This window comes from Kitasatospora sp. NPDC015121, assembly GCF_055562955.1.
The window spans coordinates 18502-133844 of sequence record NZ_JBVHEH010000011.1 but is presented as its reverse complement, the minus strand read 5'-3'; the positions used below and the strand labels follow the sequence as shown (position 1 = coordinate 133844).

90 protein-coding genes and 2 pseudogenes (1 of these 92 running past the window's edge) are annotated in these 115343 nt (G+C 74.6%); 50 read left to right on the top strand and 42 right to left on the bottom strand.

Translation table 11 applies throughout. The features are described from left to right. A protein-coding gene (locus ACZ3J7_RS17980) for a COX15/CtaA family protein (RefSeq protein ID WP_465621816.1) crosses the window boundary here: on the top strand, positions 1–160 show its 3' end. It extends 926 nt beyond the left edge of the window; only the last 160 of its 1086 coding nucleotides appear in the window; its start codon lies off the left edge, out of view; the stop codon is at positions 158–160. Positions 161–273: 113 nt separating this feature from the next. Here the strand turns inward: ACZ3J7_RS17980 and ACZ3J7_RS17975 are convergent, their stop codons facing one another. Both ACZ3J7_RS17975 and ACZ3J7_RS17970 read right to left on the bottom strand, forming a co-directional pair. Further along, the gene (locus ACZ3J7_RS17975) at positions 274–606 is read right to left on the bottom strand and encodes a hypothetical protein (protein WP_465621814.1); all 333 of its coding nucleotides are present in this window, start codon (positions 604–606) and stop codon (positions 274–276) included. A gap of 9 nt (positions 607–615) precedes the next feature. Continuing rightward, positions 616–1869, bottom strand: a complete 1254-nt coding sequence (locus ACZ3J7_RS17970) for an FAD-dependent monooxygenase (RefSeq protein WP_465621812.1) — start codon at positions 1867–1869, stop codon at positions 616–618. 94 nt (positions 1870–1963) lie between these two features. Here ACZ3J7_RS17970 and ACZ3J7_RS17965 point away from each other — a divergent pair, with 94 nt between their 5' ends. Further along, positions 1964–2617, top strand: a complete 654-nt coding sequence (locus tag ACZ3J7_RS17965) for a DUF2461 domain-containing protein (RefSeq protein ID WP_465621810.1) — start codon at positions 1964–1966, stop codon at positions 2615–2617. 37 nt (positions 2618–2654) lie between these two features. Here the strand turns inward: ACZ3J7_RS17965 and ACZ3J7_RS17960 are convergent, their stop codons facing one another. Continuing rightward, positions 2655–3599: a heme o synthase gene (locus tag ACZ3J7_RS17960; protein WP_465622142.1), complete on the bottom strand. Its 945-nt coding sequence runs from the start codon at positions 3597–3599 to the stop codon at positions 2655–2657. A gap of 401 nt (positions 3600–4000) precedes the next feature. Here ACZ3J7_RS17960 and tkt point away from each other — a divergent pair, with 401 nt between their 5' ends. From tkt to ACZ3J7_RS17930, 6 genes are all read left to right on the top strand, one after another. Further along, entirely contained in the window at positions 4001–6097 is a 2097-nt protein-coding gene (gene tkt, locus ACZ3J7_RS17955) for a transketolase (RefSeq protein ID WP_465621808.1), read from the top strand. Positions 6098–6196: 99 nt separating this feature from the next. After that, on the top strand, positions 6197–7336 hold the full coding sequence (gene tal, locus ACZ3J7_RS17950) for a transaldolase (protein WP_465621806.1): 1140 nt from the start codon (positions 6197–6199) through the stop codon (positions 7334–7336). 72 nt (positions 7337–7408) lie between these two features. Continuing rightward, a complete protein-coding gene (gene zwf / locus ACZ3J7_RS17945) occupies positions 7409–8968 on the top strand; it encodes a glucose-6-phosphate dehydrogenase (protein WP_465622140.1) in 1560 nt (519 codons plus the stop codon). Beyond that, on the top strand, positions 8965–10113 hold the full coding sequence (gene opcA, locus ACZ3J7_RS17940; protein WP_465621805.1) for a glucose-6-phosphate dehydrogenase assembly protein OpcA: 1149 nt from the start codon (positions 8965–8967) through the stop codon (positions 10111–10113). The genes zwf and opcA overlap by 4 nt, the downstream gene beginning before the upstream one ends. Beyond that, positions 10110–10847, top strand: coding sequence for a 6-phosphogluconolactonase (pgl, locus tag ACZ3J7_RS17935; RefSeq protein WP_465621803.1), 738 nt, complete (start codon positions 10110–10112; stop codon positions 10845–10847). The genes opcA and pgl overlap by 4 nt, the downstream gene beginning before the upstream one ends. Before the next feature lie 86 nt (positions 10848–10933). Continuing rightward, the gene (locus ACZ3J7_RS17930) at positions 10934–12733 is read left to right on the top strand and encodes an ATP-binding protein (protein ID WP_465621800.1); all 1800 of its coding nucleotides are present in this window, start codon (positions 10934–10936) and stop codon (positions 12731–12733) included. Positions 12734–12760: 27 nt separating this feature from the next. Here ACZ3J7_RS17930 and ACZ3J7_RS17925 read toward each other — a convergent pair whose 3' ends face one another. The 11 genes from ACZ3J7_RS17925 to uvrA form a co-directional block, all read right to left on the bottom strand. Further along, positions 12761–13048: an RNA polymerase-binding protein RbpA gene (locus ACZ3J7_RS17925; protein ID WP_014138616.1), complete on the bottom strand. Its 288-nt coding sequence runs from the start codon at positions 13046–13048 to the stop codon at positions 12761–12763. 162 nt (positions 13049–13210) lie between these two features. After that, positions 13211–13444, bottom strand: a complete 234-nt coding sequence (secG, locus tag ACZ3J7_RS17920) for a preprotein translocase subunit SecG (protein WP_465621798.1) — start codon at positions 13442–13444, stop codon at positions 13211–13213. A gap of 87 nt (positions 13445–13531) precedes the next feature. Further along, a complete protein-coding gene (gene tpiA, locus ACZ3J7_RS17915; protein ID WP_465621796.1) occupies positions 13532–14317 on the bottom strand; it encodes a triose-phosphate isomerase in 786 nt (261 codons plus the stop codon). A 7-nt stretch (positions 14318–14324) separates the two neighbouring features. Continuing rightward, positions 14325–15530, bottom strand: a complete 1206-nt coding sequence (locus ACZ3J7_RS17910) for a phosphoglycerate kinase (RefSeq protein ID WP_465621794.1) — start codon at positions 15528–15530, stop codon at positions 14325–14327. Between the two features lie 157 nt (positions 15531–15687). Beyond that, complete coding sequence (gene gap, locus ACZ3J7_RS17905) at positions 15688–16695, bottom strand: type I glyceraldehyde-3-phosphate dehydrogenase (protein ID WP_014138612.1); 1008 nt, start codon at positions 16693–16695, stop codon at positions 15688–15690. A 229-nt stretch (positions 16696–16924) separates the two neighbouring features. Beyond that, entirely contained in the window at positions 16925–17905 is a 981-nt protein-coding gene (gene whiA / locus ACZ3J7_RS17900; protein ID WP_014138611.1) for a DNA-binding protein WhiA, read from the bottom strand. After that, positions 17896–18966 (bottom strand): gluconeogenesis factor YvcK family protein, encoded by a 1071-nt coding sequence (locus tag ACZ3J7_RS17895; RefSeq protein WP_465621789.1) that lies wholly within the window; start codon positions 18964–18966, stop codon positions 17896–17898. The genes whiA and ACZ3J7_RS17895 overlap by 10 nt, the downstream gene beginning before the upstream one ends. A 62-nt stretch (positions 18967–19028) precedes the next feature. Further along, positions 19029–19913: an RNase adapter RapZ gene (rapZ, locus tag ACZ3J7_RS17890; protein WP_465621786.1), complete on the bottom strand. Its 885-nt coding sequence runs from the start codon at positions 19911–19913 to the stop codon at positions 19029–19031. Next, a complete protein-coding gene (gene uvrC / locus ACZ3J7_RS17885; RefSeq protein ID WP_465621784.1) occupies positions 19910–21934 on the bottom strand; it encodes an excinuclease ABC subunit UvrC in 2025 nt (674 codons plus the stop codon). Before uvrC ends, rapZ begins: the two co-directional genes overlap by 4 nt. 52 nt (positions 21935–21986) lie before the next feature. Further along, positions 21987–22409 carry a Rieske (2Fe-2S) protein gene (locus tag ACZ3J7_RS17880; protein WP_465621782.1) on the bottom strand — a complete coding sequence of 141 codons (423 nt, stop codon included), beginning with the start codon at positions 22407–22409 and terminating at the stop codon, positions 21987–21989. A 103-nt stretch (positions 22410–22512) separates the two neighbouring features. Next, positions 22513–25389 (bottom strand): excinuclease ABC subunit UvrA, encoded by a 2877-nt coding sequence (gene uvrA, locus ACZ3J7_RS17875; protein WP_465621780.1) that lies wholly within the window; start codon positions 25387–25389, stop codon positions 22513–22515. Positions 25390–25674: 285 nt separating this feature from the next. Here uvrA and ACZ3J7_RS17870 point away from each other — a divergent pair, with 285 nt between their 5' ends. Together ACZ3J7_RS17870 and ACZ3J7_RS17865 are read left to right on the top strand one after the other, a co-directional pair. Continuing rightward, positions 25675–26457, top strand: a complete 783-nt coding sequence (locus ACZ3J7_RS17870) for a maleylpyruvate isomerase family mycothiol-dependent enzyme (RefSeq protein ID WP_465621778.1) — start codon at positions 25675–25677, stop codon at positions 26455–26457. 52 nt (positions 26458–26509) lie between these two features. Beyond that, a complete protein-coding gene (locus ACZ3J7_RS17865) occupies positions 26510–27163 on the top strand; it encodes an MBL fold metallo-hydrolase (protein WP_465621776.1) in 654 nt (217 codons plus the stop codon). A gap of 67 nt (positions 27164–27230) precedes the next feature. Here ACZ3J7_RS17865 and ACZ3J7_RS17860 read toward each other — a convergent pair whose 3' ends face one another. From ACZ3J7_RS17860 to zapE, 4 genes are all read right to left on the bottom strand, one after another. After that, complete coding sequence (locus ACZ3J7_RS17860) at positions 27231–28217, bottom strand: TerC family protein (protein WP_465621774.1); 987 nt, start codon at positions 28215–28217, stop codon at positions 27231–27233. Between the two features lie 233 nt (positions 28218–28450). Beyond that, entirely contained in the window at positions 28451–29038 is a 588-nt protein-coding gene (locus tag ACZ3J7_RS17855; RefSeq protein ID WP_465621772.1) for a TerD family protein, read from the bottom strand. A 211-nt stretch (positions 29039–29249) separates the two neighbouring features. Further along, entirely contained in the window at positions 29250–31340 is a 2091-nt protein-coding gene (gene uvrB / locus ACZ3J7_RS17850) for an excinuclease ABC subunit UvrB (RefSeq protein WP_465621770.1), read from the bottom strand. A 38-nt stretch (positions 31341–31378) separates the two neighbouring features. Then, positions 31379–32335, bottom strand: coding sequence for a cell division protein ZapE (gene zapE / locus ACZ3J7_RS17845; protein ID WP_465622137.1), 957 nt, complete (start codon positions 32333–32335; stop codon positions 31379–31381). 173 nt (positions 32336–32508) lie between these two features. Here zapE and ACZ3J7_RS17840 point away from each other — a divergent pair, with 173 nt between their 5' ends. From ACZ3J7_RS17840 to msrB, 4 genes are all read left to right on the top strand, one after another. Beyond that, the gene (locus tag ACZ3J7_RS17840) at positions 32509–33297 is read left to right on the top strand and encodes a pyrimidine reductase family protein (RefSeq protein ID WP_465621768.1); all 789 of its coding nucleotides are present in this window, start codon (positions 32509–32511) and stop codon (positions 33295–33297) included. A 121-nt stretch (positions 33298–33418) separates the two neighbouring features. Continuing rightward, complete coding sequence (locus ACZ3J7_RS17835; RefSeq protein ID WP_465621766.1) at positions 33419–33883, top strand: indole-3-glycerol phosphate synthase; 465 nt, start codon at positions 33419–33421, stop codon at positions 33881–33883. A 110-nt stretch (positions 33884–33993) separates the two neighbouring features. Beyond that, the gene (gene murC, locus ACZ3J7_RS17830; protein ID WP_465621764.1) at positions 33994–35400 is read left to right on the top strand and encodes a UDP-N-acetylmuramate--L-alanine ligase; all 1407 of its coding nucleotides are present in this window, start codon (positions 33994–33996) and stop codon (positions 35398–35400) included. Positions 35401–35433: 33 nt separating this feature from the next. After that, entirely contained in the window at positions 35434–35838 is a 405-nt protein-coding gene (gene msrB / locus ACZ3J7_RS17825) for a peptide-methionine (R)-S-oxide reductase MsrB (protein WP_014138594.1), read from the top strand. 61 nt (positions 35839–35899) lie between these two features. Here the strand turns inward: msrB and ACZ3J7_RS17820 are convergent, their stop codons facing one another. Continuing rightward, on the bottom strand, positions 35900–36733 hold the full coding sequence (locus ACZ3J7_RS17820) for an alpha/beta fold hydrolase (protein ID WP_465621761.1): 834 nt from the start codon (positions 36731–36733) through the stop codon (positions 35900–35902). Positions 36734–36906: 173 nt separating this feature from the next. Here ACZ3J7_RS17820 and ACZ3J7_RS17815 point away from each other — a divergent pair, with 173 nt between their 5' ends. After that, complete coding sequence (locus ACZ3J7_RS17815; protein WP_465621759.1) at positions 36907–38979, top strand: restriction endonuclease; 2073 nt, start codon at positions 36907–36909, stop codon at positions 38977–38979. 35 nt (positions 38980–39014) lie between these two features. On the opposite strand, the gene ACZ3J7_RS17810 is transcribed toward ACZ3J7_RS17815, so the two are convergent. Beyond that, positions 39015–39935 (bottom strand): GNAT family N-acetyltransferase, encoded by a 921-nt coding sequence (locus ACZ3J7_RS17810; RefSeq protein WP_465621757.1) that lies wholly within the window; start codon positions 39933–39935, stop codon positions 39015–39017. Positions 39936–40133: 198 nt separating this feature from the next. On the opposite strand from ACZ3J7_RS17810, the pseudogene ACZ3J7_RS17805 reads away from it, so the two are divergent. From ACZ3J7_RS17805 to ACZ3J7_RS17795, 3 genes and pseudogenes are all read left to right on the top strand, one after another. Next, positions 40134–41415, top strand: a pseudogene (locus tag ACZ3J7_RS17805) (MbnB/TglH/ChrH family RiPP precursor modification enzyme). A gap of 42 nt (positions 41416–41457) precedes the next feature. Beyond that, on the top strand, positions 41458–42525 hold the full coding sequence (locus ACZ3J7_RS17800) for a TIGR04222 domain-containing membrane protein (RefSeq protein WP_465621755.1): 1068 nt from the start codon (positions 41458–41460) through the stop codon (positions 42523–42525). A 102-nt stretch (positions 42526–42627) separates the two neighbouring features. After that, positions 42628–43398 carry a TIGR04222 domain-containing membrane protein gene (locus ACZ3J7_RS17795; RefSeq protein WP_465621753.1) on the top strand — a complete coding sequence of 257 codons (771 nt, stop codon included), beginning with the start codon at positions 42628–42630 and terminating at the stop codon, positions 43396–43398. Positions 43399–43478: 80 nt separating this feature from the next. On the opposite strand, the gene hemQ is transcribed toward ACZ3J7_RS17795, so the two are convergent. Both hemQ and hemG read right to left on the bottom strand, forming a co-directional pair. After that, complete coding sequence (gene hemQ / locus ACZ3J7_RS17790; RefSeq protein WP_465621751.1) at positions 43479–44189, bottom strand: hydrogen peroxide-dependent heme synthase; 711 nt, start codon at positions 44187–44189, stop codon at positions 43479–43481. Next, entirely contained in the window at positions 44186–45589 is a 1404-nt protein-coding gene (hemG, locus tag ACZ3J7_RS17785; RefSeq protein WP_465621749.1) for a protoporphyrinogen oxidase, read from the bottom strand. The genes hemQ and hemG overlap by 4 nt, the downstream gene beginning before the upstream one ends. Positions 45590–45773: 184 nt before the next feature. Here hemG and ACZ3J7_RS17780 point away from each other — a divergent pair, with 184 nt between their 5' ends. Beyond that, entirely contained in the window at positions 45774–46769 is a 996-nt protein-coding gene (locus tag ACZ3J7_RS17780; RefSeq protein WP_465621747.1) for a DUF4349 domain-containing protein, read from the top strand. A gap of 160 nt (positions 46770–46929) precedes the next feature. Here ACZ3J7_RS17780 and ACZ3J7_RS17775 read toward each other — a convergent pair whose 3' ends face one another. Next, on the bottom strand, positions 46930–48792 hold the full coding sequence (locus tag ACZ3J7_RS17775; protein WP_465621745.1) for an FtsX-like permease family protein: 1863 nt from the start codon (positions 48790–48792) through the stop codon (positions 46930–46932). A 129-nt stretch (positions 48793–48921) separates the two neighbouring features. Here ACZ3J7_RS17775 and ACZ3J7_RS17770 point away from each other — a divergent pair, with 129 nt between their 5' ends. Together ACZ3J7_RS17770 and ACZ3J7_RS17765 are read left to right on the top strand one after the other, a co-directional pair. Next, complete coding sequence (locus ACZ3J7_RS17770) at positions 48922–50232, top strand: sensor histidine kinase (protein WP_465621743.1); 1311 nt, start codon at positions 48922–48924, stop codon at positions 50230–50232. Beyond that, on the top strand, positions 50160–50831 hold the full coding sequence (locus ACZ3J7_RS17765; protein ID WP_465621741.1) for a response regulator: 672 nt from the start codon (positions 50160–50162) through the stop codon (positions 50829–50831). Before ACZ3J7_RS17770 ends, ACZ3J7_RS17765 begins: the two co-directional genes overlap by 73 nt. A 17-nt stretch (positions 50832–50848) precedes the next feature. Here ACZ3J7_RS17765 and hemE read toward each other — a convergent pair whose 3' ends face one another. Further along, positions 50849–51928, bottom strand: coding sequence for a uroporphyrinogen decarboxylase (hemE, locus tag ACZ3J7_RS17760; RefSeq protein ID WP_465621739.1), 1080 nt, complete (start codon positions 51926–51928; stop codon positions 50849–50851). Positions 51929–52113: 185 nt separating this feature from the next. On the opposite strand from hemE, the gene ACZ3J7_RS17755 reads away from it, so the two are divergent. From ACZ3J7_RS17755 to ACZ3J7_RS17730, 6 genes are all read left to right on the top strand, one after another. Beyond that, the gene (locus ACZ3J7_RS17755) at positions 52114–52767 is read left to right on the top strand and encodes a DUF3000 domain-containing protein (protein ID WP_465621737.1); all 654 of its coding nucleotides are present in this window, start codon (positions 52114–52116) and stop codon (positions 52765–52767) included. 373 nt (positions 52768–53140) lie between these two features. Continuing rightward, complete coding sequence (locus ACZ3J7_RS17750; protein ID WP_014138581.1) at positions 53141–53881, top strand: LuxR C-terminal-related transcriptional regulator; 741 nt, start codon at positions 53141–53143, stop codon at positions 53879–53881. 214 nt (positions 53882–54095) lie between these two features. Further along, positions 54096–55331, top strand: coding sequence for an HRDC domain-containing protein (locus ACZ3J7_RS17745; protein WP_465621734.1), 1236 nt, complete (start codon positions 54096–54098; stop codon positions 55329–55331). A gap of 241 nt (positions 55332–55572) precedes the next feature. Then, the gene (locus tag ACZ3J7_RS17740) at positions 55573–56790 is read left to right on the top strand and encodes a thiolase family protein (protein ID WP_465621732.1); all 1218 of its coding nucleotides are present in this window, start codon (positions 55573–55575) and stop codon (positions 56788–56790) included. Between the two features lie 2 nt (positions 56791–56792). Then, positions 56793–58919, top strand: a complete 2127-nt coding sequence (locus tag ACZ3J7_RS17735; RefSeq protein WP_465621730.1) for a 3-hydroxyacyl-CoA dehydrogenase NAD-binding domain-containing protein — start codon at positions 56793–56795, stop codon at positions 58917–58919. 99 nt (positions 58920–59018) lie between these two features. Beyond that, a complete protein-coding gene (locus ACZ3J7_RS17730) occupies positions 59019–59603 on the top strand; it encodes an alpha/beta fold hydrolase (protein ID WP_465621728.1) in 585 nt (194 codons plus the stop codon). A 47-nt stretch (positions 59604–59650) separates the two neighbouring features. Here the strand turns inward: ACZ3J7_RS17730 and ACZ3J7_RS17725 are convergent, their stop codons facing one another. The 6 genes from ACZ3J7_RS17725 to ACZ3J7_RS17700 all read right to left on the bottom strand — a co-directional run bounded on the left by ACZ3J7_RS17725 (position 59651) and on the right by ACZ3J7_RS17700 (position 68072). Further along, positions 59651–61168: an ArnT family glycosyltransferase gene (locus ACZ3J7_RS17725; protein ID WP_465621726.1), complete on the bottom strand. Its 1518-nt coding sequence runs from the start codon at positions 61166–61168 to the stop codon at positions 59651–59653. A 136-nt stretch (positions 61169–61304) separates the two neighbouring features. Then, positions 61305–63206: a 1-deoxy-D-xylulose-5-phosphate synthase gene (dxs, locus tag ACZ3J7_RS17720; protein WP_465621724.1), complete on the bottom strand. Its 1902-nt coding sequence runs from the start codon at positions 63204–63206 to the stop codon at positions 61305–61307. Between the two features lie 203 nt (positions 63207–63409). Further along, positions 63410–64666 (bottom strand): sugar ABC transporter permease, encoded by a 1257-nt coding sequence (locus ACZ3J7_RS17715; protein ID WP_465621722.1) that lies wholly within the window; start codon positions 64664–64666, stop codon positions 63410–63412. Next, positions 64663–65451, bottom strand: a complete 789-nt coding sequence (locus ACZ3J7_RS17710) for an ATP-binding cassette domain-containing protein (protein ID WP_465621720.1) — start codon at positions 65449–65451, stop codon at positions 64663–64665. The genes ACZ3J7_RS17715 and ACZ3J7_RS17710 overlap by 4 nt, the downstream gene beginning before the upstream one ends. Before the next feature lie 172 nt (positions 65452–65623). Then, positions 65624–66721, bottom strand: coding sequence for a substrate-binding domain-containing protein (locus tag ACZ3J7_RS17705; protein ID WP_465621718.1), 1098 nt, complete (start codon positions 66719–66721; stop codon positions 65624–65626). A gap of 181 nt (positions 66722–66902) precedes the next feature. After that, positions 66903–68072 (bottom strand): ROK family transcriptional regulator, encoded by a 1170-nt coding sequence (locus tag ACZ3J7_RS17700; RefSeq protein WP_465621716.1) that lies wholly within the window; start codon positions 68070–68072, stop codon positions 66903–66905. A gap of 163 nt (positions 68073–68235) precedes the next feature. Between ACZ3J7_RS17700 and pepN the strand changes: the two genes are divergently transcribed. Then, positions 68236–70800: an aminopeptidase N gene (gene pepN, locus ACZ3J7_RS17695; RefSeq protein WP_465621714.1), complete on the top strand. Its 2565-nt coding sequence runs from the start codon at positions 68236–68238 to the stop codon at positions 70798–70800. A gap of 137 nt (positions 70801–70937) precedes the next feature. On the opposite strand, the pseudogene ACZ3J7_RS17690 reads toward pepN, so the two are convergent. The 3 genes and pseudogenes from ACZ3J7_RS17690 to ACZ3J7_RS17680 form a co-directional block, all read right to left on the bottom strand. Continuing rightward, positions 70938–71893: pseudogene (locus tag ACZ3J7_RS17690) on the bottom strand (IS481 family transposase). A 105-nt stretch (positions 71894–71998) separates the two neighbouring features. Continuing rightward, complete coding sequence (locus ACZ3J7_RS17685) at positions 71999–73438, bottom strand: sensor histidine kinase (protein WP_465621712.1); 1440 nt, start codon at positions 73436–73438, stop codon at positions 71999–72001. Beyond that, positions 73435–74139 (bottom strand): response regulator transcription factor, encoded by a 705-nt coding sequence (locus tag ACZ3J7_RS17680; RefSeq protein ID WP_465621710.1) that lies wholly within the window; start codon positions 74137–74139, stop codon positions 73435–73437. Before ACZ3J7_RS17680 ends, ACZ3J7_RS17685 begins: the two co-directional genes overlap by 4 nt. A gap of 180 nt (positions 74140–74319) precedes the next feature. On the opposite strand from ACZ3J7_RS17680, the gene ACZ3J7_RS17675 reads away from it, so the two are divergent. From ACZ3J7_RS17675 to ACZ3J7_RS17665, 3 genes are read left to right on the top strand one after another with little or no spacing between them, the layout of a single operon-like run. Then, the gene (locus ACZ3J7_RS17675; RefSeq protein WP_465621708.1) at positions 74320–75669 is read left to right on the top strand and encodes a ferredoxin reductase family protein; all 1350 of its coding nucleotides are present in this window, start codon (positions 74320–74322) and stop codon (positions 75667–75669) included. A 14-nt stretch (positions 75670–75683) separates the two neighbouring features. Next, positions 75684–76133, top strand: a complete 450-nt coding sequence (locus tag ACZ3J7_RS17670) for an FMN-binding protein (RefSeq protein WP_465621706.1) — start codon at positions 75684–75686, stop codon at positions 76131–76133. A gap of 23 nt (positions 76134–76156) precedes the next feature. Continuing rightward, positions 76157–76846, top strand: coding sequence for an FAD:protein FMN transferase (locus ACZ3J7_RS17665; RefSeq protein ID WP_465622133.1), 690 nt, complete (start codon positions 76157–76159; stop codon positions 76844–76846). Between the two features lie 14 nt (positions 76847–76860). Here the strand turns inward: ACZ3J7_RS17665 and ACZ3J7_RS17660 are convergent, their stop codons facing one another. The 3 genes from ACZ3J7_RS17660 to malQ all read right to left on the bottom strand — a co-directional run bounded on the left by ACZ3J7_RS17660 (position 76861) and on the right by malQ (position 80114). Then, entirely contained in the window at positions 76861–77565 is a 705-nt protein-coding gene (locus tag ACZ3J7_RS17660) for a heparin lyase I family protein (RefSeq protein ID WP_465621704.1), read from the bottom strand. 158 nt (positions 77566–77723) lie between these two features. Further along, complete coding sequence (gene psbW, locus ACZ3J7_RS17655; protein ID WP_465621702.1) at positions 77724–77945, bottom strand: photosystem II reaction center protein PsbW; 222 nt, start codon at positions 77943–77945, stop codon at positions 77724–77726. A 21-nt stretch (positions 77946–77966) separates the two neighbouring features. Continuing rightward, positions 77967–80114: a 4-alpha-glucanotransferase gene (gene malQ, locus ACZ3J7_RS17650; RefSeq protein ID WP_465622131.1), complete on the bottom strand. Its 2148-nt coding sequence runs from the start codon at positions 80112–80114 to the stop codon at positions 77967–77969. Positions 80115–80467: 353 nt separating this feature from the next. Between malQ and ACZ3J7_RS17645 the strand changes: the two genes are divergently transcribed. After that, positions 80468–84298, top strand: coding sequence for a beta-N-acetylglucosaminidase domain-containing protein (locus ACZ3J7_RS17645; RefSeq protein ID WP_465621700.1), 3831 nt, complete (start codon positions 80468–80470; stop codon positions 84296–84298). Positions 84299–84385: 87 nt separating this feature from the next. Here ACZ3J7_RS17645 and ACZ3J7_RS17640 read toward each other — a convergent pair whose 3' ends face one another. Beyond that, a complete protein-coding gene (locus ACZ3J7_RS17640; protein WP_465621698.1) occupies positions 84386–85003 on the bottom strand; it encodes an HNH endonuclease in 618 nt (205 codons plus the stop codon). Between the two features lie 331 nt (positions 85004–85334). On the opposite strand from ACZ3J7_RS17640, the gene ACZ3J7_RS17635 reads away from it, so the two are divergent. The 7 genes from ACZ3J7_RS17635 (at position 85335) to ACZ3J7_RS17605 (ending at position 93467) form a co-directional block, all read left to right on the top strand. Then, a complete protein-coding gene (locus ACZ3J7_RS17635) occupies positions 85335–86402 on the top strand; it encodes a mechanosensitive ion channel family protein (RefSeq protein WP_465621696.1) in 1068 nt (355 codons plus the stop codon). 201 nt (positions 86403–86603) lie between these two features. Beyond that, positions 86604–87794 carry an ROK family transcriptional regulator gene (locus ACZ3J7_RS17630; protein WP_465621694.1) on the top strand — a complete coding sequence of 397 codons (1191 nt, stop codon included), beginning with the start codon at positions 86604–86606 and terminating at the stop codon, positions 87792–87794. Positions 87795–87892: 98 nt separating this feature from the next. Then, a complete protein-coding gene (locus tag ACZ3J7_RS17625) occupies positions 87893–89251 on the top strand; it encodes an ABC transporter substrate-binding protein (protein WP_465621692.1) in 1359 nt (452 codons plus the stop codon). Position 89252: 1 nt separating this feature from the next. Beyond that, on the top strand, positions 89253–90209 hold the full coding sequence (locus ACZ3J7_RS17620) for a carbohydrate ABC transporter permease (protein WP_465621690.1): 957 nt from the start codon (positions 89253–89255) through the stop codon (positions 90207–90209). Between the two features lie 6 nt (positions 90210–90215). Further along, complete coding sequence (locus ACZ3J7_RS17615) at positions 90216–91109, top strand: carbohydrate ABC transporter permease (RefSeq protein ID WP_465621688.1); 894 nt, start codon at positions 90216–90218, stop codon at positions 91107–91109. Next, positions 91109–92398, top strand: coding sequence for a 6-phospho-beta-glucosidase (locus ACZ3J7_RS17610; RefSeq protein WP_465621686.1), 1290 nt, complete (start codon positions 91109–91111; stop codon positions 92396–92398). The genes ACZ3J7_RS17615 and ACZ3J7_RS17610 overlap by 1 nt, the downstream gene beginning before the upstream one ends. A 49-nt stretch (positions 92399–92447) precedes the next feature. Beyond that, positions 92448–93467: an N-acetylglucosamine kinase gene (locus ACZ3J7_RS17605; RefSeq protein ID WP_465621684.1), complete on the top strand. Its 1020-nt coding sequence runs from the start codon at positions 92448–92450 to the stop codon at positions 93465–93467. A 110-nt stretch (positions 93468–93577) separates the two neighbouring features. Here ACZ3J7_RS17605 and ACZ3J7_RS17600 read toward each other — a convergent pair whose 3' ends face one another. Continuing rightward, positions 93578–96217 (bottom strand): DUF7507 domain-containing protein, encoded by a 2640-nt coding sequence (locus ACZ3J7_RS17600; protein WP_465621682.1) that lies wholly within the window; start codon positions 96215–96217, stop codon positions 93578–93580. A gap of 140 nt (positions 96218–96357) precedes the next feature. Next, positions 96358–98664, bottom strand: a complete 2307-nt coding sequence (locus ACZ3J7_RS17595) for an Orn/Lys/Arg family decarboxylase (RefSeq protein WP_465621680.1) — start codon at positions 98662–98664, stop codon at positions 96358–96360. 361 nt (positions 98665–99025) lie between these two features. On the opposite strand from ACZ3J7_RS17595, the gene ACZ3J7_RS17590 reads away from it, so the two are divergent. Further along, positions 99026–99652 carry a hypothetical protein gene (locus ACZ3J7_RS17590; protein WP_465621678.1) on the top strand — a complete coding sequence of 209 codons (627 nt, stop codon included), beginning with the start codon at positions 99026–99028 and terminating at the stop codon, positions 99650–99652. A gap of 94 nt (positions 99653–99746) precedes the next feature. Here ACZ3J7_RS17590 and ACZ3J7_RS17585 read toward each other — a convergent pair whose 3' ends face one another. Further along, the gene (locus ACZ3J7_RS17585) at positions 99747–100319 is read right to left on the bottom strand and encodes a nucleosidase (RefSeq protein WP_465621676.1); all 573 of its coding nucleotides are present in this window, start codon (positions 100317–100319) and stop codon (positions 99747–99749) included. A 190-nt stretch (positions 100320–100509) separates the two neighbouring features. On the opposite strand from ACZ3J7_RS17585, the gene ACZ3J7_RS17580 reads away from it, so the two are divergent. From ACZ3J7_RS17580 to ACZ3J7_RS17535, 10 genes are all read left to right on the top strand, one after another. Then, positions 100510–101910 carry a hypothetical protein gene (locus ACZ3J7_RS17580; protein ID WP_465621674.1) on the top strand — a complete coding sequence of 467 codons (1401 nt, stop codon included), beginning with the start codon at positions 100510–100512 and terminating at the stop codon, positions 101908–101910. A 44-nt stretch (positions 101911–101954) separates the two neighbouring features. Beyond that, complete coding sequence (locus tag ACZ3J7_RS17575) at positions 101955–102899, top strand: glutamate ABC transporter substrate-binding protein (RefSeq protein ID WP_465621672.1); 945 nt, start codon at positions 101955–101957, stop codon at positions 102897–102899. A gap of 176 nt (positions 102900–103075) precedes the next feature. Further along, positions 103076–104452: a hypothetical protein gene (locus ACZ3J7_RS17570; RefSeq protein WP_465621670.1), complete on the top strand. Its 1377-nt coding sequence runs from the start codon at positions 103076–103078 to the stop codon at positions 104450–104452. Next, on the top strand, positions 104445–106958 hold the full coding sequence (locus tag ACZ3J7_RS17565) for a serine/threonine-protein kinase (RefSeq protein ID WP_465621668.1): 2514 nt from the start codon (positions 104445–104447) through the stop codon (positions 106956–106958). Before ACZ3J7_RS17570 ends, ACZ3J7_RS17565 begins: the two co-directional genes overlap by 8 nt. A gap of 2 nt (positions 106959–106960) precedes the next feature. Next, positions 106961–108268, top strand: a complete 1308-nt coding sequence (locus tag ACZ3J7_RS17560; RefSeq protein ID WP_465622129.1) for a PP2C family serine/threonine-protein phosphatase — start codon at positions 106961–106963, stop codon at positions 108266–108268. Positions 108269–108326: 58 nt separating this feature from the next. Then, entirely contained in the window at positions 108327–109655 is a 1329-nt protein-coding gene (locus tag ACZ3J7_RS17555) for a vWA domain-containing protein (RefSeq protein ID WP_465621667.1), read from the top strand. Positions 109656–109698: 43 nt separating this feature from the next. After that, a complete protein-coding gene (locus ACZ3J7_RS17550; protein ID WP_465621666.1) occupies positions 109699–111201 on the top strand; it encodes an FHA domain-containing protein in 1503 nt (500 codons plus the stop codon). Positions 111202–111403: 202 nt separating this feature from the next. Next, the gene (locus ACZ3J7_RS17545; RefSeq protein WP_465621664.1) at positions 111404–112321 is read left to right on the top strand and encodes an ABC transporter ATP-binding protein; all 918 of its coding nucleotides are present in this window, start codon (positions 111404–111406) and stop codon (positions 112319–112321) included. After that, positions 112318–113451, top strand: coding sequence for an ABC transporter permease (locus ACZ3J7_RS17540; protein WP_465621662.1), 1134 nt, complete (start codon positions 112318–112320; stop codon positions 113449–113451). Before ACZ3J7_RS17545 ends, ACZ3J7_RS17540 begins: the two co-directional genes overlap by 4 nt. 85 nt (positions 113452–113536) lie before the next feature. Then, positions 113537–113944, top strand: coding sequence for a globin (locus tag ACZ3J7_RS17535; protein ID WP_465621660.1), 408 nt, complete (start codon positions 113537–113539; stop codon positions 113942–113944). A gap of 25 nt (positions 113945–113969) precedes the next feature. On the opposite strand, the gene ACZ3J7_RS17530 is transcribed toward ACZ3J7_RS17535, so the two are convergent. After that, complete coding sequence (locus ACZ3J7_RS17530) at positions 113970–114680, bottom strand: DUF8010 domain-containing protein (RefSeq protein WP_465621658.1); 711 nt, start codon at positions 114678–114680, stop codon at positions 113970–113972. Between the two features lie 43 nt (positions 114681–114723). Further along, a complete protein-coding gene (locus ACZ3J7_RS17525) occupies positions 114724–115167 on the bottom strand; it encodes an acyl-CoA thioesterase (protein ID WP_465622127.1) in 444 nt (147 codons plus the stop codon). Positions 115168–115343: the final 176 nt, after the last annotated feature.

Here is a 115343-nt window from a genome sequence, read left to right as displayed (position 1 = left end):
CGTGCAGTACTTCACGGACGCGCCGGAGCTGATGGTCGGCCTGCACATGCTGGGCGCCGCGCTGATCTGGGGCGCCGCGCTCCGCGTCCCGCTGGCGCTGCGCACCCGGGCCGGCGTGCCGGCCCAGGCCGGCGCCCCGGCCGCCGAGCTGGTCGCCTGACCCACCCGGCGATCACCGCCGGGGCGCGGCCCGCGCCGCCGCACGCCGAACGCGACAGGAGCGCGGACGTCCGTCCGCGCTCCTGTCGGCGTCGGTGGGGTCGGACCGGCCGGTCAGACCTGGATGCCGGCCATCCGCTTCCACTCGTACGGGCCGGTCCTGACCTTCAGGCCCAGCTCGCCCTCGAAGGCGTCGTGCAGGGTTAGCCCGGCCAGCTCGGCGGCCCGGCGGCCGATCGCGTAGCTGGGCGCGACCTGGTCGCCCCAGGCGCCGTCCGCGCCGACCAGGACGATCCGGGTGGCGACGGAGCCGACGTACTCGACGACGACGTCGGCGCTGCCGCCGTGCTGCGCGGCGAAGCTGCTCAGGTGCTTGGCAATGCGCTTGGCGCGGCGCTCGGCGCGGGCGTCCGGCGCGGTGGTGGTGGCGGTCTCCGCGGTGGTCATGCCCGCATGCTACCGACCGGTACTGCCGGTGGCGACGGGAGTGCGCTGTGCCGGAGGCCACACCCGGGGCAGCGGCAGCTCGCCGGCGCCCGCGTAGGCGCGGGCGAAGTCGGCGGCCTCGGGGCCGGGGCGGGCGATCCGGTGGATCCGCTCCAGGCGCAGCCGCAGCGCGAAGGCGCGCTGCTCGGGCGGCAGGCCGGCGGGCAGGTGGAGCAGGTCGAGCAGCCGGTCGGAGAACTCCTGGGTGCGCCAGGCGGCGTCCAGCCGGCGCCGCTGGTAGCCGTCGAGCGCGTCGCGGTCGCCGCCGAGGTCGGCGAGCAGCGCGCCGGCCAGGTCGGCGGCGTCGGCGACGGCCGCGTTCAGGCCCTTGGCGCCGGAGGGGGTGACGGTGTGCGCGGCGTCCCCGGCCAGCAGCAGCCGGCCGTGCCGGATCCGGTCGGCGACCCTGCCGCGCATCCGCAGCACGCCGGTCTCCAGCAGGTCGCCGGGGCGCGGGTCGGCGCCCGCCAGGTCGAGCCGCCGCGCCAGTTCGCCGCGGATCCGCTCCGCCGGCCACGCCTCGGTCCGCTCCCCGGCGGGCACCTCCAGGTAGAACCGCCCGACGTCGGCGGTGCGCGGCATCATCCCGGCGAACCCGTCGGCGTGCACCGCGTAGCGCACCGCCGCCACCGGCCGGTCGATCCGGGCCAGCACGGTCAGCCAGTCGTACGGGTAGCGCCGCCCGGGGCCCGCCGCGCCGTCCGGGAAGGCCGCCGCGACCACGCCCTGCGCGCCCTCGCAGCCCACCGCGTAGTCGGCCCGCAGCTCCTCGCCCGCGGCGGTGCGCAGCAGCACCGCGCCGTCGCCGTCGCCGTCGGCGGCCACCGCCGTGACCGGCGACCCGAACGCGATGGTGCCGCCCGTCTCCCGGTAGGCGGCGACCAGGTCGCGCACCAGCAGCTGCTGCGGGTAGACCCAGTGCCGGACGCCGCCGGACAGCGTCCCGTAGTCGACCTCGACCCGCTCGCCCAGGCAGCTGATCTCGCACCGGCCGTGCCGCTCGCCCTCGGCGGTCAGCCGGTCGGCCAGCCCGAGCGCCCGCAGGTACTCGACCACCCGGTGCTCCAGCACCCCGGCCCGGGCGGCGCCCTCCAGCGCGGTCCGGGAGAGCCGCTCGTGCACGGCGACGTCGACGCCCGCCCGGCGCAGCACGTGCGCGAGGACCAGCCCGGCGGGTCCGGCGCCGACGATCGCGACGGTGGTGCGGGCGGTGCGGGCGGTCATCGGCGGTCTCCCGGTGCGGTCGGCGGACGTCCGCAACCTAGCACCTGACGAGGGGTCAGCCGTCCGGCGCCGGGCGGGCGTGAATACTGTGCGGGTGAGCGACGCGAACGATTTCCGCGGGTGGCCGGCCGAGGCGCTGGAGTTCTACGAGCACCTGGAGGCCGACAACTCGAAGACCTTCTGGGCCGCGCACCGCGCGGTGTACGACGAGGTGGTGCGGGCGCCGATGGAGGCACTGCTGGCCGCGCTGGAGCCGGAGTTCGGGCCGGGGAAGGTCTTCCGGCCGAACCGGGACGTCCGGTTCTCCGCCGACAAGTCCCCGTACAAGACGCACGTCGGCGGCTTCCTGGAGTCCGGCGGCTACGTGCAGCTGTCCGCCGACGGGCTGGCCTGCGGGCTCGGCTACTACCACCTGGAGAGCGACCAGCTGGCGCGCTACCGGGCCGCGGTGGCCGAGGACCTGTCGGGGGCCGGGCTGGAGCGGGTGGTGGCGGCGGTGCGGGCGGCCGGGCCGCAGGTGGTGGGGCGGAACAGCCTGAAGACCGCGCCGCGCGGCGTGCCGAAGGACCACCCGCGGATCGGGCTGCTGCGCCACAAGGGCCTGATCGCCTGGCAGGAGTGGGAGCCCGCGGCCTGGCTGGGCACTCCGGCGGCGTACGGGCGGGTCGTCGCGTTCCTGCGCGCGGCCGAGCCGCTGCAGGAGTGGCTGGAGGACCACGTCGGCCCCAGCGAGCTTCCGCCGCGCTGAGGCCGAGGGGAGGAGCGGGACCGCCGCCGGGAGGGGGTCAGCCCACGAAGGGGTCGATCGCGACGACCAGGAACAGCAGGGTCAGGTACGTGATCGACCAGTGGAACAGCCGCATCTCCTTGAGCTTGGCGCCCACGATGCCGGCCCTGGCGCGCGACTGGAGGGCGTACGCCTCCTTCATCCACAGCGCGCCGAGGACGGCGGCGGCGGTCGGGTACAGCCAGCTGGTGTGCGCGGCGGGCCACAGCAGCAGCGAGGTCGCGACCATCACCCAGGAGTAGACGACGACCTGCTTGGCGACGCCGATGTTGCCGCGGATCACCGGCAGCATCGGCACGCCGGCCTTGGCGTAGTCGTCGCGGACCTTCATCATCAGCACCCAGGTGTGCGGCGGCGTCCAGAAGAACACCACCAGGAACAGCACCACGGCCGCCCAGGACACCGAGTCCGTCACCGAGGACCAGCCGACCAGCACCGGCATGCAGCCGGCGATGCCGCCCCAGACGACGTTCTGCGAGGTGCGGCGCTTGAGGCCGAGGGTGTAGACGAAGACGTAGAAGAGCAGGGCGCCGAGCGCGAGCGCCGAGGACAGCCAGTTGACCAGGACGCCGAGCCACAGGGTGGAGACCACGGCGAGGGTGACGCCGAAGACCAGCGCCTCGCGCGGGGAGACCATGCCGGTGACGATCGGGCGCCGCTCGGTGCGGGACATGACGGCGTCGATGTCCCGGTCGATGTACATGTTGAGCGCGTTGGCGCCGCCCGCCGACAGGTAGCCGCCGACCACCACCGCGAGCACCCGCCACAGGTTCGGGACGCCGCCCTGGGCCAGGAACATCACCGGCACCGTGGAGATCAGCAGCAGTTCGATGATGCGGGGTTTGGTGAGGGCGACGAAGGCCCCGACGCGGGCCCCGAGCGGCCGGGGCGCGGTCCTCGCCCCCACCACCACCCCGGCGGGGCGGGATTCGACGGCGGTCACGGACACCTCAACAGTCGATGAACTTCCACAGGCGTCCCGGAGACCCGCAGGGTGCCCGCCGTCCGCTCTGCGCGTACCACGCAACCATAGACGTTCCATATCTCCCGATCCGCCCCGGGGTCCCCCGGCGAGCCGTGCGGACTCCCGTCCTGCCCACCGGACGGGCAAACCCTCCCCGGACGGGTGAAGGTGGGACAGCGGAGTTGACGGAGCGACGGGGGAATGCGGCTCGGCCGTCTCACGTTGCCCCGGCACAGAGGGTGAGGTGCCCCGCAAACGGTAGGCTCGCACAGAGAAGCGGGATCAACCCTCCGTGATCGGCGCCAGCCACAGCGGCGTGGCCGACCGGTCCCCTTCACGGGGTCACACTTCACAGAATCCGGAAGGAGCCCTGAGTCAGGGTGAGCACCACGCCTAACGTCTTTGAGTGGAGCGAGTCGGACCAGCGGGCCGTCGACACGGCCCGGGTCCTGGCGATGGACGCCGTGCAGAAGGTGGGGAACGGGCACCCCGGCACGGCCATGTCGCTGGCTCCCGCCGCGTACCTCATCTTCCAGCGCTTCCTGCGCCACGACCCCACCGACCCGTCCTGGGTCGGCCGGGACCGCTTCGTGCTCTCCCCGGGGCACACCTCCCTCACGCTGTACACCCAGCTGTTCCTGTCCGGTTACGGTCTGTCGCTGGACGACCTGAAGGCCTTCCGGGTCGCCGGCAGCCGCACCCCCGGCCACCCCGAGCACGGGCACACCGCGGGCGTCGAGACCACCACCGGCCCGCTCGGCCAGGGCATCGGCAACGCGGTCGGCATGGCGATGGCCGCCCGCTACGAGCGCGGCCTGTTCGACCCGGACGCGGCGCCCGGCACCTCGCCGTTCGACCACACCGTCTGGGCGATCGTCTCCGACGGCGACCTGGAGGAGGGCATCTCCGCCGAGGCGTCCTCGCTGGCCGGCCACCAGAAGCTGGGCAACCTGGTCGCGCTGTACGACGACAACCACATCTCGATCGAGGGCGACACCGCCACCGCGTTCTCCGAGGACGTGCTGGGCCGCTACGAGGCGTACGGCTGGCACGTCCAGCGGGTCGCCCCGAAGTCCGACGGCGACATCGACGTGGTGGCGCTGGCCGCCGCGCTGGAGGCCGCCCGGGCCGAGACCGGCAAGCCGTCGATCATCGCGATGCGCACCGTCATCGCCTGGCCCGCGCCGAACGCCCGCGACACCGCCAAGGCGCACGGCTCGGCCCTCGGCGACGCCGAGATCGCCGCCACCAAGAAGGTGCTCGGCTTCGACCCGGCCAAGACCTTCGAGGTCTCCGACGAGGTCGTCGCGCACGCCCGCGAGGTGGTCCGGCGCGGCCAGGCCGCCCGCGCCGCCTGGGACGCCGAGCTCGCCGACTGGCGCGCCGCCAACCCGCAGCGCGCCGCCGAGTTCGACCGGATCCAGGTCGGCGAGCTGCCCGACGGCTGGGAGAAGGCGATCCCGGTCTTCCCGGCCGGCAAGGACGTCGCCACCCGCAAGGCCTCCGGCGACACCCTGAAGGCCGTCGGCAAGCTGGTCCCCGAGCTGTGGGGCGGCTCCGCCGACCTCGCCGAGTCCAACCTCACCACCATCGACGAGGAGTCCTCCTTCCTCCCGGAGGGCAACCCGCTCAAGAGCGCCTCGCCGTACGGCCGCACCATCCACTACGGCATCCGCGAGCACGCCATGGGCTCGGTGATGAACGGCATCGCGCTGCACGGCCGGACCCGCGTCTACGGCGGCACCTTCCTGGTGTTCTCCGACTACATGCGCCCCGCCGTCCGGCTCGCCGCGCTGATGAAGCTGCCGGTGGTCTACGTCTGGACGCACGACTCGATCGGCCTCGGCGAGGACGGCCCGACCCACCAGCCGATCGAGCACCTGGCCGCGCTGCGCGCCATCCCCGGCCTCGCGGTGGTCCGCCCGGCGGACGCCAACGAGACCGCCGTGGTGTGGCGCACCGTGCTGGAGCGGCAGACCAGCCACCCCGGCCCGGTCGGCCTGGCGCTGACCCGGCAGGGCGTGCCGACCTTCGACCGCGAGGTGTTCGGCTCCGCCGAGGGTGCGGCCAAGGGCGGCTACGTGCTGGCCGAGGCCGAGGGCGGCCAGCCCAAGGTGATCCTGATCGGCACCGGTTCCGAGGTGCAGCTGGCCGTCCAGGCCCGCGAGGCGCTGCAGGCCGAGGGCGTCCCGACCCGGGTGGTCTCGCTGCCGTCGGTCGAGTGGTTCAACGAGCAGGACCAGGCGTACCGCGACAGCGTGCTGCCGCCGAACGTCCGAGCCCGGGTCTCGGTCGAGGCGGGCATCGCCCAGGGCTGGCGCGAGCTGGTCGGCGACGCCGGTCGGATCATCAGCCTGGACCACTTCGGCGCCTCCGCCGACTACCAGGTGCTGTACCAGGAGTTCGGCATCACCGCCGACGCGGTCGCCAACGCCGCCCGCGCCTCGCTGCGCACGGTCGAGGCCGTCTCCCGCTGACGCGCTGATCCGGCCGGCCCGGGGTATCCGCACTGCCCCGGGCCGGCCGCCCCGGACTCCACCCGACGCACGCAAGAGATTGAAGAGGGACTGAGCACCATGACCGACGCATTGAACCGCCTCAGCGAAGAAGGCGTGGCGATCTGGCTCGACGACCTGAGCCGGGAGCGCCTGAACTCCGGCAACCTGGCCGAGCTGGTGCAGGAGAAGCACGTCGTCGGCGTCACCACCAACCCGACCATCTTCCAGAAGGCCATCGGCGGCGGCAGCGCCGCCTACGACGGCCAGCTGACCGACCTGGCGGTGCGCGGCGTGACCACCGAGGAGGCGGTGCGCATGATCACCACCTCGGACGTGCGCGACGCGGCCGACGTGCTGCGCCCGGTCTACGACGCCTCCAACGGCCGCGACGGCCGGGTCTCCATCGAGGTCGACCCCCGCCTGGCCCACCGCACCGACGCCACCGTCGCCGAGGCCAAGCAGCTGTGGTGGCTGGTGGACCGCCCCAACGTGCTGATCAAGATCCCCGCGACCATGGGCGGCCTGCCCGCGATCAGCCAGGTCCTGGCCCGCGGCATCAGCGTCAACGTCACGCTGATCTTCTCCCTGGAGCGCTACAGGGCCGTCATCGACGCCCACCTGTCCGGCCTGGAGCAGGCCAAGGCCGCCGGCCTGGACCTCTCGCAGATCGAGTCCGTCGCCTCGTTCTTCGTCTCCCGCGTGGACACCGAGATCGACAAGCGCCTGACGGCCGTCGGCACCCCCGAGGCCGAGGAGCTGCGCTCCAAGGCCGCCCTGGCCAACGCCCGCCTGGCCTACCAGGCCTACGAGGAGGTCTACGGCTCCGTCGACGGCGCCAAGCCCGCCTCCGCCCGCTGGGCGGCCCTGGAGGCCGCCGGCGCCAAGCCGCAGCGCCCGCTGTGGGCCTCCACCGGCGTCAAGGACCCGAACCTGCCCGACACCCTGTACGTGACCGAGCTGGTCGCCCCGGGCACCGTCAACACCATGCCCGAGGCCACCCTGGACGCCACCGACGACCACGGCGCCGTCACCGGTGACACCATCACCCCGAACTACGCCGACGCGAAGGCCGTCCTGGACGCCGTCGCCGCCGCGGGCGTCGACTACGACGACGTCGTCCAGGTCCTGGAGGACGAGGGCGTGCAGAAGTTCGAAGCCTCCTGGACCGAGCTGCTGGAAACCGTCACCGCGGCCCTCGAAGCCCACCAGAAGAACTGACCCCCTGCTCACGGAACCGACGCACGGAAAGCGGAGCACACCACAGTGAGCAACACCCAGCCGTACCCGGATGTGGAGGGCACGGAACCGGCCGCGGGCGACACCCCCGACCGGCCCGTGAACCCGCTGCGCGACCCCGCCGACCGGCGGCTGCCGAGGATCGCCGGCCCGTCCGGCCTGGTGATCTTCGGCGTCACCGGCGACCTGTCGCGCAAGAAGCTGATGCCGGCGGTCTACGACCTCGCCAACCGCGGCCTGCTGCCGCCGGGCTTCTCGCTGGTCGGGTTCGCCCGCCGCGAGTGGGAGGACGAGGACTTCGCCAACGAGGTGCACGACGCCGTCAAGGAGCACGCCCGCACGCCCTTCCGCGAGGAGGTCTGGGAGCAGCTCGCCAAGGGCATGCGCTTCGTGCAGGGCGACTTCGGCGACGACGAGGCCTTCGACACCCTGCGCCGCACCATCGAGGACCTCGACCAGGCGCAGGGCACCAGCGGCAACTTCGCGTTCTACCTGTCGGTGCCGCCGAAGTTCTTCCCGACCGTGGTCCAGCAGCTCAAGAAGCACGGCCTGACCGACCCGCCGCAGGGCTCCTGGCGCCGCGCGGTGATCGAGAAGCCCTTCGGCCACGACCTGGCCAGCGCCCAGGAGTTGAACCGGATCGTCCACGAGGTCTTCCCCCGGGACGAGGTCTTCCGGATCGACCACTACCTGGGCAAGGAGACCGTCCAGAACATCCTGGCGCTGCGCTTCGCCAACCAGATGTTCGAGCCGATCTGGAACCGGTCGTACGTCGACCACGTGCAGATCACCATGGCCGAGGACATCGGCATCGGCGGCCGGGCCGGCTACTACGACGGCATCGGCTCCGCCCGCGACGTCATCCAGAACCACCTGCTGCAGCTGATGGCGCTGACCGCCATCGAGGAGCCGGCGTCCTTCCACCCGAAGGCGCTGGTCGCCGAGAAGCTGAAGGTGCTCAGCGCCGTCAAGCTGCCCGCCGACCTGGGCGCGCACACCGTGCGCGGCCAGTACGCGGCGGGTTGGCAGGGCGGCGAGGAGGTCGTCGGCTACCTGGACGAGGACGGCATCAACCCCGAGTCCCGGACCGACACCTACGCCGCGATCAAGCTGGAGATCAACAACCGGCGCTGGGCGGGCGTCCCGTTCTACCTGCGCACCGGCAAGCGGCTGGGCCGCCGGGTCACCGAGATCGCGGTGGTCTTCCAGCGCGCCCCGTACCTGCCGTTCGACTCCTACGCCACCGAGGAGCTCGGCCAGAACGCCCTGGTGATCCGCGTCCAGCCGGACGAGGGCGTCACCGTGCGCTTCGGCTCGAAGGTCCCCGGCACCGCGCTGGAGGTCCGCGACGTCACGATGGACTTCGCCTACGGCGAGTCCTTCACCGAGTCGAGCCCCGAGGCGTACGAGCGCCTCATCCTGGACGTGCTGCTCGGCGACGCGAACCTCTTCCCGCGGCACCAGGAGGTCGAGCTGTCCTGGCAGATCCTCGACCCGATCGAGCAGTACTGGGACAGCCACGGCAAGCCCGCGCAGTACCCGGCCGGCACCTGGGGCCCGGTCGAGGCGGACGAGATGCTCGCACGAGACGGCAGGAGCTGGCGCCGGCCATGAAGATCGACCTGACGAACACCACGTCCAGCAAGATCAACGCCGCCCTGATGGGCGCCCGCCGGGCCAGCGGCTCGACCGCCGCCGGCATGGTGCTGACCCTGGTCATCGTGACCGACGAGGGCAGCGCCTACGACGCCCTCAAGGCCGCCAACGACGCCTCCCGAGAGCACCCCTCGCGGACGCTCGCCGTCATCAAGCGGGCCGGCCGCTCGCCGCGCGCCCGGGCCGAGACCCGGCTCGACGCGGAGATCCTGGTCGGCACCGACGCGGGCAGCGGCGAGACGGTCATCCTCCGGATGCACGGCGAACTCGCCGCGCACGCCCAGTCTGTGGTGCTGCCGCTGCTGCTGCCGGACGCCCCCGTGGTGGTCTGGTGGCCGGACAACGCGCCGCTCAACCCGGCGCAGGACCCGCTCGGCGCGCTCGCCCAGCGGCGCATCACCGACGCGGTGACCGCCGAGTCCCCGGTCGGCCAGCTCGCCCAGCGGGCGGCCGGCTACACCCCCGGCGACACCGACCTCGCCTGGACCAGGATCACCGGCTGGCGCTCCATGCTGGCCGCCGCCCTGGACCAGCGCGACGTCGAGATCACCGGCGCGGTGGTCGAGGGCGAGTCGTACAACCCCAGCGTCGAACTGCTCGGCCTGTGGCTGCACAACCGCCTGCGCGTCCCGGTCGAACGGGTCGTCACCGGCGGCCCCGGCATCACCGCCGTCCGGCTGCGCACCAAGGACGGCGACATCACCCTCGACCGCCCCGACGGCCTGCTCGGCACGCTCTGCATGCCCGGCGCGCCCGACCGGATGGTCGCGCTCAAGCGCCGCGACACCGCCGAGCTGATCGCCGAGGAACTGCGCCGCCTCGACCCCGACGACATCTACGCCACCGCCGTCCGCACCCCGGTCGACCGGCTGCGCGAGCGGATCGCCGGAGTCGAGCACGCGGGCCCCGGCGGCACCGTGGAGGCCGAGGCCCCCGCGGCGGAGGAACCGGCGGAGCCCAAGGTCGTCGAGGCCGCGGCCGCCGCCCCGGCCCGGGTCACCGCCAAGCTGCCGGCGGAGAAGACCGCCGCCAAGAAGGCGCCCGCCGCGAAGAAGGCGTCCGCCGCGAAGAAGTCCGCCCCGCGCAAGCGGAGCGGCCAGTGAGTTCCGACCTCGTCCTGGTCCACCGGGACGCGGCCCTGCTCGCCCAGGCGGCCGCCGCCCGGCTGCTCACCGCCCTGGCCGACGCCCAGGCCGCCCGCGGCACCGCGCACCTGGTGCTCACCGGCGGCCGCAACGGCAACGCCCTGCTCGCCGCGCTCGCCGCCCACCCGGCGCGCGACGCGGTCGACTGGGCGCGCGTCGAGCTGTGGTGGGGCGACGAGCGCTACCTGCCGGCCGGCGACCCGGAGCGCAACGCCGTCCAGGCGGCCGCGTTCCTGGACGCCGTCCGGCCGCTCGGCGCCCGGGTGCACGAGATGCCCCCGGCCGACGGCACCCCCGCCGAGGACGCCGCCGCCCGCTACGCCGCCGAACTGGCCGCGGCCGCCGCCCCCGGCGAGCCGCTGCCGCTCTTCGACGTCCTGCTGCTCGGCGTCGGCCCCGACGCGCACGTCGCCTCGCTCTTCCCCGGCCACCCCGGCACCGAGCGGACCGACGGCACCGTCATCGCCGTCCACGACTCCCCCAAGCCCCCGCCCACCCGCCTCTCGCTCACCCTCCCCGCCCTGCACCACGCCCGCCAGGTGTGGCTGCTGGCCGCGGGCGCGGACAAGGCCGAGGCGGTCGCCCTCGCCCGCACCTCCCCCGGCGCCGCCACGGCCCCGGCCGGCGCGGTCACCGGCACCGAGCGGACGCTCTGGCTGCTGGACGAGGCGGCGGCGGGCGAGCCCGCCTGAGTCACCGCCCACCTGAGTCACCGCCCGCCGAGGGGCCCGGTCCGAAAACGGACCGGGCCCCTCGGCCGTCCTGCTACAACTCTGCTGTGGAGACGGAGAACAGCATCACCGGCGGCACCTTCCGGGGCCCCGTCGTGCAGGCCGCCACCGTGGTCCTCGGCCAGGCCCCGCCCCGGCCGTCCGGGCTGCCGCCGCGCGCCCTGTTCGTCGGACGGGAGCAGCTGCTCGCCGACCTGCTCGCCGCGCTCGGCACCGGCCCGGGCCCGCTCCTGGTCTCGGCGCTCGCCGGCCTCGGCGGGATCGGCAAGACCGCCCTCGCCGTGGAGGCCGCCCACCGGGCCGGAGCGCTGTTCCCCGGCGGGGTCCTCTTCGTCGACCTGCACGGCTACGACGAGCACCCGGTCACCCCCGAGCAGGCCCTCGACACCCTGCTGCACGCCCTCGGCGCGGACGCCCCGGCCGACCCGGCCGCCAAGCAGCACCTCTACCGCAGCAGGCTCGCCGCCGTCGACGGCCCGCTGCTGCTGATCGCCGACAACGCCTCCTCCGCCGCGCAGGTCTCCCCGCTCCTGCCCGGCGACCCGCGCCACCGCGTCCTGGTCACCAGCCGCCACCGGCTGGCCGACCGCCTCCTGGCGCCCCGGCACTTCCCCCTCGACGTCCTCGACGAGGCCGAGTCGGTCGCCCTGCTCGGCGCGCTCTCCGGCCGTGCGGACGACGCCTTCCCGGCGATCGCCCGGCTGTGCGGCCACCTCCCGCTCGCCCTGCGGATCGCCGGCGCGCTGCTCTCCGAGCGCACCCCCGCCGAACTGGTCGCCGACCTGGGCGACGCCCGCCGGCGGCTGACCGCCCTGGAGCACGGCCCCGACCTGGCAGTCCGCGCCGCCTTCGACCTCTCCCACCGGCGCCTGTCCCGGCCCGAGGCCCGCCTGTTCGCCCTCCTGGCGCTGCACCCCGGCCCGGACCTGCCGCCCGGCGCGGCGGCCGCCCTCGCCGACCGGCCCGAAGCCGAGCTCGCCGAGCCGCTGCGCGCCCTGGTCCGGGCCCACCTGCTGGAGGCCGAGGGCGGGCGGTACCGCTTCCACGACCTGGTCCGGCTCTACGCGGCGGAGCAGCGGGTGCGGGGGGCCGACCGCGCCCGGAGGCGGCTGGTCCGCCACTACCTGGCGGCGCTGGCCGACATCACCGCCGGGCGGGCGCCGTTCACCGGGGCCCGCGTCCGGGAGTGGCTGCAGGCCGAGAGCGCGTCCCTCTTCGCGCTGCTGCCGCTCGCCCGCCGCCACGGCGGGAGGGCCGCGGAGCGGCTGATCGGCGCGCTCGGCCACCGGCACGTGCAACTGGTCACGCAGAACGTGCTCCAGCTGGTGCACAACACCGCGCTCAGGCTGGCCCTGCTGGCCCTGACGGTCGAGCGGGAGGAGCGCGCGGGAAGGCCGACGGCCCGCTTCCGGGAGGAGACCGTCCGGGAGCTCGACCTGGTGGCGCCGCTGCTGGAGCGGAACGTCCGGCAGCTGGACCGGCCGGAGGGGACGGAGCTGCGCCCGGGCTACCGGGACACCGCCCTGCACCTGGTCGGGCAGGCCCGGGAACTGCGCGCGGCCGCCCGGGAGTTCGCCGCCGCCGACGGGTCGGCCGTCTCCGCGCTGGCCGCCCTCGTCCCCCTGGTGGCGCGGATGGCGGAGCCCGTCGCGCGCCTGGACGACCCGCTGGTGGCCGCCGAGCACCAACTCGCCCTGTCCGTGCTCCACCGGGTGCTGGGCGATTCCGCCGCCGAGGCGGCCGCCCTGGCCCGGGCGGCCGAGGGGATCCCGGCCGACGACCCGGACCTGCCCCGGGTGCGGGCCCGCCTCGCCGAAATCACCGAGGGCGCCACCGGTGACCGGTGACGCCCTCCGCACCGAGGTGCGCCGTGCTCAGATCTCGCCGCGCAGCTTGGCCAGCGCCTCGGCGAGGATCGCCTCGCCGTCCGCGTCGGTGCGGCGCTCGCGGACGTAGGCGAGGTGGGTCTTGTAGGGCTCGTTGCGGGCCGGGGCGGGCGGGTTGTGCTCGTCCTGGCCGGCCGGGAAGCCGCAGCGCGGGCAGTCCCAGGTGTCCGGGATCGCCGCCTCGGCGGCGAAACTCGGACGCGTCTCGTGCTTGTTGGCGCACCAGAAGGAGATGCGGTTGCGCGGGGCGGACTCGCCGCGCTCCGCTTCGCCCATCGGGCCGGCGCCGACTCTGCTGCCTCGGATCGCGTTGCCACTTGCCACGGTCTGACTCCCTGCGTGCTGGTGCCGTCCGGCCGCGGCTGGGCGGACGGTGGCGAAGTCGTCCTAGTGTAAGCGGGAGTTAAGCCAGCGCCACCATCGCCCGCCGAGTTGGTGTCAGTTGGTCTTGAGCAGCAGCCCGAGGACCACGATGCACGCGAACCAGGCGATGCCCAGGATCACGGTGATGCGGTCGAGGTTGCGCTCGGCCACCGCGGAACCGCCACCGGTGGAGGCCGCGCCGCCGCCGAACATGTCGGACAGGCCGCCGCCCTTGCCCTTGTGCAGCAGCACCATCAGGATCAGCAGCGCGCTGAGGAGGATCAGAGCAATCTCGAACCCGAGAACCACGACGGACCAACTCTCTCGAATCTTCGGCGAAGGGGCCGGGCCCGCTCCACGCGGTCCGGCCCCAAAGCCTACGTTGCCGCAGGGGCGTTAGCCTACTGCCTGCTCACGGTAGCGCACGATCTTGACGAACTCCTCGGCGTCCAGCGAGGCGCCGCCGATCAGGGCGCCGTCGACGTCGGGCTTGGCCATCAGGCCGGCCGCGGACGAGGACTTCACCGAACCGCCGTACAGCACGCGGACCTTGCCGGCCAGGTCGGCGCCGTACAGCTCGGCGAGCCGGGCCCGGATCGCGCCGCAGACCTCCTGCGCGTCCTCGGGGGTGGCGACCTCGCCGGTGCCGATCGCCCAGACCGGCTCGTACGCGACGACGATGCTCTCGGCGTCGGACGCCGGGACGCCCTCCAGGGCGCCGTCCAGCTGCGCCAGGGTGTGCGCGACGTGGGTGCCGGCCTTGCGGACCTCCAGCGGCTCGCCGATGCACAGGATCGGGGTGATCCCGTTGCGGTAGGCGGCCTTCACCTTGGCGTTGACGATCTCCTCGTCCTCGCCGTGGTACTGGCGGCGCTCGGAGTGGCCGATCACCGCGTAGGCGACCTTCAGCTTCGCCAGCATCGGGCCGGACACCTCGCCGGTGTAGGCCCCGCCGTCGTGCCGGGAGATGTCCTGCGAGCCGTACTTGAGCTTCAGCTTGTCGCCGTCGACCAGGGTCTGCACCGAGCGCAGGTCGGTGAACGGGACCAGGACGGCGACCTCGACGGCCTCGTAGTCCTTGTCGGCCAGCGAGAACGCCAGCTTCTGGGTGTGCTGGATGGCCTCGAGGTGGTCGAGGTTCATCTTCCAGTTGCCCGCCATCAGCGGGAGACGCTCAGTCATGTCCTTCTCAGTCCTCCAGGGCGGCGAGACCGGGGAGCGTCTTGCCCTCCAGGTACTCGAGGCTCGCGCCACCGCCGGTCGAGATGTGTCCGAACTTCGCCTCGTCGAAGCCCAGGGTGCGCACCGCCGCCGCCGAGTCGCCGCCGCCGACCACGGTGAACGCGTCGGAGTCGAGCAGCGCCTGGGCGACCGCCCGGGTGCCGTCGGCGAACGCCGGGTGCTCGAAGACGCCCATCGGGCCGTTCCAGAACACCGTCTTGGCGTCGGCGATCTTCTCCGCGAACAGCCGCGCGGTCTTGGGGCCGATGTCCAGGCCGAGCGCGCCGTCCGGGATCGCGTCCACGTCGACGACCGCGAAGTCCTCGACCGGGGCGCCGCCCTTGACGTCCGGGAAGCTGCCGGAGACCGCGGTGTCCAGCGGGATCACGAACTCGACGCCCTGCTCGGCGCCGCGCTTCAGGTAGTCCTGGACGACCGGGATCTGGTCCTCCTGGAGCAGCGAGGCACCCACGCCGTGGCCCTGGGCCGCGATGAAGGTGTACATCATGCCGCCGCCGATCAGGATCCGGTCGGCCTTGCCGAGCAGGTTCTCGATCACGCCGACCTTGTCGGAGACCTTGGAGCCGCCGAGCACCACCACGTACGGGCGGGCGACGTCCTCGGTGAGGCGCTTGAGGACGCCCACCTCGGTGGCGATCAGGTCGCCGACCGCGTGCGGCAGCCGGGCCGGGAGGTCGTAGACGGAGGCGTGCTTGCGGTGCACCGCGCCGAAGCCGTCGCCCACGTACAGGTCCGCGAGGGCGGCCAGCTCGTCGGCGAACGCGCCGCGCTCGGCGTCGTCCTTGGACGTCTCGCCGGCGTTGAAGCGCAGGTTCTCCAGCAGCGTGACCTCGCCGTCGCCGAGGGCGGCGACGGTGGCCTTCGCGCTGTCCCCGACGGTGTCGGTGGCGAACGCCACCGGCCGGCCGAGGATCTCGCCGAGGCGGACGGCCACCGGCGCGAGGGAGAACTTCGGGTCCGGCTCGCCCTTGGGACGGCCCAGGTGCGAGGCGACCACCACGCGCGCGCCGCGCTCGACGAGCTTGGCGATGGTCGGCGCGACGGCCCGGATCCGGCCGTCGTCGGTGATGGTGTCGCCGGACAGCGGCACGTTGAGGTCGGCGCGGACGAACACCCGCTTGCCGGAGACCTCCAGGTCTTCGATCGTCTTCACGGTCATGCTCCTCAGGGGTGGAACGGTGCGCAGACGGCGACACGACGGCGGGCCACCGGTGGGGGTAGGACGGACGAGGGGGCGCAGCGGCAGGGCCCGGTCGGCGGTGACAGCCGTCCGGGCCCTGCCCCTTACGTCACGTCGACTACCGCTGGGGTCAGAGCTGGTCGCCGACGAGGGAGACCAGGTTGACGAGGCGGTTGGAGTAGCCGAACTCGTTGTCGTACCAGCCGAGCACCTTGACCTGGTTGCCCTGGACCATCGTGAGCTGCGAGTCGAAGATGCAGGAGTGCGGGTCGTTCACGATGTCCGAGGAGACGATCGGGTCCTCGGTGTACGCCAGGTAACCCTTGAGCGGGCCCTCCTGCGCGGCCTTCTGGAAGGCCGCGTTGACCTCGTCCTTGGTGACCTCGCGCTCGAGGGTGACCACCAGGTCGGTGATGGAGCCGGTCGGGACCGGGACGCGCAGCGAGGTGCCGTCCAGCTTGCCCTTCAGCTCCGGGAGGACCAGGGCGGTGGCCTTGGCGGCACCGGTCGAGGTCGGGATGATGTTCTGCGAGGCGGCGCGGGCGCGACGCAGGTCCTTGTGCGGGAAGTCCAGGGTGACCTGGTCGTTGGTGAAGGCGTGCACGGTGGTCATCAGGCCCTTGACGATGCCGAAGTTCTCGTGCAGGACCTTCGCCATCGGCGCCACGCAGTTGGTGGTGCAGGAGGCGTTCGAGATGATGTCGTGCGCCGCCGCGTCGTACTTGTCCTCGTTGACGCCCAGGACGATGGTGATGTCCTCGTCGCTGGCGGGCGCCGAGATGATGACCTTCTTGGCACCGGCGGTGATGTGCTTCTTCGCAGCATCGGCCTTGGTGAAGATGCCGGTGGACTCGACGACGATGTCGGCGCCCAGGGCGGCCCAGGGAAGGTTGGCGGGGTCGCGCTCGGCGGTGACCTTGAAGGTGTGACCGTCGACGGTGATGCTGTCCTCGGTGTGCGAGACCTCGCCGGGGAAGGTACCGAGAGTGGTGTCGTACTTGAGCAGGTGAGCCAGCGTCTTGGTGTCGGTCAGGTCGTTGACACCGACGATCTCGATGTCAGCGCCCTGGGACTTGACCGCACGGAAGAAGTTGCGGCCGATGCGGCCGAACCCGTTGATGCCTACCCGGATCGTCACGAACCGATCTCCTCTTAGGTACGCCGGGCCGGAGCCCGACGGGGGTGAAATTTGGGTTGTCCCCGACCACTGCTGACCCTACCTCGCCCACGTGTCGCAGGGCACATCGCCTCACCGGTCGGACACGACGGCCCGGGCGTGCGGAAGGGGCGCGCGGAGCGGCCGCGGCGGCTGCCGCGAGCTGCTCCGCACGCCCCTCCGGGTGTGCCGTCGGACGGTTGACCGGCCGTCAGTTGAGGGCCATCTCCTCGGTCAGGTTGGCCTCGGTGTTGGGCAGGCCGAGTTCGGCCGCCCGCTTGTCGGCCATCGCGAGCAGCCGGCGGATCCGGCCGGCGACCGCGTCCTTGGTCAGCGGCGGGTCGGCGAGCGCGCCGAGCTCCTCCAGCGAGGCCTGCTTGTGCTGCATGCGCAGCGCGCCGGCCGCGGCCAGGTGCTCGGGCACCTCCTCGCCGAGGATCTCCAGGGCGCGCTGCACCCGGGCGCCGGCGGCGACCGCGGCGCGGGCCGAGCGGCGCAGGTTGGCGTCGTCGAAGTTGGCCAGCCGGTTGGCGGTGGCCCGCACCTCGCGGCGCATCCGGCGCTCCTCCCAGGCCAGCACGGACTCGTGCGCGCCGAGGCGGGTGAGCAGCGCGCCGATCGCGTCGCCGTCGCGGATCACCACCCGGTCGACGCCGCGGACCTCGCGGGCCTTGGCCGGGATCCCGAGCCGGCGGGCCGCGCCGACCAGGGCGAGCGCCGCCTCCGAGCCCGGGCAGGTGATCTCCAGGGAGGAGGAGCGCCCGGGTTCGGTCAGCGAGCCGTGCGCGAGGAAGGCGCCGCGCCAGGCGGCCTCCGCGTCGCAGGTCGCGCCGGACACCACCGCCGGGGGCAGGCCCCGGATCGGGCGCCCTCGTCCGTCCACCAGCCCGGTCTGCCGGGCCAGCAGCTCGCCGTCCTTCACCACCCGCACCACGTACCGGCTGCCGCGCCGCAGCCCGCCGGGGGCCATCACCACCAGATCCGAGGAGTGTCCGAAGATCTCCAGGAGGTCCTTGCGCAGCCGCCGTGCCGCAATGCCGGTGTCCAGCTCCGCCTCGATCACGATGCGGCCGCTCACAATGTGCAGTCCGCCCGCGAAGCGCAGGATCGCCGAGACCTCCGCCTTGCGGCAGCAGGCACGGGTGACGGGAAGCCGGGAGATCTCGTCTTTCACCGCTGCCGTCATCGCCATGGGCCGATCCTTCCATGAGTCCGGAAAATCCGGTCGTACGCGGCGGCCAAGAGCTCCGCGTCGTGTCGCGGGGTGCCGTCGTCGCGGGCCACCCGGTCGAGCACCAGGGCGGCGCCCATCCGCTCGGCGGCCTGCTCCAGGCCGGCCAGGTCGGCGACCCCGAAGGCGCCGCCGCTGACCGCCCGCTCGTCCACCAGGATCGCATCCACGGCCAGGTTCGGGGCGTGGTCGGCGATCACCTCCAGGTGGCGCTGCGGGGTGAAGCCCTCGGTCTCGCCGGGTTGCGGGGCCAGGTTGAGGGTGAGCAGGCGGCGGGCCCGGGTCTCGGTGAGGGCCTTGGTGAGCTCGGGGACGAGCAGGTGCGGCAGCACGCTGGTGAACCAGGAGCCGGGGCCGAGCACCACCCAGTCGGCCTCCAGGACGGCCTGCACGGCCTCCGGGACGGCGGGCGGCTCGTCCGGGAGCAGCCGGATCGACTGCACGGTGCCGGGCGTGACGGCGACGGCGGCCTGGCCGCGCACCGAGGTGGTCTCGCCGGGGCGCAGCGGGTCGTGGCCGCGGACCAGGGCCTCGATGTCGAGCGGGACGGCGGACATCGGCAGCACCCGGCCCTGGACGTTCAGCAGCCGGCCGACCCAGTTCAGCGCCTCGACCGGGTCGCCGAGCTTCTCCCAGAGCGCGACGATCAGCAGGTTGCCGACCGCGTGGCCGCCGAGCTCGCCGGTGCCGGCGAAGCGCTGCTGGATCACCTCGGACCAGGTCCGGCCCCACTCGTCGTCGCCGCACAGCGCGGCCAGCGCCTTGCGCAGGTCGCCGGGCGGCAGCACGCCGAGCTCGGCCCGGAGCCGGCCGCTGGAGCCGCCGTCGTCGGCGACGGTGACCACGGCGGTCAGCTCGGTGGTGAGCCGGCGCAGGGCCGACAGCGAGGCGGACAGGCCCTGGCCGCCGCCGAGGGCGGCCACCCTCAGTCGGTTGGGCTTCGGCACGCCGGGGCGCGGCCCCGCGGACCGCTCGGCGGGTCTGGTCCGGAGCTGCTGCCGTACTGGCACGTATCCCGTCACGCCGACCCCATGTTCCTGTCTCGTGCTCGGCCGGGGCGGCGGTACGGGTGGTTCCCGGCCGCTTACTCCCGGCCCATGTCCCGGTGGACCAGCACCGTTTCGACCCCGTCCGCGATCAGACGCTTCGTCAGCTGCTCGGACATCGCGACGCTGCGGTGCTTGCCTCCGGTGCAGCCTACGGCAAGCGTCATGTAGCGCTTGCCCTCGCGGCGGTAGCCCTCGGTGACGATCCGCAGCAGCTCGGTGTAGCCGTCGACGAACTGCTGCGCCCCGGGTTGCTGGAACACGTACTCTGCCACCTCCGGGTCGGTTCCGGTACGGGCGCGCAGCTCGGGGACCCAGTGCGGGTTGGGCAGGAAGCGGCAGTCGACGACCAGGTCGGCGTCGACCGGTAGGCCGTACTTGAAGCCGAAGGACATCACGGTGGCGCGCAGCTCGGGCTCGTCCTGGCCGGCGAACTGGGCGTCCATCTTGGCGCGCAGCTGGTGCACGTTGAGGTTGGAGGTGTCGACCACCAGGTCGGCCTCGCCGCGCAGCTCGCGCAGCAGCTCGCGCTCCTGGGCGATGCCGTCGACGATCCGGCCGTCGCCCTGCAGCGGGTGCGGGCGGCGGACCGACTCGAAGCGGCGGACCAGGGCGTCGTCGGAGGAGTCCAGGAAGAGCACCCGCAGCCGGACGCCGCGCTTCTCCAGCTCCTCCAGCGAGGTCAGCAGGTCGTCGAAGAAGGTGCGGCCGCGGACGTCGACCACGACGCCGATCCGCGGCACCGCGCCCTGCGAGCGGGCTCCCAGGTCGACCATGGTGGGGATCAGCGCGGGCGGCAGGTTGTCGACCACGAACCAGCCGAGGTCCTCCAGGCACTTGGCGGCGGTGGAGCGGCCCGCCCCGGACATGCCGGAGATGATCACCAGCTCGGGGGTGGTCTCCCCCGCGTTGGACACTGTCACGTCTCTTCCCCGCTTCTCGGTCCTGCTGTGGCCGTGCTGTCTTCGATGATCTCGCCCGTCGCGGTGTTGACCGCGAATGCGGAAGGTGTACGGGAGGCCAAGGCTGCCGCAACAGTCTCGGCCGTCCGGCGCCCGATCCCGGGGACCTCGCACAGTTCGTCGACGGTCGCCGCCCGCAGCTTCTTCAACGATCCGAAGTGCTTGAGCAGCGCCCGGCGGCGAGTCTCGCCGAGCCCGGGGACGGAGTCCAGCTCCCCCGCCGTGAGCCGTTTGGCCCGCTTGGCGCGCTGGTAGGTGAGGGCGAAGCGGTGCGCCTCGTCGCGGACCCGCTGCAGCAGGTAGAGGCCCTCGCTGGAGCGCGGCAGCACCACCGGGTCGTCCTGGCCGGGCAGCCAGACCTCCTCCAGCCGCTTGGCCAGGCCGCAGACCGCGACGTCGTCGATCCCGAGCTCCGTCAACGCCCGCACGGCGGCGGCGACCTGGGGCTGCCCGCCGTCGACCACCAGCAGCTGCGGCGGGTAGGCGAAGCGGCGGGGGCGGCCGTTCTCGTCGAGCGGCGAGGCCTCGCCCTCCGGCGTCCCGGGCGCCTCCTCCAGGGCCTCCTCGGGCACCGCCCACTCGCCGGTGCGCTCGCGCTCCTGGAGGTAGCGGCGGAACCGGCGGGTGATCACCTCGTGCATCGAGCGGACGTCGTCCTGGCCCTCGAAGCCCTTGATCTGGAACCGGCGGTACTCGCTCTTGCGGACCAGGCCGTCCTCGAAGACCACCATGGAGGCGACCACGTCGTCGCCCTGGAGGTGCGAGATGTCGAAGCACTCGATGCGCAGCGGGACGGAGTCGAGCTCCAGGGCGTCGGCGATCTCCTGGAGGGCGCGGCTGCGGGTGGTCAGGTCGGAGGCGCGCTTGGTCTTGTGCAGGGCCAGCGCCTGTTGGGCGTTGCGCTGGACGGTCTCCATCAGGTCCTTCTTGTCGCCGCGCTGCGGGATCCGCAGGTCGACCTGGGCGCCGCGCAGGCCGGACAGCCACTCGTGGACGGCGTGGTCGGGCAGCGCGGGGACGAGCACCTCGCGCGGGACCTGCTCGCTGTTCTCGCCGTAGAGCTGCTGCAGGGCGTGCTCGACCAGGCCGGCGGTGTCGACGTCCTCGACCTTGTCGGTGACCCAGCCGCGCTGGCCGCGGACCCGGCCGCCGCGGACGTGGAAGATCTGCACGGCGGCCTCCAGTTCGTCCTCGGCGAGGGCGAGCAGGTCGGCGTCGGTGCCGTCGCCGAGGACGACGGCGTTCTTCTCCATGGCGCGCTGCAGGGCGCCGAGGTCGTCGCGCAGCCGGGCGGCCTTCTCGTACTCCATCTCGGCGGCGGCCTCGCGCATCTGCTGTTCGAGCCGGCGCAGGTGGCCGCCGGTCCGGCCGGCCATGAAGTCGCAGAACTCCTCGGCGAGTTCGCGGTGCTCGGCGGCGCTGACCCTGCCCACGCAGGGGGCGGCGCACTTGCCGATGTAGCCGAGCAGGCAGGGGCGGCCGACCTGCCGGGCGCGCTTGAACACGCCGGTGGAGCACGTCCGGACGGGGAAGACCCGCAGCAGCAGGTCGACCGTCTCGCGGATCGCCCAGGCGTGGCCGTAGGGGCCGAAGTAGCGCACGCCCTTCTTGTGCGCGCCGCGGGTCACCTGGACCCGGGGGTACTCCTCGTCCAGGGTGACGGCGAGTTCCGGGTAGCTCTTGTCGTCCCGGTACTTGACGTTGAAGCGGGGGTCGAACTCCTTGATCCAGGAGTACTCCAGCTGCAGCGCCTCGACCTCGGTGGAGACCACCGTCCACTCCACCGAGGCGGCGGTGGTCACCATCGTCGCGGTGCGCGGGTGCAGGTTGGCGAGGTCCTGGAAGTACGAGGAGAGGCGCTGGCGCAGGCTCTTGGCCTTGCCCACGTAGATGACCCGGCCGTGCGCGTCACGGAACTTGTACACCCCGGGGGAGGGCGGGATCGCTCCCGGTGCCGGTCGGTAGGTGGACGGGTCTGCCATGCCCCTACCGTACCGACTGCCGGTGACACTCCGGCGCGGGCGGCGCGGTTCGTCAGCTCTTGGTGACCTGGAGGTTCCCGTTCCGCACCGCGACCTGGTAGGCGGGCAGCGGCCGGGGGGCCGGGCCGTCCTGCACCGCGCCGTCGGTGACGCCGAACCGGCTGCCGTGGCACAGGCACTGGATCTGGTCCTTGACCACGCCGTTGACCAGGCAGCCGGCGTGCGTGCACTTGGCGCTGAAGGCCTTGTACTCGCCCGCGGCGGGCTGGGTGACCACGACGGCCTGCTCCTTGTAGACCTTGCCGCCGCCGACCGGGACGTCCGCGGCCGGGCCGAGGTCGATCGGGCCGCCGGAGGCCGGGCTCCCGGCGTCGTCCTTGGACGGGGACGAGGAGCACCCGGCGGCCGTGGCGCCCGCGAGCGCGACGGCCGCGCAGCACAGGAGGGTACGGCGGGAGGCGGTGGGCTCGGGCATCTGGACTCCTGGGTGCGGGAATTGGCGCCAGCAACCTAGCACGCGCGGACGGGTCCGCCCGGGGAGCCGCGAGCTCCCCGGGCGGACCCGTCCGCGCGGGCGGTTACTTCTTCTTCCGCTTGGCCGGGGCCGCGTCCGAGACGCCCGGCAGGATGTCGCGCAGGAACTTGCCGGTGTGGCTGGCGGTGGAGGCGGCGACCTCCTCCGGGGTGCCCTCGATGACCACGCCGCCGCCGCCGGAGCCGCCCTCGGGGCCCATGTCGACCAGCCAGTCGGCGGTCTTGATGACGTCGAGGTTGTGCTCGATGACGATGACGGTGTTGCCCTTGTCGACCAGGCCCTCCAGGACCTTGATCAGCTTGCTGATGTCCTCGAAGTGCAGGCCGGTGGTGGGCTCGTCGAGGACGTAGACCGTCCGCCCGGTGGAGCGCTTCTGCAGCTCGGCGGAGAGCTTGACGCGCTGGGCCTCGCCGCCGGAGAGCGTGGTGGCGGGCTGGCCGAGCCGGACGTAGCCGAGGCCGACCTCCTTGAGCGTGCGCAGGTGGCGGGCGATCGCGGGGACGGCCTCGAAGAAGTCGAGCGCCTCCTCGATCGGCATGTTCAGCACCTCGGCGATGGACTTGCCCTTGTAGTGGACCTCCAGCGTCTCCCGGTTGTAGCGGTCGCCGTGGCAGACCTCGCAGGGGACGTAGACGTCCGGCAGGAAGTTCATCTCGATCTTGATGGTGCCGTCGCCGGAGCAGTTCTCGCAGCGGCCGCCCTTGACGTTGAACGAGAACCGGCCGGGCAGGTAGCCGCGGACCTTGGCCTCCTGGGTCTCCGCGAACAGCTTGCGCACGTGGTCGAAGACGCCGGTGTAGGTGGCCGGGTTGGAGCGCGGGGTGCGGCCGATCGGCGACTGGTCGACGTGCACCACCTTGTCGACCAGGTCGGTGCCGGTGATCCGGGTGTGCCGGCCGGGGACGGCGCGGGCGCCGTTCAGTTCGCGGGCCAGGTGGGTGTACAGGATGTCGTTGACCAGCGTGGACTTGCCGGAGCCCGAGACGCCCGTGACGGCGGTGAAGGTGCCGAGCGGGAAGGCGACCGTGACGTCCTTGAGGTTGTGCTCGCGGGCGCCGTGCACCACGATCTGGCGCTTCTTGTCGCGCGGGCGGCGGGCCGCCGGGATCGGGATGCCGCGCTTGCCGGAGAGGTACTGGCCGGTCAGCGACTCCTCGTTGGCCAGCAGCTCCTTCAGCGAGCCGGAGTGCACCACCTTGCCGCCGTGCTCACCGGCGCCGGGGCCGATGTCGACGATCCAGTCGGCGGTCTTGATGGTGTCCTCGTCGTGTTCGACGACGATCAGGGTGTTGCCGATGTCGCGCAGCCGGACCAGCGTCTCGATCAGCCGGTGGTTGTCGCGCTGGTGCAGGCCGATGGAGGGTTCGTCCAGCACGTACAGCACGCCGACCAGGCCGGAGCCGATCTGGGTGGCCAGCCGGATCCGCTGGGCCTCGCCGCCGGAGAGGGTGCCGGCGGCGCGGTTCAGCGAGAGGTAGTCGAGGCCGACGTCGACCAGGAAGCGCAGCCGCTCCAGCACCTCCTTGAGCACCCGCTCGGCGATCTGCTTGTCCCGGCGGTCCAGCCGCAGCGCGCCGAGGAAGTCCGCGCAGTCGCTGATCGACATCGCGGAGACCTCGGCGATCGAGCGGTCCATCACCGTGACGGCCAGCACCACCGGCTTGAGCCGGGTGCCCTGGCAGGTCGGGCAGGGCACCTCGCGCATGTAGCCCTCGAAGCGCTCCCGGCCGGCGTCGCTCTCCGACTCGGAGTGCCGCCGGGTGACGAACGGGACGGCGCCCTCGAAGGCGGTGGTGTAGGCGCGCTCCCGGCCGTACCGGTTGCGGTAGCGGACCTCGACCTGGGTCTTGTGCCCGTACAGCAGCGCCTTCCTGGCCCGGACCGGCAGCCCGGCCCACGGGAGGTCGGTGCGGAAGCCCAGCTCGGCGGCGAGCGCGTCGACCAGCCGCTGGAAGTACTCCTTGGTGGCGCCCTGCGACCAGGGGTGGATGGCGCCCTCGTCGAGCGACTTCTCCTCGTCGGGGACGATCAACTCCGGGTCGACCTCCATCCGGTTGCCCAGGCCCGAGCAGTCCGGGCAGGCGCCGAACGGGGAGTTGAAGGAGAAGGAGCGCGGCTCCAGCTCCTCGAAGGAGACGTCGTCGTACGGGCAGTAGAGGTGCTCCGAGAACATCTTCTCGCGCTCGGGGTCGTCCTCCGGCAGGTCGACGAAGTCGAGCACCACCATGCCGCCGGCCAGCTTGAGCGCGGTCTCCACCGAGTCGGTGAGCCGGCGCTTGGCGCTCGACTTCACGGTGAGGCGGTCGATGACCACCTCAATGGTGTGCTTCTCCTGCTTCTTCAGCGTCGGCGGCTCGGTCAGCTGGACGGTCTGCCCGTCCACCCGGGCCCGGGCGTAGCCCTTGGACTGCAGGTCGGCGAAGAGGTCGACGAACTCGCCCTTGCGCTCCCGGACGACCGGGCTGAGCACCTGGAACCGGGTGCCCTCGGGCAGCTCCAGCACCTTGTCGACGATGGCCTGCGGCGACTGCCGGGCGATCGGGCGGCCGCAGTGCGGGCAGTGCGGCTTGCCGATCCGGGCGAACAGCAGGCGCAGGTAGTCGTACACCTCGGTGATGGTGCCGACGGTGGAGCGGGGGTTGCGGCTGGTGGACTTCTGGTCGATCGAGACGGCCGGGGAGAGGCCCTCGATGAAGTCGACGTCCGGCTTGTCCATCTGTCCGAGGAACTGCCGGGCGTACGAGGACAGCGACTCGACGTAGCGCCGCTGGCCCTCGGCGAAGATCGTGTCGAAGGCGAGGGAGGACTTGCCGGACCCGGAGAGGCCCGTGAAGACGATGAGGGAGTCCCGGGGCAGGTCGAGCGAGACGTTCTTGAGGTTGTGCTCGCGTGCACCGCGGACGACGAGGCGGTCTGCCACTGCTACTGGCGCCTTTCTCCGGGTCGGAGGGAGGTCGGAGGGAGTCGGTGAGAGGTCGTTGGGAAGTCGGTGGGAGGGAAGGACGGGTTTCTTCCAGGATGCGCCAACAACCGTACTGGCTCATTCGTTCGAATCTGAGCCCGTCCAGTCGGAGCCACCCGTACGGGTGAAGGGCATCCGCGCTCGACGGTAGCGTCAACGACTGACAACCGGCCCCGGCAACGCCCGGGGCCCGTCCCAGCACCGCCTCGACCCGTACCACCGACCGTCGAAAGGCACCGCCCGATGAGCGACCCCACCACCGCCCCCACCAGCCCCGAGGCCGCCGCCGAGGCCGCCGAGGAGCAGCTGAGGGCCACCGCGGAGAGCACCGAGCTGCTGCTGCACACCCTGGCCGAGCTGGAGCCGGCCGCGCTGGCCGAGCCGGCCGCCCTGCCCGGCTGGACCCGCGGGCACGTGCTGACGCACCTCGCCCGGAACGCGGACTCGCTGGTCAACCTGCTGACCGGGGCCCGCACCGGCGAGCGGATCCCGCAGTACGCCACGCCGGAGAGCCGGGACGCCGACATCGAGGCGGGCGCCGGGCGCCCGCTGGCCGAGCAGCTCGCCGACGTCCGCGACAGCCAGCGGCGCTTCCTGGCGGCCGCCGCGCTGCTGGCCCCCGCGCACTGGACCGCCCCGATCACCCACCGCTCGGGCCAGGTCTTCCCGGCCTGGCAGATCCCGGCGAAGCGGCTGGCCGAGCTGGAGTACCACCACGTCGACCTGAACGCCGGCTACACCCCGGCGCACTGGCCGGAACCGTTCGCGATCGCCGAGTTCCGGCGGCTGGGCGCCCGCTTCGGCGCGGAGCCGGGGCTGCCCGGCGTGCTGCTGGTCGCCGAGGACGCCGGGCTGACGGCCCGGATCGGCGGCGAGCCGTCCGGGCTGACCGCCGAGGGCCCGGTCCGGGCGCTCACCGGCTGGCTCTCCGGCCGCTCGAACGGGGACGGCCTGCAGGTGCACCGCGGTGACGAGGGCCTGGTCGACCCCCGCGACGCCCTGCCGGCGCTCCCCCCGATGGGATGATGGAGGACGGTTGACGCAGGACCACCCCCAGCGGCGAACGAGGAGCGGCGTGATGACGTACCACGGAACGGTGAAGGTCGGCGGGGCGCCGGACGTCCGGGAGCTGGCCCACCTGATCGTCACCAAGGTCGCGGTCGGCCCGCACGACAACAACGCCTACCTGCTGCGCTGCCGGGCCACCGACGAGCAGCTGCTGATCGACGCGGCGGCCGACGCCCCGGTGCTGCTGGAGACGGTCGGCCCCCGGCTGGCCGCGGTGGTCACCACCCACCGCCACCGCGACCACTGGGGCGCGCTGGCCGAGGTGGTGGCCGCCACCGGCGCCCGCACCATGGCCGGGCGGATCGACGCGGAGGGCATCGACGTGCCCACCGACCTCGCCCTGGAGGACGGCTCGGTGATCCGGATCGGCCGGATCGAGCTGACCGTGCGCCACCTGGTGGGCCACACCCCGGGCGCGATCGTGCTGGTCTACGACGACCCGCAGGGCCACCCGCACGTGTTCACCGGCGACTGCCTGTTCCCGGGCGGGGTGGGCAACACCTGGAACGACCCGGCCGCCTTCGACTCGCTGTTCCGGGACGTCAACGAGAAGGTCTTCGACGTCCTCCCGGACGAGACCTGGGTCTACCCGGGCCACGGCGCCGACACCACCCTGGGCGCCGAGCGCCCGCACCTGGCCGAGTGGCGCGCGCGCGGCTGGTGAGCCAGCGCACCGCCGCCGGGGCCCCGCCGGACGGATTCCGGCGGGGCCCCGGCGGCGGCGGGGGAGGTCAGGCGTCGATCTTCTCCGGCGCCCCGGCCGGCTCGGCGGCCTCCTGCCTCCTCGCGGCCACCAGGCTGGTGACGGTGGTGACCGCCAGGGTCACCACGATGAAGCCCAGCGAGACCGGGATGCTGATCTCCGGCACGTGCACGCCGCTCTCGTGCAGCGCGTGCAGCACCAGCTTGACGCCGATGAAGCCGAGGATCACCGACAGGCCGTACGACAGGTGCACCAGCTTCTTCAGCAGGCCGCCGATCAGGAAGTACAGCTGGCGCAGGCCCATCAGGGCGAAGGCGTTGGCGGTGAAGACGATGTACGGGTCCTGGGTGAGGCCGAAGATCGCCGGGATCGAGTCGAGCGCGAACAGCACGTCGGTGGTGCCGATCGCCAGCATCACGATCAGCATCGGGGTGACCAGCCGGCGGCCGTTCTCGACCACGGTGAGCGCGGTGCCGCGGTAGTCGGCGGTGGACGGGACGCGCCGCTGGATCGACTTGAGCAGGCGGTTCTCCTCGAACTCCTCCTCTTCCTCGTCGGCCCGGGCCTCCTTGATCAGCTTCCAGGCCGTCCAGACCAGGAAGGCGCCGAAGAGGTAGAAGATCCAGGAGAACTGCGAGACCAGCGCGGCGCCGCCGGCGATGAAGACCGCCCGCAGCACCAGGGCGATGATCACGCCGAACATCAGCACCCGCTGCTGGTAGATCCTCGGCACCGCGAACTTGCCCATGATCAGGATGAACACGAACAGGTTGTCGACGCTGAGCGACTTCTCGGTGATGTACCCGGCGAAGAACTCACCGGCCGGCTTCCCGCCGCCGTACCACCACAGGAAGCCGCCGAACACCGCGGCCAGGGCCACCCAGACCGCCGTCCAGACGCCGGCCTCCTTCACCGAGACCTCGTGCGGCTTGCGGCCGCCGATGAAGAAGTCGGCCACCACCAGGGCGACCAGCACCCCGATGGTGCCGATCCACAGGCCTACGGAAACGTCCATGTCTGCTCCTCCGGCAGATAGGCGAACACTCGTCACTGCCGGAGGTCTCTTCCGCCGCGCGGCCGGCCCGCCACGGGCGCCGCGCGGCCAGCGCCCCGGGACGCCGCGATGGGCGTCCGTGATGACGGGGTCGCTGAACGGGGAATACTCCCCTCCGCTCCCAGTAGGTTAACAGGAAGCCCAAGAGAAGGTAAAGAAGGTAAAGAAGTCCCCTCCGTCGAAGGGTCGGACGGTCAGGACAGGAAGGGCTCGATGAAGGGCAGCATGTCCCGGAAGGTGCGGCCGCTGGCGGGGGCGCCGATCGCGGTCATCTTCCAGCCGCCCTCGCCGTCCCGCTCGACCTTCGCCATGATCTGGCCGGTGTGCGGGCCGCCGCCGGCCAGCTCGTAGCGGGCCAGCTCGCGGCCGGTGGTCTCGTCGACCAGCCGGCAGTGCGCGTTCTGCACCTCGGTGAAGTTCTGGCCGGTGTAGGAGCTGACGGTGAACACGATCTGGGTGACCCGGCGCGGCACCTTGGTCAGGTCGACCATGACGCTCTCGTCGTCCTCGCCCGCGCCCGCGCCGCCGACCAGGTTGTCGCCGGTGTGCTGGACCGAACCGTCGTTGCTGACCAGGTGCGAGAAGAACACCACGTCGCTCATCACCTTGCCGTCGTACAGCAGGGCGGACGCGTCGAGGTCGATCTCCTTGGGGCGGCGGCTGAAGAAGCCGCGTTTGCCCGGGGCCGACTTCCAACCGAGGCCCATCCGGACCACGGTCAGGGTCTCGCCGGTGGACTTCAACAGACTGACGCTCTGGCCCTTGGCCAGGTTCACGGTCATGCTGCCGACCTCTGCTTCCTCCGGGCCCCGCCCGGCGTCCTCACCGCACTCCGGCCGCACCCGGAGCATCCGGGCCCCGGGCGGACCGCGCCCCACCCTACGCCGACGCCCCGGCCGGGCGGCCCGGACGGACGGGACTGTGGCCAAACTACGACACAACGGCACCCGCCGGACGGCGAATGAGCGCCGTCCGGCCACGCGTGCCGCCGGATCAGGCCATTCCGGCCTCGCGCATCTGGCGCAGCTCGCGCTTGAGCTCCTTCACCTCGTCGCGCAGCCGGGCCGCCGCCTCGAACTGCAGCTCCGCGGCGGCGGTGTGCATCCGCTCGGTCATCTGCTGGATCAGCTCGGCGAGTTCGGCCGCGGGCAGGCTCTTGGCGGGCTTGCGGTCGATGCCGAGCGCCGGGACCGGCGCCTTGCCCCTGCCCTGCTGCCGGTAGCCGGTGGCGAGCAGCTCCTCGGTGTCGACGTCCTCCCCGGACATGCTGGAGAGCAGGTCGCCGATCTTCTTCCGGAGCGGCTGCGGGTCGATCCCGTGCTCCTCGTTGTACGCCTGCTGGACGGCGCGGCGGCGGTTGGTCTCGCTGATCGCCAGGTCCATCGCCGGGGTGATCTTGTCGGCGTACATGTGCACCTGGCCGGAGACGTTGCGCGCCGCGCGGCCGATGGTCTGGATCAGCGAGGTGCCGGAGCGCAGGAAGCCCTCCTTGTCCGCGTCCAGGATCGCGACCAGCGAGACCTCGGGCAGGTCGAGGCCCTCGCGCAGCAGGTTGATGCCGACCAGCACGTCGTACTCGCCGGCCCGCAGCTCGCGCAGCAGCTCGATCCGGCGCAGCGTGTCGACGTCGCTGTGCAGGTAGCGGACCCGGATGTCGAGGCCGAGGAAGTAGTCGGTGAGGTCCTCGGCCATCTTCTTGGTGAGCGTGGTGACCAGGACCCGCTCGTCCTTCTCCACCCGCTGCCGGATCTCGTGCACCAGGTCGTCGATCTGGCCCTCGGTGGGCTTGACGATCACCTCGGGGTCGATCAGGCCGGTCGGGCGGATGATCTGCTCGACCTGGCCGTCGCCCCGGGCCAGCTCGTACTTGCCGGGGGTGGCCGACAGGTAGACGGTCTGGCCGATCCGCTCCTGGAACTCCTCCCACTTCAGCGGCCGGTTGTCCATCGCCGAGGGCAGCCGGAAGCCGTGCTCGACCAGCGTGCGCTTGCGCGAGGCGTCGCCCTCGTACATCGCGCCGATCTGCGGGACGGTGACGTGCGACTCGTCGATGACCAGGAGGAAGTCCTCCGGGAAGTAGTCGAGCAGGGTGTTCGGCGGGGAGCCGGGCTCGCGGCCGTCGAAGTGCATCGAGTAGTTCTCGACGCCCGAGCAGGTGCCGATCTGGCGGAGCATCTCGATGTCGTAGGTGGTGCGCATCCGCAGCCGCTGGGCCTCCAGCAGCTTGCCCTGCTTCTCCATCCGGGCCAGCGACTGCTCCAGCTCGGCCTCGATGCCGCCGATCGCCCGCTCCATCCGCTCCGGGCCGGCCACGTAGTGCGAGGCGGGGAAGACGTAGACCGAGTCGTCCTGGCTGATCACCTCGCCGGTCAGCGGGTGCAGCGTGTACAGCGCCTCGATCTCGTCGCCGAACATCTCGATCCGGACGGCCAGCTCCTCGTACACCGGGAAGATCTCGACCGTGTCGCCGCGGACCCGGAAGGTGCCCCGGGTGAAGGCCAGGTCGTTGCGGGTGTACTGGATGTCGACGAAGCGGCGGAGCAGGGCGTCCCGGTCGACCTCCTCGCCGACCTTGAGCCGGACCATCCGGTCGACGTACTCCTGCGGGGTGCCGAGGCCGTAGATGCAGGACACCGAGGCCACCACCACGACGTCCCGCCGGGTGAGCAGGCTGTTGGTGGCGGAGTGGCGCAGGCGCTCGACCTCCTCGTTGATCGAGGAGTCCTTCTCGATGTAAGTGTCCGTCTGCGGGACGTACGCCTCGGGCTGGTAGTAGTCGTAGTACGAGACGAAGTACTCGACCGCGTTGTTCGGCAGCAGCTCGCGGAACTCGTTGGCCAGCTGGGCGGCCAGCGTCTTGTTCGGCGCCATCACCAGGGTGGGGCGCTGCAGCTTCTCGATCATCCAGGCCGTGGTGGCCGACTTTCCGGTGCCGGTCGCGCCGAGCAGGACGACGTCCTTCTCGCCCGCGCGGACGCGGCGCTCCAGCTCGGCGATGGCCGCCGGCTGGTCGCCGTTGGGCTGGTAGGGGCTGACGACCTCGAAGGGCGCCACGGACCGCTCGATACTCGTGATGGGACGCACGCCCCCCACGGTACGGCCGGGCACCGACAACGCGTCGACTACCTGGCGGAGTCCCGGGCCAGCGCGACCAGCCGGGAGACCGCCCGGAGGTACTTCTTCCGGTAGCCGCCGCGCAGCATCTCCTCGGTGAACACCCGGTCGAACGGCACGCCGGAGGCGGTGACCGGCAGCTCCCGGTCGTACATCCGGTCGGCCAGCACCACCAGCCGCAGCGCGGTCGCCTGGTCGTCCACCTGCCGCACGCCGCGCAGGAACACCGCGCCGACCTCGTCCAGCAGCGCGCCGTACCGGCTGGGGTGCACCTCCTTCAGGTGCTCCAGCAGGGCGTCGAAGTCGTCCAGCGAGGCGCCCGGGGTGCGGGCCGCGCGGGCGGTCACCTCGGCGTCGTCGTACGGCGGCGGGGCGTCCGGCAGGCCGCGGTGGCGGTAGTCCTGGCCGTCGATCCGGACCGGGCGGAAGTGCGCGGACAGGCCCTGGATCTCCCGCATGAAGTCGGCGGCGGCGAACCGGCCCTCGCCGAGCTTCTCCGGGAGGGTGTTCGAGGTCGCGCACAGCCTGACGCCGTTCTCCACCAGCCGGCCCAGCAGCGTGGACACCAGCACGGTGTCGCCCGGGTCGTCCAGCTCGAACTCGTCGATGCACAGCAGCCGGTGCGAGCTGAGCGTCCTCACCGCGCCCTGGAAGGTCAGCGCGCCGACCAGGTTGGTCAGCTCGACGAAGGTGCCGAACGCCTTCGGCCCGGGGACGGAGTGCCACAGCGAGGCCAGCAGGTGGGTCTTGCCCACGCCGTACCCGCCGTCCAGGTAGATCCCGGCCGGTCCGGCGGGCGCGGGCGCGGAGCGGCGGAACCAGCTCCGCTTCGGCGGCTCGGCGGCGCCGTTCAGCCCGGCGGCGAAGGACTCCAGGACCTGCACGGCCTCGTACTGGCTCGGCTGCGAGGGGTCCGGCAGGTAGCTGCCGAAGCTCACCCCGGCGAAGCGCGGCGGCGGCACCATCTCCGCGACCAGCCGCTCGGCGGGCACCACGGGACGCCGGTCGGTCAGGGCTATCGCGGTGCGGATATCGGACTCCGGGGCAGCAGACACGAGACAACAGGGTACTCGCGCGGGACGGGCCGCCGCGCTGGCGCTCCCCCCGGGCCGCCGCCGCGCCTGCCAGACTCGGAGCCATGGAGCAACTGATCGGCGACACCCCCGGCACCCCCGGCGGACTGGAGTGGCTGGCGCGGGCGTACGCGTACCCGGAGGCGGGCCGGTGGCTGCGGGCCAACATGGTGAGCTCGCTGGACGGCGCGGCCCGGCTGGACGGCCTCTCGGAGGGGCTCTCCAGCGAGGCGGACAAGCGGATCTTCGGCGTGCTGCGGGCGCTGTGCGACGTGGTGCTGGTGGGGGCCGAGACGGTCCGGGCGGAGGGCTACCGGCCGGGCCGGGCCCGGCCGGACTTCGCGGCCGCGCGGGCGGCCGCGGGCCAGCTGCCGGCACCGGTGATCGCGGTGGTCTCGCGCAGCCTGGAGCTGGACCTCTCGGCGCCGCTGTTCACCGAGCCGCTGGTGCCGACCGTGGTGGTGACCACCGTCGACGCGCCGCCCGCGAGGCTGGCCGAGGTGGCCGCCGCGGCCGATGTGATCACCGCAGGAACGGGCTCGGTGGACCTCCCCCGGGCGGTCGCCGCGCTCACGGAGCGTGGCTGGCGCCGGCAGCTCACCGAGGGCGGCCCCCGCCTGCTCGCACAGCTCGCGGCGGACGGCCTGCTGGACGAGTTGTGCCTCTCGGTGGCGCCCCTGGTGACGGCGGGTGATTCACCGAGGATCGTGAACGGGCCGGGAATCCCGGACGTCCGGCCGATGCGGCTGCTGTCATTGATCGAGGAGAAAGGTTTCCTCTTCACCCGCTATCTACGGCCGACCGATCCGGACCGCTCCCCGAGCGACCCCGCCCGCACCCGGGACACTTCCTGACCGATGTGGACCACGTGGTCCGTGTGGCGCGTGTGCAGCGTGAGGAATCCTTCCTCCGGGCACTATGAAGGAGGGAGCAGGAGCCGGACCCGGGGGCCCGCACCAGCCGGAAGGGACTCACGTGTTCAAGACCGTACTGATGATCGAAAAGGCGCTCTCCGACGCCGACGTGGAGCTCGTCACCACGCTCCACGGCGAGGAGAAGGTCTCCTTCGTCGTCCTGATGCAACCGCGCGGCAAGCAGGACGAACTGCTGCGCGCCCTGGACGACGTGGCCCTCGGCCATCTGGACCAGGCGGTGCACGAGCACGACGACGGCGCGGACGCCGCGCCCACCCTCGCGGGCGAGTCCCTGGAGCACAGCCTGCGCCACCTGCGCCGGGCCGGGGCGGAGGCGGTCGGCGAGGTGGTCGAGGCGCACCCGCTGGCCCGGCTGCGCGAGGCCGTCGAGGAGAACGCCGCCGACGAGGTGCTGGTGCTGACCTCGCCGCACTTCGTCGAGGAGTTCTTCCACCGCGACTGGGCCTCCCGCGCCCGGCACGAGGTCGGCGTCCCGGTGCTGAAACTGTTCGCCAGCGAAGCCTGAGCGGAGCCCGGCCGGCCTCCCGGTTAGGGCAGAATCGTCCCGTGGACCCGCGAACGCCCGGCGGGTTCCACGGGACGATCCCGCCTCCTCACGCCCGTACGGAGCCAGCCTTGAACGACGCCGCCCACGACCTGCACGCCCCGCACTTCATCGGCATCGGCGGCGCCGGCATGTCCGGCCTGGCGAAGATCCTCGCGGTGCGCGGCGCGACCGTCTCGGGCTCCGACGCGAAGGAGTCGGAGACCGTGCGGGCGCTGCGCGAGCTGGGGGCGACGGTGTTCGTCGGGCACGCGGCGGAGCACCTGCCGGCCGGGACGAGCAGCGTGGTGGTGTCCAGCGCGATCCGGGCGGACAACCCGGAGCTGGTGGCGGCGCGCGAGCGCGGCGTCCCGGTGGTGCACCGGTCGGACGCGCTGGCGGCGCTGATGGGCGGCCGCCGGGCGCTGGCGGTGGCGGGGACGCACGGCAAGACCACGACCACCTCGATGCTCGCGGTCAGCCTGGGCGAGCTGGGCCTGGAGCCCTCGTACGCGATCGGCGGCGACCTGGACGCGCCGGGCTCGAACGCGCACCACGGGGCGGGCGAGATCTTCGTCGCGGAGGCGGACGAGAGCGACCGCAGCTTCCACAAGTACGCGCCCGAGGTGGCGATCGTGCTGAACGTGGAGCTGGACCACCACGCGAACTACGCGTCGATCGAGGAGATCTACGAGTCCTTCGAGACCTTCGTCGGCCGGATCCGGCCCGGCGGCACCCTGGTGGTCTCGGCCGACCACGCGGGCGCCCGCGAGCTGACCCGGCGGGTGGCGGGCCGGGAGGGGCTGAACGTGGTGACGGTCGGCGCCGCCGAGGACGCCGACGTGCGGGTGCTGGAGGTCGCGGCGCGCGGCATGACCAGCGAGGTGACCGTCGAACTGGGCGGCGAGCGGCTGGTGTTCACCGTCTCGGTGCCGGGCCGGCACTACGCGCACAACGCGGTCGCGGCGCTGGCCGCGGGCGTCGCGCTGGGCGTCCCGGCGGAGGGGCTGGCGAAGGCGCTGGGCGCGTACACCGGGGTGCGGCGGCGGCTGCAGCTGAAGGGCGAGGCGCGCGGGGTGCAGGTGATCGACTCGTACGCGCACCACCCGACCGAGATGGCGGCCGACCTGGAGGCGATCCGGGAGGCGGCGGGCGCGGGCCGGGTGCTGGTGGTGTTCCAGCCGCACCTGTTCTCCCGGACCCAGCAGCTGGCCGGGGAGATGGGGCAGGCGCTGGCGCTGGCGGACGCCTCGGTGGTGCTGGACATCTACCCGGCGCGCGAGGACCCGATCCCGGGCGTCACCGCCGAGCTGATCATCGACGCGGCCCGCCGGGCCGGGGCGGACGTCCGGGCCGAGCACGACTTCGCGGCCGCGCCCGCGCTGCTGGCCGCGCTGGCCGCGCCGGGCGACCTGGTGCTGACCATGGGCGCCGGCGACGTCACCAACCTGGGGCCGGAAATTCTGGCGGCCCTGGCGGACGTTGCACCTGCTGTCTGACGCACCCGCCCCCGTACCGAGCCGGAGACCGCCGTGAGCTACGAGGTCCAGAAGTCCGACGCCGAATGGCGCGCCCAGCTGTCCCCGGAGGAGTACCACGTGCTCCGCGAGGCCGGCACCGAGCGGCCGTTCGTCGGCGAGTACACCGACACCAAGACCGTCGGCGTCTACGCCTGTCGGGCGTGCGGCGCCGAGCTGTTCAGCAGCGAGACGAAGTTCGACAGCCACTGCGGGTGGCCGTCCTACTACGCGCCGCTGGCCGGCGACTCGGTGGAGTACCTGGAGGACACCAGCCTCGGCATGCGCCGGGTCGAGGTGCGCTGCAAGAACTGCGGCTCGCACCTCGGGCACGTCTTCGAGGGCGAGGGGTACGGCACCCCGACCGACCAGCGGTACTGCATCAACTCGATCTCGCTGACCCTGAAGCCGGCCGAGTAGGCCGCGGCACGCCGCGCGAGGGCCCTTCCCGGGCGGCCGGGGAGGGCCCTCGCGCGTCCGCTCAGGCCCACCGGGCGCGGAGGAAGCCGAGCAGCGCGGCGTTGAAGCGCTCGGGCCGCTCGGCGCCCGGGAGGTGGCCGGCGCCGGGGACGACGACCAGCTCGGCGTGCGGGACGAGGGCGGCGATCGCCTCGGCCTCGGCGACGGGGGTGTAGACGTCGTCCGCGCCGACCAGCAGCAGGGTGGGGACGGTGACGGCGCGCAGGCTGTCGCGGTAGTCGGGGCGCTCGGCCCGGCCGCGCAGCGCGGCGGCGGCGCCGCGCGGGTCGGTGGCCCGCATCATGCCCAGGACGCGGGCGGCCGTGTCGGGCAGGGCGGTGACGTTGTGGGGGGCGAGCATCTTGTCGATCACCTCGTCCGCGTAGCCGGCCATGCCCTCGGCGAGCAGCCGGTCGGCGAGCCGGTTGCGGTACGCCCGGCCCTCGGCGGTCTCGGCGGGGGCCGAGGTGTCGGAGAGCACCAGGGCCAGCAGCCGGTCCGGGTGGCGGAGGTGGAACTCCATGGCGATCTGGCCGCCCATCGAGACGCCGCCGACCACCGCCCGCGCGATGCCGAGGTGGTCGAGCAGCGCGGCGGCGTCGTCGGCGAAGTCGGCGAGCAGCACCCGGCCGGGCGTCACCTCGCTCGCGCCGTAGCCGCGCAGGTCGGGGGTGAGCACCCGGTAGCCGGCCGCGCCGAGCGCGCGGGCCTGCGGGGCCCACAGCGTGCGGTCGAAGGGGTGCCCGTGCAGCAGGACGACGGGGACGCCGTCCGCGGGTCCGTGGTCGTCGTAGTACAGCGTGCTGCCGTCGACCGTGTGGTGCGGCGTGCTGCCGTCGACCGTCGCGCGGCTCATCCCGGGCCTCCCCCGTCTCGCTCCCCGGGGGCGCGGTCCGCCGGTCCCGGGTGGTCCGGCCAGGGTAGGGCGGCGGGTGCCGGGGGCGCCCGTCGGCGTGGAAGACTGATCCTCTTCCGAACGGGTCTTGGGACGTGGGTGGGGCGGGCGTGGCACGGCGGCGGTCTTCCGGGGTGTGGTCGGTACTGGCGGAGGCGCAGCGCGAGCAGCACCGCCGGGCGGAGGCGCAGCGCAGGGCGGCGGAGGCCGCGCAGCGCGAGAACGAGCGGGCGCGGCGGGAGGCGGCCCGGGGCGAGCGCGAGGCGCTGAGGGCGTACCAGCAGGGGCGGGAGTCGGACGCGGCCCGGCGCAGTGCCGAACTGGACGGTCGGGTGGCCGAGTTGCGCGGGGTGCTGGCGGCGGGGCTGGCCGGCCCGGGGTTCTCGCTGGCGGTGCCGGAGCGGCCGGTGGTGCCGCCGTTCGACCCGGGTCCGCTGGGCGTGCCGGTGCCGATGCCGGACCGGAACTGGTACCTGGTGCCGCCCCCGGCGGGTCCGCAGGCGTACCAGCCGGGCGCGCACCGGCAGTGGGAGGAGCGGTCGGCGCGGGCCCGGGCGGAGTTCGAGCACGACTGGCAGGCGGCCTGGGCGGCCGAGCGGGAGCGGCAGCGGCGGCTCGCCGACTACCGGGCCCAGTACGACGCGTGGGCGGCCGAGCGGCACCGGCTGCTGGCCGGGCAGTCGGCGCAGGCGGGGCGGTTGGCCGAGCGGCTGCGGGCGGGCGAGGCGGCGGCGGTCGCCGAGTACTTCGAGGCGGTGGTCGACTGGCGCGAGGACTGGCCGGACGGCTTCCCGGCGGACGGCGAGACCTCCTGGGACGCGGCCGCCCGCCGGCTGGTGGTGCGCTGGGAGCTGCCGCCGTACGAGGTGGTGCCGGCGGTGGGCCGGTACCGGTACGTCCGCTCCGACGACCGCGAGGACGCGGTGGCCCGGCCGGTCGGGCAGCGCCGGGAGCTGTACCGGGAGGTGCTGGCGCAGAGCGCGCTGCGGGTGCTGGCGGAGGTGTTCCGGGCCGACACCGGGGGGCTGCTCGGCTCGGTGGGCCTGAACGGCGTGCTGGTGGCCACCGATCCGGCGACCGGGCGGGACGGCGAGCGCTGCCTGCTGGCCGTGGAGGTCGGCCGGGAGGCCTTCGCGGGCCTCGCGCTGGACCGGGTCGCCGCGGTGGACTGCCTGGTCGGCGCGCTGGGCGGGCGGCTCTCGGCCCGGCCGGAGAGGGCCGAGCCGGTCGCCGAGGTGCCGGTCTCGGTCGAGCCGGCGGCGGCCGCCGTCGCGCCGGTGCCCGCGGCGGGCGGCGAGGGGCCGGACCTGTTCGAGATGGACCCGCTGGAGTTCGAGGAGCTGATCGCCGAGCTGTTCCGCCGCCGGGGCCTGCGCACCAGCACCACCGCGCGCAGCGGTGACGAGGGGGTGGACGTGCTGGCCGAGGACCCGGACCCGATCACCGGCGGGAAGATCGTCATCCAGGCCAAGCGCTACCGCAGGACCGTCCCGCCGAGCGCCGTCCGCGACCTGGAGTCGACCATGCGGCGGCAGGGCGCCAACCGGGGCATCCTGGTCACCACGGCGGGCTTCGGCCCCGGTTCGCGCAAGCACGCCGAGGGCCAGCCGCTCACCCTGGTAGACGGGCCGATGCTGGTGGAGCTGCTGCGCGAGCAGGGCCTCCCGGGCCGCCTCGGCCCGGCGGTGCCGGCCCGGCGCGCCTCCCCCGCGGTCGAGTTGACGCCGGGCCAGAACCTGGTGCTGCCGCACGACGAGCTGCGGGTGCTGTTCCGGGCGGGCGGCGCGGCGGCCGACCTGACGCTGCTGCTGCTCGCCGCGGACGGCAGGGTCCGGCGGGACGAGGACTTCGTCTTCTACCACCAGCCGAGCGCGGAGGGCGGCGCCGTCACCCTCCGCCCGGACGAGCGCGGCGCGACCGTGCGGACCGGCCGGCTCCCGGACGCGGTGCGGCGGGTGGCGGTCTCGGTCAACCTGGACGCGGACGGCGACGGCACCTGCGCGGACCTGGTCGACCCGGCGGTGGAGCTCTCCTGCGGCGACGGCCGCTGGGTGTTCCGCCCGCCGGCCGACCCGGCGGTCTCCGCGATGCTGGTCGCCGAGGTCTACCGGCACCCGGCCGACGGCTGGAAGCTCCGCGCGGTCGGCCAGGGCTGGTCGGACGGCCTGGCGGGCCTGGCCCGCGACCACGGCGTGGACGTCGCGTAGGTCCTGCGGCCCGGGCCGGCGGCGGGGCCCGGCGGTCAGCCGCCCAGGGCGCGGGTGTGCTTCCACTCGGTGGCGCACTCGCGGTAGCCGAACCAGGCGTTGACGGCGAGCATGGGCGCGTTGCCGGCGTCGTTCTGGGTGTAGGCGGCGGTCAGGCCGCGGGCCTTGGCCCGGTGTAGCGAATGGGCCTTGGCGAGCTTGGCCAGGCCGCGGCCCCGGTGGCCGGAGCGGGTGGTGGTGAAGGCCGACCAGTAGGTGCCGCGGCCGTCGGTCTGGGCGGCGGCGAAGGCCACCGCCTCGCCGTCGGCGACGACCACCGTGGTGAGGGTGCGGTCCTGGTCGGGGCGCTGCCAGATCTCGGCGAGCCAGCTCTCGTACGACTGGTCGTCGAGGACGAGGTCGCCGGGTTCGGCGCGGGTGCCGTCGATGTCGACCAGGTAGACCGGGTACGGGTCGTCCAGGAAGTCGGCGGCGGTGCGCAGTTCGACGCCGGGCGGGGTGGGCGGCAGCGGGGGCAGCGGGGCGGTCAGGTCGAGGCCGGCGAAGCGGCCGACCCGGCCGCTGCGGCGGTAGCCGCGGGCGGCGGCGAAGTCGAGCGCCTCGGGGGTGTCGTCGACCCAGCTGTGCGCGTCCCGGACGCCGAGGCCGGCGAGCTCCCGCTCGGCGGCGGCGAGCAGGGCGGTGCCGACGCCCGCGCCGCGGTGCCCGGGGAGCACGCTGACGTTGAGGAACCCCTGGTGGGGGGTGGTGCTCTCGGTCACCGGGCCGAACCGGGCGGTGCCGACGACCCGGCCGGCCCGCTCGGCGACCAGCAGGTGGTAGTGCGGCAGGTCGGCCTGCCAGGTGACCACCTCGGGCGTGGTGACCAGGTGCGGGCGGCCGGCCCGGTAGGCCTCGGCGGCCCCGGCGGCGTCGGCGGGGGTGAACGGGCGGATGTGGTACGGCTGCGAAGTCATAGGCATGCCACGTTAGTCAGTCGTTCGTCCGTGCGCTGCTGAATTTCCCCCACCCGCCCCGATCGGTGTTCAGCGGAGCGGAAAGCTCAAGTTCAGCTCTGAGTTTCCGTTGTCCCGCTTGGCATCGGCGCGCGATGGACACACCCTCGACAACGGGGTCCCGCGTGACCGGAAAACCCCGTGAAAGGGGGTGGAAATATGTCTTCGTCCGTTATTCCGCGCTTGGGCACCGGGCTGGGCTGGCGGCCCGAGATCGACACCGCGGTGGAGCGCCTGCCCGGGCTCGACTGGGTGGAGGTGGTCGCCGAGAACGTGTGCGCCGACCACCTGCCGCCCTCGCTGGCCGAGCTGCGCGCCCGGGGCGTCACGGTCGTCCCGCACGGCGTCTCGCTCGGCCTGGGGGACGCCGCCGAGCCCGACCCGGCCCGCCTGGCCCGGCTGGCGGGCGTCGCCGAGGCGGTGGGGGCGCCGCTGGTCAGCGAGCACCTGGCGTTCGTCCGGGCGGGCGGCCTGGAGGCCGGGCACCTGCTGCCGGTGCCGCGCACCCGGGAGGCGCTGCGGGTGGTGGCCGCGAACGTCCGGATCGCCCAGCGGGAGCTGCCGGTGCCGCTCGCGCTGGAGAACATCGCCGCCCACCTGGCCTGGCCCGACGACGAGTTGACCGAGGCCCAGTTCCTCGCCGAACTGGTCGAGCGCACCGGCGTCCGCCTGCTGGTGGACGTCGCCAACCTGCACACCAACCGCGTCAACCTGGGCGTCGACCCGACCGCCGAGCTCGACCGGCTGCCGCTGGAGGCCCTCGCCTACGTGCACGTCGCCGGGGGCGTCGAGCGCGACGGCGTCTGGCACGACACCCACGCCCACCCCGTCACCGCGCCCGTGCTGGAGGTGCTGGCCGCGCTCTGCGCGCGGGCCGACCCGCCCGGGGTGCTGCTGGAGCGGGACGGCGGGTACCCGCCGCCCGCCGAACTGTCCGCCGAACTCGACGCCATCCGCCGCGTCCAGCACCTCCACCGCAGGGAGACCGCCCGTGTCTGAACAGCACGAGTACCTGATCCGCGACCGCGCCGACGCCGAACTCGCCCTCGCCCGGGTCCACCTGGCGCACCGCCAGGAGCGGCTGCTGGCCGCCCTGGTGGCCGACGCGCCGCCGCCGCCCGGGTTCGACCCGGAGCAGCTGCGGATCCAGGCCGAGGGCCTGCGCGCCAAGCGCCGGGAGACCGTCGGCCACCTGCTGCCGGAGCTGCCCGAACTGCTCGGCCCGGACTTCGCCCCGCTGTTCGCCCGCTACGCGGCCGGCCGGCCGCTCACCGGCGGGCACCGCGCGGACGCCCGGGCCTTCGCCGAGTGGGCGCTGGCCGCCGAGCCCGCCGCCGCCTGGCAGCCCGCGCTGCGCCGCCTGCTGCGCCCCGCCGCCTCCCGCTGGGGCCGGCTGCTGCCGCGCCGCGCCCGCGCCGCGCACCCGGCGCCGAACCCGTAGCCCCGAGCCCCGCTCCATCGAATCCGAAAGGAACCACGGGGGATGTGGAACCACCTGTTCGTCCTGGCGGTCGCGCTGGTCGCGCTCGCCCTCACCACCGTCACCGTCTTCAACGCGCGCAGCCGCCGGGTCACCGACCCGCTGGGGCTGCCCGGGCGCGGCCAGTCGCTGTCCGAGGTGGCCTTCCTGGCCGGCGGGCCCGCGCGGGTGGTCGACACCGTGCTGGTCCGGATGGAGCGCGAGGGCCGGCTGGTGATCTCCCGGGCCCGCCGGGTCACCGTCACCGACGACCGGACGGCCGATCCGGTCGAGCGCGTCCTGATCACCGCCGTCGGCGGCCGGGCCGGGCGCGACCTGGCCGTGCTGCGCGCCTCCGTGCCGGGCAGCCCCGAGGTGCAGAAGATCGGCGACGGGCTGGCCGCCCGCGGCCTGATGCGGAACCCGACCGCGCTGCGGGCCGCCTGGCGGGCCCGGCGGCTGCTGGTGCTGGCGCTGGTCGTCACGGTGGCGTTCGGCGCGGCCGACACCCTCCGCTGGCTGGGCGACCCCGACCGGTACAACACCTTCCCGCCGTTCCTCCCGTACGCGGTGCTGGTGCTGTTCACGGTGGTCAGCCTGGTCGTCACCCGTCCCCGCCGGGGCCGGGTCACCCCGGCGGGCCTGCGCCAGCTGCAGCTGGTCCGCGGCAGCACGGCCTGGCGGCCCCGGGAGGTGGCGGCCGAGCACGCCGAGCTGGTGGGCGCGTTCGCCCTCGACGGCTCCGCGGCGCTGCGCGGGTCCGGGCTGGAGGCGCTGCGCGAGGCGTTCACCGGGCCGTACCACTTCACCCTCGGCAAGCCCTCCGGGCGCTCCGGGCGGGACTCCGGGTCGTCCGGCGCGTGGGACTCCGCGGCCGGGGCGGGGGCGGGCGCCGCGGTCTGGTGCGGGTCGTCCACCTCCTCCTGCGGGTCGTCCGGGCACTCCGGGGGCCACTCGGGCGGACACTCGGGGGGTCACTCCTGCGGCGGGTCCTCGCACTCGTGCGGCGGCGGCGGGCACTCCTGCGGCGGCGGATCGAGCTGCGGCGGGGGTTCGAGCTGCGGCGGGGGCGGCTGCGGCGGCGGTTCCTGAGCGTCCGGCGGACGTCCGCCGGACGTCCGCCGCGTCACAGTTCGGTATCGCGGCGCGGGGATTCGTTCCGTTTCCGCCGCGCACAGGACTAGAACAAAAACCATGTGGGTGTTGCTGCTGATCCCGTCCTGTGCCGCCGCGGTGCTCTCCTGCCTCCGCCTGGTACGGGTCGCCGCGATCGCGGACGCCGCCGCCGGGCGGGTCCCGGAGCCCGCCGCCGGCTCCGGCCGCCCGCCGGGCTTCGGGCTCTACGAGACCGCGTACCTGGCCGGCGGCCCCGCCCGGGTGGTGGACCTGGCCCTGGTCCGGATGGCCGGGGTCGGGCGGCTGCACCTCGCGCACACCGGCTGGACCACCGTCGTCGACCCGCGGGGCCGCGGCCGCCTGGAGCGGGCCCTGATCGGCGCGATCGGCCCCGAGGGCCAGTGCCGCACCGCCCAGTTGAAGGCGACGCTGGCCGCGCACCCCACCGTCCGGGACATCGGCGACCGGCTGGCCCGGGCCGGGCTGGCCACCCCGGCCGTGGTCCGCGACCACGCGCTGCGGGCGGTCCGGCAGGTCCGGTACGCGCTGCTCGGGGCGGGCGCGATGCTGCTGCTCACCGTCCTGCTCAGCGGGACCGACGCCGAGGCCGCCCGCACCGCCGTCGCCTGGTACGCGCTGCCGCTGGTGCTCACCGGCGGCACCCTGCTGATGGCCCGGGTCGACGTCCACGCCTACACCGCGTGGGCCGCCCCCGCCGGCCAGACCCTGCTGCGCGCCCTCCCCTGCCGGCACACCGCCGGCACCGACGACGACCTGCTCACCGCCGTCGCCATCTCCGGCCCGGCCGCCGTCCGCGACCCGCGCCTGCGCGCCGCGCTCGACTCCTGACCGCGGGGCCCGGAACGGCCGGGAGCCGGGAGCGTCGGAACGCTCCCGGCTCCCGGGGCCCGTGCCGCCCTGCCGCCGTCCTAGGAGAGGCCGGCCAGCAGGTCGGCGACCGGCTTGCGGCGGCCGGTGAAGAAGGGGACCTCCTCGCGGACGTGCAGGCGGGCCCGGGAGGGGCGCAGGTCGCGCATCAGGTCGACGATGCGGTGCAGTTCGTCGGCCTCGAAGGCGAGCAGCCACTCGTAGTCGCCGAGCGCGAAGGAGGCGACGGTGTTGGCGCGCACGTCGGGGTAGCCGCGGGCCATCATGCCGTGCTCGGCGAGCATCGCCCGGCGCTCCTCGTCCGGCAGCAGGTACCACTCGTAGGAGCGGACGAAGGGGTAGACGCAGACGTACTCGCGGGGCCGCTCGTCGGCGAGGAACGCCGGGATGTGCGACTTGTTGAACTCGGCGGGGCGGTGCAGCGCCATGTTCGACCAGACCGGCTCCAGCAGGCGGCCGAGGCCGGTGCGGCGGAAGCGGTTGTACGCCTCCTGCAGGTCGTCGGAGTCCTCGGCGTGCCACCAGACCAGGATGTCGGCGTCGGCGCGCAGGCCGGAGACGTCGTAGGTGCCGCGGACGACGACGTCCTTGGCGGCGAGCTGCTCGAAGAGGGCGTCGACCTCGGCGGTGAGGGCGGTGCGGTCCTCGGGGAGGGCGTCCTTGAGCTTGAACACCGACCACATGGTGTAGCGGATGACCTGGTTGAGGTCGCGGGCCTTCTTCTTCACGGGCTGCTCAGTGCTTTCGGTCATGGACCCATTGTCCCTTCTGAACGGGTGCCGCCGGCGCCGGGGGTGAGGTGCTCGGCGGCGCGCCGGGCGCCGCCGATGACGGCGGGGATGCCGACGCCGTCGTACGCGGCGCCGCAGACCGCGACCGCGCCGAGCGCGTCCAGGTGGGCGCGGATCCGGGCGACCCGGTCGAGGTGGCCGACCGGGTACTGCGGCAGTCCGGCCCGCCAGCGGGTGACGGCGTGGTCGTACGGAACGGCCCGCAGGCCGACGGCGGCGCGCAGGTCGGCGAGCGAGCGGGCGACGAGTTCGGCGTCGTCCAGGTCGAGGGCGGCGTCCTCCCGGTGCCGGCCGAGCGAGGTGCGCAGCAGGAACGCATCGGGGGCGGAACGCTCCAGCCAGCCCCACTTGTTGCTGGAGAAGGTGGAGGCCTTGATGCCGCGCCGGTCGACCGGCGGGACGAGGAAGCCGCTGCCGGTGAGCGGGCTGTCCGCGAGGTCGGCGCGGCGGAAGGCCAGCGTGACCAGGGCCATCGACGCGTACTCGACGGCGCGCAGTTCGGCGGCGGCGGCGGGGGCGTCGGCGGCGAGCAGCGCGGCGGCCTGCGGGGCGGGGACGGCCAGCACGACGGCGTCGGCGGCGAGTTCGCGGCCGCCGGTGGTGACCCGCCAGCCGTCGGGGGTGCGGCGCAGCGCGTCGACCGGGTGGCCGGTGAGCAGCTCGGCGCCGTGCGCGCGACCGTGCGCGGCGACCGCTTCGGGGAGGGTGCCGAGTCCGCCGCGCAGGCCCTGGAAGACCGGTCCGGTGGCGGTGGCGCGGGCGGTGAGTTCGCCGATCGCGGCGGTCAACGAGCCGCCCTGCCGGGCGAGTCGCAGCAGCTGCGGGACGGCGGCGCGGATCGAGATCTCGTCGGCGTGCCCGGCGTACACGCCGCCGAGCAGCGGTTCGACCAGCCGCTCGACCACCTCGCGACCGAGCCGTTCGGCGACGTAGCGGCCGATCGGGGCGTCCTCGCCGATCTCGGCGGGCCGCTCGTGGCGGGCCCGTTCCAGGCCCGCGGGGGTGAGCACGTCGGAGGCCGCGAGCGCGTCCAGGTCGCCGGGCACGCCCATGAGTTGGCCGCCGGGCAGCGGGCGCAGGCCCTCCCTGGTCCAGATCGCGGCCTTGGCGGTGGTCGGCGGTTCGAGCTGTTCGCCGAGGCCGACCAGCCGGGCCAGTTCGACGGCTTCGGGGCGGCGGGCGAGCATCGACTCGGCGCCGAGGTCGACCCGGACGCCGCCGACCTCGCCGCCGCGCAGCTTCCCGCCGAGGCGGGCCGACGCCTCCAGCACGGTGACCCGCACCGCCGCGTCCGAGAGGAACGCGGCCGCGGCCAGGCCCGCGATCCCGCCACCGATGACCACGACGTGAGGTTTCGCCATGCCCGTCAGTCTCCCAGTCCTTATCCGGTTCCCGCGGATCGGCCCCCGGCCGCGTCGAGACCGGGACGAGTCCGGGGCGTGATCGATCCGGTACCCCGGGTGCGGGTCCGGTCCGGGGGCCGCCGCGTCACAGAGCCGTGGGGGCGGGCGGTCGGCCCGCCCCGGTGCACGGGGAGGAAACGGAATGGACCTGCGGGTGCGCAGAGCGGGCGCGGCGGGGGCCCTGGCGGCGGTGCTGCTGCTGGCCGGGTGCGGGGCGGACTCCGACGGCTCGGGGGCGACGACGTCGGCGGTCGGCCCGGCCGCGGCGGCCGACGGCCGGGACGCCGCCGCGCCGGAGGGCGCGGGCGCGGCGGCGGTCGCGCCGGGCAAGGGCGACGCGACGCCCGGGGGCGCGTCCGGCGCGGCGGGCGCCTCCGGTGCGACCGGCGCGCCGGGGGTGCCTGCCGTGACGAACCGGCAGATCGCGTACCAGGCGAAGCTGACGCTGCGGGTCGACGCCGTCGACGGCGCCCGCGCGAAGGCCGTCGACCTGGTCACCCAGGCGGGCGGCTACGTCGCCGGGGAGAACCTGCGCGGCGGGCCGGGCGACAGCAGGCAGGCCACGCTGACCCTGAAGGTCCCGTCCGCGTCCTACCAGACCACCCTGACCGGGCTCGGCGGGCTCGGCACCCAGCTGGGCCTGAGCAGCCAGGCCGACGACCTCACCGACCGGATCGCCGACGTCGACAGCCGGCTGAAGTCGATGCAGGCCAGCGTGGACCGGGTGCGGGCGCTGATGGCGGGCGCGAAGAGCCTGGCCGAGGTGGTCTCGCTGGAGAGCGAGCTGACCCGCCGCGAGTCCGACCTGGAGGCCCTGCAGCGGCAGCAGCAGGGGCTCACCGCCCGGACGTCCCTGTCGACCGTGACCCTGGAGCTGGTGACGCCCTACCAGGCCGCCCACGTCGAACGGAAGAAGCCGGCCACCGGCTTCTGGGCCTCCGTCGGCCACGCCCTCGCCGGCGGCTGGCACGCCCTGGTCACCCTGGTCCGGGTCGTGCTGACGGTGCTGGCCGCCGCCGCCCCCTTCCTGCTGCTGCTCGCCCCGCTCGGCTGGCTCCTCCGCAGGCGCCTGCGGCGCGCCCCGAAGGCCCCGGTCCTGCCGCCCCAGCCGACGCACGCACCGCGCACCGAGGAGTAGCAGCCCCCTCTCCGGGCCCTTCGGGGGCCCGGGGGCCCGGGCGGGGGCCCGGGCGGGGGCCCGGGCGGGGGCTGGACGCCGGAGCCCTTCGGAGCGTCCGTGCTGCCGCGTGCCGTCGGAGGACCGGCCCCCGGAACGAGGCAGCGCTCCCGTCCCCCGGTCACCCCTCCTTCCTGGTGGCGCGGAGCGCCGCCAGCCCCGCGCAGCCCGCGGTGAGCAGCGCGCAGAGCAGCGCCGTCGCGGTGAGCGGGAGCCACGGGAGGGTGAGCGGCGCGGGGGCGCCCTCCCGGTGGAGGGCCGCGTTCATGGTGGCGAGGGTGGTGAGGGTGGCGGCGGTGCCGAGCAGCGCGCCGACGCCGGTCACCAGCAGCGCCTCGGCGGTGACCAGCCGCAGGACCCGGCCGCGGGTGGTGCCGACCAGCCTGAGCAGGGCGAGTTCGCGGCGGCGGTCGGTGGTGGTGGTGAGGGCGGTGTGGACGAGGGCGATCGCGGTGTAGAGCAGGGCGAGCCCGAGGACGGCGACGATCCGCCTGGTCCGCCGGGGGTCGGCCTCGGGGTCGCGGGTGTCGAGCCAGGCCCGCCGGGTCTCGGCGGTGGCGCCGTGCGCGCGGGCGGCGGCCGCGACCGCGTCCGGGTCGGCGCCGCGGACGTCGATCCGGTCGGTCCGCGCGGCGGGGGCGTTGCGCGGGGTGACGTACACGGGGTGGGCGCCGGTGCCGTCGCGCAGCACGGCGGCGACCCGCAGCTCGCGCCGGGTGCCGTCGGCGAGCACGACCGGGACGCGGTCGCCGACCCGCGGCCGCGCCCACTCCTCGGCGAGCACCACGCTGTCGTCGTCGAGCGCGGCCGGGTCGCCGGCGGCGACGGGCAGCCGGGTGGTGGCGGTCAGCGCGGCGGGGTCGGCGACGGCCCGGCCCTCGGTGCGGACGGCCGTCCCGTCGCGTTCGACGACCGCGAGCCGGGTGGTGGCGCTCGGTGAGACGACCGCCCCGGGCAGCGCCCGCACCGCGGCCACCAGGGCGTCCGCACGCTCCGGGTGGTCGGGGTCGGGGGTGAGGAGCTGGTCGGCGGTGACGGTGGCACGGGCTTCGGCGGCCTGCGCGGCGGCGACGGTGGCGGGGGCGCCGACCAGGGTGCCGGTGAGGGCGACGGCGAGCAGGACGGGAGCGGCGGTGGCGCCGGTGCGGCGGGCGCCGCCGAGCGCGGCGGCCCGCACCAGCCGGGGCGGGCGGACGGCGGGGGCGGTGAGCAGCCGCAGCAGCGGGCGGGTCAGGGCGGGGGCGAGCAGCGCGGCGGCGGAGATCAGCAGCATCGGCTGGAGGGTGTAGGTCTTGCGGTGCAGCAGCTCGGCCGGGTCACCGGCCAGCGCGGCGGCCACCACGGCGGCGTGGCAGCCGAGCAGGGCGAGGCCGCCCAGCCAGCGGCCGGCGGTCATCACCTTCAGGTCGACGTCGACCACGCGGAGCGCTTCGAGCGGGCGGACCCGTCCGGCCCGCCAGGCCCCGACGGCGGTGCCGGCGAGGGCGACCAGCGGTCCGGCGCAGAACGCGGTGAGCAGTGGCCAGCCGGGGGCGCCGGGGTGGAAGCCGGCGGGGGCGAGGCCGGCGGCGGTCAGCGCGCGGGCCAGCGCGGGGGCGGCGGCCCGGCCGAGCGCGCTGCCGGTCGCGGCGGCGAGCAGGCCGAGCAGCAGCGCCTCCAGCAGGACGGTGCGGGCGAGTTGGCCGCGGGTGGCGCCGGCCAGCCGGAGCAGTCCGAACTCGCGGCGGCGCCGGGCGACGGCGTAGGAGGAGGTGGAGGCGACCACGAACCCGGCGGTGAACAGGCTGACCCCGCCGGTGGTGCCGAGTTGGGCGATCAGCGCGGTCCGGTCCTCGCCGGGCGGCAGTCCGACGGCGGCGGCGAGGCCGAGCAGGCTCACGGCGATCAGCGCGGTGCCGAGGGCGAGCGCGGTGAACGCCCCGAGCAGGGCGGTCCGTCCGGCGTGCAGGGAGCGGACGGCGATCCTGGTCAGTGCGGAGGTCATGGGACGTCAGCCAACCGTCGCGGGGGCGTTCGCGCAGTGGGGCCGGCTGCACCGGAAAGAGTGGAGGCAGCTCTACCGACGCGGGGCGGGGCGCCGGTCTAGGGTCGGTCCGAGTGGAAGGGGGGCACCGTGACCGACTGGTGGCGGGCGCTGCGCCGGCCGGGGTTCCTGTGGTCGGCCCGGCCGTGGCGTTCGGCGGCGTACCTGCTGGCGTGCGCGCTGGCGGGGGCGGTGCTGTGCGTGGTGCTGCTGCTGTGGGCGGTGGTCGGCGGGGTGCTGGCGCTGCTGGTGGTGGGGGTGCCGGTGCTGGCGGCGCTGCCGTTGGCGGGGCTGCCGTTCGGGGCGTGGGAGCGGCGGCTGCTGCGGTTGGCGGGCGGCGCGGTGCCGGCCGACCCGCACCGGGTGCCGGCCGAGCCGGGCCCGCGGGCCTGGCTGCGGGTGCGGTACGGCGAGGCGGCGACCTGGCGGGAGGCCGGCGGGGCGGTGCTGTCGGCCTTCCTGCTCTGGCCGTTGGAGCTGCTGGTGGTGGCGGGCGCGCTGCTGCTGCCGCTCTGGCTGCTCGGCACGCCGCTCCTGCTGGCGCGGGACGGCGAGCAGGTGAACGTGCTGAAGGTGTGGCAGCTGCACGAGCCGTGGCAGGCCTGGGCGGTGGCGGCGGCGGGCGCGGCGCTGCTGGCGGTCGCGGGCCACGCGCTGACGGCGGCGGCGGGTGCCCGGGCGGCGCTGGCCCGGGTGCTGGTGGGCGGCCGGGAGCGGGTCGGCGAGCTGGTCCGCTCCCGGGCCCGGCTGGTGGACGCGTTCGAGGCCGAGCGCCGCCGGATCGAGCGCGACCTGCACGACGGCGCCCAGCAGCGGCTGGTGGCCCTGTCGATGTCCCTGGGCCTGGCCCGGCTGGACGCGCCGGCGGAGGGTCCGCTGGCCGGCCGCCTGGCCGCGGCCCACGCCGAGGCGGACGCGGCGCTGGCCGAGCTGCGCGAGCTGGTGCACGGCATCCACCCCCGGGTGCTGGCCGACCGCGGCCTGCCCGACGCCTGCGCCGACCTGGCCGACCGCTCCGTCCTGCCCGTCGCGGTGGACGTCGCCCTGCCGGGCCGGCTGCCCGCCCCGGTCGAGTCGGCGGGCTACTTCGCGGTCGCCGAGGCGCTGGCGAACGCGGCCAAGCACGGCGGCGCGACGGCGGCCCGGGTGGCGGGCCGCTGGTCGGAGGGCCGGCTGCTGCTGGAGGTCTCGGACGACGGCGCGGGCGGCGCGGACCCGTCCGGCGGCTCAGGCCTGACCGGGCTGGCCGACCGGGTCGCGGTGGTGGACGGCAGACTGTCCGTCAGCAGCCCGCCGGGCGGCCCGACCCTGCTGCGAGTGGAGATCCCGTGCACCCCGACGCCAGCCCCCCGCTCCGCCTCGTCCTCGCCGAGGACTCCGTCCTCCTCCGCGAGGGCCTGACCGGCCTGCTGGAGCGCTTCGGCCACACCGTCGCGGCCGCCGTCGACACCGCCGGGGCCCTGCTCGCCGCCGTCGCCGAGCACCGCCCGGACCTGGTCCTGACCGACGTCCGGATGCCGCCCGGCCTCAGCGACGAGGGCCTGCGCGCGGCCCTGCGGCTGCGCGCCGAGCGGCCGGGCCTGCCGGTGCTGGTGCTCAGCCAGTACGTGCAGCGCTCGTACGCCGCCGACCTGCTGGCCAGCGGCGACGGCTCGGGCGTCGGCTACCTGCTCAAGGACCGGATCGGCCACGTCGAGGAGTTCCTCACCGCGGTGGCCTCGGTCGCTGCGGGCGGCACCGTGGTCGACCCGGAGGTGGTCCGCCGGCTGCTGGCCCGCCGCCGCGACCCGCTGGAGCGGCTCACCCCCCGCGAGCGCGAGGTCCTCGAACTGATGGCCCGCGGCTGCTCGAACGCGGAGATCTGCCGCCGCCTGGCGGTCTCCGAAGCGGCGACCGCCAAGCACATCGGCAACATCCTGCTCAAGCTCGACCTGCCCCCGGCCGAGGACACCCACCGCCGCGTCCTGGCGGTCCTCGCCTACCTCGGCGCGGAGGACTGAGCCGAGCGGCCGGCCCTTCAGCGGGCGCTGGCCTCGTGGACGAAGGCGACCAGCCGGGTCAGCGCGTCCGGGTCCATGCTGGGCATGACGCCGTGGCCGAGGTTGAAGATGTGGTGGCTGCCGCCGAGGGCCTGGGCGGCGTGCAGGACCTCGCGGGCCTTGGTCTCCACCACGTGGGTGGGGGCGTACAGGACGGCGGGGTCGAGGTTGCCCTGGAGGCCCTTGCCGGGGCCGACCCGGTTCGCGGCCTCGTCGAGCGGGACGCGCCAGTCGACGCCGACGATGTCCGCGCCGGCCTGGCCCATCAGGCCGAGGAGTTCGCCGGTGTTGACGCCGAAGTGGATCCGCGGCACGCCGTAGGGCTCGACCGCGTCGAAGACCTTCGTGCTGGCGGGCAGCACCGAGCGGCGGTACTCGTCGGGGGCGAGCGCGCCGGCCCAGGAGTCGAAGAGCTGGACCGCCGAGGCGCCGGCCTCGATCTGGATCTTCAGGAAGGTCGAGGTGATCTGCGCGAGCCGGTCGACGAGTTCGGCCCACAGCTCGGGCGCGCCGTACATCATCGCCTTGGTGTTCTCGTACGACTTCGACGGCCCGCCCTCGACCAGGTAGCTGGCCAGCGTGAAGGGGGCGCCGGCGAAGCCGATCAGGGGGGTGGCGCCGAGTTCGGCGACCAGCAGGCCGACCGCCTCGGTGATGTAGGGCATGTCGTCGGGGTCGAGCGGGCGCAGCCGCTGGAGGTCGGCGGCGGTGCGGATCGGGTCGGCGATGACCGGGCCGACGCCGCCCTTGATCTCGACGTCGATGCCGACGGCCTTGAGCGGGACGACGATGTCGGAGAAGAAGATGGCGGCGTCCACCTTGTGCCGGCGCACCGGCTGCAGGGTGATCTCCTTGACCAGTTCGGGCCGCATGCAGGCGTCGAGCATCGGGATGCCCTCGCGCACCTTCAGGTACTCGGGCAGCGAGCGGCCGGCCTGCCGCATGAACCACACGGGGGTGTGCGGCACCGGTTCGTTGCGGGCGGCGCGCAGGAAGACGGAGTCGTACGCGGCGCCGCGGGGCCGCTGACCGGACTGGGCTGCGGGGGTCTCACTCACGGGTCACATCCTCGCACGCGGCCGGTGCTCCCCCGCCCGGACGGGTGTCGTGCGCAGGCAAAACGGACACCTCGGGCGGCGGCCCTCCGGCCGGTGTCCACGGCCCGGCCGATTTCCGGGTTTTCGGCACGCCGGGGGCACGAAAGTGCTCGGCTTACGGGTCCGCGCCGCCTAGGCTTCCGGTCATGGCAGCGGTCGGCGGGCAATCCGCGCAGGGTGGGGGAACGGGCAGGGAGTCGGCGCCGATCGAGTTCCGCGACGCGGTCGAGGCGCTGACCGGGGCGCGGTTGCGCCCCGAGGTGCGGCTGTCCCCGCAGCCCGCCCCCCGCCGGTTGGCCCCGTACGCCTTCGCGCTGTCCGCCTCGGTCGAGGTGGACGGCGAGGAGCTGGCGGACGGCACCCTGGTGCTGCTGCACGACCCGTCGGCGCCGGAGGCGTGGAGCGGGGACTTCCGGGTGGTCACCATGACCCGGGCCGATCTGGAGCCGGAGATGGCGGGCGACCCGCTGCTCTCCGAGGTCGGCTGGAGCTGGCTGCTGGACGCGCTGCAGGCGCACGTCGCCGGGTACGCCGAGCCGTCCGGCACGGTGACCAGGTGCCACTCGCAGTACTTCGGCGCGCTGGCCGAGCGCGGTGCGTCCACCGAGATCGAGCTGCGGGCGTCCTGGACGCCGGGCGACCGCCGCTTCGAGCGGCACCTGGCCGCCTGGGCGGACCTGCTGTGCGTGTGCGCGGGGCTGCCGCCGTCCGCGCCCGCGCCGCTGCCGGCCGACGGTCCGGGCGTGCTGGGCGGGGTGGTGCCGATGCCGGCCCGCCGCCGGCCGCGCAACTCGCACTGACCCCTTCCCTCCCGCTCCTCCGGCGCGCCCCGGGGTCGGGCGCCGGGCCTTCCGGACACCCCAGGGGGACAACCCCGCGCTTTGGGACCGGTGCCACCCGCAGGACTGACGGAGTGTGACTTCACGGCCACTCCGGGTCAATTACCCGCACGTTCGCGACCGCCGAAGGGCTGTTCGTGATCGAATCCGTGCGATTTCCAAGCATGTCGTACCGGTCACCTGCGCGATTTGTCCGTATTGTTACTCACCAGATCGTGATCACCCGCTAAAGCCGGGCACGGTTGATGCCGAAGGTGTCAGTGACCCTTTCCAGACGCGGAACGCTCCGACCGCCCCCTCGGGGTTCGTCCGCCACTCCCTCCGGAGGCCCCAGGTGTCGGTCCTTCTCGAGCACCCCGCAAGCGTGGTCGCCTACCGTCCGACGAAGCCCACCGCCATGGTGGTCATCGCAGATCCCCGAGTCCGGAACACGGTGACCCGGCATCTATGGGCGCTCGGCGTCCGCGACGTCATCGAGGTCTCCTCGATCGCCGAGGCCCGTCCCCGGGTCTCCACCCCGCGCGACATCTGCATCGCCGACGTCCACCTCCCGGACGGCTCCGGCCTGACCATCCTGGCCGAGACCCGCGCCGCGGGCTGGCCCAACGGCCTGGCGCTGTCCGCCGCCGACGACATCGGCGCGGTCCGCTCGGCGCTGGCCGGCGGCGTCAAGGGCTACGTGGTGACCGGCACCCGCACCAACATGCCGATGCCCGGCCGTCCCGGCCTGCCGATCGGCGCCGGCCTGGCGGGCCGGATGCGCCGCCCCGGCCTCCCCGGCCACCACCACCCGGGCGCGCCCGGCCACCACGGCGCCCCCGGCCAGCCCGGCGCCGCTCCCGGCGCCCCGGGCGCGCCCGGCGCGCAGCCGTCCGCCTACCGCGAGCTGTCCGGCCGCGAGGTGGAGGTGCTGCGGCTGGTCGCCGAGGGCCAGTCGAACAAGGCGATCGGCGTGGCGATGGGCCTGTCGGCGCTGACGGTGAAGAGCCACCTGGCCCGGATCGCCCGCAAGCTGGGCACCGGCGACCGGGCAGGCATGGTGGCCGTGGCGCTGCGCACCGGCATCATCCACTGACCCGCATCGTCGCTGGTGGCGGCCCGGAGGAACGTTTCCTCCGGGCCTTCGCCGTTCCCGCCGGCCTCCCCCGCGTGACGTCCCGTCAGCCGGGCCGGCCGCCGCACCGGGCCGGGAGCCGAACGGGCCGCCAACCCGGGCTGGCATATGTCCGAACGTGGTCCGACCAGTCAGACAACACTCCCGGCGGCGACGCACGACGTACCCTTGGGGGGTGACCGACGCCGTAGCCTCCATCCCCGAAGAGACCGCCCCGGTTCCGCTCCTCGAACCCAGGGACGGACTCCCACCGGTGGTGTCGGACGACGCGGCCCTCGCCGCCGTCGTCGAGGCCTTCCGCGGCGGCACCGGACCGGTGGCCGTCGACGCCGAGCGGGCCTCCGGCTACCGCTACGGCCAGCGCGCCTACCTGATCCAGCTGCGCCGCCAGGGCGCGGGCACCGCGCTGATCGACCCGATCGCCTGCCCGGACCTGACCGGTCTGAACGCGGCGCTCGCCGACACCGAGTGGGTCGTGCACGCCGCCACCCAGGACCTGCCCTGCCTGTTCGAGGTCGGCATGCACCCCGGCGTGCTGTTCGACACCGAGCTGGCCGGCCGGCTCGCCGGGTTCCCCCGGGTCGGCCTCGGCCCGATGACCGAGAACGTGCTGGGCCTGTCGCTGGCCAAGGAGCACTCCGCGGTCGACTGGTCCACCCGCCCGCTGCCCGAACCCTGGCTGCGGTACGCCGCGCTGGACGTCGAGGTGCTGGTCGACCTGCGCGACGCACTGGAGGCCGAGCTCGACCGGCAGGGCAAACTCGACTGGGCGCACCAGGAGTTCGCGGCGCTCGCCGCCGCGCCCCGGCCCGCCCCCCGGGTCGACCCCTGGCGGCGCACCTCCCAGCTGCACAAGGTCCGCCGCCGCCGGCAGCTGGCCGTGGTCCGCGAGCTGTGGCTGACCCGCGACCGGATCGCCCGCGAGCGGGACGTCTCGCCCGGCCGGGTGCTGGCCGACACCGCGATCGTGAACGCCGCGCTCGCCATGCCGCTCAACGCGCCCGCGCTGGTCGCCGTCCAGGGCTTCGGGCCCCGGGTGAACCGCCGGCAGCTCGACCAGTGGCTGGCCGCGATCGAGCGCGCCCGGGAGATCCCGGAGTCCGCGCTGCCGCCCGCGACCGCCCCGCACGACGGGCCGCCGCCGCCCCGGGCCTGGGCCGAGAAGGACCCGGTCGCCGCGGCCCGGCTCAGCGGGGCCCGCGCCGCCGTCGCCGCGCTCGCCGAGCGGCACCACCTGCCCGCGGAGAACCTGATCACGCCCGACCTGGTCCGCCGGGTCTCCTGGGAGCCCCCGGCCGAGCAGGACGCCGGGGCGATCGCCGCCGCGCTGCGCGCGCTGGGCGCCCGGGCCTGGCAGACCGAGCTGGTCGGACCGGCGCTGGCGGAGGCGTTCCGGGAGGCCTCCGCCTGAGCCGCCCGCGGGGCCCGGGCCCGTCCGCGGGGCCTGGGCCAGGGCCGCCCGCGAGCTCGTCGTCCGGGGGCCGCCGGGCGGTCCGGGGGCGTCCGCGTCCGGCCCGTGAGGTGCGCCCGCCGGTTTCGAGTGACCGCCCTCACGGTCCTTGCCGGGCGTTGTTACTCATGGGTAGATTGGTGGGCGTAGCGGCGCCGCTCGTGTGCGCGCTCATCGTCATCCCCCTGGGAGGAGAGCCCCCGTGCCTCGTACCGCGAGGGACGTCGTCTTCGTCGACGGCGTCCGCACCCCGTTCGGCAAGGCCGGCCCGAAGGGCATCTACCACGAGACGCGCGCGGACGACTTGGTCGTCAAGTGCATCCGTGAGCTCGTGCGCCGCAACCCGAACCTGCCCGTCGAGCGGATCGACGAGGTCGCCGTCGCGGCGACCACCCAGATCGGCGACCAGGGCCTGACCATCGGCCGCACCGCCGCGCTGCTCTCCGGGCTGCCGAAGTCGGTGCCGGGCTACGCGATCGACCGGATGTGCGCGGGCGCGATGACGGCGGTCACCACCACCGCGGGCGGCATCGCCTTCGGCGCGTACGACGTCGTGGTGGCCGGTGGCGTCGAGCACATGGGGCGGCACCCGATGGGCGAGGGCGTGGACCCGAACCCGCGGTTCGTCTCGGAGAAGCTGGTCGACGAGTCCGCCCTGTTCATGGGCATGACGGCGGAGAACCTGCACGACCGCTTCCCCCATATCACCAAGGAGCGCTGCGACGCGTTCGCGGTGCGCTCGCAGGAGAAGGCCGCGAAGGCCTACGCCAACGGCGACATCCAGCCGGACCTGGTGCCGATCGCGATCCGCAACACCAACCCCGAGGTCGGCGAGACCGGCTGGGGCCTGGCCACGGTGGACGAGCCGCTGCGCCCGGGCACCACGATGGAGTCGCTGGCGGGCCTGAAGACCCCGTTCCGCCCGCACGGCAACGTGACCGCGGGCAACGCGGCCGGCCTCAACGACGGCGCCACCGCCTCGCTGCTGGCCGCCGAGGACGTGGCCCGCGAGCTGGGCCTGCCGGTCAAGATGCGCCTGGTCAGCTACGCGTTCGCGGGCGTCGAGCCCGAGGTGATGGGCATCGGCCCCGTCCCGGCGACCGAGAAGGCGCTGGCCAAGGCCGGCCTGACCATCGAGGACATCGGCGCGTTCGAGGTCAACGAGGCCTTCGCCGTGCAGGTGCTGGCGTTCCTGGACCACTACGGCATCGCGGACGACGACGAGCGGGTCAACCCGTACGGCGGCGCGATCGCGTTCGGCCACCCGCTGGCCTCCTCGGGCGTGCGCCTGATGACCCAGCTGGCCCGGCGCTTCGAGCAGCGGCCGGACGTCCGCTACGGCATCACCACCATGTGCATCGGCTTCGGCATGGGCGGCACCGTCATCTGGGAGAACCCCCACTTCGAGGGTGGTAAGTGACCATGAGCACCACTGAACTGCTGCAGCGCGCCGCCGAGCTGTTCCCCGGCGAGGTCGTCACCACCGCGCACGTGCGCCACCTGGACCTGCCGCTGCGGGCCGGCAAGCTGGCGCTGATCACCCTGGACAACGGCTTCGACCACACCAAGCCGACCACCTTCGGCCCGGGCTCGCTGGCCAAGCTCGCCGAGGCGCTGGACCAGGTCGAGGCGGAGGCCGCCGAGGGGAAGGTGGTCGCGGTCGCGATCACCGGCAAGCCGTTCATCTTCGCGGTCGGCGCCGACCTCAAGGGCGTCGAGCTGCTCACCGAGCACGCGGACGCGCTGGCCATCGGCAAGGGCGGCCACGACGTCTTCAAGCGGATCGCAGCGCTGCCCGTCCCGTCGTTCGCCTTCTACAACGGCGCGGCGATGGGCGGCGGCGTCGAGGTCGGCCTGCACTGCACCTACCGCACCGTCAGCGCGGGCGTCCCGGCGTTCTCGCTGCCCGAGGTGTTCCTCGGCCTGGTGCCCGGCTGGGGCGGCTGCACCCTGCTGCCGAACCTGATCGGCCCCGCCAAGGCGGTCAAGGTCATCGTCGAGAACTCGATGGCGCAGAACAAGCAGCTCAAGGGCCAGGAGGTGTTCGAGCTCGGCATCGCGGACGCGGTCTTCGAGCCGGCCGACTTCCTGGAGCAGTCGCTGCTGTGGGCGGCCCGGGTGCTCACCGGCGACGTGGTCGTCGAGCGCGAGGAGTTCGACCGCGGCAAGGCCTGGGACGACGCGGTGCTGTGGGGCCGCTGGGTCGCCGACGCCAAGGTGCACGGGGCCGCGCCGGCCGCGTACAAGGCGCTGGACATCATCCAGCAGGCCAAGGACGGCGACCTGCAGGCCGGCTTCGACGCCGAGGACGCGGCGCTCGCCGACCTGATCATGAGCGGGGAGCTGCGCGCCGGGCTGTACGCCTTCAACCTGGTGCAGCGCCGCGCCAAGCGGCCGTTCGGCGCGCCGGACAAGGCGCTGGCCCGCCCGGTGAGCAAGGTCGGCGTGGTCGGCGCCGGCCTGATGGCCTCCCAGCTGGCGCTGCTGTTCGCGCGCCGCCTGGAGGTGCCGGTGGTGCTCACCGACATCGACCAGCAGCGGATCGACAAGGGCGTCGGCTACGTCCACGCCGAGATCGACAAGCTGCTCGACAAGGGCCGGATCGGCAAGGACAAGGCCAACAAGCTCAAGGGCCTGGTCACCGGTCACCTCGACAAGGCCGTCGCGTTCGGCGACGCCGACTTCGTGATCGAGGCCGTCTTCGAGGAGATGGGCGTCAAGCAGAAGGTGTTCGCGGAGCTGGAGGCGGTGGTCTCGCCGACCGCCGTGCTGGCCACCAACACCTCCTCGCTGTCGGTCACCGAGATGGCGTCCGGGCTCCGGCACCCGGAGCGCGTGGTCGGCTTCCACTTCTTCAACCCGGTCGCGATCCTCCCGCTGCTGGAGATCGTCCGGGCCGAGAGGACCGACGACGCCTCGCTGGCCACCGCGTTCGGCGTCGCCAAGAAGCTGAAGAAGACCGCGGTGCTCACCAAGGACGCCCCGGCGTTCGTGGTCAACCGCATCCTGACCCGCTTCATGGGCGAGATCCAGAACATCATCGACGAGGGCACCCCGTTCGAGACCGTCGAGGCCGCGGTGAAGCCGCTCGGCCTGCCGATGTCCCCGATCGCCCTGCTCGAACTGGTCGGCCCGGCGATCGCCCTGCACGTCTCCGAGACCCTGCACGGCGCGTTCCCGGAGCGGTTCTCCGTCTCCGCGAACCTCGGCAAGGTCGTCGAGGCCGGCAAGCGCGGCTTCTACGTCTGGCAGGACGGCGCGCAGGTCCTCGACCCCGAGGTGCTGGAGCTGCTCACCTTCGGCGGGAGCGTCCTCACCGAGGAGCAGGTCCGCGCCCGCGCGCTGGACGCCGTCGCCCAGGAGATCGGCCTGATGCTCGACGAGGGCGTGGTCGGCGAGGCCCAGGACATCGACCTCTGCATGATCACCGGCGCCGGCTGGCCCTTCCACCTCGGCGGCATCACCCCGTACCTCGACCGCGAGGGCGTCTCCGAGCGCGTCAACGGCAGGAAGTTCCTGGCCCCCGGCCTGGCTTCGGTCCCCGTCTGACGCCTCCGCGCGCCGCAGGGCGGCACCCCGTTCCGTGACCGGAGCGGGGTGCCGCCCGCTTTCCGTATGCTGCCGGTCTTCCGGAAGGGGTGTGGGCGGGTGCTGGTGCTGGTGCACGGCGGGCTGTGGGACGAGGAGACGGACGCGGCGGCGTTCTGGGAGCGGCCCGGGGTGACGGAGGGCCTGCGCGCCGCCGGGATCGCCGTGACGGCGCCCGACCGGGCGATGCGGGCCGGGAGCTGGACGGCCGAGGCCGCGCACCTGGCCGCGCTGCTGCCGGACGGGCCGCCGGTCGTCCTGGTCGGCGGCTCGAACGGCTGCTCGGCGGCCGTCCGGCTGGCCCTGGCGGCGCCGGAACGCGTCCGGGGCCTGGTGCTGGCCTGGCCGGCCACCGCGGGCGAGGAACGGCTGGACGCGCGGATCCGGGCGGCCGTGCCCGAGGCGGCCGGACTGCTGGCCGGCGGGACGCTGCGCGGCGTCACCGACGCGGAACTCGGCGCGCTGCGCGTGCCGGTGGCCGTGCTGCCGGCCGTCCCGGAGAACCCCGCCCACCGGCGGCGCACGGTGGACGCGCTGCTGCGGCTGCTGCCGGGGGCGGTGGAGCTGCCGGGGTGCCCGGAGCCGCCGGCGCCGGGGTTCCGGCCCGGACCGCTCGTCGCCGCGCTGGCCGGGTGGGTCGCCTAGGCGGACGGGGCCTCGGCCCCGGGTGGGCAGGGGCCCGGCCAGGTGCCTCAGCGCTTCTTGAGGCGGTAGATGACGGTGTCGCCCGTGACGCCGACGACCTCGTAGTAGGTGTCGAGGAGGGTGGCGATCCGGGGGACCTTGTCGGGTTGGTAGGGGGCGGTGCCGGAGTCGTCGACGAAGACCTCGGGGAGGCCGTTGGCGGTGATCTCGTTGTCGAAGGTCTGCCAGGCGTCGGAGACGGAGTACTCCTCGCCGACCTTCTCGCCGCCCTTGCCGCCGCTGAAGTTGGTGAGGAAGCCGGCGGTGAGGTAGCGGCTGGCGGGGCGGCGGTCGGCGAGCCAGTAGAGCTCGGGGTGCATGCCCCAGACCAGGACGGTGTCCTTGGGGCCGGTCTGGGCGGCGACGGCGGTGGCGACCTCGGTGGTCTGGGTGAGGCGCTGGCCGGGCCAGAAGACGGCGAGGCCGACGAAGAAGGTGCTGGCGACGGTGGAGTAGGCCACCACGGGGCGCCAGGGGACGGTGGAGGTGGCGACCGCGCCGACGCCGAGCAGGACCAGCGGGGGCATCAGCTGGAGGTAGTAGTGGCCGAAGAAGTGGAAGCCGACCGAGACGGCGATGACCGAGGAGAGCAGCCAGACCCAGATGTCGGCGGTGGAGCCGCGCTGCGGGCCCTTCGGGGGGACGGGTCGACGGCGGCGGCGCAGCCACATCCGGTGGGCGTGGGGCAGCAGGAAGGCGAGGCCGGCGCTGAGCAGGATGGCCGAGTTGCCGAGGGCCCGGCCGAGCATCTGGGGCCAGTTGGAGCCGAGCACGGCGTAGTCGCCGGAGCCGGTGACCACCCAGAACAGGAAGCCCTTGGGCTTGGTGAGGATGGCGGCGACCAGCGCTATCGGCAGCGCGAAGCCGAAGCAGATCTTGGCGAGGGCGGGCGGCCAGGGGACGCCCCGGCGGCGGGTGTCCTGGAGCAGCATCCACAGGACGGGGAGCATGACGGCGCCGCCGGTCTGCTTGGTGAGCGAGCAGAGCGCGACGGCGATGCCGGCGGCCAGCCAGCGGCGGCGTTCCGCGTAGCGGAAGGCGAGCACCATGGCGGGCAGCATGAAGACTTCGAAGGTGGCGGCCTGGGTGTCCTCGGGCGAGAGGCCGATGGAGACCAGCAGGTAGATGACGCCGGCGTAGCGTCCGGCCTTGTCGCCCCAGCGGCCGCGGGCGGTGGAGGCGAGCAGGACGGCGGTGGCGAGGTGGGCGCCGATCGCGAGGGTGCGCAGCGGCCAGAGCGAGGCGGAGCCGAAGACGGCGAAGCAGGCCTCGTAGAGCCAGGGCAGCAGGGGGGGCTTGCGGTCGACGACGGTGTCGTAGAGGACCCCGCCGTCGGCGAGCATCCGGGCCTGGGTGGCGAGGTAGCCCTCGTCCGGGCTCCACACGGGGCGGAGGAAGGACGGCAGGTGGGTGACGGTGGCCAGGACCGCGAGCAGCGGGACCAGCCTGGTCCAGTACCCGGCGCGGACGTGCCCGTGCATGCGTTCGACGAAGGCACGGGGGCGGCGCGTGACGGAGAGGGGCACGGGTGACAACCTACCTGGCGCGAACGGGCCGGGGAGTGCCAGTCCAGGAATGAATATGACGGTCCGACGAACGGGCGCACCGTCGGGAGCCGTCGTTGCGGCTCCGCGACGGTGCGTCCACGGAGGTTCGGGAGGGTCAGCTCCGGGCGTAGGAACGGGCGCTGACCAGGGCTTCGATCCTGGCCGCGATCGCCGGGCCGGTCAGCCCGATCTCGGCCATGATCTCGGCGCGCGAGGCGTGGTCGAGGAACTCCTGCGGGATGCCGAAGTCGCGCAGCGGGACGTCCACGTCGGCGTCGCGCAGCGCCTGGGCGATCGCGGAGCCGACGCCGCCGGCCCGGCCGTTGTCCTCGACGGTGACCACCAGGCGGTGCTGGGCGGCCAGGCCGGGCAGCGCGGCGTCCACCGGCTTGACCCAGCGCGGGTCGACGACGGTGCTGGTGATGCCGCGTTCGGCGAGCAGGTCGGCGGCCTCCAGGCAGATCGGGGCCATCGCGCCGACCGAGACGATCAGCACGTCGGCGGCCTCGTCGGCGGTGCCGTCGCTCTCGCGGCGCAGCACGTCCATGCCGCCGACCTGGCCGACGGCGGGCACCGACGGGCCGACGCTGCCCTTGGAGTAGCGGACCACGGTGGGGGCGTCGGTGACCTCGACGGCCTCGCGCAGCTGCAGGCGGACCTGCTCGGCGTCGCGCGGGGCGGCCAGCCGCAGGCCGGGGACGACCTGCAGGATGGACATGTCCCACATGCCGTTGTGCGAGGCGCCGTCGGTGCCGGTGACGCCGGCCCGGTCGAGCACGAAGGTGACGCCGAGCCGGTGCAGGGCGACGTCCATCAGGACCTGGTCGAAGGCCCGGTTGAGGAAGGTCGCGTAGACCGCGACGACCGGGTGCAGGCCGTTGGTGGCCAGGCCGGCGGCGCAGACCGCGGCGTGCTGCTCGGCGATGCCGACGTCGAAGATCCGCTCGGGGTAGGCCTTGGCGAACGGGGCCAGGCCGACCGGGTGCAGCATCGCGGCGGTGATCGCGACGATGTCGCGGCGCTCGTGGCCGAGCGCGACCATCTCCTCGCCGAACACGGACGTCCAGTCCTTGCCGGCGGTCTTCACCGGCAGGCCGGTGTCGGGGTGGATCACGCCGACCGCGTGGAAGCGGTCCTCGTCGTTGTTCTCGGCGGCGTGGTAGCCGCGGCCCTTCTCGGTGATGCAGTGCACGATGACCGGGCCGCCGAAGCCGCGCGCCTTGGTGAGGGCGGACTCCAGGGCCTGCAGGTCGTGGCCGTCGATCGGGCCGATGTACTTGAGGCCGAGGTCCTCGAACATGCCCTGCGGGGCGATGAAGTCCTTCAGGCCCTTCTTGGCGCCGTGCAGGGTGTCGAACATCGCCTGGCCGACCACGGGGGTGCGCTGCAGCGCGTCCTTGCCCCAGGACAGGAAGCGCTCGTAGCCCTGGGTGGTGCGCAGCGTGGAGAGGTGGTTGGCGAGGCCGCCGATGGTCGGCGAGTAGGAGCGCTCGTTGTCGTTGACGACGATGACGACCGGCAGGTCGCGGCTGTCGGCGATGTTGTTGAGCGCCTCCCAGGCCATGCCGCCGGTGAGCGCGCCGTCGCCGATCACGGCGACCACCGGGCGGTCCTTGTGGCCCTGGATCTTGTTGGCCTTGGCCAGGCCGTCGGCGTAGCCGAGGACGGTGGAGGCGTGCGAGTTCTCGATCACGTCGTGCTCGGACTCGGCGCGCGAGGGGTAGCCGGACAGGCCGCCCTTCATCTTGAGCCGGGAGAAGTCCTGGCGGCCGGTGAGCAGCTTGTGGACGTAGCTCTGGTGCCCGGTGTCGAAGAGGATCCGGTCGCGCGGGGAGTCGAAGACCCGGTGCAGCGCGAGCGTGAGTTCGACCACGCCGAGGTTGGGGCCGAGGTGGCCGCCGGTCTTGGAGACCTCCTCGACCAGGAAGCCGCGGATCTCCTCGGCGAGCGCCGACAACTGCGCGGGCGTGAGTCGATCGAGATCGCGCGGTCCCCGAATGCGGGTCAGCAGGGCCACCCGTTCCTCCTCGTCCAAGTTCTCGCGCCCGCATGGGCCCGGAGGGCGTACGCCCCGCTTGAGTCTAATGTCCATTACCGGTCCGTAGTGCGGGGGGCAACCCGTCCAGCTCTTCGGGTGGCCGTGCGCGGAACGCGCCGAACCGCGCGACCGGCCCCGGGGATGGGGGGCGCCGGGCGCGCGGTTCGGGGTGGGGCCCGGGGTCAGCCCCGGCCGTGGGACTTCTGGGTGCGGCGGGAGACCGAGTCCAGGACCACCGCGGCGAGCAGCACCGCGCCGGTGATCATGTACTGGATGGCCTGCTGGGCGTGCACCATGTCCAGGCCGGTGGTGATGGACTGGATGACCAGCGCGCCGAGCAGCGCCGACCAGGTCTTGCCGCGGCCGCCGAAGAGGCTGGTGCCGCCGATGACGGCGGCGGCGATGGCGCTCATCAGGATGTTGCCGCTGCCCAGCGCCTTGTCCGCGGAGCCCTGCTGGGAGGCGATGAACAGGCCGCCGAAGCCGGCCAGGCCGGCCGAGATCATGTAGACCGAGATCCGCACCCAGGCGACGTTGATGCCCGAGCGGCGGGCCGCCTCGATGCCGCCGCCGACCGCGAAGATCTGCCGGCCGTAGGCGGTGCGGCGCAGCACGAAGTCGCCGAGCGCGACGACGCCGACCAGGATCACCAGCGGCAGCGGCAGGCCGCTGTCCTGGTTGAGCATGTAGGCGGCGACCAGCAGGACGACGCCGATCACGCCGGTGCGCAGCGCGATCTCGCTGACCGGGCGGGCGGGCAGGCCGGCCGCGGCGCGGCGGCGGGAGTCGAGCAGCTGGCCGCCGCCGAACAGCACGATGGTGACGATCGCGAACAGCCAGGCCCAGATGACGTCGCCGTCGCCCAGGAAGTAGGTGTCCAGGTTGGCGACGACGCCGTCCATCGGGTTGTTGACGGTGCCGAGGGTGCCCAGGACGAGCATCTGCAGGCCGTTCCAGGCCAGCATGCCGGCCAGGGTGACGACGAACGCGGGGACGCCGATCTTGGCGAAGAAGTAGCCGTGCAGGGCGCCGATGGCGATCGCGGCGGCGACCGCCAGCACGATCGCGAGCCACTCGTTGAGGCCCTGGCGGACCGAGAGCACCGAGGTGATGGCGGCGGTGGCGCCGGCCACCGAGCCGAGCGAGAGGTCGATCTCGCCGAGCAGCAGCACGAACACCACGCCGACCGCGATCAGGCCGGGGCCCGCGATCCACTTGGTGATGTTGGTGAGGTTGTCGGCGTTGAGGAAGGAGCCGGTCTTGAACTGGAAGATCGCGGCGATCACGATCAGGCCGACGACCACCGGCAGCGAGCCGAGCTCGCCGCTGCGGATCTTGCGGGTGAACTCGTCGAAGTAGCCGGCCAGGCCCTCCTTGCGGACCAGCAGGCGCGGGTCCACCGCGGGGGCGGCGGGGGTGGTGGGGGTCTCGGTGCTCACTTGGCTTCCTCCGCGATTCGGGCCTGACGACGTGTCACCGCGTTGTCGGTGGCGCCGGTGATGGCGGAGATGATCTCCTCGTGCGAGGTGCCGGCCACCTCGAAGCTGCCGTTGTTGCGGCCCAGGCGGAGCACCGCGACGGTGTCCGCGACGGCCTTGACGTCGGCCATGTTGTGGCTGATCAGGATCACGCCGAGGCCGCGCTGGCGGAGCCGCTCGACCAGGTCCAGGACCTGGGCGGTCTGCTCGACGCCGAGGGCCGCGGTGGGCTCGTCCAGGATGACGATCTTCGGGTCGCCGACCAGGGCGCGGGCGATCGCGACCACCTGGCGCTGGCCGCCGGAGAGGCCGGCGATCGGGATCCGGACGCTGGGGATGCGGATCGACAGGGTGTCGAGGAGCTCGCGGGCGCGCTTCTCCATCGCGACCTCGTCCAGGGTGCCGAAGCGCTTGAGCTCACGGCCGAGGAAGAGGTTGCCGACCACGTCCAGGTTGTCGCAGAGCGCGAGGTCCTGGTAGACGGTGGCGACGCCGAGCTGCTGGGCGTCCTGCGGGCGGTTGATGGCGACCGCCTTGCCCTCCCACTCGATGACGCCCTCGTCGATCGGGTGGACGCCCGCGATGGTCTTCACCAGGGTGGACTTGCCGGCACCGTTGTCGCCGACCAGGGCGACGACCTCGCCCGCGTGGACCTCCAAGTGCACGTCGGTGAGCGCCTGAACGGCACCGAAGCGCTTGGAGACCCCGCGCAACGCCAGTACGGGTGCGCCTGTCACGTGAACCAACTCCTTGAGTCCCGTGCCGGACCTGACGTTTCCGGCACGGCCGTCCCGCGCGCCGGGCCGGGCGCGCGGGGTAGTGCTGCTGCCGTGTTGCTTGAAGTGCTTGAAGTGCTGGGGGTGGAACGGGGGCGGGCGGGGGCTCCCGGGTGGTCAGGGAGCCCCCGCCGCGCGGGTGTTACTGCAGGCCGGCCGCGGTGCAGGCGGCGGCGTAGTCGGCGGTGCAGATGTCCGCGACCGTGTAGAGCTTGTCGGCGATCACGGTGTCCTTGATGTTCGCCTTGGTGACGACCTTCGGCTCCAGCAGCTGGGCCGGGATGCCCTTGTCGGTGTCGCTGTCGATGGTCGAGGTGGCGACGGACTTGATGTCCTTGCCCTGCAGCAGGTTGACCGCGAGCTGGGCGGCCGAGTCGGCCAGCGGCTTGTAGGCCTTGTAGATGGTGTAGGCCTGGTCGCCGGAGACCAGTCGCTGGATGGCGTCGAGGCCCGCGTCCTGGCCGCCGACCGGGACGTTGATGCCCTGCGACTTCAGCTGGGTGATGATGGCCGCGGCCATGCCGTCGTTGGCCGAGTAGACGGCCTGGAAGCCGTCCTTGCCGAGCTGCGAGATCGCCGCGCCGACCTTCTGGCCCGCGACGGTGGGCTTCCACTCGCCGCTCTGCTCGTAGACGACCTTCTTGACCTTGCTGTCCAGCACCTTGTGGGCGCCCGACTTGAACTTGCCGGCGTTCGGGTCGGCGTCGTCACCGTTGATCATCACGATGTTGGCGTCGGCGGCCTTGGCGCCCAGCGCGTCGACCAGGGCCTGGCCCTGCAGCTCGCCGACCTTCTCGTTGTCGAAGGAGACGTAGGCGGAGACCGGGCCGGTGGCCAGGCGGTCGTACGCGATGACCTTGACGTTCTTCTTCGCGGCCTCGGCGACCCAGGCCTGGGTCGACTTGGCGTCGAACGCGTCCAGGATGATCACCTTGACGCCCTGCGCGATCAGGGTGTCGAACTGCTGCTTCTGCTTGGCCGCGGAGCCCTCGGCGTTGTTGTACTCGACCTTGCAGTCGGCGCACAGCTCCTTGACCTTGGCCTCGATGAACGGCTTGTCGAAGGACTCGTAGCGGGTGGAGGAGGCGTTCTCCGGCAGCAGGAGGCCGATCGACTTGCTGTCGCCCGAAGCGGCCGCGTCCTTCTTCTTGTCGTCACCGGCCTTGCCACAGGCGGCCATGGTGAGAGCCATCGAGACAGCGACAGTGCCGACGGCGACGCGACGCATCATTGCGTTCATGGTGGGGGGAGCCTCCCTGACAGAGCCGCGAAATGTTGCGGCGAGGTGGGCAGGAGTCAACCCCGTGACGAAGCTTGTCGTCAATAAGTAAAACCGGGACCCCCCGGATTCAAACCCTTTCGTTATCTTCCTGAAGGCTCACCTGATACCAGGCGAGCCTCCTGACGTCCCTCGGCGTGACTCAGAGCACGCCGGTCTCCCCCATCTCGCTCATCACCAGGGCCAGCGCGCCGAGCACCTCGGCCCGGCCGCCGAGCGTCCCCGGGACGACCGACAGCTGCCGGGCGGCGCTGGGGATCGCGTACCGCGCCACCGAGTCCCGGATCGGGGAAAGCACCAGCTCACCGGCTTCCGCCAGGTCGCCGCCGAGGATCACCCGGCGGGGGTTGAGCAGGTTGCACAGGGTCGCCACGCCCATCCCGATCTGCCGGCCCGCGTCGGCGATCACCCGGCGGCAGCCGAGGTCGCCCTGCTGGGCCAGCTGCACCACCCGGCTCAGGCTCAACTCGCCCGGGTGGTTGGCGTTCAAGAGGTTGAGCAGGTAGCGGGAGCCCACGAAGGTCTCCAGGCAGCCCCGGTTGCCGCAGCGGCACACCGGCCCCGCCTCGTCCAGCGTGATGTGCCCGATCTCGCCCGCGGTGCCGCCCGGGCCCCGGTAGATCTGGCCGTTGATCACCAGTCCGGAGCCGACGCCGCTGGCCACCTTGATGTACGCCAGGTCGCCCAGGCCCCGCCCGGCGCCCCAGACCAGCTCGCCCAGCGCGCCCAGGTTGGCGTCGTTGTCCACGTGCACCGGCATGCCCAGGCGCCCGGACAGCTCCTGGCCGGGCATCACGCCCGTCCAGCCCGGCAGGATCGCGGTCGAGCCGAGCGCCCCGGTCTCCACGTCGATCGGGCCCGGCACGCCCAGGCCCACCCCGATCACCTTGTCGGCCGGGAAGCCGGCCTGGCCCAGCAGCCGCTCCACCATCCGCTCGGCCCGGTCGAAGCCCTGCTGCGCGGAGACGTCCACGTCCAGCGGCTCGCTCTCCTCGGCCAGCACCCGGTGCGCCAGGTTGCCCACCGCCACCCGCAGGTGGGTGTGGCCGAAGTCCACGCCGACCACGATCCCGGCGTCCCCGCTCAGCGACACGCTGCGCGCCCGCCGCCCGCCCGAGGAGGTGTCCGCCACCACCACGGTGCCGGACTCCTTGAGCTCGCGGACGATGTTGGACACCGTCGCGGCCGACAGTCCCGTGCCCCGGGCGATCTCGGCCTGGGTCAGCGAACCGGCCATCCGCACCGCCCGCAGCACCCGCTCGAGATTGGCCCGGTGCAGTGAGGACTGCGATCCCGGTGTGTCCGTCGACATGTTCCACCCTCCTGGGCGTACGTGCGGTTCGTCTGAAGTTCAGCTTCAACTTCTGAACTCTATGCTCCGGTACTGCTCGGAGGGGGAGTCAAGCACGAACACGGATCGTTACTCGCATGGGAGGATTCCCGTTAACCCGAGCCCTGACGAAGGAGTCCTGCGAGTGCCTGGCACCAACTTGACCCGTGAGGAGGCCCGCACCCGGGCCGCACTCCTGGCCGTGGACGCGTACGAGATCGAGCTCGACCTGAGCTCCGCGCGCGAGGGCGGCACCTTCCGGTCCACCACCGTGGTCCGTTTCACCGCCGCCGAACCCGGCGCCGCCACCTTCATCGACCTGGTCGCCCCCGCCGTGACCGAGATCGTCCTCAACGGCCGCGCCCTGCCACTGGAGAACTTCGCCGACAGCCGGATCGCGCTGCCCGACCTGGCCGCCGAGAACGAGCTGCGGGTCGTCGCCGACTGCGCCTACACCAACACCGGCGAGGGCCTGCACCGCTTCGTCGACCCGGCCGACGGCGAGACCTACCTCTACACCCAGTTCGAGGTGCCGGACGCCCGCCGCGTCTTCGCCAACTTCGAGCAGCCCGACCTGAAGGCCACCTTCGCCTTCACCGTCACCGCCCCCGCCGGCTGGGTCGTGGTCTCCAACTCCCCCACCCCCGAGCCCGCCGGCGACGGCGACACCCGGGTGTGGACCTTCGAGCCCACCCCCCGGATGTCCACCTACATCACCGCGCTGATCGCCGGCCCGTACGTCGGCGTCTTCGACAGCTACGACAACGGCGCGCAGCACGTGCCGTTCGGCGTGTACTGCCGGCCGTCGCTGCGCGAGTTCCTGGACGCCGACGCGATCTTCGCGGTCACCCGGCAGGGCTTCGACTACTTCCAGGAGAAGTTCGACTTCCCCTACCCGTTCGCCAAGTACGACCAGCTGTTCGTCCCGGAGTTCAACGCCGGCGCGATGGAGAACGCGGGCGCCGTCACCTTCCGCGACCAGTACGTGTTCCGCTCCAAGGTCACCGACGCCTCCTACGAGGCCCGCGCCGCGACCATCCTGCACGAGCTCGCCCACATGTGGTTCGGCGACCTCGTCACCATGGAGTGGTGGAACGACCTCTGGCTGAACGAGTCCTTCGCCACCTTCGCCGAGGTCGTCTGCCAGGCCGAGGCCCCCGGCTCCAAGTGGCCGCACTCCTGGACCACCTTCGCCAACCAGATGAAGACCTGGGCGTACCGGCAGGACCAGCTGCCCTCCACCCACCCGATCATGGCGGAGATCAACGACCTGGAGGACGTCCAGGTCAACTTCGACGGCATCACCTACGCCAAGGGCGCCTCGGTGCTCAAGCAGCTGGTCGCCTACGTCGGCCAGGACGCCTTCTTCCAGGGCGTGCGCGCCTACTTCAAGCGCCACGCCTGGGGCAACACCCGGCTCTCCGACCTGCTCGGCGCGCTGGAGGAGGCCAGCGGCCGCGACCTGCGGACCTGGTCGAAGGCCTGGCTGGAGACCGCCGGCATCAACGTGCTGCGCCCGGAGCTGACCGTCGCCGCCGACGGCACCATCGAGTCCTTCGCCGTCCTGCAGGAGGCCCCCGCGCTGCCCGCCGGCGCCCGCGGCGAGGCCGTGCTGCGCCCGCACCGGATCGCCATCGGCCTGTACGAGCTCACCGACGGCAAGCTGGTCCGCACCGAGCGGATCGAGCTCGACGTCGACGGCGAGCGCACCGCCGTCCCGCAGCTGACCGGCCGGGCCCGCCCCGCCGTGCTGCTGCTCAACGACGACGACCTCTCGTACGCGAAGGTCCGGCTCGACGCCGACTCGCTCGCCGTCGTCACCGAGCACCTCGGCGACTTCGCCGACTCGCTGCCCCGCGCCCTGTGCTGGGCCTCCGCCTGGGACATGACCCGCGACGGCGAACTCGCCACCCGCGACTACCTCGCGCTCGCCCTCTCCGGCCTGCCGCGCGAGAGCGACATCGGCGTCGTCCAGTCCGTCCAGCGCCAGGTCAAGCTCGCCCTGGAGCTGTACGCCGACCCCGCCTGGCGCGAGAGCGGCCTGCAGCGCTGGGCCGCCGCCGCGGAGGACGCCCTGCGCGCCGCCCCCGCCGGCAGCGACCACCAGCTCGCCTGGGCCCGCGCGCTCGCGGGCGCCGCCCGCACCGAGGGCCAGCTCGCGCTGCTCGCCGGACTGCTCGACGGCACCGCGGAGATCGACGGCCTCGCCGTCGACACCGAACTGCGCTGGACCCTGCTCACCCGCCTGGTCGCCACCGGGCGCGCCGACGAGGCGGCGATCGACGCCGAACTCGCCCGCGACAACACCTCCTCCGGGCAGGAGCACGCCGCGACCTGCCGGGCCGCCCGGCCCACCGCGGCGGCCAAGGCCGAGGCGTGGGCGTCGGTGATCGACTCCGAGACCCTCACCAACTACGTCCAGGAGGCCGTCATCGCCGGCTTCCAGCAGCCCGACCAGCGCGACCTGCTGGCCGGCTACGCGGAGAAGTACTTCGCCGCGATCAAGCAGGTGTGGGAGACCCGCAGCCACGAGATCTCCCAGCAGATCATCGGCGGGCTCTACCCCGCCTACGCGGTCTCCCGGGCCACCCTCGACGCCACCGACGCCTGGCTCGCCACCGCCGAGCCGGCGCCGGCGCTGCGGCGGCAGGTCGTGGAGGCGCGGGCGGGCGTGGAGCGGGCGCTGAAGGCCCAGGCCGCCGACCGCTGACGCGGAGCCGCGGGGACGCGGGGCCGCAGGAACGGCGGGGTGTTCGCTCTCGGGCGGGCGCCCCGCCGTTTTCGGTCGCCGCCCTCGCCCGCGCGCGGCGGCCCGGACCCTCCGGCGGGATCCGGCGGGGCCACCGGCTAGGTGTATTGACCTGAAGCGTTGTTGACGCGGCTGATCGGGGGTTGGCCTCCGAGTGCGGTGTGGCAGCGGTGATGGTTGTAGGTGTGCAGGAAGTTGTCCAGTGCCGCGGTGCGTTCGTGGTTGCTGGTGTAGGTGCGCTGGTAGGCCCATTCGTCGAGGAGGGTGCGGTTGAAGCGCTCGACCTTGCCGTTGGTCTGGGGCCGGTAGGGGCGGGTGTGCCTGCCGGCCGCGCCGAGGTCGGCCAGGGCCTGCTTCCAGGCGGCGTGCTTGCGGTAGCTCCAGGCGTTGTCGGTCAGGACCCGTTCGATGCGGGGGATGCCGTGGGCGGCGAAGAACGCCGCGGCCCGGCGGAGGAACGCCGCGCAGGTGGCGCCCTTCTCGTCAAGGTGGACTTCGCTGTAGGCGAGGCGGGTGTGGTCGTCGACGGCGGAGTGGATGTAGTCGTAGCCGGTGGTGCGGCGACGGTCCGGGCAGGCGGCGCGTCCGTGGGCTCGCCAGCCGCCGCCGGCGGGGATCCGGCCGAGTTTCTTGACGTCGACGTGGACGAGTTCGCCCGGGCGTTCGCGTTCGTAGCGGCGGATGGTCTGGCCGGTGGGCCGGTCCATCCACCGCAGCCGGTTCATGCCGTGCCGGGTCAGGACCCGGTGGACGGTGGAGGCCGGGATCCCGAGGATCGGTCCGATCCGGGCGGGGCCGAGCTTTCGCTCGCGTCGCAGGTCGCAGATCGCGGCCTCGATCGTGGCGGGAGTGCGGTGGGAGTGGTGCGGGGCCGGCTGGGACGGTCGTGCAGCCCGGCTGGTCCCTCCTCGCGCCAGCGGCGCACCCACTTGTGCGCGGTGGCCCGGGAGATGCCCATCTCGGCGGCTATGTGGGCGACGGGACGACCCGCGCGGACGCGTTCGACCAGGAGCCGCCTGCCGTGCACGGTCAACCGGGCGTTACGGTGGGACACGAAGACCTCCGTGTGTGGTGTGGAGCCTAGACACCTCCACCACACCGGAGGTCTTCACTTTTGATCAAGCCCGACCACTGTCAACAACGCTCGTGGTCAATACAGCTAGGTTCCGCCGAGGGTGACGGTGAAGGTGGTGCGGCCCGGGGCGCTGGCGAGGGTGACGGTGCCGTGGTGGGCGTGGACGACGGCCTGGACGATGGCGAGGCCGAGGCCGGTGGAGCCGGTGCGGCGGGAGCGGGCGCGGTCGCCCCGGGTGAAGCGGTCGAAGACGTGCGGGGCGAGGTCGGCGGGGATGCCGGGGCCGTCGTCGGTGACGGTGAGGCGGCCGGCCGGGTCGAGGCGGAGGGTGACGGTGGTGCCGTCGGGGGTGTGGGTGCGGGCGTTGGCGAGCAGGTTGGTGACGACCTGGGCGAGGCGGTGCGGGTCGCCGGGGACGGTGACGGGTTCGGCGGGGAGTTCGAGCAGCCAGCGGTGGCGGGGGGCGGCGGCCCGCGCGTCGGTGGTGCAGTCGAGGACGATCCGGGTGAGGTCGGTGTCCTGGACGGCGAGCGGGCGGCCGGCGTCGAGGCGGGCGAGCAGCAGCAGGTCCTCGACGGTGGTGCCCATCCGGCGGGACTCGGCGCTGATCCGTTCCAGCGCGTGCCGGACCGGGGCGGGGACCGGCCCGGGGTGCCGGAGGGCGAGTTCGGCGTGGCCGCGGACGCTGGCGACCGGGTTGCGCAGTTCGTGGCTGGCGTCGGCGGCGAAGGCGCGCAGCCGCTCCTCGACGCTCTGGCGGCGGGCCAGGGCGTCCGCGACGTGGCCGAGCAGGCGGTTGAGCGCGGTGCCGACCCGGCCGACCTCGGTGCGCGGATCGTCGTCGGGGACGCGTTCGGCGAGGTCGACGGCGCCGGTGGCGAGCGGGCGGGCGGAGACCCGTTCGGCGGTGGCGACGACCCGGTCCAGCGGGCGCAGGGCGAGGCGGACGGCGAGGGTGCCGGCGGCCGCGGCGGCGGCGAGCGCGGCGGCGAACACCACCAGTTCGATCAGCAGCAGCCGTCGGACGGTCTCCTCGACGGGGCGCATCGGCAGGCCGGTGACCAGGGCGTCGTGGTCGTCGCAGGTGACGGCGGCGACCCGGTAGTGGCCGAGGGCGGAGAGGTCCAGGTCGTGCGGGCGGCCGTCGGTGGGCAGGGCGCGCAGCGCGGCCAGGTCGGCGGCGTCGAGCGGGACGGTGGCGTCCGGGCTGTCGCCGTGCCGGCCGGGCGGGAGGCCGCCGACCACGGCGGCGTGGGTGAGGCCGCCGTCGACCAGGCGGGCGCCGAAGGTGCCGGGCGCCTGGGCGCGGGTGTCGTGGTCGTCCTGGCCGGGGTGTTCGAGGCTGGCGGCGTAGCGGCCGCCGGCGGCGGCGAGCTGCTGGTCGAGGCGGTCGACCAGGAAGTGCCGCAGCGCCTCGCAGGTGGCCACGCCGATGCCCGCGCAGATCAGCACCAGCAGGGTGAGGAGGCCGGCCAGCAGCCGGGTCCGCAGGGTGCGGGGACCGCTCGGGCGGAGGCGTCTCATCCGGTGGCCGCCCGCAGGACGTAGCCGGCGCCGCGGACGGTGTGGATCATCGGGGGCCGGCCGGCGTCGATCTTGCGGCGCAGGTAGCTGATGTACAGCTCGACCACGTGGGCCTGGCCGCCGAAGTCGTAGGACCAGACGGCGTCCAGCAGTTGGGCCTTGCTGAGCACCTGCCGGGGGTGCTCCATCAGGTGGCGCAGCAGGGCGAACTCGGTGGGGCTGAGGTCGACGGGTTCGCCGCCCCGGCGGGCCTCCCGGGTGGCGGGGTCGAGCCGGAGGTCGCCGACGGCGAGGGTGCCGGGGGCGGCGGGGCCGGCCGGCCCGGCGCGGCGGAGCAGGCCGCGCAGCCGGACCACCACCTCCTCCAGGCTGAACGGTTTGGTGACGTAGTCGTCGCCGCCGGCGGTGATCCCGGCGATCCGGTCCTCGACGGCGTCCCGGGCGGTGAGGAACAGGACGCGCACCTCGGGGTCGGTGGTGTGGATCCGGCGCAGCACTTCGAGGCCGTCGAAGTCGGGGAGCATCACGTCGAGCACCACGGCGTGCGGGTGCCAGTCGTCGGCGGCGGCGACGGCGTCCAGGCCGCCGGTGACGCCTCGGGTCTGCCAGCCCTCGTAGCGCAGGGCGCCGCAGAGGACGTCGACCAGGTCGGGTTCGTCGTCGACGACCAGGACCCGCCAGGGGGTGTCCGCGTGCTGCATGGGGGCATTCTGCCGTCCGGGGATGAGAAAGCGGTGAGATCGTCCGACCGCGTGCGGCCTTGCCGCGCCCGGGCCGAGCTGCCCGGACGCCTCGGTCGGGCGGCCGGGCGGGCGACCGGTTCACAGGGAACTGAGAACTTGCGGTGCGACCGTGGGCGGGTACCACCGAAGGAGGGCCCGTTGACCGCACCGTCCATCCCCGCCCGGGCCGCCCGGCGCCGCGCGCTGCCCCCGGACGCCGTCCGGCGCGGGGCGCTCGCCCTGGTCGCGCTCGGCGCGCTCGGCGTCCTCGCGGCGTGGTGGTCCGACACCCCGCGGGTGGTCGGCGCCGCCGACTGGCTGACCGGCGCGGGCCGGATCACCGGCCTGCTGGCCGGCTACGCCGCACCCGTCCTGCTGCTGCTGATGGCCCGGGTCCCGCTGCTGGAGCGCGAGGTCGGCGCGGACCGGCTGGCCCGCTGGCACGCGCACGGCGGCCGCTACCTGGTCTCGCTGGTCACCGCGCACGTGCTGACCGTGGTCTGGGGCTACGCGCTGACCGACGGGCGGGGCCTGTGGGGCGAGGGCGTCGAGGTGGTCCTCCACTTCCCCGACATGCTGAAGGCCACCGCCGCGACCCTGCTGCTGCTGGGCACCGGCGCGGTCTCCGCCCGGGCCGCCCGCCGCCGGCTCGGCTACGAGACCTGGTACTACGCGCACCTGGCCGGCTACCTGGCCGTCGCGCTCGGCTTCGCCCACCAGCTCAGCACCGGCGCCGAGCTGGCCGACGGCCCGGCGCGGGCCGCCTGGTACCTGCTGTACTTCGGCACCGCCGCCGTCCTGGCCCGGTACCGGCTGCTGGGCCCGTACCTGCGCGACCGGCGGCACCGGCTGGAGGTCGCCGAGGTGCGGGCCGAGGGCCCGGGCGTGGTCTCGGTCTTCCTGACCGGCCGGCACCTGGACGGGCTGCGCGCCGAGCCCGGGCAGTTCTTCCGGCTCCAGTTCCTCGCCCCGGGGCTGCGCTGGGCCGCCAACCCGTACTCGCTCTCCGCTCCCCCGCACCCGCGCTTCCTGCGCTTCACCGTCAAGGACCTGGGCGCCCACAGCGCGGCCCTGGCCCGGCTCGCCCCGGGGACGAGGGTCCGCGTCGAGGGCCCGTACGGGGCGTTCACCGCGCGGCGGCTGCACGGCGGCGGCGGGCCGGTGCTGCTGCTCGGCGCGGGCGTCGGCGTCACCCCGCTGCGGGCGCTGGCCGAGACGCTGCCGGGCCGGGTCACCCTGGTGCAGCGCGCCCGCCGCGCCGAGGACGTGCTGTTCCGCCGCGAGCTCGCCGTCCTCGCCGAGCGGCGCGGCGTCCGGGTGCACGAGCTGCTCGGCGGCCGGGCCGAGGTCGGCGAGCTGGGCGCGGCGCTCGGCCGGCTGGTCCCCGACCTGGCCCGGCACGAGGTCTACCTGTGCGGGCCCGCGGAGTTCGCCGCCGACGCGGTGCGCGCCCTGCGCGCCGCCGGGGTCCGGGCCTCCCGCATCCACCACGAGTCCTTCGCCCTCTAGGAGCCCCCGCCACCATGCGACGCGCCGTCATCACCGCCTCCGCGACCGCCGCCGGGGTCGTCCTGCTGCTCTCCCTGAAGCCGCACGACCCGGCCCCCGCCCGGGTCGTCTCCTCCACCGGCACCGACGCCACCGGCACCGACTCCGGCGCCACCGGTTCCGGCACCGCGCAGGGCACCGACGCGGGCTCCCGCAGCCTGACCGGCAGCGCGGTCGACACCCGGTACGGGCCGGTGCAGGTCAAGGTCACCCTGACCGGTACGAGGATCAGCCGGATCGACGTGCTCCAGTACCCCACCCGGGACCGCCGCGACCGGGAGATCAACGAGTACGCCGTCCCGGTCCTCAACCAGGAGGCGATCGCCGCCCAGAGCGCGGACATCGACGTCGTCTCCGGCGCGACGTACACCAGCGAGGGCTACACCCGCTCGCTGCAGAGCGCCCTCGACCAGGCGCGGCAGTGACCGCCCGCCACGTCGAGCACGTGATGGGGACGGTCTTCTCGTTCGCCGTCCGCGACGCCGGGCCGGGGACCGGCCCGGCGATCCGGCGGATCGTGGAGCGGCTGCACCGGATCGACGCGGTGTTCTCGACCTACCGGCCGGAGAGCGAGATCAGCCGGCTCGGCCGCGGCGCGCTCGCCCCGGCGGACGCGGACCCCGAGGTGCGGTGGGTGCTGGAGCGGTGCGCGGAGCTCGGCGCGGAGACCGGCGGCTACTTCACCGCGACGCCCGGCGGACGGCTCGACCCCAGCGGCTACGTCAAGGGCTGGGCGGTCGAGGAGGCCTCCCGGGCGCTGCGCGCGGCCGGCTCCGTCCAGCACTGCGTCAGCGGCGGCGGGGACGTCCAGACCGCGGGCGGGCCCTGGCGGATCGGCATCGCCGACCCGCACCGCGCGGGTGCCGTCGCCCGCGTCGTCACCGGCCACGACCTGGCCGTCGCCACCTCCGGCACCGCGGAGCGCGGCCCGCACGTCATCGACCCGCACACCGGCCTGCCCGCCACCGCCCTCGCCTCCCTCACCCTGGTCGGCCCCCGCCTCGCCCGCCTGGACGCCCTCGCCACCGCCGCCTTCGCCATGGGCGCGAGGGCGCTGCGCTGGCTCGACGGGAAGGACGTCCGGGCGCTGGCGATCCACCCGGACGGGCGGCAGGAGACGGTGGGCGAGTGGGGTTAGGGCGTCCGGGGCCCTCAGCGGCCCTTGGCGAGGTCGAGGGTGGTGGCGATGACCGGGCTGGTGAAGGTGTTGACGGCGTCGGCCGGGGAGGGGTGGTAGGAGCCCCACTTGAGGTAGTTCCGGGTGCCGTCCCAGGTGGTGCCGGTGTAGGTGCCGGAGCCGGTGGTGAAGGTCTGCTTGACGCCGTCGTACCAGAAGTCGATGGTGCCGTCGGTGCGGCCGAGGCGGATCCTGAGGACGTAGGAGTGCCACTGGTCGGAGGCGGTGGGGGCGGTCCAGAGGGGGTGGGCGACGTGCCGGGTGTCCCACTCCTGGAGGCGGACGCGGCCGTCGGCGACGTCGATCTCGACGGGGTGGTTGGCGGTGCCCTCGCTGGGCGAGCACTTGAGCTGGAAGACGTACCGGCTCTCGTCGTCGTCGATCCGCACCCGGGAGGACCAGCCGACGTAGACGGTGTCGCCGTTCACCAGGTCGGGGCCGAGGGTCTCGCAGCGCTCCTCGCCGGCGGCCTGGCGGGCGCGCCAGACCTTGCCCTTGGCGGGGTCCTGGACGGTGCCGAAGTTCCCGGCCGCGCACTGGACGCCGGTGAAGGAGGACGGGCCGCGGGCGGTGTCGGCGGCCCAGAGCACCCGGCCGGCGGCCGCCGGGGCGGGGGCGGCGGCGAGGACGGTGGCCGGGGCGGCGAGGGCGAGGGCGGTGGCGAGGGCGGGGCGGAACATCGGCGCTCCCAACGGGGGTGGGCGGGTCGTCTCCCGCCTGATGTTCCGTCACCGCCGGCCCGTCCGCCACCGCCCCGGGTGAACGCGGCGGCGGCCGCCGGACCGCCGACGGGTGTCGGGGTCCGGCGGCCGCCGCCGTCCGGGGCCGGTGGCCCGGGTTACTTCTTCTTGCTGCCCGGGATCATGCAGAGGCCCGCGATCACCGCGAAGGCGACGATCGGGAGGGCGACGAACAGGCCCAGGGTGGCTCCGACGCCCAGGCCGGTGCCGGGGTCGTCGCCGTCGTCGCGCGTGAGCGCCATCGCGGGCGACGACATGACCATCATCAGCGTGGCCGCCGCGGTGACCGCACCGGCGCGCATTGCGTTCCTCTTGTCCACGTTTCCCAAGGTACCGGCCCCCTACACCGCTCGGCCCGGCGGGGTGCGCCTGTCGGCGTGTCCCGCCGGGCGGAGGTCGGCCGGGGCGGCGGTCGGGGCGGCGGTCGGGGTGTTGAGCGGGGCGAGGGTGGCGGCGATGCCGGCGGTGCCGGGGGCGGCGGCCAGGGTGTCGAGGGTGCGGGGGGTGCCGTCGGCGTCGGCGACCGGGAGGCGCCAGTTGGGGTACTGGTCCCAGGTGCCGGGGAGGTTCTGCGGACGGGGGTCGCCGACGGTGTCGGGGAGCCAGACGCCGACCAGGGTGGCGGGCGTGGCCAGCAGGTAGGCGTACAGCGCCTCGGGGGTGACGGGCTCGTTCTCGGCGAGCAGGCCGATCCGGACGAGTTCGCGCTGCCAGTCGGCGAGTTCGCGGGCGGCGGCGGCCTGCTCCTCGGCCAGCGGGCGGGCCAGCAGGCCGAGGTGGTGGCGGAGTTCGACGTGTTCGCCGGTCAGCCGGGCGGCGGTGGAGGGCAGGTCGTGGGTGGTGAGGGTGGCCAGGCAGCCGGGGCGCCACCGTTCGGGGGGCAGCACGGTGCCGCCGGCCTGCCAGTCCCGCTCGAACCAGAGCACGGAGGTGCCGAGCACGCCGTGGTCGGCGAGGCGTTCGCGGACGCCGGGTTCGACGGTGCCGAGGTCCTCGCCGATGACGGCGGCGCCGGCCCGGTGGGCCTCCAGGGCGAGGACGGCGAGCATCGCCTCGGCGTCGTAGCGGACGTAGGTGCCCTCGGTGGGGCGGGCCCCGGCGGGGACCCACCAGAGCCGGAACAGGCCCATCACGTGGTCGATCCGGATCGCGCCGGCGTGCCGGGCGGAGGCCCGGATCAGCTCGGCGAACGGGGCGTACCCGGCTTCGGCGAGGGCGTCGGGGCGCCAGGGCGGCAGGCCCCAGTCCTGGCCGTGGGCGTTGAAGGCGTCCGGCGGGGCGCCGGTGGAGATGCCGGTGGCCAGCACGTCCTGCAGGGCCCAGGCGTCGGCGCCGTCGGGGTGGACGCCGACCGCGAGGTCGTGGATCAGGCCGATCGGCATGCCCGCGTCGGTGGCGGCCCGCTGGGCGGCGTGCAGCTGCTCGTCGACCAGCCAGGCCAGCCAGCGGTGGAACTCGACCCGGTCCTTCAACTCGGCCTTGGCGGCGGCGACCTGCGGGTTGGCGGGGTGGCGCAGGCCCTTCGGCCAGCTGTGCCAGCCGCCGCCGTGCGCCTCGGCCAGCGCGTTCCACACCGCGTACCGCTCCAGCCACTCGCCCTCGCGCCGGACGAACGCCCGGTACGCGGCCTCCCGGCCGACCCCGCGCGGCACGGTGTGCAGCAGCTCCAGGGCCTGGCGCTTGAGCGACCAGACCGCGTCGCGGTCGATCAGCGCGTCGTGCTCCAGCACCTCCTCGCGCAGCAGCCGGGCCCGCCGGGCCAGGTCGCGGACCTCCTCGTGCCGGGTGTACTCGGGCACCGCCTCGATCCGCAGGTGCACCGGGTCGGCGAAGCGCCGCGAGGACGGGCGGTACGGGGACGGGTCGGAGGGGGCGCCGGGCATGCCCGCGTGCAGCGGGTTGATCTGCAGGAAGCCCGCGCCGAGTTCGGCGCCCGCCCACTGGGCGAGCTCGGCGAGGTCGGCCAGGTCGCCCATGCCCCAGGAGCGTGCGCTGAGCACCGAGTACAGCTGGGCGAGGAAGCCCCAACCGCGCCGCCCCGGCTCGGGGATCCGCGGCGGGGCGACCACCAGCGCGGCCCGGGCCTCCCGCCCGTCCGCCCGGACCACCAGCAGGTGGCGGCCGAGCGGCAGGTCCTCGGGGAGCCGGTGCGCGTGCCCGGCCGTCGACTCCCGGGCGTCGCCGCCCTGTTCCAGTTCGATCCGGACCTCGGCCCCGGCCGGCAGGTCCAGCGCGGTGCGCCGCCCCCGCCAGGCCACCACGGTGGGCGGCAGCAGCCGCCCCGCGACCCGGGCGCGGTGCCGTTCCAGCGCCTGCGCGGCCAGCTCCGGCGTCCCGGCGTCGACCCCGAGCGCGGCCAGCACGGCGGTCAGCGTCCGCGCCCCGACCTGCACCGGCCCGGTCCCGGCGTCGTAGTGGGTGTCCACCCCGTACGCGTGCGCCAGCGCCGTCAGCTCCGGCGGGGCGGGCGGGTCGTCCTCCGCCGGCACCTGCTCGGACCCGGCCTGCTCGCGGTCAAGGTATGCGGCCACCCGGCGCGCTCCGTCCTCGGGCTGCTCCCCGACGCCGACAAATGTAGACAGGCACAGTCCTACCCGCGCCTCCGCCCGCCGACCCCGACCGACACGGTCCGGCGCCCGCACCGGTCGGGTGAACGTCCGGTCCGGGGGTTGCCGGCGGCGGTGGCGGAACAGCGGCCTTTTGCGGCGATAACGGACATAGCTGCCAGGGGCGTTGACAGCGGCGCGGGGAGCTGGTGGGGTGGGCGGGCCGGGTGGCCGAGGGGGGCTGGGCCGGGGCGGCGGGGGGCCGGTGAGCTGGCGTTTCGGGCGAGGAGGCTCCGGTGCAGGCGCGGGTGTCGGTGGCGGCCGGACGGCGGCTGCGGCAGGGCTTGGAGCGGAGCGCGGCGCTCCGCGAGGTGCTGTACCACCCGGCGGCGCTGGCGGCCCGCCGGACGGCGGCCCGGACGGCGCGGCAGGTGGCGCCGAGGGCCGCGGACCGGTTCATCGCGGACGTCAAGGGCACGGCGCCGCTGCTCGCCTCGGTGCGGGCGGAGCGGCGGACGGGCCGGCGGGGCAGCGCGCTGCGGATCGCCGCGACGCTGTCGGCGGCGGCCGTGGTCGGCGGGCTGTTCACCCCGGTGCCGGGCTTCGCGGCCGAGGCCGCGCCGCGCGCGGACCTGTACAGCGCCGTGCCGGACGGTGCCGAACCGGCGGACCCGGCGCCGGTCGAGGCCGCGCAGCCGCTGGGTTCGCTGACGGACCCCCAGGTCTTCCCGCGCCCGCAGGAGCTGCGGGCCGGCGGCAGGCCGGTGGCGGTGCCCCGGCTGGTGACGCTGGTGCTGGCGGACGCCGCGGACGGTCCGGCGGTGGACGCGGTGCGCGCGCTGCTGACCCGGGCCGGCGCGGCCGAGGTGCGGACCGCCCCGCAGGCGCCCGAGCACCCGGAGCCCGGCTCGCTGGTGGTGTACGTCGGCGGCCCGTACGAGGGCGCGGGCGGCGCGGTCGACCGGGCGCTGCGGCAGCTCGCGGTGGCGAACGGCCTGCGGGACACCGAGGTGCCGGCGCTGGCGGGCCTGCCCCCGGGCGGCCACCTGCTGGCGTCCGGGCAGCTGCCGGCCGACGGCGGCGGCGCGTACGGCGCGGTGGTGCTGGCGGGCGTGGACGGCGCGGGCACCTTCTACGCGGCGCAGAGCCTGGCGCAGCTGCTCTCCCCGGTCGGTCCGGGCCAGGGGCAGGGCGGCGGGGGCGACCGGGGCTTCCCGGGCGTGCTGGTGCGGGACTGGCCGTCGGGCGCGCCGCTGCGCGGCACCGCGGAGTCGTTCTTCGGGGCGCCGTGGAGCGCGGCGCAGCGGCTGGCGGTGCTGGACTTCCTGGGCCGCACCAAGCAGAACTACTTCCTGTACGCGCCGGGCGGCGACCCGTACCGGGCGCAGCGCTGGCGGGAGGCGTACCCGGCGCGGCAGGCGGCCGAGCTGGCCGAGCTGGCGGCCCGGGCGCGGGCCGACCACGTGACGGTGGCGTACTCGGTCGCGCCGGGGCAGTCGTTCTGCTTCTCCTCCGGCAAGGACGTCGACGCACTGGTCGCCAAGCTCGACGGGCTGCGGCAACTGGGCTTCCGGGCCTTCCAGTTGGACTTCCTGAGCGTGTCGTACGACGAGTGGCACTGCGGGGCGGACCGGCGCAAGTACGGCACCGGGCCGGTGGCGGCGGCGAAGGCGCAGGCCGCGCTGACCTCGGCGGTGCAGCAGCGGCTGGTGGCGGGGCACCCGGAGCTGGCGCCGCTGTCGGTGGTGCCGACCGAGTACCTGAAGCAGGGCTCGACGCCGTACCGGGCGGCGCTGGCGGCGGGGCTGCCGGGCGGGGTGCAGGTGGTGTGGAGCGGCGGCGCGGCGATCCCGAAGCAGGTGACGGGCGAGCAGGCGCAGGCCACCGCGGCGCTGTTCGGGCGGCCGCTGATGACGCTGGACAACTACCCGGTGAACGACTCGGCGCCGGACCGGCTGTTCCTGGGCGGCTACACCGGGCGGGACCCGGAGGTGGCGCGGCGCTCGGCGGTGCTGCTGACCTCGGCGATGAGCCAGCCGGTGGCGTCCCGGATCCCGCTGGCGACCGCCGCCGACTTCGGCTGGCAGCCGGACGGCTACCAGCCGGAGCGGTCGCTGGCGGCGGCGCTGCGGCTGCTGACCTCGGGTCCCGCGCAGCGGGACGCGGCGGCGGCGCTGGCGGGCAACAGCGCGTCCTCGCCGCTGGGCGGCCAGGAGTCGGCGTACCTGGTGCCGCTGGTCGAGCGGTTCTGGGCGGCGGCCGAGCCGGCCTCGGGCGCGCCGGTCGACGGGGCGCGGCTGCGGGAGGCGGCGCAGCCGCTGCGCGAGGCGTTCGGGGTGATGGCGGACGCGCCGCGGACGCTGGCGGGCGACCCGCTGGCGGCGGACGCGGCGCCCTGGCTGGCCCGGCTGTCGGCGTACGGCTCGGCGGGCCGGGCGGCGCTGGACATGCTGCTGGCGCAGCAGGGCGGCGACGGCACGGCGGCCTGGCGGGCCCGGCTGGAGCTGGGCCGGCAGCGCGGGGTGCTGGAGCAGAACCCGGTGACGGTCGGCCGGGGCGTGCTGGACGCGTTCCTGGACCGGGCGGCGAAGTCCGCGGACACCTGGTCGGGCATCACCCCGGGCGCCGCCGCGACCACCACCCTGGGCACCGCGCACGACCACGGCCCGGCGCTGATGGCGGACGGCTCCGGGGAGACCTTCTACTGGTCGTCCGCGCCGCCGCAGGTCGGCGACAGCTTCGGCCTGGACCTGGGCACCCCGAAGCCGCTGGGCTCGGTGACGGTGCTGATGGGCGGCTGGGGCGACGACCCGGACGCCGCCTCGGCGGCCGACGACTACCTGCACGACGGGGTGCTGGAGTACTGGAGCGGCTCGGGCGGCTGGCACCGGCTGGCCACCGTGCACGGGCAGCGGACGGTCAGCGCGGACGCCCCGGCGGGCGCGGTCGCCAAGGCGGTGCGGCTGCGCGCCACCGGCGGGCAGTCCGGGGCGGTGGCGGTGCGGGAGTTCACCACGGCGGCGCCGGACGAGGTGGGCACCGCGGTGTCGGGCCCGCCGGCCGCGCCGGGCTCCTCGCCGCAGGCGGTGCTCTCGGGCGACCCGGACTCAGCGTTCCGGGCGGCCGCGCCGCCCGCGGAGGGCGACGAGCCGCTGACGGTGGAGCTGGGCGCGGCCCGGCCGCTGGACCGGCTGACCGTGCTGACCGACCCGGCGGTGCGGGCCGAGGCGACCGCGCAGGTCCGCCGTCCGGACGGCGGCTGGAGCGACCTGGGCCCGGTCCGGCCCGGCTACAACGAGCTGCGCGCCGACAGCGGGCCGGTGGACGCGCTGCGGCTGGTGTGGCGGCCGGGCGGCGAGGCGCCGGTGGTCAACCAGGTGATCCCGTGGTGGGCGGACGTGCCGGCGGCCCGGCTGACGCTGGCCGAGCCGACGCTGGACGTGGTGGCGGGCGCGGCGGCGCCCGCGCAGGCCCGGGCGACCGTGGAGTCCGGGCGGCCGGACGCGCTGGCCGGGACGCTGCGGGCGGAGGTCCCGGCGGTGGCCAGGGGGCTGGTGGTGGCCCCGCCGCCGGCGCTGACGGTGCCGCGCGGCGGGCGGGTGGTGGCGCCGCTGCTGGTCACCGCGGCCGCGGACACCCCGTCGGGGACCTACCGGGTGCCGGTGGTGTTCACGGCGGGCGCGCTGACCGTGCGGCAGGAGCTGCTGGTGCACGTGGTGCCGCCGGTCGGCGGCGCCGACCTGGCGCGGACCGCGAGCGTCTCGTCCTCGGGCGACGACGGCCCGGGGACGCCGGCCTCGGCGGTGGCCGACGGCGACCCGGCGACCTCGTGGAGCTCCCCGGCCAGTGACGGCGCCTGGGTGCGGCTGCGGCTGCCGCAGCCCGTCCGGCTGGGTTCGGCGGTGCTGCACTGGGGTGCCGCGTACGCCTCCGCGTACCGGTTGGAGTCCTCGGCGGACGGCGTGACCTGGACGACCGTCGCGGAGGTCGGCAACGGGCAGGGCGGCACCGAGACGGTCCGCTTCGACGCGCCGGGCGCCCAGTACCTGCGGGTGCAGGGCGTCAGCCGAGCCACCCGGTACGGGTACGCGCTGTCGGGGATCGAGCTGTACGCGGTGGGCGGCTGAGACGCGGCGGGCCGCCGGCGCCCCCTGCGCGGGGGCGGCGGCGGCCCATGAGGCGTACCGGTGGTGGTCGGGCAGGCCCTTGTCTGTTCAGGCGGAGAGCGGTGCGTGCTGCTCGCCGCGGCGGATCGGACGGGTGCGGACGGGGACGGGGACGGGCAGGGCCGTGTCCGGATGGTCGTGGTGCTCGAAGTCCCGGAACTGGTCGAGGCCGCCGTACGGCTCCAGGTAGGGCCGCCAGCGCGGGTCCTTGATCCCGGTGCCGATGACCCGCCAGGCCAGGCCGCTGGGGGCGGCCGGGGGGCGCTTCATCCGCCAGCCGAGGTCGGCGAGGTGCCGGTCGGCCTTGGTGTGGTTGCAGCGGCGGCAGGCCGCCACCACGTTGTCCCACCGGTGCTGGCCGCCCCGGCTGCGCGGGATGACGTGGTCGACACTGGTGGCGGCGGCCCCGCAGTACACGCACCGGCCGTGGTCGCGGGCGAACAGCGCCCGCCGGGTCAGTGGTACGGGGCCTCGGTAGGGGACCCGCACGAAACGGGTCAGCTTGACGACGGACGGTGCCTGGACGGCACCGGTGGCGCTGTGCAGAGTGGTGCCCGCATCCTCCAGGGCGATCGCCTTGTGGTTGAGGACGAGGATGAGGGCGCGTCGCATCGAGACGACACCGAGCGGCTCGTACGACGCGTTGAGGACAAGGACATGCGGCACGGGGCCTCCTTGGACGCCTGCGGCGCGTGGCTCGCGCCGAGTCGAGCGGGTGACCGCGCCCCGCGCGGGGCGTGATCTCCCTCAGTGTCGCCTTACGCCGTCGTACGACGCCACCATTTCTCCGTGAACGTGCCGCGCGGGGGCGGTGGGCCCGCGCGCGTTCCGCCATAGCCGGTATGCCCAGCTCGGAGCCCTCCTGCACGTACCGTACGGGTGGCGGTGCGGTGCGTGGCCGGTGCCGGGGGGCGGGTCCGCGGGCGGTCCGAGCGGGTGAACGGGCCGGTGAACGGGTCCTGGCCGGGCGGGTGAACGGGCTCGCTACAGTGGGGCGATGCTCGCCGATTCCGCTGCCGACAGCACAGCTCCGACGTTCACGCTGCCCACCTCGGCCGCCGACGTGACCGACACCACCCGGCAGGCGGCCGGCTGGCTGGACGAGAACTGGCAGGGCTGGGTGGTCTCGGGGCTGCGGATCGTGCTGATCCTGGGCCTGGCGCTGGTGCTGCGGGCCGTGGTGCGCAAGGTGATCGACAAGCTGGTCTCCCGGATGGCCCGCCCCGCCGACGGCGGCGACGACCACGGGGTGCTCGGCGGGCTGCTGGCCAACAGCGGCGTGGTCAACACCGAGCGGCGCCAGCAGCGTTCCGAGGCGATCGGCTCGGTGCTGCGCTCGGTGGCCTCGTTCGGCATCCTGGGCACCGCCTCGCTGATGGCGCTGTCGGTGCTCGGCGTCGACCTGGCCCCGCTGCTGGCCTCCGCCGGTGTGGCCGGCGTGGCGATCGGCTTCGGCGCCCGCAACCTGGTCACCGACTTCCTCTCCGGCGTCTTCATGATCATGGAGGACCAGTACGGCGTCGGCGACGAGATCGACACCGGCGTCGCCACCGGCACCGTCCTGGAGGTCGGCCTGCGGGTCACCAAGCTGCGCGGCGCGACCGGCGAGATCTGGTACATCCGCAACGGCGAGGTCAAGCGGATCGCCAACATGAGCCAGGGCTGGGGCACCGCCACGGTGGACGTCCAGATCGGCTACAAGGAGGACCTGGAGCGGGTCGAGCAGCTGGTCACCGAGGCCGCCGAGCAGCTCGCCAAGGAGAGCCCGTACGACGAGCTGATCTGGGGCCGGGTCAAGGTGCTCGGCGTCGAGGCGGTGGCCGTCGACTCGGTCCAGCTGCGGATCGAGGCCCGCTGCACGCCCGGCCGGTCGGCCCAGGTGGCGCGGGCGCTGCGGCTGCGCCTGAAGGCCGCCTTCGACCTGGCCGGCGTCAAGCTCAAGGAGGAGGCCGCCGCGACCGTCCCGGCCCAGGCCACCGCCCTGGAGATCCTGCCGCCCTCCGCCCTGGCCGACCCCAACTCGGCGCGCTCGCTGGCCGCCAAGCCGATACCGCCCCAGCTGTAGGCCCCCGGGGCCCGGAGGCGGGCGGGGCAGCGGGGCGGTGCGGGCCGCCGGCCGTCCCGGGGCCCCGCCGTGCCCGCCTCCCCGGCGTCCGCGCCCCTTCCGCCGCAACGAACTGCCGCCCGGGCGTTGACATCTCCGGCTCGCGATTGGAAACTTTCCTAACAGTTGGCCGCAACGGCGTACGCAGAGGAGGATCGGGCCGTGACCACCCGAAAGACGCCCCGTTCCCCGCTGGCCGGTACGCCGAGTCTGCTGCGGGCCATAAACGACCGTGCCGCGCTGGAGCTGCTGCTCGCGAACGGCCCGCTGTCCCGCACCCAGATCGGGAGCCTGACCGGGCTCTCGAAGCCGACCGCCTCGCAGCTGCTGGCGCGGCTGGAGGCGGTGGGGCTGGTGGTCCCGGTGGGGACGACCGCCGGCGGGCCGGGGCCCAACGCCCAGCTCTACCAGGTGAACCCGGCGGCGGCCCACGTCGCGGGCGTGGACGTGACGAGCACGACGGTGCGGGTCGCGGTCGCGGACGTCACCGGGACGACGCTGGCCGAGCACCGGGTGGCGACCAAGGGGTGGCCGGCCGCCGAGACGGTGGCGCGGGTCGCCGAGGCGGTCGCGGAGACGGTGCGCCGGGCGCAGCTCGCCCCGGGGGCGCTGCGCGAGGTGGTGATCGGGATCGGCGGCGCGCCGGACCCGGTGACCGGGAAGCTGCGCTACGCCTCGCACCTGCCGGGCTGGCACTCGCCGCGGCTGGTGGAGGAGCTGGAGTCGGCACTGGGCGCGCCGGTGTCGATCGAGAACGACGTGAACCTGGCCGCGGTGGCGGAGCAGGCCGGCGGGGCGGCGGCGGGGTGCGAGGACTTCGTGCTGCTGTGGGCCGAGGAGGGCATCGGCGCGGCGATCGTGATCGCGGGCCGGCTGCACCGGGGTTTCACCGGGGGCGCGGGCGAGGTCGGCTACATGCCGGTGCCGGACGCCCCGGTGTCGTTGAACGCCCGCCGGAAGGTGACCGGCGGGTTCCAGGACCTGGCCGGCGAGCCGGCCGTGCTGGCGCTGGCGCGCCGGCACGAGCTGCGCGGCGCCGACGCGGCGCAGGCGGTGGCCGGGGCCCTGGGCAGTGCCGAGGGCGAGGCCTTCCTGGCCGAGCTGGCCGAACGGCTGGCGGTCGGCCTGGCGGTGATCGCCTCGGTGGTCGACCCGGAGCTGGTGGTGCTCTCCGGGGGGACGCCGACCGCGGGCGGGGAACGCCTGCGGGAGCTGGTCCAGGAGGCCCTGGGCCGGATGTCCATCCCGCGGCCGGAGGTGCGGCTGTCGGCCGTGCCGGGGTCGCCCGTCCTGACCGGCGCGCTGCAGCGGGCGCTGGCGAGCACCCGGGACGTCCTGTTCAGCACGCACTGACCCTCCCCTGACGGCACTCCCCCGTCGTCGCCCCCCGCCCGGCACGGGTCCGCGGGCCAGGCCGGCCTGCCCCCACGCCCTCTCCCAGGAGTGAATCCGTGAACCGCACGCACAGATCTCCACTCGCCCGCCGCCCGCTGGCCGCCCTCACCGCGGCCGTCTGCACGGCCCTGCTGGCCTCGGCCTGCACCGGCACCAACTCCGGTGGCGGGCAGGACGGTTCGGCGTCCGGCCAGGACGTGACCATCACCTTCTGGCACGGCTGGAGCCAGGACAACGAGGTGAAGGCGATCAACGACAACGTCGCCGCCTTCGAGAAGCTGCACCCGAACATCCACGTCAAGGTGGTCGGCGACATCGCCGACGACAAGGCCCAGCAGGCGCTGCGCGCGGGCGGTCCGGAGGCGCCGGACGTGGTCTCCTCGTTCTCCACCGACAACGTCGGCAAGTTCTGCGCCTCGCACGTGTGGGCCGACCTCGGGCCGATGCTGGAGAAGGACGGCGTCGACCCGGCGAAGACCTTCCCGAGCGCGATGCTCCGGTACAGCCAGTACCAGGGCAGCCAGTGCGCGCTGCCGCTGCTCGGCGACGCGTACGGGCTGTACTACAACAAGACCGCGTTCGCGGCGGCCGGGATCACCGCGCCGCCGAAGACCTTCGGCGAGTTCGCCGAGGCCGCCGCGAAGCTGACCGTCCCGGACGGCGACTCGTACAAGCAGCTGGGCTTCATGCCGAACTACCACGGCTACGAGACGGCGATCGCGCACTACCTCGGCCAGTACGGCAGCACCTACTTCGGCCCGGACGGCAAGTCGAACGTGGCCACCGACCCGACCGTGGCCGCCGCGCTGACCTGGCAGAAGCAGCTGGTCGACCGGCTCGGCGGGTTCGAGAAGCTGGAGAAGTACCGGACGTCGTTCGGCGACGAGTTCAGCTCGAAGAACCCGTTCCACACCGGGCAGGTCGCGATGAGCCTGGACGGCGAGTGGCGGACCGCCGCGCTGGCCGAGGACAAGCCGGACTTCGAGTGGGCGACCGCGCCGTTCCCGGTGCCGGACGACCAGGCGGCGACGTACGGGCGCGGCTACCAGACCGGCACCATCGTCGGCATCGCCAACGGCTCGAAGAAGCAGACCGCGGCCTGGACCTTCGTCAAGTACCTGACCACGGACACCGACGCGGTGGTCTCCTTCGCCAACGCGATCCACAACGTGCCGAGCACGCTGGCCGCGCTGGACTCCCCGAAGCTGGAGGCGGACCCGAACTTCCGCACCTTCGTCGACATCGCCAAGAACCCGAACTCCTCGACCACCCCGGCCAGCGTCAACGGCGGCGCGTACCAGGTGTCGCTGCAGAACCTCAGCTACGAGGTCGAGGCCGGCCGGCAGGCCGACCTGCGGGCGGGCCTGACGGCCACCGCCAAGGAGATCGACGACGCCGTCAACCAGGCGAAGTGACATGGCGCTCGTGAACTCCGCGGTCCCGCCGGCGCTGCGCCGCAAGCGCCGGCGGGAGCGGGCCAGGACGCTGGCCTTCCTCTCCCCCTGGCTGGTCGGGTTCGGCTTCTTCTTCCTGTACCCGCTGGTCTCGACGGTCTACTTCTCGTTCATGCACTACGACGGGTTCACCGCCCCGACCTTCGCCGGCCTGCAGAACTGGGACTACGTCTTCACCAAGTACCCGTTCTTCTGGGAGGGCCTGGGCAACACCCTGTGGCTGGTGGCGGTGATGGTCAGCCTGCGGGTCGCGTTCGGCATCGGCGTCGGCCTGCTGATCACCAAGGTGAAGTCCGGCGCCGGGTTCTTCCGCACCGCCTTCTACCTGCCCTACCTGGCACCGCCGGTGGCCGCGACGATGGCCTTCGCCTTCCTGCTCAACCCGGGCACCGGCCCGGTCAACCACCTGCTGGGCGAGCTGGGCCTGCCGCAGCCGGGCTGGTTCACCGACCCGTCCTGGTCGAAGCCGGCCCTGACGATGCTGGCGCTCTGGGGCATCGGGGACCTGATGGTGATCTTCATGGCGGCGCTGCTGGACGTCCCCGGGGAGCAGTACGAGGCCGCGGAGCTCGACGGCGCCGGCGCCCTCCAGCGCTTCCGGTACGTCACCCTGCCGAACATCTCGCCGATCGTGGTGTTCGCCGTGGTCACCGGGGTGATCCAGACCATGCAGTACTACACCCAGGCGATCGTGGCCGGGAAGGTCGCCTCCGGCGTGATCGGCGGCTCCGGCCAGCAGTTCGAACCCGGCTACCCGCACGGCTCCACCTGGACGCTGCCGCAGATGGTCTACAACCTCGGCTTCCAGCGCTTCGACACCGGCTCGGCCTGCGTCGTCGCCGTCATCCTGTTCGCCCTCTCGATGGCGTTCACCTCGATCCTGCTGCGGCGCAAGTCCGGCTTCACGAATGAGGACTGAGGCCCCGTGACCCTCGTCTCCGCACTCCCCCGCGAGCGCACCGCACCCGCCTCCGCGGCCGGCCGGGCCGCCCGCCGCCGGGCCGCCCTGCACTGGGTCGCCGTGCACGCCCTGGCGATCGCCGCCGCGCTGTTCTTCCTGCTGCCGTTCGTGTTCGTCTTCCTCACCTCGGTGATGACGGACCGCCAGGCCCTGACCTCCGACCTGTGGCCGCACCGGTGGCAGTGGTCGAACTTCGTCACCGTGTGGAACACCCCCGGCTTCCTCACCTGGTGGCGCAACACCCTGCTGTACGCGGGCCTGGGCACCGTGCTGACCGTCGCCTCCAGCCTGCCGGTGGCGTACGCGCTGGCACGGTTCCGCTTCCGCGGCCGCCACCTCGCCCTGACCGCCGTGGTCGCGATGATGATGCTGCCGCCGCAGGTCACCGTCATCCCGATGTACCTGTTCTGGGCGAAGCAGCTCCACCTGTCCGGCACGCTCTGGCCGCTGATCGTCCCGATGGCGTTCGGCGACGCCTTCACCATCTTCCTGCTGCGCCAGTTCCTGCTCACCATCCCCAAGGAGTACGTGGAGGCCGCCCGGATCGACGGCTGCGGCGAACTGCGCACCCTGCTGCGGGTGGTGCTGCCGATGGCGAAGCCCGCGATCGCCGCCGTCGCGCTCTTCCAGTTCTTCTACTGCTGGAACGACTACTTCGGGCCGCAGATCTACGCGTCCGAGAACCCGGGCGCCTGGACCCTCAGCTACGGGCTGGAGTCCTTCAAGGGCGCCCACCACACCAACTGGAACCTCACCATGGCGGCGACGCTGCTGGTGCTGGCACCGGTGATCGTTCTGTTCTTCTTCGCACAACGCGCCTTCATCGAGGGCGTCACACTGACAGGGGTCAAGGGCTGATGTCCGCACTCAAGCTGGCAATCGTCGGCGGTGGTTCCACCTACACGCCGGAGCTGATCGACGGGTTCGCGCGGCTGCGCGACACCCTGCCGATCGGCGAACTGGTGCTGGTCGACCCGGCGGCCGACCGCCTGGAGCTGATCGCCGGACTGGCCCGCCGGATCTTCGCGAAGCAGGGCCACGGCGCCGTCGTCACCACCGCCACCGACGTCGCCTCGGGCGTCCAGGGCGCCGACGCGGTGCTGCTGCAGCTGCGGGTCGGCGGGCAGGCGGCCCGCGACAAGGACGAGACCTGGCCGCTGGAGTGCGGCTGCGTCGGCCAGGAGACCACCGGCGCGGGCGGCCTCGCCAAGGCGCTGCGCACCGTCCCGGTGGTGCTGGACATCGCCGAGCGGGTCCGCCGGGCCAACCCGGACGCCTGGATCGTCGACTTCACCAACCCGGTCGGCATCGTCACCCGCGCCCTGCAGACCGCCGGGCACAAGGCCGTCGGCCTGTGCAACGTCGCGATCGGCTTCCAGCGCAGGTTCGCCGCCCACCTGGGCGTCGACCCGGAGCTGGTCCGCCTGGACCACGTCGGCCTGAACCACCTGACCTGGGAGCGCGGCGTCACCCTGCTCGACGCCCCCGGCGCGGCCACCGGCCGCGAGGTGCTGCCGCAGCTGCTCGCCGAGCACGGCGAGGCGATCGCCGCCGACCTGCACCTGCCGCTGCCGGTCTTCCGCCGGCTCGGCGTCGTCCCCTCGTACTACCTGCGGTACTTCTACCAGCACGACCTGGTCGTCCGGGAGCTGAAGGAGAAGGGCTCCCGGGCCGCCGAGGTCGCCGCGATCGAGAAGCAGCTGCTGGAGCTGTACGCCGACCCCGCCCTGGACACCAAGCCCGAACTGCTCGGCAAGCGCGGCGGCGCGTTCTACTCCGAGGCCGCCGTGCAGCTGATCGCCTCGCTGCTGGGCACCGACGGCCGCACCACCGTCCAGGTCGTCAACACCCGCAACGACGGCGTGCTGCCGTTCCTGCCCGACGACGCGGTGATCGAGGTCCCGGCCGAGGTCGACGCCACCGGCGTCCGCCCGCTGCCGCAGCGCCCGGTCGAGCCGCTGTACGCCGGCCTGATCGCCAACGTCACCGCCTACGAGCACCTGGCGCTGGACGCCGCGCTCCACGGCGGCCGGGACCGGGTCTTCGACGCACTGCTCGCCCACCCGCTGGTCGGGCAGATCGAACTCGCCGACCAGCTCACCGACCGGCTGCTGGCCCACAACCGCGACCACCTGAGCTGGGCGTGACCGGCACCATGCGCACCAGCACCCGGCACCACCACAGGGGGACCGGCCGATGAGCCACTCCGCACTCCGGCCCGGCGTCCTCGCGATCGACGCCGGCAACAGCAAGACCGACCTGGCCCTGGTCGGTGCCGACGGCACCGTCCTGGCCACCGCCCGCGGCGGCGGCTTCCAGCCGCAGCTCACCGGCCCGGCCGCGGCCGTCGCCGCGCTCGCCCCGCTGGTCGACGACCTGGCCCGGCAGGTCGGCGCCGACCGGCGGCCCGACGGGCCGCCGCTGACCGACCACGTCAGCGCCTGCCTGGCCAACGCCGACCTGCCGGTCGAGGAGCAGCAGCTGCACGAGGCGATAGCCGGGCACGGCTGGGCGCCGTCCGTGCACGTCGCCAACGACACCTTCGGGCTGCTGCGGGCCGGCACCGACGGGCCGCTGGGCGTCGCGGTGGTCTGCGGCGCGGGCATCAACTGCGTCGGCCTGCGCCCCGACGGGCGCACCGCCCGCTGGCCCGCGCTCGGCCGGCTGACCGGCGACTGGGGCGGCGGCGGCGGCCTCGCCGAGGAGGCGATGTGGCACGCGGCCCGCGCCGAGGACGGCCGAGGCGCGCCCACCCTGCTCTCCCCGATGATCGGCGCGCACTTCGCGCTGGCCGGCGCCAACGCGGTCGCCGAGGCGGTCCACCTGGGCCGGATCGACCGGGCCCGGCTGCACGAGGTCTCCCAGGTGCTGTTCGAGGCGGGCCGGGCGGGCGACGCCGTCGCGCTCGCCCTGATCGACCGGCAGGCCGACGAGGTCGCCCGGCTCGCCGTGATCGCGCTGACCCGGCTCGACCTGCTCGACCGGCCGGTGCCGGTGGTCCTCGGCGGCGGCGTGCTGGCCTCCCGGCAGCCGCTGCTGCTCGACAACCTGACCGCCCGGCTGGCCGCCGACGCGCCGCTCGCCGAACCGCGCGTGGTCGTCGCCCCGCCGGTGCTGGGCGCCGCCCTGCTCGGCCTGGACCACCTGGGCGCCCCGCCCGAGGCGCACCGCCGCCTGCGCGAGGCGTACCCGACGGCCCGCCCGATAGCGGCCTGACGGCCCGCCGGTCCGGGCGAACCGCCGGCCGGAGCCGCGCCGAGGCACCGCACACGCCTCGGCCGCTCCGGCCGGCGGTTCGCCGTTGCCCGGTCCGCCGGTTCCCCGGCTCAGCTCCGGCGGCCGCGCGAGCGCCGGGCCGCGAGCAGCACCGCGCCGCCGAGCAGAAGCAGCACCGCACCGGCCCCCGCGGCGGCGGCCGGCACGCCGGTGCCGGGCAGCTCGGGGCCGGGCCGCGGCGTCGGGCTCGGGGTGGGGGTCGGGACCGGGGCCGGGCTCTGCGACGGCTGCGGGGACGGCGACGGCGACGGGCTGGGGCTGGGGGCGTCGACGGTGACGGTGGCGCTCGCGCTGTCGTTGGACGGGTCGGTGTCGGTCTGGTCGAGCCCGCTCAGCGCGGCGGTGTTGGTGCGGGTGCCGGGTTCGGTGGCGCGGACGGTCAGGGTGAGCCGGGCCCGGTCGCCGACGGCGAGGCCGCCGATCGTCCACACCCCGGTGGCGGCGTCGTAGCCGCCGGTCGCCGGTTCGGCCCGGACGAGTTCCAGGCCGGGCGGGAGCGGGTCGGTGACGGTGAGCCCGGTGGCGGGCGCGGGGCCGTCGTTGGCGGCGGTGACGGTGAACACGGCCTGGCCGCCGACCTGCTGGCGCGCGGTGTCAACGCTCTTGCCGATCACGATGTCGGTGTCGGTGAGCGGCCGGACGGTGGCGCTCGCGGTGTTGTTGGCGGTGACCGGGTCGTACTGGTCGGCGGCGGTGACGGTGGCGGTGTCGGTGGCGGGCGCGGCGGCGTCCAGCCGGACCAGCAGGGTCAGGTCGACGGATCCGCCGGCGGGCAGCGCGGGCACCGTCCACTTCCCGGTGGCCGGGTCGTAGGCGGTGCCGGCGGCGGCGGTCGGGGTGAGCAGGGTCGTCCCGGCGGGCACCGGGTTGTCGACGACGACGTTGGTGGCGTCGGCCGGGCCGTGGTCGGTCAGGGTGACGGTGAAGGTGGTGGTGGAGCCGACCGGCAGCAGCCGCGGGTCGGCGGTGACGGTGACGCCGAGGTCGGCGACGGCGACCACGGGGACGGTCGCGGTCGACGGCGCGGCGGTGACGGCCTGTCCGATCGGGGTGACGGCGCCGGCGGTGGCGGTGTTGCTGAACGAGCCCGCCGCCAGGTCCGCCTCGGTGACGGTGTGGCTGCCGGTGCACACCAGCGACTCGCCGGGCGGCAGCGTCGAGCCGGGGCAGGCCAGGTCGGTGATCAGCGGGTCGCGGACCACGACGGTGGAGAGCGTCGCGCCACCGGTGTTGGTGGCGGTGAAGGTGTAGTCGACCACCTGGCCGACGGTGTGCGGGGCGGGCGTGACGGCCCGCTTGTCCAGGGCCAGCGCGGCGGTCAGCGGCACGGTGACGGTGGACGGGCCGGACTCCAGCCGGCTGCCGATCGCCGGGACCGCGGTGGCGTTCGCGGTGTTGACGACCTGCCCGGCGGCGACGTCCGCGGCGGTGACGGTGTGGCTGCCGGTGCACACCACGGTCGAGCCGGGGGCCGGCGCGGGCGGCAGGGTGGTGGCGGGGCAGACCACCGGCGCCAGCCGGTCGTCCGTGACGTTCAGCGAACCGACCTCCACCGCACCGGCGTTGGTGACCACGTACTGGTACGGGATGACCGTCCCCTCGGTGATCTCGGCGGGCAGCGGGGAGCCGGTCCGGTCGACCTGCTTGACCAGGTCGAGGTCGCCCAGCGGCAGGATCGAGGCGGCGGTGACGTTCCGGATCAGGTGGACGTCGGTGGAGCCGCCGGTGGAGGCGCTGAACCCGAACTTGTAGGTGGACGGCAGCCCGGCCGGGGCCGGCTCGTCCAGCACCCGGTGCCAGCCGGTGCCGTCCTCGAAGTCGACCTGGACGATCACCCGGGGCGCGGGGGCGGGCGTGATCTGCACGTTGACGGTGCGCTTGGCGGCCGCCGGGTCGGTGGTGCCGTACGGCGTGCCCAGGCTGCCGGGCAGCGTGCTGGCGGCCCGCGGCGGGGTGCCGGTCGGCGCGGTGGTGGTGGACGCCAGGTAGCAGTAGCCGGAGATGCCCGCGCCCGGGCCGCGCAGGGTGATCACGTTGGGCGCGACCGGGCCGTCCTCCTTGACCGGCGACTGCTGCCCGGTCGGGCAGTCCGCGCCCCGCATCTCGCCGTCGTTGTAGAAGTTGCCGTACATGTCGAGGCCGACGCCCAGGTAGCCGCCGACCACGCCGGGGCTGAGGTTGCGCTGCGCGTAGCCGAGGCTGCCGCCGTCCGCGCCCTTCGAGTCCAGCGGGGTCGCGCCGTCCACCAGGTAGAAGCCGATGCCGTCGCCGGGCTGCTGGTTGCCGCCGTACTGGTACTGCTCGAAGGTCACCGACAGGCCCGCCGAGGACGGCACCGGGCGGCGGTACAGCAGCGAGCCGCCGACGAACCCGGCCGAGTCGTTCAGCTGCAGGTAGCCGGGCACCACCCCGGGCACCGGGGCGGCCGGGCTGCCGCCGAGCGGGCAGGACGGGATCGGCGCGTCGGTGGGCGCGGGCGTGCTGCCGGGCGGCGCGCCGGTCAGGCAGGTGTCGCCCAGCGGCTCCCAGGACGGGTCGGGCACCGAGGCGCCGCCGAAGGTCTCGTCGACGATCACCGTCCCGCCGGTCGGCGGGTCCGCGACCGCCCGCGGCGCCACCGCCACCGGTCCCACCGCCAGCACCGCCGCCGCCAGCCCCCGCGCCACCCGTCCCGCCGTCCGTCCCGCCATCCGCCCGCTCCCGCCGCCGACCCGCCGCACCGACCCACCACCGGGCCGGGCGGGCCGAGCGTAGGCGTCCGGGACGCGCCCGCCCGGGCAGTGCGCCATCGGTGGGCGCGGCGGTCCGGCGGCGGTCCGGGCCCCGGTCGTCAGGCGTCCGGGCGGAGGCACTCGACGAGGTAGGCGCCGGTGTCGGGGTCGGTGGTGACGCCGTGGGCCTCGCTGGCGAAGCCGGGGAAGGCGCGGTCGAAGGACTCCAGGGCGGTGAGGTAGCGCAGCAGCGGGCCGTCGGGGGCGCCGAGGGACTCGCCGGGCATCAGGACCGGGATGCCGGGCGGGGTGACGGTGACCATGGCGGCGGCGGTGCGGTGGGCGGCGTCGGCGAGACGCAGGCGTTCGGTGCCGCCGCGGACCAGCCGCTGGTGGCAGTGCCGGGGCGGGTGGACCGGCCGGGGCGGGTGCCGGAACGCCTCGTCGAGGGCCTGGACGAACGCGCCGTCGGTGAGGTGGCGGTGCATCCGGTCGCACAGTCCGCGCAGGGTGGTGCCCTCGTACCGGCGCGGGTGCCGTTCGACCAGGGCGGGCAGCACCCGGGTGAGCGGGGCGTCCTCGTCGTGGAGCGCCTTGAAGTCCATCAGGGCGTCGGTGAGGGTGCCCCACTTGCCCTTGGTGATGCCCATCGAGAACAGCACCAGGGTGCTGTAGCTGTCGGTCTTCTCCACCACGATGCCGCGGGCGGCGAGGTACTCGGTCAGCACCCGGGCCGGGATCCCCCACGGCTGGGCCGCCCCGGCGGCGGTGACGCCGGGGCAGGTGAGGGTGACCTTGACCGGGTCGAGCAGGCAGTGGCCCTCGCTCAGGCCGTCGAAGCCGTGCCAGGCGGCGCCGGGTTCGAGCCGCCAGCAGGAGGGGTCGCCGGTGAGCAGGGCGAGCGGCGCGTCCGCGAAGGGGACCGGGGTGCCGGTGGCGGGGTCGGTGACGGTGTCGGGCTGCCAGACGCCGAAGAACCAGTCCGGGCGGTCGCCGGCGGCGCTGATCCGGCGGCCGGTGCGCACGACGGCCTGCCGGAAGCGGACCGCCTCGGTGACGGCCTCGTCGACCAGCCAGTGGCCCTGCGGCCCGTCCATCATGGCGGCGGCGACGTCGAGGGAGGCGATCGCGGGGTAGAAGGCCGAGGTGGTGCCGTGCATCATGAACGTCTCGTTGAAGCGGTCGTGCTCGACCGGGGCCCGGGGGGCCGGGCGGACGTGCACCATGGCGCACTGCGACAGCGCGGCGAGCAGCTTGTGGGTGGACTGGGTGGCGAACACGGTGGGCCGCTCGGGTTCCGGCAGGGTGTCCGGGCCGACCGCCATGCCGTACCGGCCCTCGTACAGCGGGTGGAAGCGGGCGTAGGCGAACCAGGCCTCGTCGAAGTGCAGCCGCGGGGTGCTCGGCGCGAGCGCCCGGGCCAGTGCGACGGTGTCGTAGCAGAGGCCGTCGTAGGTGGAGTTGGTGACCACCGCGTACTGGGCGCGGGGCGAGAGCGCGCCGGCGGTCAGCGGGTTGGCGGCGATCCGGGCCGCGACGGCGGCCGGTTCGACCTCGGCGGGCGGCAGCGGCCCGGCCAGGCCGTAGCCGTTGCGGGTCGGCACCAGGTAGACCGGGCGGGCCCCGGAGACCACCAGGCCGTGCAGGACGGACTTGTGGCAGTTGCGGTCGACCAGGGCGATCTCGTCGGTGGTGACGCTGTGGTGGCCGACCATCCGGTTGCCGGTGGAGTTGCCGTGCAGCACGAAGTAGGTGCGCTCGGCGCCGAACACCCGGGCGGCGTTGCGCTCGGCCGCGCCGATCGGGCCGCTGTGCTCGTACAGCGAGCCGAGCGCGCCGACCGAGATCGACAGGTCGGTGCGCAGCAGGTGCTCGCCGTAGTAGTCGAAGAAGGCGCGTCCGGCGGCCGACTTCAGGAAGGCCACGCCGCCGGAGTGGGCGGGGGTGTGCCAGGAGTACTCGTGGGCGTCGTCGAAGCGGCGCAGGGCGCGGAAGAACGGCGGCAGCACGCCGGCCCGGTAGGCCGCGGCGGCGGTCGCGATCCGGCCGGCGATGAACGCCGGGGTGTCCTCCAGCGGCCAGACGTAGCCGACCACGGTCTCGGCGACCCACAGCGGCAGGTGCTCCAGGTCGTGGTCCGCGCCGTCGGTCATCAGCAGGAACACCGGCAGGTCGGTGAAGCGGCGGCGCACCCATTCCAGCACCTCCGCGCCGCCGGACGGTCCGGGCAGGTCCCAGGCGACCACGGCGGCCGCCAGCCCGGCCTCGACCCGCAGCGTGGCCACCGCGTCCCGGGCGTCCCCGGCCCACCGCGGCTCCAGCCCCCGCCCGGTCAACTCCTGGGCGATCCGCCGCAGTTGTTCGGCGCTCACCCCGCCGCCCCGCGGGTCCTCCCGCACCGCCAGCAGTACCGTGCCGTCCGTCATGGTCCGCCTACCCTCTGTCGCGGCCCGCACCGCGCGGCGGTGACGGGACGTGGGTGGGGTGCCATTGTGGCCTTCGCACACGACCGACCGTGCGGCCAGCAGGCCCGGTTCACCCGGACGAGCGGCGGGCGGCGCGGGCGTTGACGGGCGGGTGGCGACGGGCAGGCGGTGACGGGCAGGTGGTGACGGTGCGTCACGTCGTCGACGAGTTCCCGGCCCCGGTATCGGTTGGATGAAAATCCGGCCGCAGTGTCGGGGATGCCCGTTCTGTCCGTTGAAGGCCGCGGACGGGGTTGTTAGTGTCGCGCGCCTACAGCGCGTCCGACGGGGGCGTGCGCTGGAGTGCCGGGAGCAGCGCCAGATGGCGATCGTCAAGTCCACGATTCAGCAGCAGGTCGCCGACGCGATCGCCGCGATCGAGCCCAACGACCGTCCGGTCGCCACCATCCAGACCATCACGGGCCCGAGCCCGTGGCTGACGAACGGCGTGCTCGGCCTGATCGGCCAGCTGATGGTGAAGTACTACTTCGTCACGCTGACCCACCGGGTGGTCGTGATCCACCGCACCTCCCGGATCAGCAACCGCCCGCAGGAAGTCCTGTACGTGATCCCGCTGGACCAGGCCCGCGCCGCGATCAGCGACGTGCGGCGCAACACCCTGTGGAGCTCGCTGCGCTTCCAGCTGCCGAACGAGGCGACGCCGACCCGGCTGAACGTCCACCGCGTCTGGCGGACCGAGATGGACACCTTCGTCGGCACCCTGCTCGGCGGCGGCGCCCCGGGCGTCCCCGGCCAGTACCCGCCGGCCCAGCTGCCGGGCCAGGCCCCGTACCAGGGCGGGCCGGCGCCCGTCCCGGGCCAGCAGGCCTACCCGGCGGCCCCGCCGGCCGCGCCGTACCCGCCGCAGCAGGCGTACCCGGCCGCCCCGCCGCAGCAGGCGCCGGGGCAGTACCCGCCGGCTCCGGGCGCCAACCCGTACCAGAGCTGATCAGCACGGCGCCGGGGCGCCCGTCCGACCGCGGTGCGCGGACCGGGCGGGCGCTCCGGCGTTCCGGCGCTCTCGCGGTGCTCTCGGGGGCGGGTCAGCCGAGGTGGGTGCGGGCCCAGTCGGCGAGCAGGCGGGCGCAGTGGTCGACGGACTCCTGCCAGCTGCGGACCGCGCCGTCGCCGGCCTCGTCGCTGACGTGCTTGACCAGGCGGACGGGGAGGCCGGCGCGGCGGGCGACGGTGGCGAGCGCGTAGCCCTCCATGTCGACCAGGTCGGCGCGGCGGGCGAGTTCGTCGCGTTCGGCGTCGGCGGAGACGAAGCGGTCGCCGGTGGCGAGGACGGGGCCGGTCGGGCCGAGGTCGATCGGGCCGTCCAGCGGGCGGCCGGTGAGCCGTTCGAGCAGCGGGGTGTCCAGGTCGTGCTGGAGCACCCGGCCGATCTCGTGGGTGCCGCCGAGGCCGGGGCGCAGCGCGCCCGCGGTGCCCAGGTTGACGACGCCGGCGGGCCGCTCGCCGGAGGCCAGCAGGGTGGCCAGGGCGGCGGCGGCGTTGAGCTTGCCCATCCCGGTGAGCAGGACCGGCAGGCGGTCGCCGAGGTGCGCGGCCTCCTCGGGCAGGGCCACGACGAGCAGCGGGCGGTCGGGGGTGACGGTTCCGGTCAGGTGCATGGCGCCCAGCTTACGAGGGCGTCCGGGGCGGCTCCGGGCCCGGCCGGGGGCGGCTCCGGGCCCGGTTCCGGCCCCGGCCGGGGCACAGATCGGTCACCGCCCGGCGAACAGCAGACCAACTCCGGTCCGGACGGGCCTCCCGCTGGCGATACTGCCCGGTGACGGGGGTCGGTGGAGCCGAGGGGGAACGGTGGCCGGACAGACAGAGGGGGGCGTCCTGACGCCGCCCGCCACCGCCGCGCCGCGGCCCGGTGCGCCGGGCACGGAGGCGGGGAGGGTGGCGGGGCCGGGGCCGTCCGGCCCGCTGGCCCGGCTGCGGTCGGCCGCGCGGACCCCGCCGGGCCGGCTGCGCACGGCGGGCGCGGTGCTGACCGCGCTGGTGCTGCTGTTCGGCCTGGCCGCGAGCTGGCAGTCCGTCGAACGGTCGTCCGCCGCCCGGGCGTTGGTGTCCCGCAGCGAGCCGCTCAGCCAGGACGCGGCGGAGCTGTACCGCTCGCTGGCGGACGCCGACGCGACCGCCGCCGCCGGGTTCCTGATGGCCGCGGCCGAGCCGCCCGAGGTCCGCAAGCGCTACCAGGACGACCTGGCGACGGCGTCCCGGCTGATCCCGCAGGCGGCCGCGCGCAGCGGTTCGTCCGCCGAGGCGCAGCGCCGGCTGGCCGAACTGGCGCAGCAACTGCCGCGCTACGCGGGCCTGGTGGAGACCGCCCGGGCGATCAACCGGGAGGGCCTGCCGCTGGGCGGCGCCTACCTGCGGTACGCCTCCGACTACATGCAGCGGACGGTGCTGCCGAACGCGCAGAAGCTCGCCGAGACCGAGGACGCCGCGCTGCGGGCGGACTACGACGCGGCGGCCTCGGCGCCGTGGGCGGCGCTGGCGCTGGGGGTGCTGGCGCTGGCCGCGCTGGGCCGCTACCAGCTGGTGCTGTTCCGGCGCACCAACCGGGTGTTCAACCCGGGCCTGCTGGCGGCCTCGCTGGCGGTGCTGGTCGCGCTGGGCTGGACGGTCGCCGGCGCCGCCTCGGCGGGCAACGGCCTGCACCGGGCCCGGATCCAGGGCATCGACCCGCTGGGCGAGTTGAACCGGGTGCGGGTGACGGCGCTGCAGGCGCACGGCGCGGAGATCCTGAACCTGGTCTCGCGCGGCGCCACCGAGGTCTACAACGGCCACTGGGACGAGCTGACGAAGGCGCTGAACGACGACCGCGAGCGCGTCCCGGGCTCGGTGGACTACCTGGTGAGCTGGGCGCCCGAGCGGCCCCGGCCGCAGCTGGAGGAGGCGGCCCGCTGGTTCACCGAGTGGCAGCGGCGGCACGCGGCCGCCGCGAAGCTCGACGAGGACGGCAAGTACGAGGAGACGCTGGCCAAGTCCCTGGCGCCGGGCCGCGACGACACCGCGGCGGCCGCGTTCAACGCCGCCGACCGGCAGTGGGCGCTGGCCGGGCAGGTCGAGCAGGCCTCGTTCGAGGCGGCCGCCGGCGGCATCGGCGGGGTGCTGGCCGTCCAGGCGGTGGCGGTGGCGCTGCTGGCCGCGCTGGCGGCGGGCGGCACGGTGCGCGGCATCGGGCGCCGACTGGCCGAGTACCGGTGACGGGCGACGGACGACGGGTGACGGGGGAACGAAGGATGCGCAGGGTGAGGACGGGGACGCTGCCGGCCGCCGCGGCACTGCTGGCGGGCCTGCTCGGCACCGGCGGCTTGGCCGCCGGCGCGGGCGGCACGGTCGCACCGGGCACCGCACCGGCGGCCGCGGCGGCCGGCGTCGCGCCGGGCCTCGCGCCGGCCGCGGACGACTGCGACACCGGGGTGTCGCTGCCGCCCGCGCAGCAGGCCGGGGCGAAGGTCCAGGAGATCCGCAGGCGCGGCTACCTGGTGGTCGGCGTCGACCAGAGCGCCTACAACTGGGGATACCGGGACTCGCTGAGCGGCAAGATCGAGGGCTTCGACATCGACCTGGCGCGCGCCGTCGCCAGGTCGGTCCTCGGCGACGAGAACAAGCTGGTGCTCAAGACCATCGCCACCGCCGACCGGGTCAAGCTGCTCCAGCAGCAGCCCCAGCCGATCGACCTGATCATCCGGGCGATGACCGTCACCTGCGACCGGATGAAGCAGATCGCCTTCTCCGCGCCGTACTTCAAGGTCTCCCAGCGGGTGGTGGCGCCGAAGACCGCACACGCCGACAGCGTGGCGAAGGCGCTCGGCGGCAAGCGGGTCTGCGCGGCGCTGAACTCCTCCTCGCACACCGAGCTGAAGGCGAACGCGCACGGCGCCGCCTCGGTCGTCACGCCCGAGAACCAGCTGGACTGCCTGGTGCTGATGGAGCTCGGCGAGGCGGACGCCACCCTGTCGGACAGTTCGCTGGCGGCGGCGATGGTCGCCCAGGACGAGACCATGGAGCTGGCCGGCGAGTCCTTCCTGCCCACCTACATGGGCGTCGGCGCGAACCAGCGCGACACCGACCTGGTCGCCTGGGTCAACCAGGTGCTGGCCGACTGGCGCACCAACGGCGGCTGGCAGGCCAGTTACGACCGCTGGCTGCGGTCCAGCATGGGGAAGCCCGACCCGTACCGGCCGTGGTGAGCGCCGGGACCCTCCTCGGGCCCGGGCACGGGCACGGGCGCGCGAACGGGAATCCGGGGGACCGCCGTCCGCCCGGCACCGGGCGTCGGGGAGACTGGCGGCCGACGGGCCGTCACCGCGACCGCCCCGGGAGCGCCGCCCCGTCACCACGAGCGTGGCCGAGAGGAGGAACCGCGTTGGCCGGAACGACCCGCCCGGTGCTGAACCGTGAGGAGGTCGACCGCGCGCTGGCCCGGCTGGGGGCCGAGCGGGACGCGGTCGAGGCGGCGCTGCTGGCGCTCCAGGACCACCAGGGGCTGCGGCTGCTGACCGGCGCCGAGCTGGCCGGGCGCACCCGCGAGCGCTGGTCGGTCGCCGAGGGGGGCGTCGCCCTGCTGTGGGCGCTGTTCGACCGCTACGCGGAGGCGCTGGCCTCGGCCCGCGCGGTCCGCTCCCGGCGCAACCGGCCGACCGCCGCCGAACTCGCCGAGCTGAGCGAGCTGCTGTCCGGCCGTTCGGTGACGGTCTCCGGCGGCCGGCTGCCGGACGCCGCCGCCGGGCTCGGCGCGCCCGCCCGGCTGGTGGAGCAGGTGACGCTGGCCGAGCTGCTGGAGCGGATGAACGGCTGGTACGCGCTGGTGGTCGAGGTGGTGAGCGCCGTCGACGCGGTCTGGTCGGCGCTGCCCGCCCGGATCGACCTGCTGCTGGCCGAGCTGGGCCGGGTGCAGATGCTGGCGGGCTCGGTCGGGGTCCGCCCCGGCGGGCACCCGCTGGCCGACGACCTGACCGGGCTGGCCGGGGAGCTGACCGCGCTGCGGACCCTGGTGGTGGCCGACCCGCTGGCGCTGTGGCGGCCCAGCCGGGTGCCCGCGCAGCGCGGCCGGGAGCCCGAGGGCGCCGCCTGGGCCTCGCCGGCCGGCGTCGTCGACACCGCCGGCTTCGACCGGCTGGGGCGCCGACTGGACGACGTCCGGGTCGAGTTGGAGGGGCTGCTGCGGCTGCGCGACGAGTCGCACGAGCGCCTGCAGCAGGTCGCCGACCTGCTGCAGCGCGCCGACCTGACGCTGGCCGAGGCCCGCCGGGCGCGCGGCGAGGTGCTGGCGAAGATCGCCGCGACCGAGGTGCCCGCCGTGCCGGGGCCGGCCTCCGCGCTGCGCGAGGCGATCGGCCAGGCCGTGGAGTACCAGCAGACCGGCCAGTGGCACCGGCTCGGCCCGCTGCTGGACGCGCTGGAGGACGCCGCCGCCAAGGAGCTCGGCCGGGCCCGGCAGGCGCTCACCGAGGTCGCCCAGCCGCTCGCCGTCCGGGCCGAGCTGCGCGGGCGGCTGGAGGCGTACAAGGCGATGGCCGCCCGGCTCGGTCTGGCCGAGGACCCGGAGGTCGTCGAGCGCTTCGAGAAGGCCCGCTGGCTGCTCTGGAGCGCCCCGTGCGACCTGCGGGCCGCCGCCGAGGCGGTCGGGCGCTTCCAGCGGGCGCTGCGGCCGCCGCAGCCGCGACCGGAACAGCAGGCGGCGCCCGTCCGGGACGGCCGGCCGCCGGAGCAGGGCGACCAGGGGGAGGACACCGATGGCTGAGGCATGCGCCCGCGCGGGCTGCACCGGGGAGATCGACACCGACGGGTACTGCACCGAGTGCGGGCTCACCCCCGAACGCGGCCCGGCGTCGGCGCCGGTTCCGGTGCCCGTCGGGAGCGGCGCCGCGTGCGGGCGCGCGGGCTGCGCGGGGACGATCGACCCGGACGGCTACTGCGACGCGTGCGGCCTGGCCGCCGCCGCCCCTTCGGCCCCGGTCGCGGTGCCCGCCCCGCGCGCGGCCGTCGAGCCGGGCACCTCGTGCGGGCGCGACGGCTGCGCGGGCACCATCGACCCGGACGGCTACTGCGACACGTGCGGCCTGGCCGCCGCCGTCGCCCCCGCCGCTCCCCCGGTGCCGGAGCGGGCCGCGCCGCCGTCCGCCTCCGCCCGTTCCCGGGCGAGCCGTTCGGGCCGTTCCGGCCGCTCGGCCCGCTCCGGGTCGGTGTCGGTGCGCAGTTCGAAGGGCGGCACCGGCACCGCGCGCCGCGGCGACCTGGGCGCGGGCCTGGTGGCGATCCCCCCGGTGCCGACCCGGGACCCGGCGCTGGCGGTGCTGGCGAACCCGGAGGTGCCCCCGCACAAGCGGTTCTGCTCGCGCTGCGACCAGCCGGTGGGCCGGGAGCAGGACGGCCGCCCGGGCCGTCCGGAGGGCTTCTGCGTCAAGTGCGGCACCCCGTACTCGTTCAGCCCGAAGCTGGCGCGCGGCGACCTGGTCGGCGGCCAGTACGAGGTGATGGGCTGCCTGGCGCACGGCGGCCTGGGCTGGATCTACCTGGCGGTGGACCGCCGGGTGAACGACCGCTGGGTGGTGCTCAAGGGCCTGCTCGACACCGGGGACGAGGACGCGCTGGCGGTGGCGATCGCCGAGCGGCGGTTCCTGGCCGAGGTCGACCACCCGAACATCGTCCGGATCATCAACTTCGTCGAGCACCCGGACGCCCGGACCGGTTCGACCGACGGCTACATCGTGATGGAGTACGTCGGCGGCAAGTCGCTGAAGGACATCGCCGACGAGCGCCGCACCCCGGACGGGCGGCGCGAGCCGCTGCCGGTCGAGCAGGCGCTGGCGTACGGTCTGGCGGCGCTGCCCGCGCTCGGCTACCTGCACGCCCGCGGGCTGGTGTACTGCGACTTCAAGCTGGACAACGTGATCCAGTCGGACGACATGCTCAAGATCATCGACATGGGCGCGGTCCGCCGGCACGACGACGACGGGCCGATCTACGGCACCGTCGGCTACCAGGCCCCGGAGATCGCCACCACCGGCCCCTCGCCGTCCTCCGACCTGTACACGGTGGCCCGCACGCTGGCCGTGATGACCTTCGACTTCCGCGGCTACACCGAGCGCTGGCGGCACGAACTCCCGGGCCCGGACGAGGTCGAGGTGTTCGCCCGGTACGAGTCCTTCCACCGGCTGCTGGTGCGCGCCACCGACCCCGACCCGGCCCGCCGGTTCGCCTCCGCCGAGGAGATGGCCGGGCAGCTGACCGGAGTGCTGCGCGAGGTGCTGAGCCTGCAGGACGGGCGGGCCAGGCCCGCCCCCTCCACCCTGTTCGGCCCCGAACTGCGCGTCGTCGACACCGAGTCGGGCGAGCACGCGCCGGACGCCCGGGCCGCCGCGCTGGCCCTGCCCGCACCGCTGACCGACCCGGCCGACCCGCGGGCGGGCCTGCTGTCCGCGCTGTCCGCCGCCTCGCCCGCCGAGGCGCTGGCCGCCCTGCTGGCGGCCGGCGGCGCCGACTCCCCCGAGCTGCGGCTGCGGCTGCTGCGCACCCACCTGGAGCTGGCCGACCCGGCCGCGGCCGCCGGGGTGCTGGCCGGGCTGGAGGCCGAACACCCCGGCGACTGGCGGGTGGTGTGGCACCGCGGGCTGCTCGCGCTGGCCGACGGCCGGGCCGAGGCGGCCGCCGAGTCCTTCGAGGCGCTGTACGACGCGTTCCCCGGCGAGGCCGCGCCGAAGCTGGCGCTCGCGGTCTGCGCCGAACTGCTCGGCGACCACCCGGTCGCGGCCGGGTACTACGCGCTGGTCAACGGCGTCGACCGGTCCTTCGTCGGCGCCGCGTTCGGCCTGGCCCGGGTCCGGCTCGCGGACGGCGACCGGGCGGGCGCGGTCGCCGCGCTGGAGGCCGTCCCGGAGAGCTCCGCGCACTGGACCGCCGCCCGGATCGGCGCGGTCCGCGCCCGGCTGCGCGGCCGGGCCCCCACCGAACCGCTGGCCGCCGAACTCGCCGACAGCTCCGAGCGGCTGGCGGCGCTCACCCTGGACGCCCGGCGGCGCGAGGAACTCGCCGTCGAGGTGCTGGACTCGGCGCTCAACTGGGTCCTCGCGGGGGCCGCCGGCCGGCCCGCCACGCTGACCGTGCTGGGACATCCCGCCTCGGAACGGGAACTGAGGCTCGCCCTGGAACACTCCTACCGGATGTTGGCTCGGTTGTCCGACCGGGCCGAGACGAGGATCGAGTGGGTGGAACGGGCCAACCGGGCCCGCCCCAGGACATGGGTGTGAGCATGCCGCAGCAGACCGAGTGCCCGAACTGTGCCGAACCGCTGGGGCCCCAGGACGCCTTCTGCGGGGCCTGCGGCACCGCCCTGACCGGGCCGCCGACCCTGCGCGACCTGCCCGTCGTGCCCAGCTGCCCGCACTGCGGCTCCGCCGACCTCGCCGACGGCTGGTGCCAGCGGTGCGGGCAGGCCCAGCCCCGCGCGCGCGACCACCAGGAGCTCGAACTGACCGGCGTCGCCGCGGTCTCCGACCGCGGCCTGCGCCACCACCGCAACGAGGACGCGTTCACCGCCGCCACCGCCGAGGGCCCCGGGGGCGCGCCCGCGGTGCTCGCCGTGGTCTGCGACGGCGTCTCCTCCTCGTCCCGCCCGGACGAGGCGTCCGCCACCGCCGTCACCGCCGCCGCCGACTCGCTGGTCTCCGCGCTGACCGCCGGCCGCGACCCCGGCCAGGCGATGCGCGAGGCGATCGGCGCCGCCAACCGGGCCGTCACCGCGCTCGCCCACGACGGCACCGCCCCCGACACCCGGCACAGCAACGCGCCCGCCTGCACCTACGTCAGCGCGATCAGCGCCGGCGGCCTGGTCACCATCGGCTGGGTCGGCGACACCCGCGCCTACTGGATCCCGGACGACCGCGAGTCCGCCGAACCGTACCGGCTCACCGAGGACGACTCCTGGGCCGCCCGGATGGTCGCCGCCAACCTGATGGCCGAGGCCGAGGCGTACGCCGACCCGCGCGCCCACGCCATCACCGGCTGGCTCGGCGCCGACGCCGAGGACCTCGACCCGCACACCGTCAGCTTCACCCCGCACGTCCCCGGCGTGCTGCTGATCTGCACCGACGGGCTGTGGAACTACGCCGAGGCCGCCACCGACCTGGCGTTCGTGGTCCGCGCCGACGCCCGGACCGAACCGCTCGCCACCGCCCAGGAGTTGGTGCGGTTCGCGGTCGAGCGCGGCGGGCACGACAACATCACCGTCGCGGTCCTGCCGATCGACCCGCGGACCGCCCCGCCCGTCCACGACGCCACCCTGCTCGACCTGCCGCTGCCGCGCGCCGCCACCGACGCGGACGACGCCACCGTGCCGCTGCGCCCGGCCGCGCCGCCCGCCGTCCCGGCCGCGCCCGCCGCACCGTCCGCCCCGCCCGCCGCCGTGCCCGCGCCGCCCGCCGCACCGCCGGCCGTGCCCGAGCCGGTGGGGGCCGCCGCCGTCCCGGCCCCGCCGAGCGCCCCGCCCGCGCCGCCGAGCGCCCCGCCCGCGCCGCTGGCCGCGCCGACCGTGCCGCCGGCCGCGCCCGCCGGGGACTGATCCGCCGACGCACCACCACCGACACCGCCACCGCCTCACTCCGACAGGAGCTCTCCGCATGGCCTCGTTGTCCAAGCCCGACGCGCCCCGGTTCGACGTCGACGTCTTCCAGAACGAGTACCTCGCCCAGGGATCCCAGGAGGTCAACGCCATCGTCACGGTCACCGCGACCGGCGGCGGCACCTCCGGCGGCCGGCCGATCGGCGCCCCCGGGCCGGGCGCCGCCGTGGTCCTGGTGATCGACTGCTCCGGCTCGATGGACTACCCGGCCGGAAAGATGCGGCACGCCCGCGAGGCCACCGCCGCCGCCATCGACGAGCTGCGCGACGGCGTGGCCTTCGCCGTGGTGGCCGGCACCCACCAGGCGGCCGACGTCTACCCGGGCGGCGACCGGCTGGCCGTCGCCGACCCGGCCACCCGCGCGGAGGCCAAGGAGGCGCTGCGCCGCCTCAAGCCGTCCGGCGGCACCGCGATCGGCACCTGGATAGCCCGGGCCCAGCAGCTGTTCGCCTCCCGCCCGGAGGCCTCGATCCGGCACGCCATCCTGCTCACCGACGGCCGCAACGAGCACGAGAAGCCCGCCGACCTGCAGCGCTCGCTGGACGCGGCGACCGGCTACTTCACCGCCGACTGCCGCGGCGTCGGCACCGACTGGAAGGTCGCCGAGCTGCGGAAGATCTCCACCGCGCTGCTCGGCACGGTCGACATCGTCGCCGAGTCCTCCGGCCTGGCCGAGGACTTCCGGGCCATGATGTCCGCCGCGATGGGCAAGCAGGTCGCGGACGTCGCGCTGCGGGTGTGGACGCCGGTGGGCGCCCGGGTGAAGTTCGTCAAGCAGGCCGCGCCCGCCGTCGACGACCTCACCGAGCGCCGCACCGAGGCCGGGCCGCGGGCCGGGGACTACCCGACCGGGTCCTGGGGCGACGAGTCCCGCGACTACCACGTCTGCCTGGAGGTCCCGGCGGCGGCGGTCGGCAGCGAGATGCTGGCGGCCCGGATCAGCCTGGTCCTGCCGCAGCCCGACGGCACCGCCGAGGTGCTCGGCCAGGGCCTGGTGCGCGCCGTGTGGACGGACGACCTGGCCTCCTCGACCAGGATCAACCCGCAGGTCGCGCACTACACCGGGCAGGCCGAACTGGCCGACTCGATCCGCGACGGCCTGGAGGCCCACCGGGCGGGCGACCTGGAGCTCGCGAGCGCCAAACTGGGCGCCGCCGTCCGGCTGGCGTACGACAGCGGCAACGAGGGCACCCTCAAGCTGCTGCGGAAGGTGGTGGACGTGGTCGACGAGCGGGAGGGTACCGTTCGGTTCCGTAAGAACGTGAGCGAGGCCGACTCGATGACCCTCGAGACCCGGTCGACGAAGACCGTGCGCGTGAAGAAGTGAGCCGGACACCCGCCGGACCCGAACCTGCTGGAGTGGGGACCTGATGCCGATCTGCCCTAGGGGACACGAGTCACAGGCCGAGGACTGGTGCGACTACTGCGGTTTCCCGATGTCGCCGCCGCCCGGCCTGGCGATCCCCGGCTTCCCGAACGGCCCGGCCCAGCCCGGCGCCCAGGCGCAGGGCCAGCACGGCGGCCAGGCGCAGCACGGCGGCCACGCCCAGGGCCAGCACGGCAGCCACGCCCAGGGCCAGCACGGCGGCCAGGCGCAGCACGGCGGCCCCGCCGCGCCGCCGCCGGGCCCGCCCGGGCCGCCCCCCTCCTACGCCTCCTCCGGCTATCCGCCGGTCGGCCCGGGCAGCACCCCGCCGTCCGGCACCCCGGCCGGCGGTGGCGGCTACTTCGAGGCGCGCCGCACCCCGACCCCGCCGGCCGGCACGCCCACCGGCCCCGCCGCGGGCGGGCCCGGCGCCCCCGGCGCGCCGGGCCCGTACGGCGCCCCGCCGCCCCCGCCCACCACCGGCCTGGTGACCTGTCCGATCTGCCGCAGTCCGCAGACCGGCCGGTACTGCGAGGAGTGCGGCTACGACTACAACCTGGCCACCTCGGCCCGCCCGCCGGGCACCGCGCCGGGCCCGCTCGGCCACCAGCCGCCGCCCGCGCCGCCGCAGGGCCACCGGCCGCCGCCGCAGGGCTACGGCTTCCCGCCGCCCGCCGCGCCCCCGGCCGCCCCGCCCGCGTACGAGCCCCCGGCGCCGCCCGCGTACGAGCAGCCGCAGCGCCCGCCGCAGCCGCAGCCGCCGTACGAGCAGCCGCGCTCCCCGTACGAGCAGCCCCCGGCCCCGCAGTCGCCGTACGAACGTCCGCAGCCGCAGCAGTCCCCGTACGAGCAGCCGCAGCCGTCCTACGAGCAGCAGCGCTCCCCGTACGAGCAGGCGGCGCAGGCCGCCGCGCCCGCCGCGCCGGCCTTCGAGAAGCCCCCGGCGGCGTCGTTCCCGGACGTCGACTACGAGCGGACCGGCCCGGTGTACGCCGAGCCCTCCGCGCCGGGGTCGGGCCCGCAGCCGGGCCGGGACTCGGGGACGTCGTTCCGGCTGACCCCGCCCGGGCAGCAGCCGGGCGGCGCGCCGCAGCAGCGGGGCACCTGGTTCGCCGTGGTGGCGCCCGACCACGAGTACTTCACCGACATGATGACCCGTAGCGGCCCGGAGGCGTCCGGCCTGTACTTCCCGCAGTACACCGCGGAGCGGCGGGTCCCGCTGACCGGCCGCGGCCAGCTGCGGATCGGCCGGCGCAGCCAGCAGCGCGGCACCGTGCCGGAGATCGACCTGTCGGTCTCCCCGGAGGACCCGGGCGCCTCGCACCACCACGCCCTGCTGGCCGAACAGCCGGACGGCAGCTGGGTGGTGGTCGACCAGGACTCCACCAACGGCACCACCATGAACGGCAGCCCGGACACCCTGCCGCCGCACACCGCGATCCCGCTGAACGACGGCGACCGGATCCACGTCGGCGCCTGGACCACCATCACGGTGCACCTGGCCTGACCCCGCGTCAGCGTTCCGCCCGCCGACCGGGCGTCACCACCGGCCCGCGCACCGGGAGTTGAGACTCCCGGGGCGCGGGTCGTCCCGTCCCCGGGGCCGTCCGCCGTCCCGTGCGCCGGATCGTTCGCCGCCCTGACACCGGATGCTCAAAATTCGCACAAAAGTGCTCGTCGGGCCTGCCCACCCCCCTACGATTCGCCCCATGAGCGAAGCAATAACCGCGGACGGGATCCGGAAGCGGTACGGGGATGTCCAGGCCGTCGACGGGGTGTCGCTCTCCGTCGCGACTGGCGAGTTCTACGGTCTGCTCGGGCCCAACGGGGCCGGCAAGACGACCACGCTGGAGATCCTGGAGGGCATCCGGGAGGCCGACGAGGGCCGGGTCGAGCTGCTCGGCCTGTCGCCCTGGCCGCGCAACCCGAAGCTGCTGCCGCGGATCGGCGTGCAGTTCCAGGCCTCCGCGTTCTTCAACAAGCTGAGCGCGCGGGAGACCATCCGCACCTTCGCCTCCTTCTACGGCATCGGCCCGAAGGCGGCCGACGCGATGCTGGAGCGGGTCGGCCTGACCGAGTCCGCGAACGTGCTGACCGACAAGATGTCCGGCGGCCAGGCCCAGCGGCTGTCCATCGCCTGCGCCCTGGTGCACGACCCGGAGCTGGTGTTCCTGGACGAGCCGACCACCGGCCTCGACCCGCAGGCCCGCCGCAACCTGTGGGACCTGCTGCGCGACATCAACGCCGAGGGCCGCACCGTGGTCCTCACCACGCACTACCTGGACGAGGCCGAGGTGCTCTGCGACCGGGTCTCGGTGATGGACCACGGCAGGGTGCTGAAGACCGGCGCCCCGGCCGCGCTGGTCCGCGAGATCGACGACACCGTCCGGGTCCGGATCGAGTCCGGCCTGCTGACCGCCGACCGGGCCCGCGAACTGCTCGCCGCCGCGGGCGCGGAGCACGCCAACCTGGAGGACGACGGCGTCACGCTGGCGCTCTCCACCGCCGACCCCGGCCCGGTGCTGGCCGTGCTGGCCGAGCAGAACGCGCTGCGCGGCCTCGAAGTCCGCGGCGCCACCCTGGAGGATGTCTTCCTCCAGCTGACCGGACGGGAGTACCGGGCATGACCGCCACCGAACGGACCCCCGCCCAGGCACCCGCCCCGGCCCCGGCCGCCGGGGACGGGGAGAGGGCCAACGCCTTCGTCGGCCTGTCCCGGGTGATGCTGCTGGGCTTCCTGCGCGACAAGGGCACCCTGTTCTTCACCCTCGCGCTGCCGCTGATGTTCCTGCTGCTGTTCGGCGTCCTCTACAAGGGCGGCGGCAGCTCGCACGTCAAGGTCGCCCAGGTCGGCCAGGTCAGGCTCCTGGACGACGCCCGCGCCCACGCCAACGGCTCGCTGGACGCGCTGGAGATCACCACCGGCCTGAGCGAGTCCGACGCCCTGACCAAGGTCAGGAAGGGCGAGCTGGACGGCCTGGTGTCGGAGGGGCCGGACGGCGCCCTGGTGCTCCGCTTCAGCCAGGCCGACCAGGTCAAGTCCGGTACCGTGCTGGGCATCGTCGGCTCGCTGGTGGACGGCGCCAACCAGGCCGCCTCGAACACTCCGCCGAAGTACCGCCTGGACGCCTCCAAGGTCGAGGACGACTCCACCAAGCCGATCCAGTACCTGACCCCGGGCCTGCTCGCCTACGCCGTCGCCATGGGCGCGGTCTACGGTGCCTCCTTCACCCTGGTCACCTGGCGCAAGAAGCGGGTGCTGCGCCGGCTGCGGCTGGCGCCCATCTCGGCGGGCACCATCGTCGGCGCCCGGGTGCTGGTCAGCGTGCTGGTCGCGCTCGCCCAGACCGCGCTGTTCCTGATGGTCGCGCAGATCGACTACTTCGGCCTCAAGCTCACCGGCAACTGGTGGCTGGTGCTCCCGCTGGTGGTCTGCGCCACCCTCGCGTTCATGTCGATCGGCCTGGTCACCGGCTCGCTGGCGAAGACCGAGGAGTCGGCGAACGGCATGAACCAGCTGATCATCCTGCCGATGTCCTTCCTCGGCGGCGCCTTCATCCCGCTGGACTTCGCCCCGAGCTGGCTGCAGGACGTCTCCCGGGCGCTGCCGCTGCGCTACCTGATCGTCCCGGCGAAGTCGGTGCTCAGCCAGGGCGGCGGCCTCGCCGAGGCGCTGCCCGCGATGGGCGTCCTGCTGGGCTTCACCGCGGTGCTGTGCGCCGTCGCGTGGCGCTTCTTCAACTGGGACGACGCGTAACCGCCGCCGCCGCCGCCCCGGGACGGGGGTCGTACGCCGGAAGTCCCGGTGTACGGCCCCCGTCGGCGTCTGCGACCATGGACGGGTGACTGACACCGGGCGCGAGACCACCACACAAGAGGAGACCTTCTACCAGCAGGTCGGCGGCGAGGAGACCTTCCGCCGGCTGGTCCGCCTCTTCTACCGGGGCGTCGCCCAGGACGAACTGCTGCGCCCGATGTACCCGGAGGAGGACCTCGGCCCCGCCGAGGAGCGCTTCGCGCTGTTCCTGATGCAGTACTGGGGCGGCCCGCGCACCTACAGCGAGCGCCGGGGCCACCCCCGGCTGCGGATGCGGCACGCCCCGTTCACGGTCGACCGGGCCGCGCACGACGCCTGGCTGAAGCACATGCGCGCCGCCCTGGACGAGCTGGCGCTGCCCGCCGAGGCCGACCGCGAGCTGTGGAGCTACATGACGTACGCCGCCGCCTCGATGGTCAACACGGCGGGCTGAGGCCCGGCGCCGGCCGGGCCGCCGCTCAGCGCAGCGGGCTGAGGCCGAGGCCCGCGCCGGGCGCGGCCGCCGTGCGCAGCGCGACCGAGCCGGCCGGTGCGTCCAGCCGCAGCCAGGGCCCGGCCCGGTGGGCGGCGAGCGGGGCGCCGGGACGCAGGAAGCCGATCGCGTGGGCGGCGTGCGCGGCCCGCAGCGGCAGGCCCTCGGCGGCGGCCAGCGGGCGGGACCAGATCTCGTCGGCGATCGCGTCGACCGCCTGCCTGGTCCGGTGGTGGTCCGGCACCTCGGCGGTGCGGCGCTTGAACTCCTCGACGGCGGCGAGCACCTCGCCCACCACCCGGTCGACCGGCGGCCGCCCGAGCGGCTGCCAGCCGGAGCGCGGGGGCAGCAGCCCGGCCCAGGACGGGCCGGTGACCGGCGCGGGCAGGGCGAGCGCGGCGCCCGCCTCGTCCACCGACTCCAGCAGCTGGCCGGCCGAGACGGTCAGGTCGGCGGCCGCGGCCGGGCCGGCCAGCCGCACGGTGCGCACCGCGAGCACCGGGGCGCCGCCGAGCGGCAGCCGTCCGAAGACCGCCAGCACGCCGCCGCCGGGCGCGCCCTGCGCCTCGGCCGCGCCGGGGACCGCCTGCAGCCGAACGGCCGCGGCCCGGTCGAAGCGCAGCAGCCGGCCGAGGAAGGCGGCCAGGTCGGCGCCCTCCCGCTGGTCGGCGAGGGCGAGTCGGGTCTGCACGGTCACCGGGTTCAACTCGTTTCGTCGGGGCGGGTCTCCGCGGATCTGGTCAGGCGGCGCAGCCGGCGGGCTGCTCGTCCGTGAACCGGCTCAGGAACTCCCGCTCGACGGGGCTGATCCGGCGCGGCCGGCCCTCGGCGAGGTCGTAGGGGACGACCACGGTGGAGGCGGTGACGTACACCGTCTCGGTGCCGTCCTCGGCGACGTCCTTGATCTCGTAGGAGACGGTCAGCGAGGCGCCGCCGATCTTCGTCACCCAGGTCTCGATGGTGACCGGCGCGGGGCGGTGCACCAGCGGCCGCTTGTAGTCGATCTCGTGCCGGGCCACCACCGAGCCGCCGGCGAACTCCCCGGCGCCGGCCTCGGCGGCCCGGGTGAACATGAAGTCGATCCGGGCCTCCTCCAGGTAGCGCAGGAAGACCACGTTGTTGACGTGGCCGAAGGCGTCCATGTCGGACCAGCGCAGCGGGCAGGCGTAGATGTGGCGGGCCACGGCGTTCTCCTCAAGCGTCATTCGTACCCGTGGGTAGCTTGTACGGCAGCCTACGGGCGTGGGGGCCCCCCCCCCCCCCCCCGGGGGGGGGGGGCGGGGGGCCCCCCCCCCCCGGGGGGGGGGCCGGGGCGCCGATTTTTTGTCGGCCCCCGGGGGGGGGCCGCCGCGGGGCCCCG

Excerpts from the sequence above, each read along its gene's own strand:
- ACZ3J7_RS17975 (WP_465621814.1), bottom strand. The coding sequence starts at position 606 with ATGACCACCGCGGAGACCGCCACCACCACCGCGCCGGACGCCCGCGCC.
- ACZ3J7_RS17970 (WP_465621812.1), bottom strand. The coding sequence starts at position 1,869 with ATGACCGCCCGCACCGCCCGCACCACCGTCGCGATCGTCGGCGCCGGA.
- tal (WP_465621806.1), top strand. The coding sequence starts at position 6,197 with ATGACCGACGCATTGAACCGCCTCAGCGAAGAAGGCGTGGCGATCTGG.
- opcA (WP_465621805.1), top strand. The coding sequence starts at position 8,965 with ATGAAGATCGACCTGACGAACACCACGTCCAGCAAGATCAACGCCGCC.
- ACZ3J7_RS17925 (WP_014138616.1), bottom strand. The coding sequence starts at position 13,048 with ATGGGCGAAGCGGAGCGCGGCGAGTCCGCCCCGCGCAACCGCATCTCC.
- tpiA (WP_465621796.1), bottom strand. The coding sequence starts at position 14,317 with ATGACTGAGCGTCTCCCGCTGATGGCGGGCAACTGGAAGATGAACCTC.
- whiA (WP_014138611.1), bottom strand. The coding sequence starts at position 17,905 with ATGGCGATGACGGCAGCGGTGAAAGACGAGATCTCCCGGCTTCCCGTC.
- uvrC (WP_465621784.1), bottom strand. The coding sequence starts at position 21,934 with ATGGCAGACCCGTCCACCTACCGACCGGCACCGGGAGCGATCCCGCCC.
- ACZ3J7_RS17880 (WP_465621782.1), bottom strand. The coding sequence starts at position 22,409 with ATGCCCGAGCCCACCGCCTCCCGCCGTACCCTCCTGTGCTGCGCGGCC.
- ACZ3J7_RS17870 (WP_465621778.1), top strand. The coding sequence starts at position 25,675 with ATGAGCGACCCCACCACCGCCCCCACCAGCCCCGAGGCCGCCGCCGAG.
- ACZ3J7_RS17865 (WP_465621776.1), top strand. The coding sequence starts at position 26,510 with ATGACGTACCACGGAACGGTGAAGGTCGGCGGGGCGCCGGACGTCCGG.
- ACZ3J7_RS17860 (WP_465621774.1), bottom strand. The coding sequence starts at position 28,217 with ATGGACGTTTCCGTAGGCCTGTGGATCGGCACCATCGGGGTGCTGGTC.
- ACZ3J7_RS17855 (WP_465621772.1), bottom strand. The coding sequence starts at position 29,038 with ATGACCGTGAACCTGGCCAAGGGCCAGAGCGTCAGTCTGTTGAAGTCC.
- zapE (WP_465622137.1), bottom strand. The coding sequence starts at position 32,335 with ATGGTGCCGCCGCCGCGCTTCGCCGGGGTGAGCTTCGGCAGCTACCTG.
- ACZ3J7_RS17840 (WP_465621768.1), top strand. The coding sequence starts at position 32,509 with ATGGAGCAACTGATCGGCGACACCCCCGGCACCCCCGGCGGACTGGAG.
- ACZ3J7_RS17820 (WP_465621761.1), bottom strand. The coding sequence starts at position 36,733 with ATGAGCCGCGCGACGGTCGACGGCAGCACGCCGCACCACACGGTCGAC.
- ACZ3J7_RS17810 (WP_465621757.1), bottom strand. The coding sequence starts at position 39,935 with ATGACTTCGCAGCCGTACCACATCCGCCCGTTCACCCCCGCCGACGCC.
- ACZ3J7_RS17800 (WP_465621755.1), top strand. The coding sequence starts at position 41,458 with ATGTGGAACCACCTGTTCGTCCTGGCGGTCGCGCTGGTCGCGCTCGCC.
- ACZ3J7_RS17795 (WP_465621753.1), top strand. The coding sequence starts at position 42,628 with ATGTGGGTGTTGCTGCTGATCCCGTCCTGTGCCGCCGCGGTGCTCTCC.
- hemQ (WP_465621751.1), bottom strand. The coding sequence starts at position 44,189 with ATGACCGAAAGCACTGAGCAGCCCGTGAAGAAGAAGGCCCGCGACCTC.
- hemG (WP_465621749.1), bottom strand. The coding sequence starts at position 45,589 with ATGGCGAAACCTCACGTCGTGGTCATCGGTGGCGGGATCGCGGGCCTG.
- ACZ3J7_RS17780 (WP_465621747.1), top strand. The coding sequence starts at position 45,774 with ATGGACCTGCGGGTGCGCAGAGCGGGCGCGGCGGGGGCCCTGGCGGCG.
- ACZ3J7_RS17775 (WP_465621745.1), bottom strand. The coding sequence starts at position 48,792 with ATGACCTCCGCACTGACCAGGATCGCCGTCCGCTCCCTGCACGCCGGA.
- ACZ3J7_RS17755 (WP_465621737.1), top strand. The coding sequence starts at position 52,114 with ATGGCAGCGGTCGGCGGGCAATCCGCGCAGGGTGGGGGAACGGGCAGG.
- ACZ3J7_RS17735 (WP_465621730.1), top strand. The coding sequence starts at position 56,793 with ATGAGCACCACTGAACTGCTGCAGCGCGCCGCCGAGCTGTTCCCCGGC.
- ACZ3J7_RS17705 (WP_465621718.1), bottom strand. The coding sequence starts at position 66,721 with ATGAACGCAATGATGCGTCGCGTCGCCGTCGGCACTGTCGCTGTCTCG.
- ACZ3J7_RS17700 (WP_465621716.1), bottom strand. The coding sequence starts at position 68,072 with ATGTCGACGGACACACCGGGATCGCAGTCCTCACTGCACCGGGCCAAT.
- ACZ3J7_RS17685 (WP_465621712.1), bottom strand. The coding sequence starts at position 73,438 with ATGAGACGCCTCCGCCCGAGCGGTCCCCGCACCCTGCGGACCCGGCTG.
- ACZ3J7_RS17680 (WP_465621710.1), bottom strand. The coding sequence starts at position 74,139 with ATGCAGCACGCGGACACCCCCTGGCGGGTCCTGGTCGTCGACGACGAA.
- ACZ3J7_RS17670 (WP_465621706.1), top strand. The coding sequence starts at position 75,684 with ATGCGACGCGCCGTCATCACCGCCTCCGCGACCGCCGCCGGGGTCGTC.
- ACZ3J7_RS17665 (WP_465622133.1), top strand. The coding sequence starts at position 76,157 with ATGGGGACGGTCTTCTCGTTCGCCGTCCGCGACGCCGGGCCGGGGACC.
- ACZ3J7_RS17660 (WP_465621704.1), bottom strand. The coding sequence starts at position 77,565 with ATGTTCCGCCCCGCCCTCGCCACCGCCCTCGCCCTCGCCGCCCCGGCC.
- ACZ3J7_RS17635 (WP_465621696.1), top strand. The coding sequence starts at position 85,335 with ATGCTCGCCGATTCCGCTGCCGACAGCACAGCTCCGACGTTCACGCTG.
- ACZ3J7_RS17620 (WP_465621690.1), top strand. The coding sequence starts at position 89,253 with ATGGCGCTCGTGAACTCCGCGGTCCCGCCGGCGCTGCGCCGCAAGCGC.
- ACZ3J7_RS17610 (WP_465621686.1), top strand. The coding sequence starts at position 91,109 with ATGTCCGCACTCAAGCTGGCAATCGTCGGCGGTGGTTCCACCTACACG.
- ACZ3J7_RS17605 (WP_465621684.1), top strand. The coding sequence starts at position 92,448 with ATGAGCCACTCCGCACTCCGGCCCGGCGTCCTCGCGATCGACGCCGGC.
- ACZ3J7_RS17600 (WP_465621682.1), bottom strand. The coding sequence starts at position 96,217 with ATGGCGGGACGGACGGCGGGACGGGTGGCGCGGGGGCTGGCGGCGGCG.
- ACZ3J7_RS17595 (WP_465621680.1), bottom strand. The coding sequence starts at position 98,664 with ATGACGGACGGCACGGTACTGCTGGCGGTGCGGGAGGACCCGCGGGGC.
- ACZ3J7_RS17590 (WP_465621678.1), top strand. The coding sequence starts at position 99,026 with ATGGCGATCGTCAAGTCCACGATTCAGCAGCAGGTCGCCGACGCGATC.
- ACZ3J7_RS17585 (WP_465621676.1), bottom strand. The coding sequence starts at position 100,319 with ATGCACCTGACCGGAACCGTCACCCCCGACCGCCCGCTGCTCGTCGTG.
- ACZ3J7_RS17565 (WP_465621668.1), top strand. The coding sequence starts at position 104,445 with ATGGCTGAGGCATGCGCCCGCGCGGGCTGCACCGGGGAGATCGACACC.
- ACZ3J7_RS17560 (WP_465622129.1), top strand. The coding sequence starts at position 106,961 with ATGCCGCAGCAGACCGAGTGCCCGAACTGTGCCGAACCGCTGGGGCCC.
- ACZ3J7_RS17555 (WP_465621667.1), top strand. The coding sequence starts at position 108,327 with ATGGCCTCGTTGTCCAAGCCCGACGCGCCCCGGTTCGACGTCGACGTC.
- ACZ3J7_RS17550 (WP_465621666.1), top strand. The coding sequence starts at position 109,699 with ATGCCGATCTGCCCTAGGGGACACGAGTCACAGGCCGAGGACTGGTGC.
- ACZ3J7_RS17545 (WP_465621664.1), top strand. The coding sequence starts at position 111,404 with ATGAGCGAAGCAATAACCGCGGACGGGATCCGGAAGCGGTACGGGGAT.
- ACZ3J7_RS17540 (WP_465621662.1), top strand. The coding sequence starts at position 112,318 with ATGACCGCCACCGAACGGACCCCCGCCCAGGCACCCGCCCCGGCCCCG.